The organism is Mesorhizobium sp. M0077 (assembly GCF_040322955.1).
Taxonomy (GTDB): domain Bacteria; phylum Pseudomonadota; class Alphaproteobacteria; order Rhizobiales; family Rhizobiaceae; genus Mesorhizobium.
Genome location: NZ_JAMYUL010000012.1, coordinates 56,785 through 170,051 on the forward strand (window position 1 = coordinate 56,785; position 113,267 = coordinate 170,051).

The 113,267-nt window shown below is 60.7% G+C and carries 109 protein-coding genes and 1 pseudogene (1 of these 110 running past the window's edge); 50 read left to right on the forward strand and 60 right to left on the reverse strand.

Going from position 1 to position 113,267, the window contains the following annotated elements:
- Window positions 1-235: 235 nt before the first annotated feature.
- Complete coding sequence (locus tag NKJ57_RS22050) at window positions 236-1,078, forward strand: AraC family ligand binding domain-containing protein (RefSeq protein WP_081725414.1); 843 nt, start codon at window positions 236-238, stop codon at window positions 1,076-1,078.
- Between the two features lie 2 nt (window positions 1,079-1,080).
- Here NKJ57_RS22050 and NKJ57_RS22055 read toward each other — a convergent pair whose 3' ends face one another.
- The 7 genes from NKJ57_RS22055 to NKJ57_RS22085 all read right to left on the reverse strand — a co-directional run bounded on the left by NKJ57_RS22055 (window position 1,081) and on the right by NKJ57_RS22085 (window position 8,215).
- Complete coding sequence (locus NKJ57_RS22055) at window positions 1,081-2,148, reverse strand: ABC transporter ATP-binding protein (protein ID WP_352512531.1); 1,068 nt, start codon at window positions 2,146-2,148, stop codon at window positions 1,081-1,083.
- Window positions 2,149-2,151: 3 nt separating this feature from the next.
- A complete protein-coding gene (locus NKJ57_RS22060) occupies window positions 2,152-3,000 on the reverse strand; it encodes a carbohydrate ABC transporter permease (protein WP_023691354.1) in 849 nt (282 codons plus the stop codon).
- A complete protein-coding gene (locus NKJ57_RS22065; protein ID WP_352512530.1) occupies window positions 3,000-3,923 on the reverse strand; it encodes a carbohydrate ABC transporter permease in 924 nt (307 codons plus the stop codon). Before NKJ57_RS22065 ends, NKJ57_RS22060 begins: the two co-directional genes overlap by 1 nt.
- A gap of 231 nt (window positions 3,924-4,154) precedes the next feature.
- A complete protein-coding gene (locus NKJ57_RS22070) occupies window positions 4,155-5,432 on the reverse strand; it encodes an ABC transporter substrate-binding protein (RefSeq protein WP_023685297.1) in 1,278 nt (425 codons plus the stop codon).
- Between the two features lie 26 nt (window positions 5,433-5,458).
- Entirely contained in the window at window positions 5,459-6,655 is a 1,197-nt protein-coding gene (locus NKJ57_RS22075; protein WP_023712132.1) for a PLP-dependent transferase, read from the reverse strand.
- Window positions 6,652-7,386: a FadR/GntR family transcriptional regulator gene (locus tag NKJ57_RS22080; RefSeq protein ID WP_352512529.1), complete on the reverse strand. Its 735-nt coding sequence runs from the start codon at window positions 7,384-7,386 to the stop codon at window positions 6,652-6,654. Before NKJ57_RS22080 ends, NKJ57_RS22075 begins: the two co-directional genes overlap by 4 nt.
- Window positions 7,387-7,507: 121 nt before the next feature.
- Window positions 7,508-8,215: a DJ-1/PfpI family protein gene (locus NKJ57_RS22085; RefSeq protein WP_352512528.1), complete on the reverse strand. Its 708-nt coding sequence runs from the start codon at window positions 8,213-8,215 to the stop codon at window positions 7,508-7,510.
- Window positions 8,216-8,301: 86 nt separating this feature from the next.
- On the opposite strand from NKJ57_RS22085, the gene NKJ57_RS22090 reads away from it, so the two are divergent.
- On the forward strand, window positions 8,302-9,249 hold the full coding sequence (locus NKJ57_RS22090) for a GlxA family transcriptional regulator (protein WP_352512527.1): 948 nt from the start codon (window positions 8,302-8,304) through the stop codon (window positions 9,247-9,249).
- Between the two features lie 62 nt (window positions 9,250-9,311).
- Here NKJ57_RS22090 and NKJ57_RS22095 read toward each other — a convergent pair whose 3' ends face one another.
- The 4 genes from NKJ57_RS22095 to NKJ57_RS22110 all read right to left on the reverse strand — a co-directional run bounded on the left by NKJ57_RS22095 (window position 9,312) and on the right by NKJ57_RS22110 (window position 13,650).
- Complete coding sequence (locus NKJ57_RS22095) at window positions 9,312-10,091, reverse strand: SDR family oxidoreductase (protein WP_023739508.1); 780 nt, start codon at window positions 10,089-10,091, stop codon at window positions 9,312-9,314.
- Window positions 10,092-10,116: 25 nt separating this feature from the next.
- Window positions 10,117-11,067, reverse strand: coding sequence for an L-arabinose ABC transporter permease AraH (gene araH / locus NKJ57_RS22100; RefSeq protein ID WP_023815856.1), 951 nt, complete (start codon window positions 11,065-11,067; stop codon window positions 10,117-10,119).
- An 11-nt stretch (window positions 11,068-11,078) separates the two neighbouring features.
- Window positions 11,079-12,590: an L-arabinose ABC transporter ATP-binding protein AraG gene (araG, locus tag NKJ57_RS22105; protein ID WP_352512525.1), complete on the reverse strand. Its 1,512-nt coding sequence runs from the start codon at window positions 12,588-12,590 to the stop codon at window positions 11,079-11,081.
- Between the two features lie 70 nt (window positions 12,591-12,660).
- Complete coding sequence (locus NKJ57_RS22110; protein ID WP_023668118.1) at window positions 12,661-13,650, reverse strand: arabinose ABC transporter substrate-binding protein; 990 nt, start codon at window positions 13,648-13,650, stop codon at window positions 12,661-12,663.
- Window positions 13,651-13,895: 245 nt separating this feature from the next.
- Between NKJ57_RS22110 and NKJ57_RS22115 the strand changes: the two genes are divergently transcribed.
- Together NKJ57_RS22115 and dgoD are read left to right on the forward strand one after the other, a co-directional pair.
- Window positions 13,896-14,585: a FadR/GntR family transcriptional regulator gene (locus NKJ57_RS22115; RefSeq protein WP_245266096.1), complete on the forward strand. Its 690-nt coding sequence runs from the start codon at window positions 13,896-13,898 to the stop codon at window positions 14,583-14,585.
- 7 nt (window positions 14,586-14,592) lie between these two features.
- On the forward strand, window positions 14,593-15,741 hold the full coding sequence (gene dgoD / locus NKJ57_RS22120) for a galactonate dehydratase (RefSeq protein ID WP_023685304.1): 1,149 nt from the start codon (window positions 14,593-14,595) through the stop codon (window positions 15,739-15,741).
- 239 nt (window positions 15,742-15,980) lie between these two features.
- Here dgoD and NKJ57_RS22125 read toward each other — a convergent pair whose 3' ends face one another.
- From NKJ57_RS22125 to uxuA, 5 genes are all read right to left on the reverse strand, one after another.
- Entirely contained in the window at window positions 15,981-17,633 is a 1,653-nt protein-coding gene (locus NKJ57_RS22125) for an FAD-binding dehydrogenase (protein ID WP_023702125.1), read from the reverse strand.
- A 49-nt stretch (window positions 17,634-17,682) separates the two neighbouring features.
- Complete coding sequence (locus NKJ57_RS22130; protein ID WP_352512523.1) at window positions 17,683-19,395, reverse strand: aldehyde dehydrogenase family protein; 1,713 nt, start codon at window positions 19,393-19,395, stop codon at window positions 17,683-17,685.
- 79 nt (window positions 19,396-19,474) lie between these two features.
- Window positions 19,475-20,647 (reverse strand): alanine racemase, encoded by a 1,173-nt coding sequence (locus NKJ57_RS22135; RefSeq protein ID WP_352512521.1) that lies wholly within the window; start codon window positions 20,645-20,647, stop codon window positions 19,475-19,477.
- Window positions 20,644-21,933, reverse strand: coding sequence for a D-arabinono-1,4-lactone oxidase (locus NKJ57_RS22140; protein WP_023725469.1), 1,290 nt, complete (start codon window positions 21,931-21,933; stop codon window positions 20,644-20,646). The genes NKJ57_RS22135 and NKJ57_RS22140 overlap by 4 nt, the downstream gene beginning before the upstream one ends.
- 202 nt (window positions 21,934-22,135) lie before the next feature.
- Window positions 22,136-23,320 (reverse strand): mannonate dehydratase, encoded by a 1,185-nt coding sequence (uxuA, locus tag NKJ57_RS22145; RefSeq protein WP_352512520.1) that lies wholly within the window; start codon window positions 23,318-23,320, stop codon window positions 22,136-22,138.
- Window positions 23,321-23,402: 82 nt separating this feature from the next.
- Between uxuA and NKJ57_RS22150 the strand changes: the two genes are divergently transcribed.
- Window positions 23,403-24,188: an SDR family NAD(P)-dependent oxidoreductase gene (locus NKJ57_RS22150; RefSeq protein WP_352512519.1), complete on the forward strand. Its 786-nt coding sequence runs from the start codon at window positions 23,403-23,405 to the stop codon at window positions 24,186-24,188.
- A 49-nt stretch (window positions 24,189-24,237) separates the two neighbouring features.
- On the opposite strand, the gene NKJ57_RS22155 is transcribed toward NKJ57_RS22150, so the two are convergent.
- Together NKJ57_RS22155 and NKJ57_RS22160 are read right to left on the reverse strand one after the other, a co-directional pair.
- Window positions 24,238-25,074 (reverse strand): amidohydrolase family protein, encoded by an 837-nt coding sequence (locus tag NKJ57_RS22155; protein WP_023817860.1) that lies wholly within the window; start codon window positions 25,072-25,074, stop codon window positions 24,238-24,240.
- Between the two features lie 69 nt (window positions 25,075-25,143).
- A complete protein-coding gene (locus NKJ57_RS22160; RefSeq protein WP_352573762.1) occupies window positions 25,144-26,673 on the reverse strand; it encodes an MDR family MFS transporter in 1,530 nt (509 codons plus the stop codon).
- 116 nt (window positions 26,674-26,789) lie between these two features.
- Here NKJ57_RS22160 and NKJ57_RS22165 point away from each other — a divergent pair, with 116 nt between their 5' ends.
- Window positions 26,790-27,428 (forward strand): MarR family winged helix-turn-helix transcriptional regulator, encoded by a 639-nt coding sequence (locus NKJ57_RS22165; protein WP_352512516.1) that lies wholly within the window; start codon window positions 26,790-26,792, stop codon window positions 27,426-27,428.
- Between the two features lie 74 nt (window positions 27,429-27,502).
- Here the strand turns inward: NKJ57_RS22165 and NKJ57_RS22170 are convergent, their stop codons facing one another.
- Genes NKJ57_RS22170 through NKJ57_RS22190 form a run of 5 tightly spaced genes read right to left on the reverse strand, consistent with a single transcriptional unit; the run spans window position 27,503 to window position 32,433 of the window.
- Complete coding sequence (locus NKJ57_RS22170) at window positions 27,503-28,705, reverse strand: mandelate racemase/muconate lactonizing enzyme family protein (protein WP_023817858.1); 1,203 nt, start codon at window positions 28,703-28,705, stop codon at window positions 27,503-27,505.
- A gap of 8 nt (window positions 28,706-28,713) precedes the next feature.
- On the reverse strand, window positions 28,714-29,040 hold the full coding sequence (locus NKJ57_RS22175) for an NIPSNAP family protein (protein WP_352512515.1): 327 nt from the start codon (window positions 29,038-29,040) through the stop codon (window positions 28,714-28,716).
- A gap of 46 nt (window positions 29,041-29,086) precedes the next feature.
- Window positions 29,087-30,445 carry a mandelate racemase/muconate lactonizing enzyme family protein gene (locus NKJ57_RS22180; RefSeq protein ID WP_352512513.1) on the reverse strand — a complete coding sequence of 453 codons (1,359 nt, stop codon included), beginning with the start codon at window positions 30,443-30,445 and terminating at the stop codon, window positions 29,087-29,089.
- Between the two features lie 56 nt (window positions 30,446-30,501).
- Window positions 30,502-31,668: a mandelate racemase/muconate lactonizing enzyme family protein gene (locus NKJ57_RS22185; RefSeq protein ID WP_023729476.1), complete on the reverse strand. Its 1,167-nt coding sequence runs from the start codon at window positions 31,666-31,668 to the stop codon at window positions 30,502-30,504.
- A 54-nt stretch (window positions 31,669-31,722) separates the two neighbouring features.
- Window positions 31,723-32,433, reverse strand: a complete 711-nt coding sequence (locus NKJ57_RS22190) for a GntR family transcriptional regulator (RefSeq protein WP_023817855.1) — start codon at window positions 32,431-32,433, stop codon at window positions 31,723-31,725.
- Window positions 32,434-32,638: 205 nt separating this feature from the next.
- On the opposite strand from NKJ57_RS22190, the gene NKJ57_RS22195 reads away from it, so the two are divergent.
- From NKJ57_RS22195 to NKJ57_RS22220, 6 genes are all read left to right on the forward strand, one after another.
- Complete coding sequence (locus tag NKJ57_RS22195) at window positions 32,639-34,117, forward strand: ABC transporter substrate-binding protein (protein WP_023712166.1); 1,479 nt, start codon at window positions 32,639-32,641, stop codon at window positions 34,115-34,117.
- A gap of 81 nt (window positions 34,118-34,198) precedes the next feature.
- The gene (locus NKJ57_RS22200; protein ID WP_023681191.1) at window positions 34,199-35,158 is read left to right on the forward strand and encodes a carbohydrate ABC transporter permease; all 960 of its coding nucleotides are present in this window, start codon (window positions 34,199-34,201) and stop codon (window positions 35,156-35,158) included.
- Window positions 35,155-36,045: a carbohydrate ABC transporter permease gene (locus tag NKJ57_RS22205; protein ID WP_023714612.1), complete on the forward strand. Its 891-nt coding sequence runs from the start codon at window positions 35,155-35,157 to the stop codon at window positions 36,043-36,045. The genes NKJ57_RS22200 and NKJ57_RS22205 overlap by 4 nt, the downstream gene beginning before the upstream one ends.
- 124 nt (window positions 36,046-36,169) lie before the next feature.
- Entirely contained in the window at window positions 36,170-37,267 is a 1,098-nt protein-coding gene (locus NKJ57_RS22210) for an ABC transporter ATP-binding protein (RefSeq protein WP_352512510.1), read from the forward strand.
- 31 nt (window positions 37,268-37,298) lie between these two features.
- Window positions 37,299-38,462 carry a mandelate racemase/muconate lactonizing enzyme family protein gene (locus NKJ57_RS22215; RefSeq protein ID WP_352512509.1) on the forward strand — a complete coding sequence of 388 codons (1,164 nt, stop codon included), beginning with the start codon at window positions 37,299-37,301 and terminating at the stop codon, window positions 38,460-38,462.
- A gap of 23 nt (window positions 38,463-38,485) precedes the next feature.
- Window positions 38,486-39,229 (forward strand): ribonuclease activity regulator RraA, encoded by a 744-nt coding sequence (locus tag NKJ57_RS22220; protein ID WP_023752140.1) that lies wholly within the window; start codon window positions 38,486-38,488, stop codon window positions 39,227-39,229.
- A gap of 71 nt (window positions 39,230-39,300) precedes the next feature.
- Here the strand turns inward: NKJ57_RS22220 and NKJ57_RS22225 are convergent, their stop codons facing one another.
- Both NKJ57_RS22225 and NKJ57_RS22230 read right to left on the reverse strand, forming a co-directional pair.
- Window positions 39,301-40,398, reverse strand: coding sequence for a DUF930 domain-containing protein (locus tag NKJ57_RS22225; RefSeq protein ID WP_352512507.1), 1,098 nt, complete (start codon window positions 40,396-40,398; stop codon window positions 39,301-39,303).
- Window positions 40,399-40,539: 141 nt separating this feature from the next.
- Complete coding sequence (locus tag NKJ57_RS22230; RefSeq protein ID WP_352573764.1) at window positions 40,540-40,875, reverse strand: DUF1127 domain-containing protein; 336 nt, start codon at window positions 40,873-40,875, stop codon at window positions 40,540-40,542.
- Between the two features lie 54 nt (window positions 40,876-40,929).
- On the opposite strand from NKJ57_RS22230, the gene NKJ57_RS22235 reads away from it, so the two are divergent.
- The 7 genes from NKJ57_RS22235 to NKJ57_RS22265 all read left to right on the forward strand — a co-directional run bounded on the left by NKJ57_RS22235 (window position 40,930) and on the right by NKJ57_RS22265 (window position 46,554).
- Window positions 40,930-41,799, forward strand: coding sequence for a LysR family transcriptional regulator (locus NKJ57_RS22235; protein ID WP_352512505.1), 870 nt, complete (start codon window positions 40,930-40,932; stop codon window positions 41,797-41,799).
- Between the two features lie 318 nt (window positions 41,800-42,117).
- Complete coding sequence (gene ftsZ / locus NKJ57_RS22240; RefSeq protein WP_023702103.1) at window positions 42,118-43,098, forward strand: cell division protein FtsZ; 981 nt, start codon at window positions 42,118-42,120, stop codon at window positions 43,096-43,098.
- 451 nt (window positions 43,099-43,549) lie between these two features.
- Window positions 43,550-44,191, forward strand: coding sequence for a hypothetical protein (locus tag NKJ57_RS22245; RefSeq protein WP_352512503.1), 642 nt, complete (start codon window positions 43,550-43,552; stop codon window positions 44,189-44,191).
- A 183-nt stretch (window positions 44,192-44,374) separates the two neighbouring features.
- A complete protein-coding gene (locus NKJ57_RS22250; protein ID WP_023687856.1) occupies window positions 44,375-45,346 on the forward strand; it encodes an SDR family oxidoreductase in 972 nt (323 codons plus the stop codon).
- A 266-nt stretch (window positions 45,347-45,612) separates the two neighbouring features.
- Window positions 45,613-45,930 carry a hypothetical protein gene (locus NKJ57_RS22255; RefSeq protein WP_023668087.1) on the forward strand — a complete coding sequence of 106 codons (318 nt, stop codon included), beginning with the start codon at window positions 45,613-45,615 and terminating at the stop codon, window positions 45,928-45,930.
- A gap of 26 nt (window positions 45,931-45,956) precedes the next feature.
- Complete coding sequence (locus NKJ57_RS22260) at window positions 45,957-46,133, forward strand: PCC domain-containing protein (protein WP_352512502.1); 177 nt, start codon at window positions 45,957-45,959, stop codon at window positions 46,131-46,133.
- Window positions 46,126-46,554, forward strand: coding sequence for a GFA family protein (locus tag NKJ57_RS22265; RefSeq protein ID WP_352512501.1), 429 nt, complete (start codon window positions 46,126-46,128; stop codon window positions 46,552-46,554). Before NKJ57_RS22260 ends, NKJ57_RS22265 begins: the two co-directional genes overlap by 8 nt.
- Before the next feature lie 123 nt (window positions 46,555-46,677).
- Here NKJ57_RS22265 and NKJ57_RS22270 read toward each other — a convergent pair whose 3' ends face one another.
- The 8 genes from NKJ57_RS22270 to NKJ57_RS22305 form a co-directional block, all read right to left on the reverse strand.
- Complete coding sequence (locus NKJ57_RS22270; RefSeq protein WP_352512500.1) at window positions 46,678-48,753, reverse strand: PAS domain-containing hybrid sensor histidine kinase/response regulator; 2,076 nt, start codon at window positions 48,751-48,753, stop codon at window positions 46,678-46,680.
- A 10-nt stretch (window positions 48,754-48,763) separates the two neighbouring features.
- The gene (locus tag NKJ57_RS22275) at window positions 48,764-54,475 is read right to left on the reverse strand and encodes a HAMP domain-containing protein (RefSeq protein ID WP_031198412.1); all 5,712 of its coding nucleotides are present in this window, start codon (window positions 54,473-54,475) and stop codon (window positions 48,764-48,766) included.
- 182 nt (window positions 54,476-54,657) lie between these two features.
- Entirely contained in the window at window positions 54,658-55,059 is a 402-nt protein-coding gene (locus NKJ57_RS22280) for a response regulator (RefSeq protein WP_352512499.1), read from the reverse strand.
- Window positions 55,060-55,308 carry a hypothetical protein gene (locus tag NKJ57_RS22285; protein ID WP_352512498.1) on the reverse strand — a complete coding sequence of 83 codons (249 nt, stop codon included), beginning with the start codon at window positions 55,306-55,308 and terminating at the stop codon, window positions 55,060-55,062.
- A 321-nt stretch (window positions 55,309-55,629) separates the two neighbouring features.
- A complete protein-coding gene (locus tag NKJ57_RS22290; RefSeq protein WP_023687850.1) occupies window positions 55,630-56,250 on the reverse strand; it encodes a cysteine hydrolase family protein in 621 nt (206 codons plus the stop codon).
- 23 nt (window positions 56,251-56,273) lie between these two features.
- The gene (locus NKJ57_RS22295; protein ID WP_023714623.1) at window positions 56,274-56,816 is read right to left on the reverse strand and encodes a DUF6894 family protein; all 543 of its coding nucleotides are present in this window, start codon (window positions 56,814-56,816) and stop codon (window positions 56,274-56,276) included.
- A 44-nt stretch (window positions 56,817-56,860) separates the two neighbouring features.
- Window positions 56,861-57,466 (reverse strand): LysE family translocator, encoded by a 606-nt coding sequence (locus NKJ57_RS22300; protein WP_352512497.1) that lies wholly within the window; start codon window positions 57,464-57,466, stop codon window positions 56,861-56,863.
- A gap of 5 nt (window positions 57,467-57,471) precedes the next feature.
- Entirely contained in the window at window positions 57,472-58,191 is a 720-nt protein-coding gene (locus tag NKJ57_RS22305; protein WP_352512573.1) for a hypothetical protein, read from the reverse strand.
- Between NKJ57_RS22305 and ku the strand changes: the two genes are divergently transcribed.
- The gene (gene ku / locus NKJ57_RS22310) at window positions 58,157-58,924 is read left to right on the forward strand and encodes a non-homologous end joining protein Ku (protein WP_502902054.1); all 768 of its coding nucleotides are present in this window, start codon (window positions 58,157-58,159) and stop codon (window positions 58,922-58,924) included. The two genes, NKJ57_RS22305 and ku, sit on opposite strands and share 35 nt — an antisense overlap.
- A 654-nt stretch (window positions 58,925-59,578) precedes the next feature.
- Here ku and NKJ57_RS22315 read toward each other — a convergent pair.
- The 5 genes from NKJ57_RS22315 to NKJ57_RS22335 all read right to left on the reverse strand — a co-directional run bounded on the left by NKJ57_RS22315 (window position 59,579) and on the right by NKJ57_RS22335 (window position 63,417).
- A complete protein-coding gene (locus tag NKJ57_RS22315) occupies window positions 59,579-60,625 on the reverse strand; it encodes an ATP-dependent DNA ligase (protein ID WP_050588795.1) in 1,047 nt (348 codons plus the stop codon).
- A 128-nt stretch (window positions 60,626-60,753) separates the two neighbouring features.
- Window positions 60,754-61,260: a YciE/YciF ferroxidase family protein gene (locus tag NKJ57_RS22320; protein ID WP_023668075.1), complete on the reverse strand. Its 507-nt coding sequence runs from the start codon at window positions 61,258-61,260 to the stop codon at window positions 60,754-60,756.
- Between the two features lie 332 nt (window positions 61,261-61,592).
- Window positions 61,593-62,012 carry an HD domain-containing protein gene (locus NKJ57_RS22325; protein WP_352512495.1) on the reverse strand — a complete coding sequence of 140 codons (420 nt, stop codon included), beginning with the start codon at window positions 62,010-62,012 and terminating at the stop codon, window positions 61,593-61,595.
- Window positions 62,013-62,052: 40 nt separating this feature from the next.
- On the reverse strand, window positions 62,053-62,421 hold the full coding sequence (locus tag NKJ57_RS22330; RefSeq protein ID WP_023712181.1) for a DUF427 domain-containing protein: 369 nt from the start codon (window positions 62,419-62,421) through the stop codon (window positions 62,053-62,055).
- Between the two features lie 675 nt (window positions 62,422-63,096).
- Entirely contained in the window at window positions 63,097-63,417 is a 321-nt protein-coding gene (locus NKJ57_RS22335) for a hypothetical protein (protein ID WP_023807304.1), read from the reverse strand.
- A 202-nt stretch (window positions 63,418-63,619) separates the two neighbouring features.
- Between NKJ57_RS22335 and NKJ57_RS22340 the strand changes: the two genes are divergently transcribed.
- A complete protein-coding gene (locus NKJ57_RS22340) occupies window positions 63,620-64,195 on the forward strand; it encodes a GNAT family N-acetyltransferase (RefSeq protein ID WP_023681170.1) in 576 nt (191 codons plus the stop codon).
- A gap of 79 nt (window positions 64,196-64,274) precedes the next feature.
- On the opposite strand, the gene NKJ57_RS22345 is transcribed toward NKJ57_RS22340, so the two are convergent.
- The 4 genes from NKJ57_RS22345 to NKJ57_RS22360 are packed head-to-tail and all read right to left on the reverse strand — an operon-like array spanning window position 64,275 to window position 66,647.
- A complete protein-coding gene (locus NKJ57_RS22345; protein WP_023681169.1) occupies window positions 64,275-64,607 on the reverse strand; it encodes a hypothetical protein in 333 nt (110 codons plus the stop codon).
- Between the two features lie 2 nt (window positions 64,608-64,609).
- Entirely contained in the window at window positions 64,610-64,972 is a 363-nt protein-coding gene (locus NKJ57_RS22350) for a hypothetical protein (protein ID WP_245265502.1), read from the reverse strand.
- Complete coding sequence (locus tag NKJ57_RS22355; protein WP_023668066.1) at window positions 64,969-66,189, reverse strand: NRAMP family divalent metal transporter; 1,221 nt, start codon at window positions 66,187-66,189, stop codon at window positions 64,969-64,971. Before NKJ57_RS22355 ends, NKJ57_RS22350 begins: the two co-directional genes overlap by 4 nt.
- Window positions 66,186-66,647: a hypothetical protein gene (locus NKJ57_RS22360; protein WP_352512493.1), complete on the reverse strand. Its 462-nt coding sequence runs from the start codon at window positions 66,645-66,647 to the stop codon at window positions 66,186-66,188. The genes NKJ57_RS22355 and NKJ57_RS22360 overlap by 4 nt, the downstream gene beginning before the upstream one ends.
- Before the next feature lie 525 nt (window positions 66,648-67,172).
- On the opposite strand from NKJ57_RS22360, the gene NKJ57_RS22365 reads away from it, so the two are divergent.
- From NKJ57_RS22365 to NKJ57_RS22375, 3 genes and pseudogenes are all read left to right on the forward strand, one after another.
- Entirely contained in the window at window positions 67,173-67,970 is a 798-nt protein-coding gene (locus NKJ57_RS22365; protein ID WP_023696321.1) for an SDR family NAD(P)-dependent oxidoreductase, read from the forward strand.
- A 605-nt stretch (window positions 67,971-68,575) separates the two neighbouring features.
- Window positions 68,576-68,978 (forward strand): annotated as a pseudogene (locus NKJ57_RS22370) (SDR family NAD(P)-dependent oxidoreductase); the annotation flags it as partial.
- A gap of 90 nt (window positions 68,979-69,068) precedes the next feature.
- On the forward strand, window positions 69,069-69,314 hold the full coding sequence (locus NKJ57_RS22375) for a hypothetical protein (protein ID WP_023687844.1): 246 nt from the start codon (window positions 69,069-69,071) through the stop codon (window positions 69,312-69,314).
- A 179-nt stretch (window positions 69,315-69,493) separates the two neighbouring features.
- Here NKJ57_RS22375 and NKJ57_RS22380 read toward each other — a convergent pair whose 3' ends face one another.
- Window positions 69,494-69,910 (reverse strand): response regulator, encoded by a 417-nt coding sequence (locus NKJ57_RS22380; protein WP_352512491.1) that lies wholly within the window; start codon window positions 69,908-69,910, stop codon window positions 69,494-69,496.
- Window positions 69,907-73,020: a CheR family methyltransferase gene (locus tag NKJ57_RS22385; protein WP_023736052.1), complete on the reverse strand. Its 3,114-nt coding sequence runs from the start codon at window positions 73,018-73,020 to the stop codon at window positions 69,907-69,909. Before NKJ57_RS22385 ends, NKJ57_RS22380 begins: the two co-directional genes overlap by 4 nt.
- Window positions 73,021-73,178: 158 nt before the next feature.
- Between NKJ57_RS22385 and NKJ57_RS22390 the strand changes: the two genes are divergently transcribed.
- Complete coding sequence (locus NKJ57_RS22390) at window positions 73,179-73,733, forward strand: response regulator (RefSeq protein WP_050588792.1); 555 nt, start codon at window positions 73,179-73,181, stop codon at window positions 73,731-73,733.
- A gap of 117 nt (window positions 73,734-73,850) precedes the next feature.
- Complete coding sequence (locus NKJ57_RS22395; RefSeq protein ID WP_023741817.1) at window positions 73,851-74,027, forward strand: hypothetical protein; 177 nt, start codon at window positions 73,851-73,853, stop codon at window positions 74,025-74,027.
- Window positions 74,028-74,247: 220 nt separating this feature from the next.
- On the opposite strand, the gene NKJ57_RS22400 is transcribed toward NKJ57_RS22395, so the two are convergent.
- The 3 genes from NKJ57_RS22400 to NKJ57_RS22410 form a co-directional block, all read right to left on the reverse strand.
- The gene (locus NKJ57_RS22400) at window positions 74,248-74,511 is read right to left on the reverse strand and encodes a hypothetical protein (RefSeq protein ID WP_023668057.1); all 264 of its coding nucleotides are present in this window, start codon (window positions 74,509-74,511) and stop codon (window positions 74,248-74,250) included.
- 750 nt (window positions 74,512-75,261) lie between these two features.
- Window positions 75,262-76,755: an alpha,alpha-trehalose-phosphate synthase (UDP-forming) gene (locus tag NKJ57_RS22405; protein WP_352512490.1), complete on the reverse strand. Its 1,494-nt coding sequence runs from the start codon at window positions 76,753-76,755 to the stop codon at window positions 75,262-75,264.
- Between the two features lie 291 nt (window positions 76,756-77,046).
- Window positions 77,047-77,271 carry a hypothetical protein gene (locus NKJ57_RS22410; protein WP_023668054.1) on the reverse strand — a complete coding sequence of 75 codons (225 nt, stop codon included), beginning with the start codon at window positions 77,269-77,271 and terminating at the stop codon, window positions 77,047-77,049.
- A gap of 192 nt (window positions 77,272-77,463) precedes the next feature.
- On the opposite strand from NKJ57_RS22410, the gene NKJ57_RS22415 reads away from it, so the two are divergent.
- Window positions 77,464-77,934: a GFA family protein gene (locus NKJ57_RS22415; protein WP_352512489.1), complete on the forward strand. Its 471-nt coding sequence runs from the start codon at window positions 77,464-77,466 to the stop codon at window positions 77,932-77,934.
- A gap of 55 nt (window positions 77,935-77,989) precedes the next feature.
- On the opposite strand, the gene ligD is transcribed toward NKJ57_RS22415, so the two are convergent.
- The 3 genes from ligD to NKJ57_RS22430 all read right to left on the reverse strand — a co-directional run bounded on the left by ligD (window position 77,990) and on the right by NKJ57_RS22430 (window position 81,309).
- Window positions 77,990-80,632 (reverse strand): DNA ligase D, encoded by a 2,643-nt coding sequence (gene ligD / locus NKJ57_RS22420; RefSeq protein ID WP_352512487.1) that lies wholly within the window; start codon window positions 80,630-80,632, stop codon window positions 77,990-77,992.
- 162 nt (window positions 80,633-80,794) lie between these two features.
- The gene (locus NKJ57_RS22425; RefSeq protein WP_023687836.1) at window positions 80,795-81,088 is read right to left on the reverse strand and encodes a hypothetical protein; all 294 of its coding nucleotides are present in this window, start codon (window positions 81,086-81,088) and stop codon (window positions 80,795-80,797) included.
- On the reverse strand, window positions 81,085-81,309 hold the full coding sequence (locus tag NKJ57_RS22430; protein ID WP_155921617.1) for a hypothetical protein: 225 nt from the start codon (window positions 81,307-81,309) through the stop codon (window positions 81,085-81,087). The genes NKJ57_RS22425 and NKJ57_RS22430 overlap by 4 nt, the downstream gene beginning before the upstream one ends.
- A 192-nt stretch (window positions 81,310-81,501) precedes the next feature.
- Here NKJ57_RS22430 and NKJ57_RS22435 point away from each other — a divergent pair, with 192 nt between their 5' ends.
- Window positions 81,502-82,494, forward strand: a complete 993-nt coding sequence (locus tag NKJ57_RS22435; RefSeq protein ID WP_352512486.1) for a YihY/virulence factor BrkB family protein — start codon at window positions 81,502-81,504, stop codon at window positions 82,492-82,494.
- Between the two features lie 73 nt (window positions 82,495-82,567).
- Entirely contained in the window at window positions 82,568-82,864 is a 297-nt protein-coding gene (locus NKJ57_RS22440) for a hypothetical protein (protein WP_023668045.1), read from the forward strand.
- A 91-nt stretch (window positions 82,865-82,955) separates the two neighbouring features.
- On the opposite strand, the gene NKJ57_RS22445 is transcribed toward NKJ57_RS22440, so the two are convergent.
- The gene (locus NKJ57_RS22445) at window positions 82,956-84,356 is read right to left on the reverse strand and encodes a phospholipase D family protein (RefSeq protein WP_352512484.1); all 1,401 of its coding nucleotides are present in this window, start codon (window positions 84,354-84,356) and stop codon (window positions 82,956-82,958) included.
- Window positions 84,357-84,779: 423 nt separating this feature from the next.
- Between NKJ57_RS22445 and NKJ57_RS22450 the strand changes: the two genes are divergently transcribed.
- From NKJ57_RS22450 to NKJ57_RS22475, 6 genes are all read left to right on the forward strand, one after another.
- On the forward strand, window positions 84,780-85,307 hold the full coding sequence (locus tag NKJ57_RS22450; RefSeq protein ID WP_023704627.1) for a YciE/YciF ferroxidase family protein: 528 nt from the start codon (window positions 84,780-84,782) through the stop codon (window positions 85,305-85,307).
- A gap of 63 nt (window positions 85,308-85,370) precedes the next feature.
- Window positions 85,371-85,526 carry a hypothetical protein gene (locus tag NKJ57_RS22455; protein ID WP_352512483.1) on the forward strand — a complete coding sequence of 52 codons (156 nt, stop codon included), beginning with the start codon at window positions 85,371-85,373 and terminating at the stop codon, window positions 85,524-85,526.
- Complete coding sequence (locus NKJ57_RS22460) at window positions 85,523-85,735, forward strand: hypothetical protein (RefSeq protein ID WP_245259911.1); 213 nt, start codon at window positions 85,523-85,525, stop codon at window positions 85,733-85,735. Before NKJ57_RS22455 ends, NKJ57_RS22460 begins: the two co-directional genes overlap by 4 nt.
- A gap of 68 nt (window positions 85,736-85,803) precedes the next feature.
- Complete coding sequence (xth, locus tag NKJ57_RS22465) at window positions 85,804-86,580, forward strand: exodeoxyribonuclease III (protein ID WP_352512482.1); 777 nt, start codon at window positions 85,804-85,806, stop codon at window positions 86,578-86,580.
- A 116-nt stretch (window positions 86,581-86,696) separates the two neighbouring features.
- Window positions 86,697-87,266 (forward strand): hypothetical protein, encoded by a 570-nt coding sequence (locus NKJ57_RS22470; protein WP_352512481.1) that lies wholly within the window; start codon window positions 86,697-86,699, stop codon window positions 87,264-87,266.
- 14 nt (window positions 87,267-87,280) lie between these two features.
- Complete coding sequence (locus NKJ57_RS22475) at window positions 87,281-87,577, forward strand: SemiSWEET family sugar transporter (RefSeq protein WP_023712197.1); 297 nt, start codon at window positions 87,281-87,283, stop codon at window positions 87,575-87,577.
- 1 nt (window position 87,578) lies between these two features.
- Here the strand turns inward: NKJ57_RS22475 and NKJ57_RS22480 are convergent, their stop codons facing one another.
- Window positions 87,579-88,178 (reverse strand): cupin domain-containing protein, encoded by a 600-nt coding sequence (locus NKJ57_RS22480; protein WP_023733193.1) that lies wholly within the window; start codon window positions 88,176-88,178, stop codon window positions 87,579-87,581.
- Between the two features lie 40 nt (window positions 88,179-88,218).
- Window positions 88,219-88,725: a pyridoxamine 5'-phosphate oxidase family protein gene (locus NKJ57_RS22485; protein WP_352512480.1), complete on the reverse strand. Its 507-nt coding sequence runs from the start codon at window positions 88,723-88,725 to the stop codon at window positions 88,219-88,221.
- Between the two features lie 140 nt (window positions 88,726-88,865).
- Between NKJ57_RS22485 and NKJ57_RS22490 the strand changes: the two genes are divergently transcribed.
- Complete coding sequence (locus tag NKJ57_RS22490) at window positions 88,866-89,042, forward strand: hypothetical protein (RefSeq protein ID WP_155922451.1); 177 nt, start codon at window positions 88,866-88,868, stop codon at window positions 89,040-89,042.
- 183 nt (window positions 89,043-89,225) lie between these two features.
- Here the strand turns inward: NKJ57_RS22490 and NKJ57_RS22495 are convergent, their stop codons facing one another.
- Window positions 89,226-90,143 (reverse strand): glycoside hydrolase family protein, encoded by a 918-nt coding sequence (locus NKJ57_RS22495; RefSeq protein ID WP_023700021.1) that lies wholly within the window; start codon window positions 90,141-90,143, stop codon window positions 89,226-89,228.
- A gap of 353 nt (window positions 90,144-90,496) precedes the next feature.
- Here NKJ57_RS22495 and NKJ57_RS22500 point away from each other — a divergent pair, with 353 nt between their 5' ends.
- From NKJ57_RS22500 to NKJ57_RS22510, 3 genes are read left to right on the forward strand one after another with little or no spacing between them, the layout of a single operon-like run.
- On the forward strand, window positions 90,497-91,669 hold the full coding sequence (locus tag NKJ57_RS22500; RefSeq protein ID WP_023729506.1) for a glycosyltransferase family protein: 1,173 nt from the start codon (window positions 90,497-90,499) through the stop codon (window positions 91,667-91,669).
- Between the two features lie 2 nt (window positions 91,670-91,671).
- A complete protein-coding gene (gene glf / locus NKJ57_RS22505; RefSeq protein WP_352512479.1) occupies window positions 91,672-92,814 on the forward strand; it encodes a UDP-galactopyranose mutase in 1,143 nt (380 codons plus the stop codon).
- Window positions 92,815-92,861: 47 nt separating this feature from the next.
- Window positions 92,862-93,383, forward strand: a complete 522-nt coding sequence (locus tag NKJ57_RS22510; RefSeq protein ID WP_023687824.1) for a ferritin-like domain-containing protein — start codon at window positions 92,862-92,864, stop codon at window positions 93,381-93,383.
- Between the two features lie 69 nt (window positions 93,384-93,452).
- On the opposite strand, the gene NKJ57_RS22515 is transcribed toward NKJ57_RS22510, so the two are convergent.
- Window positions 93,453-94,610, reverse strand: coding sequence for a beta-glucosidase (locus NKJ57_RS22515; RefSeq protein ID WP_352512478.1), 1,158 nt, complete (start codon window positions 94,608-94,610; stop codon window positions 93,453-93,455).
- A 299-nt stretch (window positions 94,611-94,909) separates the two neighbouring features.
- Between NKJ57_RS22515 and NKJ57_RS22520 the strand changes: the two genes are divergently transcribed.
- From NKJ57_RS22520 to cyoD, 5 genes are all read left to right on the forward strand, one after another.
- Window positions 94,910-95,800 carry an MBL fold metallo-hydrolase gene (locus tag NKJ57_RS22520; RefSeq protein WP_023668030.1) on the forward strand — a complete coding sequence of 297 codons (891 nt, stop codon included), beginning with the start codon at window positions 94,910-94,912 and terminating at the stop codon, window positions 95,798-95,800.
- A gap of 195 nt (window positions 95,801-95,995) precedes the next feature.
- Window positions 95,996-96,961: a ubiquinol oxidase subunit II gene (cyoA, locus tag NKJ57_RS22525; protein WP_081732326.1), complete on the forward strand. Its 966-nt coding sequence runs from the start codon at window positions 95,996-95,998 to the stop codon at window positions 96,959-96,961.
- Window positions 96,962-96,963: 2 nt separating this feature from the next.
- Entirely contained in the window at window positions 96,964-98,964 is a 2,001-nt protein-coding gene (gene cyoB / locus NKJ57_RS22530; protein WP_352512571.1) for a cytochrome o ubiquinol oxidase subunit I, read from the forward strand.
- Entirely contained in the window at window positions 98,961-99,647 is a 687-nt protein-coding gene (locus NKJ57_RS22535; protein ID WP_023815896.1) for a cytochrome (ubi)quinol oxidase subunit III, read from the forward strand. Before cyoB ends, NKJ57_RS22535 begins: the two co-directional genes overlap by 4 nt.
- The gene (gene cyoD / locus NKJ57_RS22540) at window positions 99,644-100,054 is read left to right on the forward strand and encodes a cytochrome o ubiquinol oxidase subunit IV (protein WP_023668026.1); all 411 of its coding nucleotides are present in this window, start codon (window positions 99,644-99,646) and stop codon (window positions 100,052-100,054) included. The genes NKJ57_RS22535 and cyoD overlap by 4 nt, the downstream gene beginning before the upstream one ends.
- Window positions 100,055-100,127: 73 nt before the next feature.
- On the opposite strand, the gene NKJ57_RS22545 is transcribed toward cyoD, so the two are convergent.
- Window positions 100,128-103,457: a DEAD/DEAH box helicase gene (locus NKJ57_RS22545; RefSeq protein WP_352512477.1), complete on the reverse strand. Its 3,330-nt coding sequence runs from the start codon at window positions 103,455-103,457 to the stop codon at window positions 100,128-100,130.
- A gap of 310 nt (window positions 103,458-103,767) precedes the next feature.
- Here NKJ57_RS22545 and NKJ57_RS22550 point away from each other — a divergent pair, with 310 nt between their 5' ends.
- From NKJ57_RS22550 to NKJ57_RS22560, 3 genes are all read left to right on the forward strand, one after another.
- Window positions 103,768-104,607, forward strand: a complete 840-nt coding sequence (locus NKJ57_RS22550) for a Crp/Fnr family transcriptional regulator (protein ID WP_245260969.1) — start codon at window positions 103,768-103,770, stop codon at window positions 104,605-104,607.
- A 19-nt stretch (window positions 104,608-104,626) separates the two neighbouring features.
- On the forward strand, window positions 104,627-104,863 hold the full coding sequence (locus NKJ57_RS22555; RefSeq protein WP_023668023.1) for a DUF6894 family protein: 237 nt from the start codon (window positions 104,627-104,629) through the stop codon (window positions 104,861-104,863).
- 202 nt (window positions 104,864-105,065) lie between these two features.
- Window positions 105,066-105,242, forward strand: coding sequence for a hypothetical protein (locus NKJ57_RS22560; RefSeq protein WP_023687819.1), 177 nt, complete (start codon window positions 105,066-105,068; stop codon window positions 105,240-105,242).
- Window positions 105,243-105,427: 185 nt separating this feature from the next.
- On the opposite strand, the gene NKJ57_RS22565 is transcribed toward NKJ57_RS22560, so the two are convergent.
- The 4 genes from NKJ57_RS22565 to NKJ57_RS22580 form a co-directional block, all read right to left on the reverse strand.
- Window positions 105,428-105,820 carry a response regulator gene (locus NKJ57_RS22565; protein ID WP_023687818.1) on the reverse strand — a complete coding sequence of 131 codons (393 nt, stop codon included), beginning with the start codon at window positions 105,818-105,820 and terminating at the stop codon, window positions 105,428-105,430.
- Between the two features lie 241 nt (window positions 105,821-106,061).
- Window positions 106,062-106,592, reverse strand: a complete 531-nt coding sequence (locus NKJ57_RS22570; RefSeq protein WP_023681128.1) for a DUF1003 domain-containing protein — start codon at window positions 106,590-106,592, stop codon at window positions 106,062-106,064.
- 19 nt (window positions 106,593-106,611) lie between these two features.
- Window positions 106,612-107,670, reverse strand: a complete 1,059-nt coding sequence (locus NKJ57_RS22575; protein WP_023804839.1) for an alpha/beta fold hydrolase — start codon at window positions 107,668-107,670, stop codon at window positions 106,612-106,614.
- A 128-nt stretch (window positions 107,671-107,798) separates the two neighbouring features.
- The gene (locus NKJ57_RS22580) at window positions 107,799-108,053 is read right to left on the reverse strand and encodes a hypothetical protein (protein WP_023681126.1); all 255 of its coding nucleotides are present in this window, start codon (window positions 108,051-108,053) and stop codon (window positions 107,799-107,801) included.
- Window positions 108,054-108,258: 205 nt separating this feature from the next.
- Between NKJ57_RS22580 and NKJ57_RS22585 the strand changes: the two genes are divergently transcribed.
- The 3 genes from NKJ57_RS22585 to NKJ57_RS22595 all read left to right on the forward strand — a co-directional run.
- The gene (locus tag NKJ57_RS22585; protein ID WP_352512476.1) at window positions 108,259-111,411 is read left to right on the forward strand and encodes a GAF domain-containing protein; all 3,153 of its coding nucleotides are present in this window, start codon (window positions 108,259-108,261) and stop codon (window positions 111,409-111,411) included.
- Between the two features lie 370 nt (window positions 111,412-111,781).
- Window positions 111,782-112,750 carry a manganese catalase family protein gene (locus tag NKJ57_RS22590; protein ID WP_023691426.1) on the forward strand — a complete coding sequence of 323 codons (969 nt, stop codon included), beginning with the start codon at window positions 111,782-111,784 and terminating at the stop codon, window positions 112,748-112,750.
- A gap of 141 nt (window positions 112,751-112,891) precedes the next feature.
- Window positions 112,892-113,267, forward strand: the beginning of a protein-coding gene (locus NKJ57_RS22595) for a chemotaxis protein CheB (RefSeq protein ID WP_023691427.1). Its footprint extends 674 nt past the window's final position; only the first 376 of its 1,050 coding nucleotides appear in the window; the start codon lies at window positions 112,892-112,894; its stop codon lies off the right edge, out of view.

The following is a 113,267-nucleotide window of genomic DNA, read 5'->3' on the forward strand; positions in this document are numbered from 1 at the left end:
GATCCATTCGAATGCCGGGTAAGGAGCAACAGGAAAGGGAATGGCGGCCCGCCTTGGCGCGCATGCCATTCGAGCCGGAATTCCGGCTCGTTCTCCTCCCCGCCCGCTCCTCGACCGCGGGTCTTTCGCGTTCTCAGGATTTGGATTATGCCGTTATTCCAGGGCGCGGCCAGAGAACGATTATGCTTTCGAGGGTAATTTTGTGCTGCATGATCTGATCGCCAACGGACAGTTGATGCGCACCATTTCGCTGCCGCGCGGCCGCCAGCGCCTGCATGCCATGCCGACCAGCACCGGCTATGAAGTACGCGAGGGCGTGACTTACGACTGGGATGGGCGCAAGCGCGGCCAGACGCCGTTCACCGTGCTGCAGCACACGATCAGCGGCACCGGCCAGCTGCGCTACGAGAACCGCAACTACCGCCTGCAGGCCAACGACACGCTGCTGGTGCTGGTGCCACACAACCATCGCTACTGGCTGGAGAAGGGCGACCGCTGGGAATATTTCTGGATCTCGATGAATGGCGAGGAGGCGCTGCGCGTCCACAAATCCATACTCAGCGTCTCCGGCCCGGTGTTTCGGCTGCAGCCGGAGACGATCGATCATCTCGCCGATTGCAGCCTGCGCCTGATCAAGGGCGGCGCTTCGCCTGGCGCTGCTTCGGCAATCGCCTATGAGGCGGCGATGGCGCTTTACGACGATGTCTTCGGCTCGCACGCCTTCACTGAGAAACAGAGCGTCATGCAGCCGGTCATCGATCATATCAACGCCAATCTCGACAAGCCCTTGCCCGTGGCCGAGCTCGTCCAGATCAGCGGCCTCAGCCGCGCCCATTTCTCGCGCTGCTTCGCCGAGAGCGAAGGCGTTCCGCCGGCCGAGTTCGTGCTGCAGCAGCGGCTGCAGCGGGCGGCGAAGCTGCTAACCAAAGCCGATTTCCTGCCGGTCAAGGAGGTCGCCATCCTGTGCGGCTTCGAGGACGCCAACTATTTCTCGAAAGTCTTCCGCCGGCTCTACGGCATCAACCCGACGCAGTTCCGCACCACCGGCATGTATGCCAGCCTGGGCAGCCTTCGATAGGATTACCCGATGCGGTTGCCGCTTGCGGGATCGAACAGATGCAGCGCCGCCGGATCGGCAGACAGCCGCACCTTATCGCCAGGCCGGATAGTGCTGCGTCCCATGACGAAGACACAAACCAGCTGGTTGGCGAGCCGGACATAGAACTGCGTCGACAGGCCGAGCGGCTCGACCACCTCGACCTCTGCCCTGAGCGGACCATCGTCGGCAAGCTGGATGTGCTCCGGCCGTAGCCCGACGGTGAGCACATCGCCATCCTTCAATGGCAAGCCATCAGGCAATCTCAGCTTCTGGCCGTCGGCCAGCACCGCGTCCACCTTGCCGCCATTGGCCACTGTCGCCGGAAAAAAGTTCATGCCGGGCGAGCCGATGAAGCCGGCGACGAAGGTGTTGATCGGCCGATCGTAGAGTTCGAGCGGATGGCCGACCTGCTGGACGTAACCGTCATGCATGACGACGATGCGGTCGGCCATAGTCATGGCTTCGATCTGGTCGTGGGTGACATAGACTGATGTGGTCTTGAGCTGCTGGTGCAGCGCCTTGATCTCGGCGCGCATATGCACGCGCAATTTGGCGTCGAGATTGCTGAGCGGTTCGTCGAACAGGAACACTTTGGGATCACGCACGATGGCCCGGCCCATGGCCACGCGCTGGCGTTGGCCGCCGGACAGTTGCCTGGGCAGACGTCCGAGGAAACTGTCGAGGCCGAGCCGCTTTGCTGCCGCCCCTACCCTGCCGTCGATCCTCGTCTTCTCCGCCTTCTTCAACAGCAGGCTGAAGCCCATATTCGACGACACGTCCATGTGCGGATAGAGCGCGTAGGACTGGAACACCATGGCAATATCGCGGTCCTTCGGCGCGACATCGTTGACCAGCCGATCGCCGATATGGATCTCGCCGCCCGACACCTCCTCCAGCCCGGCAATCATGCGCAAAAGGGTCGACTTGCCACAGCCGGACGGGCCGACCAGCACGACGAACTCGCCATCGGCGATCTCGAGGTCGACGCCGTGCAGGATGCGCAGCGAACCGTAGTCCTTCTCGACGTTTTGCAGCGTGACGGAAGCCATCGATTATCCTTTGACCGCGCCGGCGGTGAGGCCGGTGACGAGATAGCGTTGCAGGAAGGCGAAGAAGATACAGACCGGGATCAGCGCCAGGATCGACGCCGCCATCATCTGCCCCCAGTCGACGGCGAACTTGCCGATATAGGTGAGCAGGCCGACGGCAAACGTCTTCTGGTCGTCGCTGGAAATGAGCATCAGCGCGAACAGCAATTCGCTCCAGGCGGCGGTGAAGACGAAGCCAAGCGTGGCGCCCATGCCGGGCAAGGTCAGCGGCACGATCACCTTGCGCATCGCCTGCGCCCGCGTGCAGCCGTCGATCATCGCCGCTTCCTCCAGATCCTTCGGAATGCCGTCGAAGAAGGACTGCATCAGGAAGGTGGCGAAGGCGGTGTTGAAGGCCGTGTAGATGATGATCAGACCGACCAGGCTGTTGGTCAGGCCAAGCTCGCCCATGACGCGGTAGATCGGCGGAATGACCATCACCAGCGGAAAGGTTTGCGTGAGCAAAAGCATGATCGCCAGGGTCGCCTTGCCGCGAAAGGTGAAGCGCGACATGGCGTAACCGGCGAGGGTGGCGATGACCGTGACGAGCGCCGCGGTCGACACCGAGACGATGACGCTGTTGAGGAAATAGCGGGGGAAGTCAGAGGCTTCCAGGACAGTGATGAAGTTGCGGAAGGTCGTCTGCGACGGCCACAGCGTGATGCCCTCGGAATAGAGCAGCCGCTCCGGCGTCACCGAAATCTTCAGCGTCCAGAAGATCGGGAACAGGGCGAAGATCATATAGGCGGCAATCGCCGCGTAGAGGCCGACGCCGCTGAAGATGCGCGAGGAGGTAGAGCGTCCGGCAATCATCAGACGTGCCTCACCAGCAACCGGCGGATGGCGATCAGCGCGATCGCATAGGCGATGAGCAGTACCAGTAGCAGCACCGCCACCGCGGAGGCATAGCCCTTGTCCAGCGACTTGAAGGCGCTGACATAGATGTAGACCGGCACCGTGCTGGTCGAGCCGGCCGGCCCGCCCTCGGTCATGACGAAGATCAGATCGGCGAAGGTCGCGATCCAGATCGTACGCAGCATGACGGTGATGACGATGGTCGGCGCTAGGAACGGCAGCGTCACCTTGGTGAAGCGCTGCCAAGGCGAAGCGCCGTCGATTGCGGCCGCCTCATGCAGTTCCGACGGGATCGACTTCAGCGCCGCCAGCAGCGTGATGGCGAAGAACGGAATGCCGAACCAGATGTTGGCGATGATCGGCCCCCACATGGCGGTCGCCGGATCGGACAGCACATTGGTCGGCTCGGCCTTCAGCCCGAGCGTGAAGAGCCAATGCGGCAGTGGTCCGATGATCGGATTGAACAGCCACGCCCAGGTCAGGCCCGACAGGAAAGATGGCACCGCCCAGGGCAGGAACACCACCGCCTGCACGAACTTGCGCCCGACAAACGGTTTGTCGAGCAGCAACGCCAGACCCAGGCCGAGGAAGAACTGGAAGAACAGGCTGGCGACGGTCCACCACAGCGTGTTGACCAGCGCCTGCCCCAGCACCTGGTCGGTCAGCATCACCTGATACTGGCCTAGACCGACATATTCGGATTTGAAGGCGGAGAACTTCCGGAACGAATAGCTGATGCCGATGATCAGCGGCACCAGCAGCACCACGACCAGCAGAACGATCGCCGGGCTGAGATAAAGCCAGGGCTCGATTGCTGCATGCGTCAGCCGCTTCTTTCGCGGCCGGCCGGCGGATCGTATTTCGGACACGGCATAAGTCATTAGCGCTCAACAATCATGGGTGGGTGCCGACAGCGGCAACAGCACCCTTCTCCCCGTTCACGGGGAGAAGATGCCGGCAGGCAGATGAGGGGCGGCGCCAGCCTTGGGGTGCTCGCGCTGCCCCTCATCCGGGCCTGTCTGTGCATGTCGTTGTCCCAAAACCGCTACGCACTTTTGGGCGACATGCATTCGGGCCACCTTCTCACCGTAAACGGGGAGAAGGTGGAAGAACTACTTCTTGTTCTTGGCCAGCCAGTCCTGCTGTTCCTTGGTCAGGAACGCGGCCCATTGATCGGCAACGTCCTTGGCCGACTTCTGGCCGAGCAGCACTTCCTGGAAATTCTTGATCGCCACCTGGTCGACGAAATTGCCGAGGTTCTCCAGATGTGTCGGCGGCGTCACCATTTCATATTTGGAAGTGTCGCTGAGTTCGGTGAACCAGCCTTTGAACTGCTCGGTCTTGAAGTGGGCATCCTGGTCGGCGCCATTGTGGATCGGCACGACGCCGACTTCCTTGGCCCATTCGAGATTGTCCTTGGGCGACAACAGCGTCGCCATCAGCTTCCAGGCATCGTCCTTGTGCTGCGAATTGGCGAACATCGCCCAGCCGGCATAGCCCAGCGTCGGATAGGATTTGCCGCTTGGCCCCACAGGCAGCGGCGCCACGGCAAAATCGTCGGCACTCATCTTGTCGGCAATGCCGATCAGCGCATCCGGATCCTGGTTGAGCATGGCGCAGGTGCCGGAATAGAAGCCGGTGACGGTCTCGTTAAAGCCCCAACTCACCGCATCCTTGGGCGCCAGCCCGTCCTTGTACATGTCGGCCAGCATCTGCAGGCCCTTGACCGAGCCCTCCTCGTTGATGGTCGAGGTGCCGTCCTCGTTGAAGTAGCCGCCCTTGCCAGCGGCGATGTTCATGAACATGTGCATGCCGTTGAAGGCGCCCGGCCCACCGCGCAAGCAATAGCCGTACTTGCCTGGAATGGCGGAGATCTTCTTGGAGTCGGCGATGAAGTCGTCGAGTGTCGCCGGCGGGCCGTCGAGACCGGCCTCCTTGAACAGCTTCTTGTTCCAGAACAGCGCATTCACATAGTAGCCGTACGGGATCATGAACTGGGTGTTGTTGACGGTCGAGCCGAACTGCTTGGCGCGGTCGCCGAGCGTTTTGGCATCATCCCATTTGGCCATGTAGGGACCGAGATCCTCGAGCTGGCCGTTGGTGGCGTAGAGGCCCATCCAGCGCTCCGGCATCTCGACGATGTCGGGCGTATCGCCGGCCTGCACCATGGTGAGGAATTTCTCGAAGGCCTGACCCCAGGGCAGCGAGACCACCTCGACCTTGACGCCGGCATTGGCGGCCTCGAACTCGGCGATCTGCTTCTTCAGGAATTCGGTGCGCTGCGGGCTGGTGATGACCTCGACCAGCTTGAGGGTGGTGTCGGCCAATGCGCCGCTGGCGGACATCGCCAGGCCGGCAGCGGTGGCAAGCATGATGCTCAGTCTTTTCATGTTCAGAACTCCCATTTTGAACCCAGTCATTTTTTTGCTTTGTCGAAGGCCTGGCCGATGTCGGCCCAGAGGTCTTCGACGCTTTCCAATCCGACATTGAAGCGGATGGTTCGGGGGCTGACGCCGAAGCGCGCCATCGAATTGAGACCCGGCGTCTGCTCGAGCGAGGCCTTTGCCGGCACGACCAGGCTTTCATGACCACCCCAGCTGACGCCGATGCGGAAAAATTTCAGCGCATCGACGAAAGCGGGAATGTCGACATCCTCCGTCACCTCGAAGGAGAACAGCCCGGCATAGCCGGCAAGCGTCTTCTTGCCGGGATGGTTGGAATAGGCGGGATGATTGACCCGCTCGACCTTGTCATGCGCCTTCAAGCGCTCGGCGATGATGAGCCCGCTCTTCATGTGATGCGGCAGTCTCAGCGGCAGCGTGCGCAGGCCGCGCAACAGCAGCCAGCCCTCGAAGGGCGACAGCTTTGCGCCAAGCTGCGAGTAGGTCTGGTCGTTGATGTGCTTGATATGGGCGGCCGAGCCCGCCACCACACCGGCGACGGTATCGCTGTGGCCGCCGAGATATTTCGAGGCCGAGTGCAGCACCAGATCGACGCCGTGCAGGATCGGCTTCTGGAACACCGGCGTCGCCCAGGAATTGTCGATTGTGGTGACGATGCCCTGCTCTTTCGCCAGCCGCGTCAGATGTTCGAGATCCTGCAGCTCGAACATCATCGAGGTCGGGCTTTCCAGGTAGAGCAGTTTCGCACCGGGAAGTGCCGCGGCCACCGCATCCGGATCGGAGCCGTCGACATAGTCCACCTTGATATGCAGGCGCGGAAACAGCCGCTCGAACAGTCGGTAGGCGTCGCCATAGCAATTGCGCACCGCAAGGATGCGTTCGCCTGCGCCGACGAAAGCCAGCAACGTCGCGCTGATCGCAGCCATGCCGCTCGAAAAACCACGTGCGGCTTCAGCACCTTCAAGCGCTGCGACGCGCGACTCGAATTCCATCACCGTCGGATTGTCGCCGCGCGAATAGATCGGCTGTTTCCTGCGCCCGGCAAAGGTGTCGGCCATGTCGGCATAGCTGGCGAAGGTGAACAGCGAGGTCTGGTAGATCGGCGGCACCACCGCATTGCCGGGGAACGGGTCGTCATGCGCCAGAAGCGTCGCCGCCTCGGCGAGATAGTCGCTGCCGGAAATGCCTGGGTCGAAGCTGTGCTCGTTCATGTGCGGACCGAAAGTTTGAGGTTGGCGGCGCCGCGCTTCAAATCGTCCTCGACCGTGGCGATCAGCTTCAGCGCTTCGGCCCGGGCGCCTTCCGGATCGTGCGCGGCGATGCAGTCGAACATGGTGCGGTGGTAGGGAAAGCTTGCGTGGCCGAAATCGCGCACGCCGAGCGGATGTTCCCAGAAGCGGTGGAACAGTTCGTGCATGGCGGCGATAATCTGCTCGAACAGCGGATTGCCGCAGGCGCGGTAGATCGCCTGATGGAATTCCCAGTCCTCTTCCGACGACATGCCGGCGCGGCTGAGAAACTCTTCCTCCATGATGTCGAGCTTGCGCTCGATCTCGGCGAGGTCGTCCTTGTCGGCACGAATGGCGCAAAGGGCGGCGGCTTCCGCTTCCAGCGCGCGGCGGATTTCCAGCGTGCGCATCAGACCGGTGAAATCATTGCCGCCGGCAAGCGTCAGCGGCATGTGCAGCATGTCGAGCGAGACGGCGGCCTTGAGATAGGTGCCCGAGCCCTGCCGGCGCTCGACCAGACCAAGCCCTTCCCAGCGCGTCAGCGCCTCGCGCACCGTGTTGCGGCTGACCTTCAGACGCTCAGCGAGGATGCGTTCGGTCGGCAGCCTCTCACCGGGTTCCAGCTTCTCGCGCATGACGAAGCCGGCCAACGCCTTCAGCACCGCGTCGTCGCGGGCCGTCGTCTGGATCGGCGGAAGGGTGAATTCGGTCACCGGGGCTACTACCGAAGTGGCTCAATGGTCCAACCAATTTCTGCACAGACGAAGGGACCTGTCAACAGTGGAAACGCAGCAAGGCCGAAGGGCCAGGGGATGCACCTTCGGCCTTGCTGCTTCAGCCGTGGACGCGCGCCGGCGCAGCGGCGGCGCGAGCCTCGCGCCAGCGAGCGAAGATTGCCTCGCGAACCCGCCTCGAACCAGAGAGGCGCTTTTTTGCCTGCGCCAGCACCGCAGGCGACGCCTCGGCGGGCGTGCCGGACCGAAAGGGAGGAGCCGGGGCGTATTCGAGCGAGAGCTGCACGATCTCGGCCTCCTCCTGTCCAAGCAGCCTCGCAACCAGCGCCAGGCCGAAGTCGATCCCCGAAGTGACGCCGCCGGCGGTGATGAGCTTGCCGTCTTCGACGATACGCTCGTCGACCGGGATCGCTCCGAACTCCTCAAGGAAATCATGCGCATACCAGTGCGTGGTCGCGCGCTTGCCCCTCAGCAGTCCGGCCGCCCCAAGCACCAGGGCACCGCTGCAAACGGAGGTGATGTAGCGCACCTGCCCCGCGCGCTCCCACACGAAATCGAGGACTGTCTGGTCCTCCAGCAGCGCGTTGACCCCGCCCCCGCCAGGAATGCACAGCACGTCGAGGGGCCGGCAATCGTCAAAGGTCGCGGTTGGCGTCAGCGAGAGGCGCGTCGATGACGTCACCGGGTTGCGATCCTTCCAGATCAGTTCCACCTCGGCATCCTTGGCCGACGCCAGGACTTCGTATGGGCCGGTGAGGTCGAGTTGTTGGACGTCGGGGAATACGAGGATGCCGAAACGAAGGGGCATGGAAATCTCCGTGGGTTGACTTCCGGCAATCTACGGCATCATGGTGTGGCACGATTGCCATTCATCCCTCGCTTCGGGCCAAACCAATGCGCCGTATCGAAGTACTTGCCTATCCCGACATCCAGCTCCTCGACGTCAGCGGACCGCTGCAGGTCTTTGCCAGCGCCAATGATTTCAAAAGGCAGGCCGGCGAACCGGCTCCTTACGAGGTCGTGGTCGTCGCCGCCTCACCGCGCATCCGGACATCGGCCGGTCTCGTGCTGGAGGCAGCAGTGCTGCCAACCCACGGAGGTAAGATCGACACGCTGCTTGTCCCCGGAGGATGGGGCGTCAACGCGGCCTGCGACGATCCCGTGCTGGTCCAGTGGATCGCCGGTCGCTCGCGCGATGCCACCCGAACCGCTTCCGTCTGCAGCGGCGCCATGCTGCTGGCGACGGCTGGCCTGCTCGACGGCCGCCGCGCGGTGACCCATTGGGGACGCTGCGCGGAGTTCGCCCGGCGCTTTCCCGCGGTCCGACTCGAACCCGATCCGATCTTCATCCGCGACGGCAATGTCTGGACATCCGCCGGCGTAACGGCGGGGATCGATCTCGCCCTCTCCCTCGTCGAGGCCGACCTTGGCCGGCACACGGCGCTCGGCGTGGCGCGCGAGTTGGTGGTCTTCCTGAAACGTCCCGGTGGCCAGGCGCAATTCAGCCAGACCCTCAAGCTGCAGCAAGGCGACGGGCGCTTCGACCGGCTGCATGGCTGGATCCTCGAAAATCTGTCCGGTGACCTGTCGCTCACGCAGTTGGCCGACCACGCCAATATGAGCCCGCGCAGCTTCTCGCGGCGCTATCGCGAGGCCACCGGCCGGACACCTGCCCGCGCGATCGAGGAGATCCGGATCGAGGCGGCGCGGCGGATGCTGGAGCGGGGCCAGCCCGTCAACCAGACGGCCCGCCGCTGCGGTTTCGGCTCGGAAGAAACCATGCGGCGCGGCTTTCTGCGCGTGCTGGGCACCAATCCGCGCGCCTATCGCGAGCGTTTCTGATCGCGACTGCTTGCTCCATTAGGCCGGCGGTCGATGCGGTAGAAATAGAGCCTCTCCAGCGTTCAGGCGGGATGCTGTAGCTGGCTGAGGCCGCCATCGACGACGAGGGTCGCCGCGTTCATGAACGGGCACTCCTCAGAAATCATGAACACAGCGGCCAGCGCGATCTCGCGCGCCGAGGCGATGCGGCCGCCGGGATGCAGCGCCAGCGTCTTGGCGCGCGCCGCAACCGGATCGGCAAAACTGTTCCAATAGTCGGTCGCCTTCTGCGTCTCGACATAACCGGGCGCCAGCGCGTTCACGCGCACGCCCTGCCCGGCATATTCCAGCGCCAGCGACTTGGTCAGCCCAAGCAGCGCGTGCTTGGCCACGGGATAGGGGAAGGTATGAGGGATGATGGTGAAGCTGTGCGTCGAGGCGATGTTGAGGATCGCGCCACCGCCATTTGCGATCATTGCCGGCAGCACCGCCTTGGCGCAGTTCCAGGCGCCTTTGACGTTGACATCGAAATTGCGATTCCACTCCTCCTCGGTCGCCTCGAGCGGCGTCGAGAACACATTCATCCCGGCATTGTTGATCAGCGCGTTGATCGGCCCGATCGCGTCGGTCGCCCGGCTGACGGCAGCGGCAATCGCGGCCCCGTCGCTGATGTCGGCTGCGGTATGTCCGACATGGCCCTGCGGTGCGGCAAGGCCGGCGACCGTTTTGTCCAGCAGCGCGCCGTCGCGATCGACCAGGAACAGTTTTGCCCCTTCGGCCAGGCAGGCCTCGGCGATGGCAAGCCCGATGCCTTGCGCGGCGCCGGTGAGGAAGATGCGTTTGCCGGACAGGCGCTCAGCCATGGCTGTCACTCCACTGGAAGACGGATCAGCGCCGGCCCAGTGCCGACGAACGCAGATTGTCGAGCAAAACGGCAAGCAGCAGGATCACGCCGCGCACAATGTATTGGTAGAAGGCTGGGATGTTGAGCAGGTTCATGGCGTTTTCGGCGATGCCCATGATCAGCACGCCGACGATGACGCCCGACATGGTGGCGCGGCCGCCGGCAAGCGAGACGCCGCCGAGCACGCAGGCCGAGATGACCGATAGTTCAAGCCCCACCGCCGCATTGGGCTGGCCCGACGTGATGCGCGAGGCCAGAAGGATGCCGGCGATGCCGCAAACCACGCCTTGCAGCGCAAAGATCCAGATGCGCGTCCAGTCGACATTGACGCCGGCCAGGCGCGAAGCCTCCGGGTTACCGCCGATGGCCAGCGTGTTCTTGCCGAACACGGTACGATTGAGGACAAAACCGAAGATGCAGAACAGCACGGCCAGGACCCAGACCGGCGTCGGAATGCCGAACAGCTTCGACAGCGCCAGTTGGTAGAAATCCGGGCTGTTGATGCCGACGGCGCGGCCATCGGATGCGATCAGCGCAAGGCCGCGCACGATCTGCATGGTAGCAAGCGTCGTGATCAGCGCGTTGATGCGGAACTTGGCGATGACGACGCCGTTGATGAAGCCGACGAAGGCGCCGCAGGCGATTGCCGCAAGAAGCCCGAGGATGATCGATCCGGTATAGTTCGACGCCATCACCGCGACCATGCCGGCGAAAGCAACGATCGAACCGACCGAGAGGTCGAAGTCGCGCGCGGCGAGGCAGAACATCATCGTGCAGGCGACGATGCCGACGGTGACCACCGATTGCAGCAGGCCGAGCATGTTGCGGTCGGTCAGAAAATTCGGCACCAGCAGCGACACCAGCGCGAAGGCGACGATGAAGATCACGACGAGGCCCTGTTCGCCGAGCAGGATCTTCTTCAACTGATCGGTCATGGCAAATATCCTCAGGATGCGATCGCGTCGGGGGTTTTCTGATCGGGAAGAGCGGCGGCCAGGATCGCTTTTTCGGCGAACTGGTCGCGCGCGAGTTCGGCGCTGATGCGCCCGCCGCACATCACCAGGATGCGGTCGCAAATGCCCATCACTTCCGGCAGTTCAGACGAGACGACGACGATCGCCATGCCGTCTTCGGCAAGCTGGTAGAGCAGTTCGTAGATTTCCGCTTTGGCGCCGACATCGATACCGCGTGTCGGCTCGTCGACGATAAGCACGCGCACGCCCTGCTCCGACAGCCAGCGGCCGAGAATGACCTTCTGCTGGTTGCCACCGGAGAGGTTGATGATGTCCTGCTTGCGCGACGGCGTGCGCACCTTGAGCTTCTTGATGAAGGTCTCGGCGGTGGCGATCTCGCTAGCGCGGTTCAAGATTCCGAAGCGTGTGTGATGACGCCGCGACGAGATGTTGATGTTCTCCTCGATCGAGCGGCCCTGGATGATGCCGTCATGCTTGCGGTCTTCCGAGCACAAAACGATCCCGGCGCGGATCGCGTCATGCGGATCGGTGGCATGCACGACCTTGCCATCAACGGTAATGGTGCCACCTGAGCGCGGGTCGGCGCCGAACACCAGCCGCATCAGTTCCGAGCGCCCCGCGCCGATCAGGCCGAAGAAGCCGACGATCTCGCCCGCCCTCGCCTCGAAGCTGGCGGGCGTCGTCAGTTTTACTCCGCAAACAGCGTCGACCTTCAGCCGGACATCGCCGGCCGGGCGTGGGCGAAACCCCCAGATATCGGAGATTTCGCGGCCGACCATTTCGGCGACGACCTGGTCGCGTGTGACGTTTTTCAGCGACGCATGGTGCGCCGCGAGCTTGCCGTCGCGCAGCACGGTCAGGCTGTCGCAGAGGCGGAACACTTCGTCCAGCCGGTGCGAGACATAGATGATGACCTTGCCCTCGCCGCGCAGGCGGTCGATCAGGGCAAACAGGATTTCGCTTTCGCGCGACGACAATGACGAGGTCGGCTCGTCCAGAGCGATGACGCGCGCGTCGAGCATGATCGCCTTGGCGATCTCGACCATCTGGCGCTCGCCGATCGACAGCGTCTTGACCTTGCGGCTGATATCGATGTCGATGCCGGCTGATTTCAGCTTGGCGCCAACATCGTCCAGCATCCTGGCACGGGCGATGATGCCGGCGTTGGCGGGGAAGCGGCCGAGGCTGAGGTTTTCGGCAACAGTGAGCTCAGGGACCAGCTGCAGTTCCTGGTGGATGACGATGACGCCATTGTCGAATGCATCCCTCGTCGATGAATAGGCCTGGACCTTGCCGTCGATGCTGATTGCGCCGTCATCGGCATGCTGGTCGCCCGACAGGATCTTGATCAGCGTGGATTTGCCGGCGCCGTTCTCGCCCATCAGGCCGTGCACGACGCCCTTGTCGACGCTGAACGAGACGCCGGACAGCGCCTTGACGCCCGGATAGGTCTTGGTGATTTCCGAGAAGTCGAGAAAGGACATGGGGCGCCTATCCTTTTGCCATGCCAAACAGGCGGCGACTGTGAGCCGCCGCCTGTTTGTACAGGGAGGATTATTCGATGCCGAGACCCTTGCGGACCGTCTGGTAGTCGTCGCGCTTGGCCAGCGCACCGGCGGTCAGGATGAGCTTCTCGGGTTCCTTGTTGTTGGCGACCCAGTCATACATGTTGAGCGCAGTCTCGTAGCCGTGACGCTTCGGCGAGATGATCACCGTGCCGACGAAGCCGGTGGCGGTCGGCTTCTTGAACTCGTTGATCGCCGAATCCGCGCCGCCAATGCCGACGCCGATCACGTTTTCGGCCGGGATGCCGACGCTTTCGGAAGCGCGCACGGCGCCGAGAACGGCTTCGTCGTTGAGGCCGAAGGAGACCCACTTCTTGATGTCGGCATGGGCGTTGAGTACCACCGTCGCCGCATTGAGCGCAGCCTCGGTATCGGTCTTGGCCTGAGGTGCGTCGAAGATGTTCTCGGCCTTGAAGCCGTTGGCCTTGAGCACCGAGATGGCGCCTTCGACCCGGTCGACGGCGGTCGGCAACTGATCATAGGAGACGCGGATGGCGCCAACCTCGTCGGCCTTCCAGCCGCGCGCCTTCATTTCGTCGACGATCGCCTGGCCGACGGCCTCGCCGATCTTGGTCGCCGAAATGCCCATATGCGGCACGTCTTCCAGCGCCTTGCCGTCTGCGCCGACCAGACGGTCGTCAACGGTCATCAGCTTGAGATTGTTGGCGGCGGCCTTGGCGACGATGCCGGGGCCGAGTTTCACATCAGGTGTGCAGACGATGAAGCCTTGCGCGCCCTGCGCGCCGAGATTGTCGATCGCCGACATCAGCTTCTCACCGTCCTCGGCGCCGATCTTGACCAGGGTAAAACCCTTCTCCTTGGCGGCCTGGTCGGCGAACTTCCATTCGTCCTGGAACCACGGCTCCTCGGGCTGTTTGACGATAAAACCTATCTTGGTGTCCTGAGCATATGCAGCGATGGTCGTGACGGACAGCACGGCAAGGGCGCCCGCGACGAGCGCGGTCTTCAGAAGTCGCATGATTACCTCCCAGCGATGGCCGGGCGCTCAGCCCGGATGCAGAGTCTCTAATTCTTTTTATCATACTCGTCAATTGATCTGGTATGATAATTGAGCTACATGCTCCGACCAGGGATCGCTGGCGCAAATCATCCGCATCCGGTAAGGCCGGGGACGCGAGATCAGTGGTTTCGCCGCCTTGGAGGAGGGCTGAGGTGACCGAAACTTCGAAGAAGGCATCAGGCGACACCCGCCGCCCGCGCGTCATGCCCGATGTGACCAAGGCGCTTGCCTCAGACATCTTTTCCGGACGCTATCCCGCCGGCTCGTCTCTGCCGACCGAAAACGAGCTCGGCGTCGAATATGGCGTCAGCCGCACCGTCATCCGCGAGGCGCTGAAGGTGCTGGCCGCCAAGGGGCTGGTGCTGTCGCGGCCGCGCATCGGCACGGTTGTATGTGAACAGGACAACTGGAACATCATCGACCCGCAGGTGCTGGCCTGGCACGCGCCGCATGTGCTGGACGACAAATTGTTCGACGCCATCCTCGAGACGCGCCGCGCCATCGAACCTCTGGTAGCTGAACTGGCGGCGACTCGTGCGACGCTGCAGGAGATCGCCGATCTCGAAGCCGCCTGGCGCGGCATGGCCAATGCCGGCGAGGATCTCGCCGCCTTCTCGCGCTCGGACATCACCTTCCACCAGATCGTCTATGCCGCGAGCCACAACCCGATCTTCCGCCAGATCGGCAATCTGATCGACACCGGGCTGAAATTCTCGCTTGAAGCAACGGCGACCATTTCGCTCGCTCGGCGCATGGAAGCAGTGGCGGCGCACCGCGAGGTGGTGGAGGCACTGCGCATGCGCGATGCCGCGGCGGCGCGTGCGGCGGCAGGCCGGATCCTCGACCTTGCGGCGCGCGACCTGGTCAGCGCCAAGAAACTCAAGAACAACTGAGACCAGCATGAAAATCATCTCGCTCACCACCTACATCGTCCCGCCGCGCTGGCTGTTCCTGAAGATCGAGACTGATGCCGGCGTCACCGGCTGGGGCGAGCCTGTGGTCGAAGGCCGTGCGCTGACGGTCGAGGCAGCGGTCAAGGAACTTGGCGATTATCTGATCGGCAAGGACCCGCGCCTGATCGAGGACCATTGGACGGTGATGCATCGCGGCGGCTTCTACCGCGGCGGGCCGATCCTGATGAGCGCCATTGCCGGCATCGACCAGGCGCTATGGGACATCAAGGGCAAGGCGCTCGGCGTGCCTGTGCACGAACTGCTCGGCGGCAAGCTGCGCGACAGCATCAAGGTCTATTCCTGGATCGGCGGCGACCGGCCGGCGGAAGTGGCTGATGGCGCCAGGGAAGTGGTGGCGCGCGGTTTTCAGGCGCTGAAGATGAATGGCACCGAGGAACTGCAGATCGTCGACAACCATGACAGAATAGATGCGGCTGTCGAACGAGTCGCCATGGTGCGCGAGGCCGTTGGGTCCAACATTGGCATCGCCGTCGATTTCCACGGCCGCGTCCACCGGCCGATGGCGCGCATGCTGGTCAAGGAGTTGGAACCCTACCGGCTGATGTTCATCGAGGAGCCGGTGCTGAGCGAAAATCGCGAGGCGCTGAAGGAGATCGCCGCCCTCGGCTCGACGCCGATCGCACTCGGCGAGAGGCTCTACAGCCGCTGGGATTTCAAATCGGTGTTCGAACAAGGCGCCGTCGACATCATCCAACCCGACCTCTCGCATGCCGGTGGCATCACCGAATGCCGCAAGATCGCGGCGATGGCCGAGGCCTATGATATTGCGGTCGCGCCGCACTGCCCGCTCGGCCCGATCGCGCTCGCCGCCTGCCTGCAGCTCGATGCCGTCAGCTACAACTGCTTCATCCAGGAACAGAGCCTCGGCATCCACTACAACGCCGCAAACGATTTGCTCGATTATGCCGCCAACAAGGACGTCTTTCGCTACGAGGATGGCTATGTCGCAATCCCCGATGGTCCCGGCCTCGGCGTCGAAATCGACGAGGACTACGTCAAGGAAAGGGCCAAGGAAGGCCACCGCTGGCGCAACCCGGTCTGGCGTCACAAGGACGGCTCCTTCGCCGAGTGGTAGCCCGGCCGACCTTGCGGCCAGGCCTTCAGGACCTCAAGCTCAATTTCGCGGTGGCGCCAGCGTAACGCAGGCCTCTGATGGGCCGCAGCGCCGAGCACCAGCGCATGGGAACCGTCGGCGCCGGCAAGCCGCAACTCGCTGACCGCCTGGGTTGCCGCAAGCGATCGAAAGCAGTCGCTATCCATGGAACATGGCGGATGTCCTGTTCTCATCGACCTTTTCTTGGCCCGCCAGCCGCGTCACCTGCCCGCGGCGTGCCGGCCTGCGTTCCTGCCGGAGAAGATGCAGCTGCCGAGAAATGTCCCTTCCAGCGCATTGTAGCCGTGATAGCCGCCGCCACCGCCGCCGGCCACCTCGCCTGCCGCATAGAGCCCGGCAATGGGTTCGCCATTGCCGTCGAGAACCTGCGAATTGAGATTGGTGTGCAGGCCGCCAAGCGTTTTGCGCGTCAGGATGTTGAGGCGCACCGCGATCAGCGGCCCGTGCCTGGGATCGAGTATCTTGTGCGGCTTGGTCACCCGGAAGATCTTGTCGCCAATGTAGTTGCGAGCGCCGCGGATGGCTGTGACCTGCGCATCCTTGGTATAGGCATGGTCGACCTCGCGATCGCGCGCCACGATCTGGGCGTTGAGCCGGTCGTAGTCGAGCAGATTGTCGCCTGACAGCGCGTTCATCCCGGCGACCAGGTCGGCCAGGTTGTCGCGGACGACGAAGTCCTCGCCCTTTTCCAGGAACGCCGCCACCGATGGCGGCGCCTTGCCGCCGCGCCGGTTCTTCAGCACGGCCCGAAAATCCTTGGCCGTAAAGTCGAGGTTTTGCTCCGAACCCGAGAGCACGAACTCCTTCGAAGCGATCGTCTTGGTCAGCACGAACCAGGAATAATCGTGTCCCGTCGAGAGGATACGCTTCAAGGTGCCGAGCGAATCGAAGCTCGGGAAGAACGGCGCCTCCATGCGTTGTCCGAGAGCGTCGAACCATAGCGGCGACGGCGCAGACAGGATGCGGATGCCGTGGTTCGGCCAGATCGGATTCCAGTTCTTGATCCCCTCGACATAGTGCCACATGCGGTCGGCGTTGATGACGGCCCCGCCGGCGTCCTGGGTGATCGCCACCATGCGGCCGTCGACATGGTGCGGCACGCCGGCAACCATACGCTTCGGCGCCGGCCCCAGCCGCCCGACCGGCCAGACCTTGCGAACCAACTCATGATTGCCGCCGATGCCGCCGGAGGTGACGATCACGACACCGGCCGAAAGGTCGAAATCGCCGACGGCCGTGCGGCTCGACTGCTTGCCGCGCTCGACATCGGATGCCTCCAGGATTTCGCCCGCGACGCCGGTGACCGCGCCGTTGGTCTTGATCAGCCGGCTGACCTGATGACGGAATTTCAAAGTGATCAGCCCTTTGGCGACGTGCTCGCGCACGCGCCTTTCGAACGGCGCGACCACGCCCGGCCCAGTGCCCCATGTCAGGTGGAAGCGCGGCACTGAATTGCCGTGGCCATTGGCCAGCGCGCCGCCGCGCTCGGCCCAGCCGACCACCGGCCACCAGCGCATGCCCATGGCGTAGAGCCACGGCCGCATCTCGCCGGCGGCGAAATCGACATAGGCTTCCGCCACTTTCCTTGGCCAATGGTCCTCGGGCCGGTCGAACTGGGCAGAACCCAGCCAATCCTGCCAGGCGAGGTCGCGGCTGTCCTTGATGCGCAGGCGGCGCTGCTCGGGCGTGTTGACCAAAAACAGGCCGCCGAGCGACCAGAATGCCTGGCCGCCCAGAAAACCGCCACCCTCTTGCTCGACGATGATCACGCGCTTGCCGGCATCGCCGAGTTCCGCGGCTGCGGCCAGGCCGGCCAGCCCGCCGCCAACGATGATTGCGTCCGCGTCAGCCATTGTCGTAGCTCCTGTGCCGGCTTTTGTTTTCGAGATCGGATGCTCGTTGCTAGCCGCGCAGCGCGTTCCAGATGATGCGCGGCAGCTTCAGGAGGCTCGGCTGGTAGTTGAACTCGGTGATCAGGCGGCCGACCATGTGTGCCCTTTTGTGGGTCAGGAACCAGGCCGGCTTCGGCATGATGCGGAACGGCGCTTCGAGCACGCTGCGTTCCGGTCTGTCGAACAAATAGGTGTTGTGGACGACGCCGATGCCGCTCTGCACGTCGTCGAGCGTGTGGCCAGGGAAAGCACCCCAGGTCGGGCGCAGCAGCGCGAACAGAACGCCGCTCCAGGAATTGATGCCGATGCCGCCATAGCGCAGTTCGGCAATGATTTCCTCGAAGCGCTGCCGGCCGATCTCGGCGATCGTCCTGGGATGGATGAGGATGTTGGCGGCAAGCGTGCCGTGCAGCTTTTCATTGGCGTAGGCGACAGCGGCGCGCAGATAGGATTCCGCATTGCCCGCCGGCAGCCGCATGACGCTGAGCGCCGGCGCGAACACCTCGGCATTTTCGAGATAGGTATCCGTGCCCGGCCGGAACGGCACCACCACGCAGGCCGGCCCGCCGGGCCGCTCGAATTTCTGTACGCTGTCGGCATGCGCCTCGAAGGCGGCGAGGCGCTCGGTCGCGCCGGGATAATAGGCCGGGCGCGACGGGGCTTTCTGCATCACCTTTTCGAGGGCCGCCAGAAGCGCGTCGGATTTGTCCCAGCGTTCGGGCAACACGAGCATTTGGCAGGCGATACAGTTGAAACCGGAATTGTTGAGCTTCTGTGTGGCGATCAGTTCGGCATGGTAGGCGATGTCGGCATTCGACCATGGGCCGGGCACCACGATGGTCGGCGCCACGCCGCCAAGCTCAGAGGTGATACGCCGGCTGTTGCGCGGCGTGCCCGCCGCCTTGTTCTTGCGGCCCTCCTCGCCGGGACCCCAGACGATCGCGTCATGCGAGGCGGCGGCACCGGTGATGTGGATGTCGTCGACGAGATCGCGGTTGCACAGATACGCACCGACATCGGCGCCGCCGCGCACGATGCGCAGCGCGCCGAATTCGATCAGCGGCCGCAGCGCCGGCCGCAGGAAATCAACGAGGTAATCATTGACCGGGTTCATCTTGAGCAGGACGACCTGATGTTCGACGAGCAGCTTGTGCAGGCAGTCGAGCGGCGCGATCGAGGCGACGTTGCCGGCGCCGAGCACGAGGCCGATCTTGCCCTTGCGGCTGGTGCGCGGCGCGTCATAGGCCGAGGCGGTGTTTGCGGCGAGGTTCGCCTTGGTCACGCCGGGCTGCATCCAGATCTCGGCCTTCAGCCCGGTGAACAGCACCTTGTCCCAGAGCGAATTCGGAACCACCGTCACAGCCACCTGTCCGTTGGGCAAGGTGCGAACCGGCAGACTGTCAAGGAACTTCTTGCCCTCCATCAGGCTCAGCGTGTGGATGAACTGGTTGCAGCCATCCATCAGCGCCGCCGGGCCAGCCAGCCATTCCTCACCTTCCAGCGGCGAGCCGGTCGGGATGCCCTTCTTGCGCGTCGCGGTTTTGACCCACGCCTCGGCGACGTCGCGGATGTGATCCTTGACCTGCCGCAGCAAGGCGATCCGCTCGCCATTCGAGGTCTGCGCCCAGTCGTCCTTCCTGGCGTCGAGATCGGTGAGCGCGAGGTCGAGTTCGGCTGCCCATTCAGGCTGCACTGGCTGGGTTTTGACTGCCTTGGCAACCATCCTATCCTCCTCCACTTCGATCTCTTTGTTTGACGCAATTCCTGTGGGAAAACCGCTTCACACTTTTCCTGGAATTGCTCTACGAAAACGGCAGTGCGGCCCATTGCTCGACGAATTTCCCGCCGGAATAGACCTGGATCGAACCGAATTGCTGTAGCACGAATTCGCTCTGCGTCGGACGCAGGAAGGCGTAGTCGTCAGGCCCGACATTGACGTTGTCGGGCAGCGCCATGAATTGCTGATTGGTCGAAAAGCCGAACGTCTTGTCGGTCTTCATCCCCACGGGATGGACGGGCTTGGCCATCCATTTTCCGCCATAGAGAAAACAGCCGCGCCGCGGCAACAGCCCGAGCTTCTGCAGCAGCCAGGAGCGCTGGTCGAGGCCCGGCGCCTGGACATCGACCACTTTCAGGATCGGCGTCGCGATGAATGCGGCAGGCCGCAATTGGCTGAGGCTCGGCACATCGAAATCGGTCGGCAGCATAAAAGCCGATCCGATGGACAATTCATTGGCGCCGACCCAGCTGTCATAGAGCAATGCGGTGCTGCTGCCGCCAAGATTGAGGATCTTGCGCTGGTCGGCGGCAAGGCAAGCGACATACTGGCGAAACAGGCTGATCGCCTTGACGCGCGCCTTGGCCGGTCCTCCCAGCAGTTTGGGGATATGGCCGATATGCGCCTCGTAGGCCATGACGCCTTCGCATTTCAGCCGCGGGTAATTCGCCACCGCGGAAACTGCCCGGGCCAGTGAGTCGGGATCGCTGATACCGCCGCGATGAAGGCCGACATCGACCTCGAAGCAGACGCGCAGCTCGCGGTCGAGCTCGGCGGCAAGCGAGCCATAGGCGGCCAGCCGCTCCTCGGTATCGATCAGCCAGACGATGCGCGACGTAGCTTCGCCGAGCCCGGCGAGAACGCCCTTCGTCAGCGCGTGCCTGGCGCCGGCAACCGGCATCGGCTTGCCCAACAGGAGATCGACTTGGGGAAACACTTTCAGCATCTCGGCGCTGATCGGCAGATGAAAGGTCATCAGCCTGTCGGTCGCAAACGCCGCGCGGATATAGTCGATCAGCGGCAGGCATGGCAGCGACTTGTCGACGAGGCGCAGATCGAGGCCCGTGGCGAACTTCGCCTTGATCGCAGCGATGTTGTGATCGAGCCGGTCGAGATCGAGCACCAGGCAAGGCTGAAAGATCCCGGCTGCCCTGAGCGCGCCCGACATTTCCGCGAAATAGGTGTCGGTCAGGCTCATGCCGCGACGCCGAGCAGCCTGGCAATATAGGGCGACACGAAGCGGTTGTCCGGGTCCATCTCGCGGCGGACCGCCATCGCATCGTTCCAGCGCGGATAGAGCGCGCTCAATTCCCTTGATGTCAGGCTGTGCATCTTGCCCCAATGCGGGCGGCCGCCGCGCTTCCTGAAGATCGGCTCGGCGGCGTTGAAGAACGCCATCGGATCGCGCTCGACGCCGTGATGGATGGCGATGGAACAGGTTGGGCGCTTGTAGAAGGGGCTGAGCCAGACATTGTCGGGCGCGACGACGCGCACCTCCATCGGAAAATAGACCTCTGGAAACCGCGTCTCGAGCAGCGCAATGATTTCGCTGAGTGCGGCCGCCCCTTCCTCGAACGGCAGGTGGTATTCCATCTCGTTGAACTTGACGTTGCGCTCGGAGGTGAAGACCTTCAGCCACTCCTCGATATAATCCTCGGCCGGCACCTTGGCGAAGGCCGAGCCGATGAGACGGCGGCGCAGCCAAGGGAGCCAGCTGAGATAGTCGCGCAGTTTTCTCAGCGTCGTCACCGCATCGTCGTCTTCCGTCGGCGGACGCACCGTCGCCGGCGCCTCGGTGATGTCGCTGGCAATCAGCAGCGCCTGGCCCGAAAACGGCACGTAGTAGAACTCGGCCGAACGATGCGCCGTCATGGTGCTTTCGAATTGCGCAAGCACATCGGCGATCGGCGCCGTCCAGCGGCGGTGCCGCATCCGGTAGCTCGCCACGTTGCGGATCGTCACTTCGGTGACGGCGCCGAAAGCGCCGAGCGAAGCGCCCATGGCTTCGATCATGTCGGGGCTCTTGGCACGGTCGAACTCTTTCAGCGCGCCACGCCCGTCGACGATCTGCATCGCCTCGAGCTGGGTGTGGTACGCGCCAAGTGTGATGCCCGAGCCGTGCGTGGCGGTGCCGAGGGCCCCGCCGAACGCCTGCTTGTCGATGTCGCCCATGTTCGGCAGCGCCTGGCCGACGCCGTGCAACAGCTTTGCCAGCGCGCCGATCTTGGTGCCGGCGCCGACCCGCGCCGTCAGTTTTTCGGGATCGTGCGACCTCAGGCCCTCGAAGCGGTCGAGCGACAGGATGGTGCCGTCATTCTTGACCAGCGGCGTAAAGGAATGGCCCGTGCCGACAAATCGAACTGGTCCCGGCGAGTTGCGAATGGCACCACTCAGCTCATCGAGACTCTGCGGTTCGGCAAAAGCCTGCGGCGTGGCCGTGACATAGCCCGACCAATTGCTCCACTGGCTGATAGCCTCTCCCACGATCCCTCCCTAGGGCGCCGGCTTTGCCGGTCTTTCCCCTAGCGCTAGATAATATGATACATAGTCAGCTTTTCCGGATATGATACATTGTCAGCTTTCTGTCAACCTGGCAATCGGAGGTGTCTTGCGTCCGCGCCGGCCGCATTATCTACAGCGACGCACGCTGAGCCGGCGTCGGCATTGAACGCAGTTCGTTGCCCCTTCAAGCCAGCCCAAACGTTTCCACGGCCCGCATGATGCCGCGCAATTCGGCCAAGCCCTTCAGGCGGCCGATCAGCGAGTAGCCGGGATTGATCCTTGTCTTGCCGATATCGTCGGCGAGCAGGTGGCCATGGTCCGGCCGCATCGGGATTTGCCAGTCGGCGCGGCCCTCCTTGCGGCGGCGCGCCTCCTCCTGCATCAGCGCCAGGATGACATGCGCCATGTCGGTGCCGCCTTCGAGATGCTCGGCCTCGTAGAACGAGCCGTCATCCTCGATGGTGATATTGCGCAGATGGGCGAAGTGGATGCGGTCGGCGAATTCCTTGACCATGGCGACGATGTCGTTGTCGGCGCGCGTGCCGTAGGACCCGGTGCAGAACGTCAGCCCATTGGCCTGGCTGTCGACGGCATTGAGAATGAAACGCGCATCCTCGGCGGTCGAAACGACGCGCGGCAGGCCGTAGAGCGAAAACGGCGGATCGTCGGGGTGGATACACATGCGCACCCCCTCCTCTTCCGCCACCGGAATGATCTCGCGCAGGAACCACGCGAGGTTGTCGCGCAACTCCTTCGACCCGATCCCGTCATAGTCCGCAAGCGCCTCGCGAAAACTGTCGCGGTCATACTTGCGCTCTGTAGCCGGCAGGCCGGCGATCAGATTGCGCTCGATCTGGTCGATCTTCTCGGGCGGCAATTCCTTCAGCCGCGCTTCCGCCTGCGCAATACGCGCCGGCGTATAGCTTGCCACGCCGTTTCTGCGCTTCAGCACGAACAGATCGTAAGCGGCGAAATCGATCGCATCAAAACGCAGGGCGTAGCCTGTCGTCGGCAGACGGTAGGCTAGATCGGTGCGGGTCCAGTCCACCACCGGCATGAAATTGTAGCAGATCGTGGCGATGCCGGCCTTGGCCAGCGCGCGGATCGAATCGCGGTAATAGCCGGCATAGCGCTCGCGTTCCGGCGCGCCGATCTTGAAGGAATTGTGGACCGGAATGCTCTCTACGACCGACCAGGTCAGTCCTGCTTCCTCGATAATGCGCTTGCGCTCCAGCACTTCGGCCTCAGGCCACGCCCGGCCGTCATAGATATGGTGGAGCGCCGAGACCACGCCGGTGGCGCCCGCCTGCTTGACATGATCGAGCGTCACCGGATCATCGGGCCCATACCAGCGCCAGCATTGTTCCATTTCGGCTTTCCTTCTGCGAGAGGTTGGCAACTTATTGTTGGACCGCGATGGGAGTCGATAGAAAATGGAGGAGTTTTTAGAAATGAAGGATTTCGACGGCAAGGTAGCTCTTGTGACGGGGACGACCGGCATCGGCCTGGCAACCGCCAAGCGCCTTGCGGCCGGGGGTGCTGCAATCATCGCCTGCGGCATCGACCGCGTGGCCAATGCGGCGATGAAGGCGCAGTTGGAAAGCGCTGGAGCCAAGGCGCTGGTCATCGACACCGACGTCTCCGTTTCCGACCAGGTGCGCGACGCGGTGGCGGCTGGCGTCGCAAGGTTCGGCGGCCTAGATGTCATCGTCAACTCAGCCGCCGTCCATCCCTATGGCACCGCGACGACGACCGACTGGGAAACCTGGAACCGAACGATGACGGTCAATGTCGGCTCGATCTACCTGACCGCGCATTTCGGCATCCCCGAAATGATCAAGCGCGGCGGCGGCGCCATCGTCAATGTCGCCTCGGTGCAGGGCTTTGCCTGCCAGCAGAACGTTGCCGCCTATGCCACGACCAAAGGGGCCATCCACACGCTGACGCGCTCGCTGGCGCTCGACTACGCGGCATCAGGCGTTCGGGTGAATTCGGTCAGCCCGGGCTCGATCCGCACGCCAATCCTGGAGAAGGCCGCGCGTGGCGGCAATGGCAGCGATGCCGATGTCGAAGAGGCTTACAAGCGCTTCGGCGCGGCGCATCCGCTCGGCCGTATCGGCGAACCGGAGGAAGTGGCGGAACTCATCGCCTTCCTGTGCTCGTCGAAGGCCGGTTTCTGCACCGGCGCGGACTACAGGATCGATGGCGGCCTGACGGCAGGTATCGGCGTGAAGTAGCGCTATGATGGCGTTCTGCGCGCTTGCAGGCAATCGGTGTCCGACCGCGCTACAGCTTCCACATCCGCTTGGCATTGCCCGACAGCAGTTTCGTCCTCTCCTCAGGACTGGCGCCCGCGATCAGCGCGTGTGTCGCCGCCACCCAAGTGGCAAGGCCACCGCCAAGCGTGCACACCGGCCAGTCGCTGCCCCACACGACGCGGTCCCAGCCGAAAATGCCGATCGTGTGCTCGACATAGGGGCGCAAGGTCTCGACGGTCCATGAGCCGGCATCGGCATAGGCGACGACGCCGGAGATCTTGCCGATGACATTGGGACGCCGCGCGATCTCGGTCATATGCTCGCGCCACGGATGTTCCGCACTGGCCTTGATGTCGGGCACGCCGCAATGGTCGAGCACGAACTGCACATCCGGCGCCAGATCAGCGAGCGCAACCGCCCTTGGAATCTGATGCGGCAGGACGACGAGGTCGAAGGTCAGGCCGGTGCCGGCAAGCCGCTTGATGTTTTCGCGAAACAGCGCGCTGTCCGAAAGCTCGTCCGGCATGACGTGCAGCACGCGACGGAACCCCTTGACGAAGGGATCGGCCTGCTGGCGCTCGAGATAGGCGGCGAAACCGGCCTCCTCCGGGCGGCAGGAGGCGATCGCCCCGCGCAACAGACTGCCCTTCTCCAGCGACTGCGCCTTCACATGGCTGGCCTCGGCCTGGATGTCGGCTTCATCGACGTCGACCTCCATATGCAGCGCGGCCTCGATGCCGGCCCGGCGGGCCTGGATCGCATATTCTGCGTGCGGGAAATCGCGGTTGAGCGCCGGCTCGCGGCTGAGCCAGGGATAGCGCAGCGCCGAAAGGTCGATCAGGTGCAGATGAGTGTCGATGATCATGGCTGTCCTCCTCGGTGATTTCAGATCATCGCCAAATGCCTAAACCCAGCGCATGACACAAGCTTTGGCTCAGGCCCGCTTCGGGATCTCTTTGTCCTCGAGCAGCAGCGTCAGCCCCATGGCGACGAAATAGAGCGCCGCCACCCAGATGAACATCACGTTGAAGCCACTGGAGTAATGGTCGAGCACCACTTCGCGGATCGCGCCCGGCAGGCTCGATGCGAGGTGCGGCGTCAACCCGTTCAGGCCACTGGGCAGCAGGGCGGCGGCGTCTGCAGGAAGCTCGGCTGTCTGCCGGTTCAGCGCCCAGATCATCACCGCGCCGTTCAGCGCCAGTCCGAGCGAAGCTCCGAGCGTCCGCGCCTGGGTGATCAGCGACGTCACCGCGCCGATATCCTGCAGCGGTGCTGCCGCCTGGATCGCCACGATCAGCACCTGGAACTGCAGGCCCATGCTGATGCCGAACACTGCCATCATCGTCGCCAATACCCAGATCGGCGTATGCTGGTTGGTGAGGACGAAGCCCAGCATCAGAAACCCGCCAATACCCATGGCGACCACCGGCATCCATTTGTAGCGTCCGGTTGCGGCGATCACCCGCCCGGCCACGATCGAGATGACCATGGACGTGAGCGACGCCGGCAGGAACAGGAAGCCGACTTCGGCGGGGCTCAGGCCCGTCAGCGTCTGCATGTAGAGGGCGAAATAGAAGAACATGCCCAGCGTCACCGTTCCGGCGACCAGCGACACGCCCGAGACGATGCTGACCGTCGAATTGCCGAACAGCCGCAGAGGTACGATCGGCTCTTCGGCCCGCCGCTCGACCATGACGAACAAGGTGATGGCGACCAGCGCCAGCAGCGGCAGCGCGAAGGTGATGAGGTCCGGTCCGCTGGGGTCGAGCACGTGATAGCCCCAATAGACGATCGCCGTCGTGCCGGTGGCGAGCAGCACGCCGCCGAGATAGTCGATGCGGTGCCGCTTTTCGTTGAACCGGCTGCGCATGGCGAAGGCCAGCACCGCCAGCACGATGATCCCTATCGGCAAATTGACCAGGAACACCCAACGCCAGCCGAACAGGCTGGTGATGTAGCCGCCGGCCAGCGGGCCGAGCACCGACGACAGCGCGAACACCGCCGAACTGTAGCCCTGATATTTGGCGCGGTCGCGCGGCGAAAACAGTTCGCCGATCATCGCGAAGGCCGAAACCATCAACCCACCCCCGCCGATACCCTGCAGCACGCGCGCGGCGATCAAGCTCTCCATCGACCATGCCATGCCGCAGACCAGCGAGCCCAGCAGGAACAGGCCGATCGCCGTCAGCACGACATTCTTGCGGCCATACATGTCGCCAAGCTTGCCGTAGAATGGCGAGACCGCGGCGGTCGAGAGCAGGTAGGCGGCACCGACCCAGCCGAACAAATGCAGATTGCCGAGTTCGCCGGCAATGGTGGGCAAGGCGGTGACGACGATCTGCATGTAGATGGTTGCCATGAACATGGCGATCAGCGCGCCGAAATAGACGATCAAGGTCGTAAGGTCGGGCCTGACTTGGGCCTCCACGGGCGCTGTGTCCGGCAGCGTCTGCTCGACAGTCATCGGTGTCTCCGTAACTTGGGGCGCGATTTATGTGCCCACAGCCGAGAGGTGTCAACCAGATATGTGCGCTCAGCATATAATTGACATCAGCATATATTCTTGCTAACGCGCTATGGATGAGCAGCAACGCATCCAGCAGTCCGGACCGATTTCCATCCCTGTTCCAGACGCGCGGCGATCGGGACCTCGCCGGTCTGGCGCGCGGCAGCGGCCTGTCCGAACCGGCGGCCGAGGCCGTGGCCGCCATCGATGCGGTAATGAGCAAGGTGCGCCGCTCGATCCAGCGCCGCGACTTCGGCCGCATGATCCTGGCGCGCGTAGACCCTTCGCTGGAAGTGAGCCATCTCGATGCGATCAGCGCCATCGCGAACAATCGGGTTTTCAGCGCTACCCAGCAGGATGAGGTGACGGTTGGCGTCATCGCCGAGCGCCTCGAGATCGATCCGTCGCGCGCCAGCCGCATCGCGGCCGACCTCGTCGAACGCGGCTATGCCTGCCGTGTCGCATCGCAACGCGATGCCCGCCGCATCTGCCTCAAACTCACCGCCAAGGGTGAGCGCCTCGTGGCGGCGGTGCGCCAGACCAAATGGCGGATTTTCGCCGGATCGCTGGCACAGTGGGATGAGCAGGACCTAGTAAGGTTCGCCACCTTGCTGGAACGCTTCGCCGGTTGGGCCATGGACGAAGCCGGGATGAAAAGATCCGCCGAGGCCGTCAAGCAGTTGATGGACGAGATGCTGCCCGAAACGAAATAGGCGGCACGGCGTGGACGCTCACCCATGTGTGCGAGCCGTTCGATAGCCCTTGACGCTCAGGTCGCGTCGGATCGTTATCGGTCGAAGAAACCGGCGTCCTCTGCCGCGAGATACTTCTTCGCCGCCTTGGCGTCGATGTCGAGGCCCAGTCCCGGAGCTTCGAGCAGGTCCACCATGCTATCCCTGACGATCTGCCCCTTGGGCAGGCCGACGACGATGTCCTCCCACCAGGGGTCGGAGGCGCTGGGATATTCGAAGGCGATGTAGTTGGCCGGCAGCGTGGCGCAGACATTGATCAGCGCGCCGAGGCCCAGCAGACCGTTCGCCGTGCCGTGCGGCGCCATCATGATCGAGTGCATATAGGCATGCTCGGCCACCCATTTGAGCTCGGCGATACCGCCGATGTCGGCGGGATCCGGGCCGATGACGCGCACCGCCTGTGTTTCGATCAGTTCCTTGAAATTATGGCGCAGATAAATCTGTTCGCCCGTATGGATCGGGGTGGACGTCGATGTCGTGAGTTCACGGTAGGCCTGTGGATTGACCCATGGCACATAGTCTCCGGTCAGCATATCCTCCAGCCACATCAGATTGTACTTTTCCACGGCCCGCGCGAAGCGGATGGCGTCGGGCAGGAACCAGCCGGGGCCGCAATCCAGCGCCAGCGAGACCTTGTCGCCAAGCACCTCCTTCATGGCGATGACGCAGTCGATCATATGCGCCATGCCGCGCTCGCTGATCTGCCCCTGGTCCATCGCGCCGTGATAGGTCGGCGGCTGACGCACGCCGTAGTGGAAGCCGGGGACGCTGGTCTTCATGTTGGAATGAAAGCTGATGCCTTGCTTGACCATGAAGAAAGCTTCCGGCCGCTCCATCATCCATTTGACGTCGGCCGCGTAATCCTCCGGCCTGTCGCCGGTGCGCTTCTTGCGGATGGAGCCGTTGTAGACCCGCACCTTGTCGCGCACCTTGCCGCCGAGCAGCTTGTAGACCGGGACGCCGGCGGCCTTGCCGGCGATGTCCCACAGCGCATGCTCTATGGCGCTGACAGCGGCGCCGTAGGGCTTGAACGAGCCGCGCTGCCGGATCTTCAGCATCACGCGTTCGACATCCGTCGGGTCCTCGCCGATCAGCGCGTCGCGGAAATGCAGCACCCAGGGTTTCAGATAAGGCTTGGTGTACTCGACCTCGCCGAGGCCATGGAGGCCTTCGTCGGTGACGATGCGCACGATGGGGTGCCTGCCGATGACGGCGCACCTGAGATCGGTGATCTTCATGATGTCCTCTATTTCACCGACGAGAAGGCGGTTGGCGCGAGAAACTGGCTGGAAATATTGGCCAGGATCGGGCCATCGCGCTCGGACTCGTCGCGGGCCTCGAGCCATGCCGGATCGGTGGTGAAGGCCTTCCATCTCACTTCGCGCTCGGCAACGGATTCCCAGGCGACGAAATAGGTCAGTCGATTGCTGTTTTCGCCGACCACCGTGGTGAAGAACCCGGCATGGCGGATGCCGTGTCTATCCCACAGCGCCAAGGTATGGTCGTTGAAACGCTTGAGCAGCGTCGGCAGCCGGCCCGGCACGCAGTCGTAAATGCGAAGTTCGTAGATCATGGTCCATCCTTCTGTTCACTCTCCCTCCGAGGAGAGAAGTGTAGAGTCAGCTCCAGGTGCGGTCCCAGGAGTATTCGTCGTCCCAGTGATCGGTCGGTTGCCAGATGCCGGTGACGCCGGGCTGCAGGTGCTGGCTGATCACTTCGTCGACGATGGCGTCGATGCCCAGACCAGGCTTGTCGGGCACGGTGATGAAGCCGTCCTTGACCAGCGGCTTGGGCAGGCCGGTGACGATATCGTCCCACCAGTCGACTTCGACGCTGTGATATTCGAGCGCCATGAAGTTTTCCGTCGCCACCGCGACATGCGCGGCGGCCATTGCCGCGATCGGGCTTTCCGCCATGTGAATGGCCATGGCGACGCCATGCTCCTGCGCCGCGTCGCCGATCTTCTTGGTCTCGAGAATGCCGCCGGTGGTCAGCAGATCCGGATGGATGACCGAGATGCCGGCGTTGAGCAGCGGCTCGAAGCCTTCCTTGAGGTAGATGTCCTCACCCGTGCAGATCGGCACCGAGGTCGCCTGCTGCAACTGCCGATACTGCTCGGTGTACTGCCAGGGGATCACGTCCTCGAGCCAGGCCGGTGCGTATTTCTCGATCCGCCGGGCCAGACGGATGCCGTCCTGCAGCGAGATGTGGCCGACATGGTCGATGGCGAGCGGAACCTCGTAGCCGATCACCTCGCGGACCTCGTGGATATATTGGTCGAGCAGGTCGATGCCCTTTTCGGTGAAGTGGAGGCCGGTGAAGGGATGCGGCACGTTTTGCGCGTCATAGGCGGCATTACGCGCCCGGCGCTCGTCCAGCGTGCGTGCCGGGCCGCGAGCGGGATGGCTGCGGAAACCGTCGAGCACGCCGGCTGGCGCCACCACCGCGCCGGGAATGTGGGAGATCTGCGCCAGCCCGAGATCCATCTTGAGGAAGGTGAAACCGAGATCCATCCGCGCCTTGAGCCGCTTTCCGGTCTCGGTGCCGCTGGGCTTGTCCGCGTCGGTGTCGCAATAGACACGCACCTTGTCGCGAAACCGTCCTCCCAGCATCTGGTAGATCGGCACGCCGTACGCCTTGCCGGCGAGGTCCCAAAGCGCGATCTCGACTGCCGAGACTCCGCCACCTTGCCGTCCATGGCCGCCAAATTGTTTGATGCGGCGGAACAGCCGGTCGACGTCGCAAGGGTTCTCGCCCAGCAACCGGCTCTTCAGCATCAGCGCATAGGTCGCGCTGGCGCCGTCGCGCACTTCGCCCAGGCCGACAATGCCCTGGTTGGTGTAGATCTTGACCAGCGCGGAGGTGAACGGCGCGCCGACGATCTCGGCAACGCGCAGGTCGGTGATGCGCAGGTCGCTCGGCCTGGAGTTCGTATTTACCCGATTGAGCGCCTCGCCGGCGCTACCCGTCTTTGCCATGGCTTATCCTCGTTCTGATTGGTGGCGCCCCGCACCCCCGGCCTGCATAAGCGTTGCTAGCCAAGCTCTATCTCGTGGGCCTGCAGGTAGTCTCGGTTCATCTCGACACCGAGACCCGGCTTCGACGCCAGCTTGAGGCTGCCGTTCGAGACATCGAGTGGCTCGTCGATGAGGTGATTATATTTGTCCAGGTTCCACTCCGACGTTTCGAGCTTGTAGAAGTTGGGAACCGTCATCATCACCTGCGCTCCCGCAACCACATTGATCGGTCCCGCGGCGTCATGGGGCGAGACCGGGATGTAGTAGGCTTCGCACAGGGCGGAAATCTTCTTCAGTTCGGTAATGCCGCCGGTCCAGGTAACGTCCGGCATGATGTAGTCCGCAAGCCTGTTCTCGAGCACCGGCACGAAATCCCATTTGGTGTGGCCGCGCTCGCCCCACGAGATGGCGGCACTGACCTTCTCACGCACTTGCTTGAGGGCATTGAGGCTTTCGGGCGGGCATGGCTCCTCGAACCAGTCGATCTGGCCGGCTTCCTCGAGGCTTCGGCAGAGGCGAATGGCGGTGGGGACGTCGAAGCGGCCATGCGCGTCGATGAGAATGTCGACATCGGGCCCCGCCGTTTCACGGATCAAAGCCGTCAGTTCGGCAGCCTCGCGCTCGTCCTTGCGGGTCATGCTGCCATCGAGGTAGCCGTCCCGCTGTTCGCGCGCCAAGCCATCGGCGGTGCGGCCCTGGTGGGGGAAAGGATCGAACTTCAGCCCGGTGTGTCCGGATTCGACGATGTCTCGAATTTCGCGGACCACAGCCTCCTTGCTGGTAAACTTGGCCTGGTTGGGGTGGGTATAGAGCGCGATTTCATCGCGTACCGGTCCGCCCAGCAGCTCGTAGATCGGCTTGCCGAGAACTTTGCCGCGAATGTCCCAGAGCGCTATGTCGATAGCACTCACGCATTCGACCGCGGCGCCGCGGCTGCCCATATAGGTGAAGCTGCGGAAAATCTTGTGCCAGAGATGCTCGATGCGCGCCGGATCCTCACCTGTGACGGCAACACCGATCTGCCGCAGGATCGTGCACAGCGCGCGGTTGGCGAGCCTTGTGGTGGTGGTGATTTCCCCCCAGCCACTCACCCCTTCGTCGGTCGTCACCTCGACGAACAGGAACTCTCCCCAATAGGAAGCATCGGACTTGATCAGCCACGGCCGAACGCTCGTGATTTTCATCTCTCAACTACCTCTGTCTGATGGCCGGACCAATGATTTTCTGGGCTGGAAGTTCTATCCGGCCCGAGCGGCGTTGCGCGCACGCATCTGTTCGAGAACGTGCCGGCCGGAACCCTCGACATGGCGGGCAATGAGTTCGGCCGCCTCGTCGGCATTTCCGGATTTGATATGCGCGATGAGCTCGCGGTGTTCACGCATGATGGCGGCCCGCCGCGCGAGCGTGAAATTGAAACGGCGGCTCACGGCTCGCAGCACTTCGCGATGCTTCCACCAAAGCTCGGCGGCATGGCGGTTGTAGTGGCGCTGGTACATTACGGTGTGGAAGGCGGTATCCAGTTCACTGTGCCGCAATGTGTCGGTGAAGTTGTTCTCTTCGATCAGAGCCTGGATGCGTTCGAGTTCGGCGATGTCCTCGCCGGTCGCCATGTTCACGAACCATCGCGTCAGGGCCGGCTCGATCAGGACTCCGATCTCGTAGATATCCCGGACAAAATCCTGGTCTATGGGCCGGACGCGCGCGCCACGGTTGGCGACAAAGGTGACGAAGCCCTCCCCTCGCAACAGCTGCAGCGCCTCGCGTACGGGGTTGGTCGAGGTGCCGTGACGCCGGGCGAGATCGGTGACCACAAGCCGTTCGTTGGCGGCGAGCCGTCCCTCGATGATGTCTTCCCGGATCAGCTCATAAAGCGAGGCGCCCTCGCTGGACGCCCCGATGGGATCAATCCCCACGGGTGGCTCTGCTTTGAAATCACTTGTTTCGGCCAAAGCCGGCTCCCCCGATTAGTACATCGCATGCTCGATATCATACACGCGTTTTGCAAACAATGTACGATCGGGTGCGTTGACAGGCAATCCACGATCTGAAAACGTACCAGATGATCGAAGGGATACATTGAGCAGAAGGACGCATCCCGCACGGTCGGACGAGCCCCTTGGCGCACAGCGGCATGGGAGAATCTGGGAGGATACTATGACGAGGATTACACTCGGCGGTGCCGTCCTGCGCGGCACTGTCGCCACTGCTTTGATGGCGTCGCTCATGTCGGGATCGGCGCTGGGTTCGCCGCCGGTCGATTTGAGCAAGTGGTCGCCGGAATATGTGCGCTCCATCGCCGGCACACAGGATTTCGACACGGCCGCCGATTGCGGCAAGGTCACTCCGCTCGACTACAAGGGGCGACTGACGTTCTGGTATCAGGGTGTGTTCGAGGGCGACCCCGATCTCCTGCGCCAGTACTACAAGGATTTCTTCGAAACCTTCCGCAAGACCTATCCGAACATCCAGCTCGAGGATCAGGCCCTCACCTACAACGACCTTCTCGACAAATTCCGCACGGCGCTGCTCGGCAATGCGGCGCCGATGGCGGTCCGCCTGCAAATCCTGGGCGGAACCGAGTTCGCCTCGAAGGGTTATCTGCAGCCGCTCAAGCCGGAAGATGTGGGCTATCCCACGGAGGATTTCTGGCCCGGCGCCATGAAGGCGGTAACCTGGGATGGCGTGACCTACGGCATTCCCACCAACAATGAGACGATGGCGTTCATCTGGAACGCCGACATCTTCAAGCGTGCGGGCCTCGATCCGGACAAGGCTCCGGCGACCTGGGACGACGTCGTCAAATATTCCAAGCAGATCCATGACAAGCTCGGCATTGCCGGCTACGGCCTCGTGGCGCGAAAGAACGCCGGCAACACGCCGTACCGCTTCATGCCGCAACTATGGGCCTATGGCGGCGGTGTCTTCGACGAAGCCTCCGCGAACCCGACCTATAAGGAGGTCGAGCTCAATAGCCCGCAGAGCAAGGCGGCGTTGCAAGCCTCCTACGACATGTATGTTCGCGACAAGTCGGTTCCGGTTTCGGCCCTCACCAACCAGCAGGCCGATAACCAGCCCCTGTTCGTCGCCGGCCAACTCGGCATGATGGTCTCGCACCCGTCCGACTATAACGTCATGCTCGACCTGCAGAAGAAGGCAACGGGCGCCGACAAGGAGAAGGCGCAGACCGTCATCGACAACATGCGCTACGGCCTGATCCCGACCGGCCCCGACGGCAAGCGCGCCGTCGTGTTTGGCGGCTCGAACATTCACATCCTGAAGCCCGAATATGTCGAGGGCGGCAAGGTGGACGAGCCGGCTGCAAAGGCCATCATCTGCATGTGGACGAGCCCTGAATGGTCGCTGAAGATGGCGTATGCCGGCTCGAACCCGGGCAACCTCAACGGCTTCAAGACCAAATGGATGAAGGAACGTCTGGACAACATCAAGTTCCTCGATGTCACCACCTCGATGTTGCCATACGGCATTCCGTTCCCGGCGCTGCCGCAATCCCCCGAGATCATGAATATCATCGTCCCGGACATGCTGCAGAACGCCCTGACCGGAGCGATGACCGTCGACCAGGCAGCGGACGACGCGGCCGAGAAGGTGAAGAACCTGATGGACGGACTCTAGTCCGGGCCTGACCTGCGATCCGACCGGCTGCGCCGATAGTGCGTGCAGCCGGTTTGCTCCGAACAACAAGGGCACGCCATCGTGACGATCGTGACCGGCAAGGCCGAGGCTCGCCGAAGATTGCAACCCGGTAGCTCCGGGGTGCTGCGGAATATCTGGGAGCATCGCGCCGACTACGCTTACGTGCTTCCAGCGATCGCCGTGATGCTCATCGTCATCGCCTATCCGATCTACTACACGGTCGAGCTGTCGTTCTTTAAAACGCCGCCTGGCCTGCAGCTCCGCGACAAGACCTTTATCGGATTGGACAACTACACGGCCATCCTCACCAGTCAGGTGTTCTGGAAAGTCACCTTGAACACCCTGATCTGGACGATTGCATCCACCTTCGTTGCCTTTGCCTTGGGATTTGCCGCTGCGCTGGCCCTCCACCGCGAGTTTATCGGCCGGGGTGTCCTGCGCGCTATCCTGATCATTCCCTGGGTCATCAGCGCGGTTGCCGCCTCCTATATCTGGAAGTGGATTTACCATTCGGACTTCGGCATCATCGGCGCGGTGCTGGTCGGCCTCGGATTGGCTGACCGGCCGCCGAACTTCATCGACAACGTCAGCACGGTGCTGCCCTCCTTGATCGTCGTCAACATCTGGCGCGAGTTTCCGTTTGCCATGATCATGATGATGGCCGGTTTGCAGACGGTCCCCGACCAGTTGCTGCGCGCCGCGGAAGTCGACGGGGCCAATGCATGGCAGCGTTTCTGGCACGTCACCTTCCCGCATCTGCGCAACGTCTCCACGGTGACGATCCTGCTGCTCGCAGTGGCCAATTTCAATTCCTTCATCATCCCGTGGATCATGACCGGTGGCGGGCCGTCGAACGCTTCGCACATCTGGATCACCCACATTTATGAGCTCGCTTTCGGCCGGCAGCGATGGGGCGTCGCATCGGCCTATTCGGTACTCCTGTTCCTCATGCTGATGGTGCTGGGCTACTTCTACGTCCGTGCGCTGGCCGGCAACGAGCGCAAAGAGGGGAGCGCATGAGCACGATCGTCGAGACAGTCCCTCGACGTCCGGCCCGGCGCCGCATGCGCATCGACGGATGGCGTTGGGCCGGGCGCATCTTCCTCGTGTTCATGCTGCTTTACACCGCGTTGCCGATGATCTGGATGCTGATCACCTCGATCAAGTCCGGCTTCGCGGCGATGCAGTTCCCGCCGCAATGGTGGCCGGAAGAGCCTACCCTGGCCAGCTACCAAAAGCTGCTCGATCCGCAAAACAGCGTCGGCCAGGACTTCCTGCGTTTTTTCTGGAACAGCCTCTACGTGTCCACGGTCACCACAATCCTTTCGGTGATCGTGGCCGTTCCTGCGGCCTACGCGTTTTCGCGCTTTCGTTTCCCCGGTCGAAACTTCCTGTTCTTCACCGTGCTTTTGCGCAACATGTTCCCGGCGGTGATCTTTCTCGTGCCGCTCTTCATCCTGATGCGCGCGATCGGGCTGGTGAACACGCATGGCTCGCTCATTCTCACCTATCTCACCTTCGGCCTGCCGCTGGCGATCTGGCTGCTCAAGGGCTTTTACGACAACATTCCGGTGCAGCTCGAGCAGGCGGCGCGGATCGATGGGGCGACCCGGTTCCAGGCCTTCATCCTGATCGTGATGCCTCTCTCGACGCCCGGAATCATCGCCACCGCGATCTATTCCTTCATTGGCGCCTGGAACGAGTACATCTATGCCTACACCTTTCTCTCCAAGAACGAGCAGTTGACCCTGCCGGTCGGCATACAGCGTTTCTTCTCGGAGAATACGACGGACTTTCCGGGCCTGATGGCGGCCAGCTTCATGATGAGCGTGCCCGTCGTGGTGCTGTTCCTCCTCCTGCAACGATACTTCGTACGCGCCCTTACAGAAGGCGCGGTCAAACACTAGAGCCGGATGATTTCAGGTCTGTTCGACCTGAAATCTGAATCCGCCTCTAAATCAAAGAGACAGAGCATGATGTCGTCCGAAAACCGCTTCACACTTTTCGGCATCATGCCGTAGGGAGTTGCCGATGGCCCACGTGGTCCTGAGAGATCTCGTCAAGACCTATGGCGGCTTCAAAGCTGTCAACGACGTTTCGCTGACGGTCAATGACGGCGAGTTCGTTGCGCTCGTCGGCCCTTCGGGCTGCGGCAAGACAACCACGCTCAATCTTGTCGCGGGATTGATCCCGGTCACATCGGGCGACATCGTCATCGGCGACCGCGTGGTCAACGACCTCGACCCCAAGGACCGGGACATCGCGATGGTGTTCCAGAACTACGCGCTCTACCCGCAGAAATCGGTCTACAAGAACCTGGCGTTCCCGCTGCAGATGCGCAAGCTGCCCAGGGACGAGATCGACAGGAAGGTCAAGGAAGCGGCGCGCGTGCTCGACATGACGCACCTTCTCGAGCGCAAGCCGCGCGAACTTTCAGGCGGGCAGCAGCAACGTGTCGCCTTGGGGCGCGCCCTCGTCCGCGACCCTGCCGTTTTCCTCATGGACGAGCCGCTCTCCAACCTCGACGCCAAACTGCGCGTCCAGATGCGCTCGGAGATCAAGCGCTTCCACCAGGACCTCAAGGCGACCATCATCTATGTCACGCACGACCAGCTCGAAGCCGTGACCATGGCCGACAAGATGGCGGTGATGAACGGCGGCTACCTGTTGCAATACGATTCTCCGGCGCAGGTCTTTGCCCATCCGGTGAACATGTTCGTCGCCAGCTTCATCGGCAGCCCGGCGATGAGCCTTGTTCCACTGGAGGCATCGACAGCAAACGGCAACACTGCGTTGACCGGCGCGGAGGGCTGGAGCCTTGAGCTCTCGCCGCTCAACGCCCGGAAGGTTGCGGGGGCAACGTCGAGGAAAGTCGTGCTCGGCGCACGTCACTCGACCATCAGGCTCCACAAGAGCGCGGCGCCAGGCAGCGTCCCGGCCAGGGCCTATACAGTGGAGCCGACCGGAGACGTCACCTTCGTGCAGGCGTTGCTGTCAGGCGCCATCGTCAACATCAGCGTGTCCCCCAACATCGCCGTCGCACCTGACGAGCAGATCTGGCTCGAGTTCGACCAGGAGCGGCTGCATCTGTTCGATGGCGAAACTGAACTGGCCCTCAAGGCCGGCTGAGACAAGACGGGGTTCATTGGGAACGTTGGGGATGACTGAAAAGCTTAAGATCACCGCGATCAAACCCTATCCTGTATGGGTTGGAACGCGTAATCAGATGCTCGTCAAGATCGAGACCGACCAGGGCGTCTTCGGCTGGGGCGAGAGCGGCTTGAGCGGGCGCGAAAAGGCCGTTGCCGGCGCGGTCGAGCATTTTCGCGAGTTTCTCATCGGCCGTGACCCGATGCAGATCGGGCGGATCTGGCAGGAGGCATATCGCAGCCAGTACTTCGAAGGCGGGCGCGTTCTGCAGGCGGCTATCTCCGCCATCGACATCGCCCTTCACGACATCAAGGGCAAGGCGCTGGGGGTGCCGGTCTACGAACTGCTGGGCGGCAAGCAGCGCGACCGCATCCCCACCTTCGCCTCGACCGGAGACGAGGCCGAGGGCGACCTCGCCATCGAACGAGCCCGGGAGCTGCGCGCACGGGGGTGGCAGGCGATCCGCTTCTTCCCCGTAGGGCAAAGCAGCAGGGACATCTTCGAACCCCGCGAGTCGATCGGCGCTACCGCGAGCATGCTGAACAAGGCGCGCGAGGCGCTGGGCGACGACGTCGTCCTCGGCATCGACTATCATCATCGGCTGTCGGTGGCAGAGGCGGCGAGCTTCTGCAACAAGCTCGGCCGCGGCGTGCTTGATTTTCTCGAGGAGCCGATCCGCGACGAGACACCTGAAGCCTACGAATCCCTGCGCAGGATGACCGACATTCCCTTTGCCATCGGCGAGGAATTTGCCAGCAAGTGGCAGTTCCTGCCCTACATCGAGCGCGGCATCCATCAGTTCAACCGTCTCGATGTCTGCAATGTCGGCGGGCTCACCGAGGCGATGAAAGTCGCCGGCTGGAGCGAGGCGCACTATGTCGACCTGATGCCGCACAATCCGCTTGGTCCGGTGTGCACGGCCGCGACCCTGCATCTCGCCGCCGCGGTACCCAACTTCGCGTGGCTCGAGACCAGGGAACCCGAGACGAAGCTGGGCTTCGACAATTCCGACTTCTTCCCCGTGCAGCCACGGCTCGACGGTCCCGACTATCCGGTCAGCGACCTGCCGGGGCTCGGCGTCGAGGTCAACGAAGCGGCGGTCCGGGCGGAGGCTTTTCGTTTCTGGGAAGCGCCTCACCTCAGGCGCCGGGACGGGTCTGTTACGAACTGGTAGTTCCATCTCAACCGGAGTCCACAATGACGCATATCCCTGACATCACGCGACCGTCCAAAGACCTCATTGACGCCCTGAGGGAAATCGGCGCCGCGACGGTTGCCGGCACGCTGGGCCACATGGGTTTCCGCAATCCGCACATGGTCGGTCCGGTGGCGCAGAACCATGGGAAGTCGATCGTCGGGCCGGCGCTGACGCTGCAGTTCCTGCCGCAGCGGCCGGACCTCTTCAGCGAGGGAGAATACGCCGACCCGGAAACGCAACTGCACCGGCACGTGCTCTATCACGCGCAGGAAGGCGATGTGGTCGTCGTCGACGCGCGCGGCGACATGAGCTCGGGCGTCTTCGGCGATATGATGTCGACCTACTTCAAGGGCAGAGGCGGCGCGGGCATCGTCATCGATGGATGCATGCGCGACCGGCCGAATGTCGAAAAGCTCGATCTGCCGCTATGGCTGCGCGGCTGGACGCCCAACTACCATGTGCAAACCAGCATCTATCCGAACGCCGTCAACGTTCCGATAGCCTGTGGTGGTGTCACGGTGATCCCGGGCGACATTATCATCGCAGACGACGACGGGGCGGTTGTGCTTCCCGTCGCAATGGCGGCAAAGGTAATTGAAGAATCGAAAAAACATCACGATTGGGAGGAGTTCTCGCGCGAGAAGCTCATGCAGGGCGCCCCGCTGCAGCGCTATTATCCGCTGCACGACGATGCTCGCGGCGAATATGAGGAGTGGCGCAAAGCCAACCGCCCGGCGGATTGAAGCAGGCATTCAAAACGATCCATATGCGGTGAAATTTGATGTGCGCCCCGACAGACTACTGGGAGGACGTCTCAGCCAGGACCGCGCCGCCGACGAACGTCCCGATCAAGAAAGGCGCTTTCGTCTGGCGAGGCGGCGGCTCCGACACGGAAGGCGAACGACGTGACCCGCGTCGCATTGATGTCGATACCGCACCGGAAGCTCAGATGGTACCATGTCGTTGCCGTGCGGAAAGCGGTGTCTGGGGCGTCAAGAACATTGCCGGCCTTGAGCGGAATGCTTGGGATCAGTTGGGGAGAATAAGAGGCGTCGTTCAACTCTTGCTCAAGAACGCTGGCGCAAAGTCTGGCGGCCCGTTGATCGCGAGGCACGTCGGCCATCGAGTTCGTTGCGAACACATCACCGGTAGCGCCTTGCGAAAAGAGTTTGCGAACGCCCGGAAGGCCCGAATATGGCCGCGGTGTAGCCGAGGCCACGTCGATGGAGTTTGGCTCTTCGGTGATTCCGCGTCCTGACTTCGTAGCCTTTGCCGGGCGGCGTTTCGGCACGTTTTCGGGTCTGGTCCGAGGCGCCTGAGCCGACGCGGGAAGCTCGATCTCACCGTCGTCCCCATGGGCAGCCAAAGGCATTGCGGCCGCGGATGCCTGTTTGTCAGCGGGAGGGGTCGCAGCCTCCTGTTTGTCCGCTTCCGGCTTCTCATTAATCTTGGCTGACTCTGCCGGCCCTCCGGCGTCTGGCGCTGGGGCGGGTTTACTCTCCGCATCCTTTGGCGCGACAGCCGACTGTGGCTCGTTATCCTTGGCCGGCGATGGCGCATTGTCATGAGCGCTGCCTCCATCCAAGGATTTTTTGGGGCCAGTGTCTTTGTCGCCGAACTGAAAAACAGGCTTCAGGACCTCGATTGGCGGCAGCTTTTCCGGTGCCGGCTTTTCAACCTTCTGCTCCGGCGGCTTTCCAGGTTGCGGTGGAGGCGGCGCGGGAGCGGGCTCAGGCTTTGGCGGTTCGGGCGGCGGCACGAGCGCGACGTTCACCGCTTGCTCCTCCTGCGGCTGCTGGGCAGGAACGGGCAGGCCATAGACCAGGAACGCGGTGATGAGCGCATGCAGGACCAGCGATGCGGGCAAGGCCCACAGCAAAGTCCGACGCCGCTCGGATGTCTCGGTCTTCATCCCTCACGATGTGGAGCGAAACTGCGGCGGCATCAAGCGTGGCAACCGTATTGGCGCATTCAGCCGCAGCTCAGCAGTGAGGAGACGACGCATGATTGCTTCTCGCCGCCGGCTCCATTCTCTGCATGCCCGCCTCCAATCTCAGCGACGCAGGCTGGCGTCGCGGGCACGCTCGCGGAGCTCTTCGCGAGAAAGGCCCGCATCCGCCAATATGCTGTCTGGAAGCCGCCTCAAGCTCGCAAGCGTCTGGCGATAGGCAAGCCAGCGGGCGAAACGGTGTCGAAGTTCATGCAACATGATCGTCTCCTTGGGAGCGAAATACCTCACGCTCTTGAGTTGGTCGAAAACGCAAAGCAATCGCGCAAAGCGTATGCACGATCGAAGGATTGGACTGACTTCCTGGCCAACCGAGGTGCCTGTCATTGTCCCACCAGGGCAGGAATTTCCAGCGCCTCTAACGGCTGCATACTTGCGCATGATGTCCGCTTCGCGCTACAGCCACGGTCGCAAGGAGTTTTTCATTTCTGCAATATGGATATTGGCTGGGACGATCTGAGGTTGTTTCTCGACGTTGCGCGGCTGGGTGGTCTGAGCGCGGCTACGGCAACCACGCGCCTCAGCGCAGCCACACTCGGACGACGTGTCACCGCGCTCGAAAAGCAGATCGGCGAAGCGCTGTTCGTACGGCAGCAGACCGGCTACCGGCTAACCCCGGTCGGTGAAGAACTGCTGCGGCGCGCCGAAGACGTCGAAGCAGCAATGCAGTCGCTAACCCGCTGGCGCGAGGGAAACCTGCCCGACCGCATTGTCCGCGTCTCGGCCGGGCCTTGGACCTCGGCCTTCGTTTCGGCCCATATCGGCGAAATCTGGACGGTCGATGACGGCATCAGGGTGGAACTCGTCACCACGACCGATCGGGTCGACATCGGTCGCCGCGCCGCCGATATCGGCATCCGCAGCGAGCGCCCAACCGAACAGTGGCTGGCCGGCCGCCAGAGCGGCAAGGTCGCCTATGCCATCTATTCCGGACGCCACCTGATTAACGGCATCGCTGCCGGCTTGTTCGTCGGCGTCACCGGCGAAGGAGCGAACGTCGCCTCGGCGCGCTGGCTGCAAGCCCATCACGGCGACCGCATCGCCGTGCGCGGGAACAACGCCCATTCGGTGCGAGAACTTGTGGCCGCGGGCGCCGGCCTTTCAGTGTTTCCGTGTTTCGTCGGCGACAGCGACCTGCGGCTGGTTCGCGTCGCTCAGCCTATCCCAGAACTCGAAACCGACCAGTGGATCGTCACCCACCATGAGGAACGCCACTCCCCGCCAGTACGAAAGATTGCCGACCGGATTGCCGCCCTGATGCGGACCCGTCAGCCGTTGTTTAGCGGCAAGATGCCGATCCGGTAAGCCTCAGGGGTCGATCGGCCGCCACATTCTCAGGTTCTGGCGCGTGAGGCGGGCGCGTGAAGCTTGAAGGGGTTGGATCCCGGATGTGGATTTTCGCTGGCCAGAATCCGAGCCGGTTCCGGAAGATTGAACTGGAGACTCGTTCAAAAGGTCGGCTCATTCAGGCGTATATGGTACAAGTCCCACATCTTGTCTTGCCGCAAAGATCACCCTCTGATTCCCTGTGCCAAGGCGATAGAACCTGATTCTTGCACCTGGCGTGTTCAAGCGGCGCGTTCCGGGAACTTTTTTATCGATCAATTCCAAGGAGACAAGACGATGAGCACCGCGGCAAGGCCCGTCATCTCGGAAATGCGGCCGAAGATAACCGTTATCGGTGTCGGCGGTGGCGGCGGCAACGCGGTCAACAACATGATTGCCGAAAATCTGCAGGGTGCGGAGTTCATCGTCGCCAATACCGATGCCCAGGCACTGACCATGTCGAAAGCATCGCGGCTGATCCAGCTGGGCGCCCATGTCACGGAAGGCTTGGGCGCCGGGTCCCTGCCGGCGGTCGGCCGCGCGGCAGCCGAGGAATCGATCGACGAGATCAGGGACCACCTTGCGGGAACCCATATGTGCTTCGTGACCGCCGGCATGGGAGGCGGAACTGGAACCGGTGCCGCGCCCGTCATAGCGAACGCTGCACGGGCAGCCGGCATCCTGACTGTGGCGGTCGTCACCAAGCCGTTCACCTTCGAAGGGAAGCGCCGCATGCAAGCCGCCGAAGAGGGCATCGAGCAGCTTCGCGAATGCGCCGATACCGTGATCGTTATTCCGAACCAGAACCTCTTCAGGATCGCCGACGCAAAGACGACTTTCGCGGACGCCTTCGCCATGGCTGATCGCGTCCTTTATTCCGGCGTCGGCTGCATAACCGATCTCATCGTCAAGGAGGGGCTGATCAATCTCGACTTCGCCGACGTGAAGTCGGTGATGCGCGACATGGGCCGCGCAATGATGGGTACCGGGGAAGCCACGGGCGAGGACCGCGCCAGGAAGGCCGCCGAAGCGGCGATAGCAAACCCGCTTCTCGACGAAGCCTCGATGATCGGCGCCAAGGGCGTCCTGGTCTCGATCTCGGGCGGCATGGACATGACGCTGTTCGAAGTCGATGAGGCCGCCACCCGCATCCGCGAGGAGGTCGACGCCGACGCCGACATCATCGTCGGCGCCATATTCGACCGGGCACTCGCCGGAAAATTCAGGGTCTCAGTCGTCGCGACAGGATTGCGGCAGGGCCTGGAGATACCGCAGTAGGCAGGATCCGGGCTGCTGATTTATGAGTCTGGTGGACCGTGGTCATGGGCTTCGCCACCGAAAAGTCGGCCCGCAAGCCCGCACCATTGAACTTGCCGGTGAAGTTGCCGGCCTAGGGACCGAATTCGTTTCGAGGCCGCTGCCACGAATGCGCGAACTCGCATCAGCGCCGCCGCGGAACCGCTCCCAACTGCAACCGCGCCGCGAATGCGCTTCGACCCGGATCCCCAACAGGAGGCCATACAGATTGACCGCGGCAGACATTTCGCCTGCGATATGGCCACTGTCTGCTGACCACATGATCGGCCCTTTCTGATCGGTGATGCGGGCTCGCTGGATATGGCACAATAAAAACCGGCATGGGTCAGACGTCGGGAGCATCCAGTGGCGGCCAGCCTCGCAAGCGCTATATCGAAGAAAAACTCAGGTCGACCCGACAGGAGCATGCTCCATGGCTGACACGCCGACACCCGATGCTTCGTTTCTCGCGGCCCTGACGACAGAGCATTTCGTGCAGCAGACAGCGATCAGCACGTCCATAAGTGAAATGGCGTCGCGGACGACCATCTACATTATGGCTCTGTCGAGCGCTCTGGTGGCAACGGGCTTTGTTACGCAGTCCTCCGAGTTCTTCCTGCCGTTTGTCGCGGTTGTGCTGCCATCGGTCTTTTTACTGGGTGCCTTTACCGTCTTGAGGTTGGTCGACATCGCCGCTGAGAACATGCAGGCCCATATCGGCATTGCCCGGATCAGAGCCTACTATCGAACTTTGGGCGACGAGGCTGCCTTCCAGTTTTCCAAGGAATTCGGTCGCTGGCCCGAAAATGACGCCGAACCTTCTCTTCGTACTGGGCCTCTCCTGGCGTACCTGACCACTGCAGCGACTATGATCGCATTCATAAATGCCATCGTCGCGGCGGCGGGCGTTACTCTGCTTGCGTTTCGTGTCGGTGCAGACCTATTGCTCGCGCTGTGTCTTGGCGCTGGAACAGCAATCGGCTTGATGACGATTTTCTATTTATACCAGCGCCTCCGGACGAAAGGCATGGTCCGCATTGCCAAACCCTATGGTTCTGAAAAGAGCGTGCTTTGAGCGGGTAATAAATGTGGTGTTTGTCTGAACGCCACCGGCATGGCAATTCCGATCTTATTGACGACCAATGCTCCACGCCCCTCGCAGGCTGTTCGCAATGGCGAGCCCTTTCGGGATCGAGATATTTGCGCAAACTTTTTTGCCCGGCATGCGTTGTTCGTTCTCCGAGCACAGGAGAAAGCCATGCAGACTAAGTCGCAGACTTCAGCCGAAGCCGCCAAGCAACGCCATATCCAGCGTGGTATCGATGCCAAAGACGAGACGAAGAGCAATGGCAAAATGCAACAAGCGATGCAAGCCGGCGCCCGCAAATATCCCGAGCCACCTTTTCCCGAGCAGCATCAACCCAAACCGGGGCATGAATGGGCGATCGAGCCCGCTCCGCTCTACGATGCGCCTTACTACCTCGGATCGAAAAAACTCGACGACAAGGTAGCGCTTATCACGGGTGGTGATTCCGGCATCGGCCGTTCGGTGGCAGTCTTGTTCGCCCGCGAGGGCGCCGACATTGCGATCGTATACTTGAGTGAAGACAGGGACGCCGAAGCGACCAAAAACGCCGTCGAAAAGGAAGGCCGGCGTTGCATACTGATAAAAGCCGATGTCAGTGAACGCGAGCATTGCCGCAACGCCGTGGCGCTGACGGTCGAAAAATTCGGCAGGATCGACGTGCTGGTCAACAACGCCGCTTTCCAAATTCATTCCAGTGACTTCAACGACCTGACCGAGGAACATTTCGACACGACGCTGAAGACCAATCTTTACGGCTATTTTCATATGGCGCAGGAGAGCGTGCCGCACATGGAGCCGGGCTCCGCGATCATCAATACCGGTTCGGTGACCGGCATCGACGGTTCCAAGCAACTGGTTGACTATTCGATGACCAAGGGCGGCATTCATGCCTTCACGCGAGCGCTTTCGGGCAATCTGATCGGCAAGGGCATCCGGGTAAACGCGGTCGCGCCAGGTCCGGTGTGGACGCCGCTCAACCCTTCGGACAAGGAAGCCGACGACGTCTCGAAGTTCGGCGCGGATACGCCGATGAAACGGCCAGCGCAACCGGAAGAACTTGCCCCGGCCTACGTGTTCCTCGCCTCGTCGCATTGCTCAAGTTACATCACGGGAGAGATCCTGCCGGTGGTCGGTGGCTACTGAGGTCGCGGAACGTATTTCATTGCGTTGGCTACCGAGTAGACGGCACGCGACGACGTCGTCTCCAGGGAGACGCTTGCCGCGCTCGATCGCTCAAGAAACGCGTGATCGGTGCCGTGCGCCGCCGCTACACGGCACCCGCCACGGCTCCGGAGCAATAGCGCTCCGTGTTGGTCGAAATCCTCGCTCGCGTTTTCAGTTTCTGAATTTCCGCTTGGAACTCTCCCGCCGGCATACCGTTCAAACATCATTGAGCCAGGAGAACGACCATGCCACGAGGCGACAAATCGAAATACAGCGACAAACAGGAACGCAAAGCCGACCACATTGCCGAAGGCTATGAGAAGCGCGGTGTTTCCGAGAAGGAATCCGAGCGCCGGGCATGGGCGACCGTCAACAAGGACGATGGCGGCGGCAAGAAAGAAGGCGGCTCGGGTCGTGGTAAACACACCGGACACCCCGCGGCCCACAAGGGTGGGAAAAGCGGCGGCAAGGCATCGGCTTCACGGTCAGCCGCAAGCCGATCGGAATCGGCAAAGAAGGCAGCGGCAACCCGCAAGCGGAATGCCGAGCACCATGCCCATTAACTGCCCCGCAACAGGTTCGGAACGCGATGAAACCCAAGCTCGCTAACCAGGTCAGCGGGCAAAGAACTTTCGTCGTGGTGCTCGACCTCGGCGACGAAGGGTTCGGCGCGCTGACAGCCTTCGCAACCGACCAAAACCTCGGCAGTGCCTCTTTGACTGCGATCGGAGCGTTCGGCGCCGCCTTGATCGATCTTAATGCGTGAGGTTGGCAAGCGCCTGCCCGGTTCCTTGGCCATCCATGGCGGATGTCTCTGTGGCAGGATCCGATTCAGCGCCGGGATCGAACCGAGGGTTCACTACTGCCACTGCGATATGTGCAGACGAGCGACCGGCAGCGCGTTTGCAGTTCTTGCCTGGATGCCCTGCCAAAGCCTGACCTGGAATTCCGGAAAGCCAACATATCGAAGGTCTTCGCCGATTGCGCAAAGAGGCTTCTGCCCAGAATGCGGGTCGCCGCTCAGCCTTTGCTACGACGCGTCGCCAACCGAGATCGCGCTGCACGTCGGTACCTTCGATGATCCGGCTCACCTTGTGCCTCGGTACAACTACGGTTCAGCGCGGCGCCTTGGTTGGGTGTGCTGCGGAGTAGACCTACCAGACCGCGACACCGAGGAGCGCTGGTAGCGCCGCCTGTTGCGAATGACCCAGATTGCCGATCAGGAATGCGGCCCTTGTCGCCGTGCCCCGAAGTGCGGTCTCGATCTGCCCGGCCTGCCGACGTGGCCAAACCGCGACAATCCCTAAGCGCTAGCCGGTTTTGATCCTTTGGGGGGCCGCATTCTCTATCGCGAGGAAAATCGCTTCGAACAGATCCTCGTCGCGGAAGGGCTTGCCGAGCAAGGGCACGTCGGCTGGCCGATCGGCAATCTCCCGGGCATCGGCATAGCCCGTGATCATGACCGCTGGCCAGTCCGAGCGCAAATTGCGCGCGAAGCGGATCACGTCGACGCCGGATACGAGCGGCATGGCGAAGTCGGTGATAATGACGTCGAACTCGTCGGGAGTGCGCTCCATCATGGCCAGCGCCTCCGCCCCTCCTCCCGCGCAGGTCACCTCGAAACCACGCTGGCGAAGGGACTCGGCGGTCAATTGCCGCAAAACATGGCTGTCGTCGATCAGGAGGATTGATGGGTGCTCCATCCCGGCATCGGCGAACGCTCGTTCAATGTCGGGTTCCACCACAGGATCGACCGGCTGTTCGGTCGATCGTGGCAGCCAGAGTTGCATGGTAGTTCCGCGATTGACGACGCTTTCTATGCGAAGTGTCCCGCCTGACTGCTTCATGAAGCCGTAAACCGTGCTGAGGCCGAGGCCCGTTCCCTTACCGACCGGCTTGGTGGTGAAGAACGGTTCGACGACCTTGGCGACAAGATCGGGGGGTATGCCGGATCCGGTGTCCTTGACGGCGATCAGCACATAGTCGCCCGGCGGAATATCCTCTGTTGGCGTCCCGATCGATCGATTCTGCGCATGCACGGTTATTGTCCCGCCAGAGGGCATGGCGTCACGCGCGTTGAAAACCAGATTCATCAAGGCCAATTCAAGTTGGCCTGCATCGACATGCACCGGCCAGATCGTGTCATCGATCTGCCAGTCGAAACGGATCAACCCCCCCAGCACAGGCGCCACCAATCCATTCATCGTGTCGCCCAGCGCAGCAAGGCGCACCGCTTCCGGCTTCAGGGTCTGGCGCCGAGAGAATGCCAGCATTCGCGCGACAAGGTCAGCGCCTTGTTTTGCAGAACGCCGCGTCAGGTCGAGTACCTGTTGCGCCTGATCATCCAACGCAGCTCGGCGTTCAAGCAGCCCTAACCCACTGAGAATTGCGGCGAGCAGGTTGTTGAAATCATGCGCCAGGCCGCCGGTTAGCTTGCCGATAGCGTCGATGCGCTGGGATTGAAGCAGCTGGTCCTCAAGACCGCGCCGCTCGGTGATGTCAAGCAATGTGCCGATAATTTCCGGTTCACGGCCATCTGAGCCGTCCGACATCACGCCCTGGTCGAGAAAGATGCGATACTCGCCATTGGCGCATTGCCAGCGGAACTCGCACGTATAGGAGCCGGTGGTTTTTGCCGCCAGCAGCGCTTCCCTCAATCGCGGCAGGTCGTCGGGATGAACGCGGCTGAGACCGAACTCTGGATCCGATGTCAGGTATTCAGGCGCAAAGCCGGTCAAGCGCTCGACGCCCTCGGTAACAAAGCGCGCCGCGAAGGGTGGCTCGGCTGCCCGAGCATGAAAGCAGACCGGCAACGAATTCAGGATGGCGTCCTGCCGTTGCTCGGCGCCGCGCAGCGCGCGTTCGGCCTGAAGCTTGTCCTTGTGCGCCTGCAACGCCTGCGCCAATAGTCCCTGCTCGACCTCCGCCTTGCGCTGGATCTCGAGCGTCTTCTCGTGGAGTTCGACGAAAACCGCGACTTTCGAACGCAGCATGATCGGATCGAATGGCTTGAACACATAGTCGACCGCGCCGGCGTCGTAGCCGCGCAGCATATGCGCATCCTCCTTGTTGATGGCGGTCAAGAAGATGATTGGGGTGCGCTTGGATTGCTCGCGCTGGCGGATAAGTGCGGCCGTTTCATACCCGTCCAACCCTGGCATGAGGACATCCAGGAGAATGACGGCGAACTCCTCTTTCAGCAGAAAGCGCAGAGCCTCTTCGCCCGATTGGGCGCAGATGACCTCTCCGATAGTCGCGAGCACTTCGCTGATCGCCAGCAGATTGCGCTCATCGTCGTCCACCGCCAGGATACGGGCTCTTGCCGGCCCTTCGGCAAGAGCTGCCACCTCAAGTTTCCTTACCCTGTTTCTTGCCAGCTTTTGCATCGAACGGCCGTCAGTTCGCTGCCAGGAGAATTTTTTCCGGGCTCTCGACACGGGATCGGGCACGTCCGATCCAGACACGAAGCAGCGCCAGCAGGAGATCCAGATCGACGGGTTTGGCGATGTAGTCGGAAGCCCCGGCATCCAGACATTTTTGCCGATCCCCCTTCATCGCCTTTGCGGTGACGGAAATCAGCGGGATATGAGCAATCGCCGGTGTGCCGCGAATCCGCCGCATCGTCTCGTAGCCGTCCATCTCCGGCATCATGATATCGATCAATGCCACGTCTACATCGGGCGCCTGTTCAAGAAGCGCGATGCCATCACGGCCCCGCTCGGCATGCAGAACCTGTATGTCATAGGTCTCCAGAACACTGGTGAGCGAATAGATGTTGCGAATGTCGTCGTCGACGATGAGAACTTTCGCCCCAGCGAGATCGGACTTGCCGTTGTGTTCAGTTCCTGCCCAGGCCTCTTGGCGACCTTCTCCCGGCAGCGTTGCCGAAATATGCAGCGCCAATTGAGCGAAGTTCTCCGCCCGCGGTGCTTCCGCCAAGGCCGGGTTCAATGCCAGCACCTGTTCAAGCGCGTCCGGGTGAGGCGTAAAGAACAGCAGCTGCGGCAAGGCTTCGCCGAATTGGCCGGTGATCTCGTCCAGCGCCTTTGCGTTGTCCTTGGCGGAGCGTCCAAAGCCGAGCACGACGGCATCATAGGAGGCGAGGCCAACGTCTTCTGCATTTGCCGCAACACGACCGATCGCGGTGACCGACGTTACGCCGTCGCGGATTGCCTCGACCAGCGCCAGACGCCGCTCCGGGTCAGGGTCCACGACCAGAACGCGGCGCTGAACGCGGAGCTTCTTCGAGTGAATATCCTGAAACACCTTCATCAGCTCGTCCGAGGAAACGGGCTTGGTGGAAATGCTGGACGCCCCCTTGCGTGCGAGACTGTCGATGTCTTCGGCACCCGAGATGACATGGATGGGAATTCCTCTCGTCTTCTGGTCATGCCGCAGCAGATCGAAAAGCACCCAGCCATCGATATCCGAAAGTCCGAGATCAAGTGTGATTGCGTCGGGAACGAGCTTGCGGGCCAATGCCAGCGTGCCGGAACCTGCAGTCGACAGAACGCCTTTCAGCCCGGCCGACCGGGCGAGGCCAAGCAGCAACCCGCCAAAGGTCGGATCGTCTTCGACGATCAACACGATCCGATCGGTGGGTAGGATTGAATCGCGGTCGTCGATCAGCTCTGCCGAGGGCGGACTGCTGAGCAGAGCTGTCGCAGCAACCGCCTCCGCCGCCGGAGCCAAGGTCGACTGTACTGTCGTCACGCGGGGGCCGTCGAACGGGATGATGAGGGTAAATGTCGACCCCTTGCCCGGCGTGCTTTCGACCCGCAATTCGCCGCCAAGCAAGCGAGCGATCTCGCGGCTGATCGAGAGCCCAAGGCCGGTGCCGCCATACTTGCGGCTGGTGGTGCCATCGGCCTGCTGGAAGGCCTCGAAAATCAGCTTCTGTTTGTCTTCTGGAATGCCAATGCCGGTGTCGGTGACGGCGATCGCGAGAGCCTTCACCGGCTGCGTCGCGCCATTGCGGCGGCCGGCCTTCTCAACCCGGAAGTTCAGGCTGACCTCGCCTTCCGAGGTGAATTTGAATGCGTTGGAAAGCAGGTTGAGGACAATCTGCTGCAAGCGTTTCTCATCTGTGCGGACCGTGTCGGGAAGCGCCGGATCGACCTTGATGGTGAAGCCAAGTCCCTTGTCGGCTGCCAGCTGACGAAAAGTTCGTTCCATATGCTGGCGAAGATGCGTCACCGGCATATCGTTGATGTCGATGGAAACAGTGCCCGACTCGATCTTCGACAGATCGAGGATATCGTTGATGAGGCTGAGAAGATCGGTTCCTGCCGAATTGATGGTGCGGGCGAACTCTACCTGTTTTTCGTTGAGGTTGCCGTGCTGGTTGGTCGCCAGCAGGTTTGACAAAATGAGCAGCGAATTGAGCGGCGTGCGCAGTTCGTGGCTCATATTGGCCAGGAATTCGGATTTGTATTTCGACGTGAGCGCCAGTTGCTCGGCTTTTTCCTCCAGCGCGCGTCGCGCCATCTCGATTTCGAGATTCTTGTTTTCGACCTGCTTCTTTTCGTTCTCGAGCAGCTGCGCCTTTTCCTGCAGCTCCTCGTTCGTCGCATGCAGCTCTTCCTGCTTTTTTGTCAGCTCGGTTTGACGCGCTTGCAATTCCGACGTCAGCAGTTGCGACTGCTTGAGCAGGCCCTCCGTGCGCATCGTCGCAGCGATGGTGTTGAGAACGATGCCGACGGATTCCATGAGCTGGTTGAGGAACGACTGGTGTGTGTCACGAAACTCGCCGAACGAGGCGAGCTCGATGACGGCTTTGACTTCATCCTCGAACAGGGCAGGCAGGATGATGACATTGGCTGGCGAGGCGCTGCCAAGACCAGATGTGACCCGAAGGAATTCTGGCGGCACATTGTCCAGCATGATGGCGCGCTTGTCGGCGGCACTTTGCCCAACGAGGCCCTCTCGCAGATCAAGCCGCTGCTTGATGGCAGCTTTGCTCTCGGCGCCATAGGAAGCCGCCAGCTCAAGATAGGATTCCTCCTCGTCGCGATTGGTGACGTAGAACACCCCATACTGGGCGTTCACCAGAGGAGCGAGTTCGGACATGATGAGCCGCGAGACGGTGGCAAGGTCGCGCTCGCCTTGCAGCATGCGCGAAAACCGGGCGAGATTGGTCTTCAACCAGTCCTGCTCGGCATTCTTCAGCGTCTGATCCTTCAGATTGCGGATCATCTCGTTGATGTTGTCTTTTAGCGCGGCGACCTCGCCGGAGGCTTCGACGCTGATCGAACGGGTAAGATCGCCCTTGGTCACCGCCGTCGAAACCTCGGCGATGGCACGCACCTGGGTGGTCAGATTGGCAGCGAGTTGATTGACATTGTCGGTGAGGTCGCGCCAGAGGCCGGCGGCACCTGGCACACGCGCCTGACCGCCGAGCTTGCCCTCGATGCCCACCTCACGGGCGACGTTGGTCACCTGGTCGGCAAAGGTGGCAAGCGTCTCGATCATTCCGTTGATGGTGTCGGCCAGCAGGGCGATCTCTCCCTTCGCGTCGACCGTCAGTTTGCGCCTGAGATTGCCTTGCGCGACAGCCGTCACGACATCGGCGATGCCACGCACCTGATTGGTCAAGTTCGTCGCCATCAGGTTGACGTTGTCGGTCAGGTCCTTCCAGGTACCGGCAACACCTTCGACGCGCGCCTGGCCACCAAGCTTGCCCTCGGTGCCAACCTCACGCGCGACTCGGGTGACCTCGCCGGCGAAGGAGTTCAACTGGTCCACCATGGTGTTGATGGTCGACTTGAGCTCCAGGATTTCGCCCTTCACATCGACGGTGATCTTCTTCGACAGGTCGCCGCGCGCCACGGCGGTCGTGACTTCGGCGATGTTGCGCACTTGGCCGGTCAGATTCTCGGCCATCGAGTTCACATTGTCTGTGAGATCCTTCCACGTGCCGGCAACGCCGCGCACCTGCGCCTGGCCTCCCAACTTGCCTTCCGTGCCGACCTCGCGTGCCACGCGCGTGACTTCCGAAGCGAAGGAATTGAGCTGGTCCACCATTGTGTTGATGGTGTCCTTCAGCTCCAGGATCTCGCCGCGGACATCGACGGTGATCTTCTTCGAAAGGTCCCCGAGCGCCACGGCGGTGGTCACCTCGGCGATGTTGCGCACCTGGCCGGTCAGGTTGGCTGCCATGGCGTTGACGTTTTCTGTCAGATCCTTCCACGTGCCGCCTATGCCCCGCACCTGCGCCTGGCCGCCAAGCTTGCCGTCGGAGCCGACCTCGCGCGCCACACGCGTCACTTCCGAAGCGAAGGAATTGAGCTGGTCGACCATCGTGTTGATGACGTCCTTAATCTGCAAGATCTCGCCCAGCGCGTCGACGGTGATCTTCTGGGTCAAGTCGCCGGTCGCAATGGCCGTTGCCACCTTCGACACGTCGCGCAATTGCACCGTCAAATTGCCGGCCATGGCGTTGACGTTGTCGGTCAGATCCTTCCAGGTGCCACCGACGCCTTCGACATGCGCCTGGCCACCAAGCTTGCCTTCCGATCCCACTTCGCGGGCCACACGCGTGACCTCAGAGGCGAAGGAGTTCAGTTGGTCGACCATCGTGTTGACGGTGTCCTTGAGCTCCAGGATCTCGCCTTTGACGTCGACGGTGATCTTCTTCGACAGGTCGCCGCGCGCCACGGCGGTGGTGACTTCTGCGATGTTTCGAACCTGGCCAGTCAGGTTGGCGGCCATGAGATTGACGTTGTCGGTCAAATCCTTCCATGTGCCGCCGACGCCCCTCACCTCTGCCTGGCCGCCCAGCTTGCCTTCGGTGCCGACCTCGCGTGCCACGCGCGTCACTTCCGAGGCAAAGGAGTTCAGTTGGTCGACCATCGTGTTGATGGTGTCCTTGAGTTCCAGGATTTCGCCTTGCACGGCGACCGTGATCTTCTTGGACAGATCGCCCGACGCGACCGCCGTGGTCACCTCGGCGATATTGCGCACCTGACCGGTCAGGTTCTCGGCCATCGAGTTGACGTTGTCGGTGAGGTCCTTCCAGGTGCCGGCGACGCCGCGCACCTGCGCCTGGCCGCCAAGCTTGCCTTCGGTGCCAACCTCGCGTGCCACGCGCGTGACCTCGCCCGCGAATGAATTCAGCTGGTCCACCATCGTGTTTATCGTGGATTTCAGCTCGAGAATCTCGCCCTTCACGTCGACCGTAATCTTCTTCGACAGGTCGCCCAAAGCCACCGCGGTCGTCACTTCGGCGATGTTGCGCACCTGGCCAGTCAGGTTCTCGGCCATGGAATTCACATTGTCGGTCAGATCCTTCCACGTGCCACCAACACCCTCAACGCGCGCCTGGCCGCCAAGCTTGCCTTCAGTGCCGACCTCGCGCGCCACGCGCGTCACTTCCGAAGCGAAGGAATTAAGCTGGTCCACCATCGTGTTGATGGTGTTCTTCAGTTCGAGGATTTCGCCCTTGACATCGACTGTGATCTTCTTCGACAGGTCGCCCGACGCGACTGCGGTCGTAACCTCCGCGATGTTGCGCACTTGCCCGGTCAGGTTCGTGGCCATCGCGTTGACGTTGTCGGTCAGATCTTTCCACGTGCCGGCGACGCCCTTGACCCGGGCTTGGCCGCCGAGCTTGCCTTCCGTACCGACCTCGCGCGCCACGCGCGTCACCTCGGAGGCGAAGGAGGCCAACTGGCCGACCATGGTGTTGACGATCTTGCCGATGCGCAGGAATTCGCCGCGCAGCGGTCGGCCGTCAATTTCGACCATCATGGTCTGCGACAGGTCACCCTTGGCGACGGCGCCGATAACGCGCGCAACCTCAGCCGTTGGCTGAACCATGTCTTCTATGAGATCATTGACTGAACGGACACTGGATTCCCAACTGCCGGTGGCATTGCGAACCCGGCCGCGCTCGCCTATCCGCCCTTCCTTGCCGACGACCCGGCTCAAGCGCTCGAACTCGCGCGTCACTTGGTCGTTGAGGTCAGCGATCTCATTGAAAGTCTCAGCTATCTCGGAATCGAGGCCTTCATAAACATTGTCGATGCGGACGGAGAAATCGCCGCGCCGGAAGGCTTTCAGAGAATTCAGGATGCTTCGACGGTCCAATTGCTTCTTGGATGCCTGCACGGTCACAGCGCCACTCCCAGCCCTATGGATTTATACGGATAAAGTTGCCCCCGCGGCTAATGGTGGATCGCGCCGCAAGACCCCAAACGCGGCATTTTCAATTTTGTTCCATCGTGCCGTGAATTCCAGGCCGACGATTGCGCCTTGGTTTGAACGCCGGATTTCATGATGCGGTTGTGGATTTATCGGGCTTTAGCCGACCACGACACGCCATCGCCGTTTGCCATTGCCAGAGAGGCATGAATTGCGTTGCGCAACTCGGAAGGCGAGGCAGGCTTTGCGACCCATGTCCCTTGAAGGAAAATCGGATCGTGAAAACCCGAATTGGCGTAGCTTGCCGAATGGACGACAAAGGGGATGTTTCGGGCGTCTAGCAACGTAGCTATTCGTACGCAATCCCCATCCGCCAGGCCGATATCCATGACAACGATGTCGGGAGAACTGCCCCTGAACCATTCCAGCGCGTCGGCGCAGGACGAAAAGACCCCAGCGATGTCGAACCCCGCGTCGCGCAACATGTCTTCAAGTTCGAGCGCGATAAACGCCTCGTCTTCCAAAATCGCAACGGACCTATGGTGGTCCAATTATCGCAGTCCTTTGCTCTCCGAAGCGATCGGCAGCGCAGCACGCCGCCTGACCGGTTCCACCCGGTGGTCGAAGCTCACGGCAATTTTCTTGCCGGACACGGCATGGACCATAAGCCCGACCAATTCCTCGTCGTCGCAGCGACACTCAGGAAACCTTGCGCGGATTTCATCGACCGCAAACGCCGTCGAGATAATGTCGTCAGCGCGATAGCCAGAGATCACCGCGTACTGCGCTATAGGTTTCAAGGTCAATGACTTCGGTTTTCAGCACATCATCCTCCCTGCGGAAGGCCGACGGCAGAGGCGCCGGATGTCTCGCAAAGATTGCTAGATGCCGGCATCGAGTCTTCGGCGCTGTATCCTGTTCATTCTATGACGGTTGGCCGCGCTGTCGATAGCTCTGCAAGGCTTTGTACGCTTCCAGACACTGATTCACGCGAGCGACCAGATCAGGCAATCGTGCCGTTCATATACGTTTTCCGGTTCACTGTAGTGCCGTCCGCCAACTGAAACAGTCCACCCGACCAGAATGACGATTGTCGGCCCTTTCACTTGAAGCCCCCCAGATCAGCGAGTGAGTTGTGGCCAACACTCCAACACCTCCGCCATGCTGGCCGCCTCAATCTGCTCACTGAAGCGGGAATGGTAGACTTCCATCAGTGCGTCATGGGTCTGGTCGGCAGAGCTGCAGATGGCATCGGTGACGAGAATGACGCGGAAGCCACGATCGATGGCGCCAAGCACGGTCGCGAGAACGCAAACGTCGGTTTCGCCACCGGTGATCACGAGCGCACGCACGCCGGAGCCACTCAGCAGCGCGTCGAGCCGCCCCTCGGTCCAGGGCGAATAGACATGTTTGTCGACCACCGTCGCCGGCGGTACAAATCGTGCAAGTTGAGGCATCAGCTCAATCAGGCGCGGATCGATGTTGGAAAGGGTTACCTCCGCCCACCGACGATAGTAGTTTGCCCACATTCCCGGCGCCTCGCCCGGGCGGGCGGCAGGAATGAAGCGCGTGAACAGGGTACGGCTGGCATGTCTGGCGACCAGTTCTTCGATCGCCGGGACCACCTTTTCAGCCCACGGCACGGGCCAAGGTCCACCCGGCGCAAACAGGCGCTGCATGTCGACGCACAGATGCAGGCCATCGTCGCCTATTGGTCCGTGAATCAATCCTTGGGCGGCCACTGGTGGATTCCGTCGGGTTTGGGTTACTGGCCTGCCTGCCGCGCTGCATCGGCCTCAGCCACATCAACAGTGTAAAGCAATTCACCGTTTTCGTTGGATACCCTCACAAGCCAGCCGGACAGAGCGTCCGTGCCAGGCTGCAGGTCGGCAAGAAGATCGATTGCGCAGCGGATAGCTTCGGACCGGGCCGCCTCAAGGCTCGCCATCCTCGACGGCGGTATGCGTCGGCTGGTTTCGCCATCGCGATACTCAAAGACATATACGTCGCCGGCGCCGTCGCTTGCAGAGGTTATCTCGACCTGGTCGAAATTGCCGTTGCTGCTCGCGTCATATCCATTGGCTGCGAGATCAAAGGTCGCTGTCTGGACCAGGATTGCCTTTGCGCGGGCAAGCACGTCATCTTCAGCTTGTATCCCGACGTTTGCCATGTCCACCGTAACGCAGTCGCCGCCCTCGCCGCAAAATATCACCCGGCGAACCGACTGCCCGTCTGGCGCCCTGGCATTCACCACTTCGGTCCGAACGACTTGCATGACACTCTCCTGCCTGTGTCTGACAATGTTCATGGTGCGCTTTCGGTTCCTGCGGATGCAGGCGCTGGCCGGGCAACTTAACGGCTTGCGCCGCCAAAGGCCATTCGGAACCCAAGGCCAACAATGAAGAGGCCGGCGATCCGCTGCTGCCAAAGCCGCACACGAGGGCGCTTCAGGATCCAGGCGCCTATGCTGCCGGAGGCCACGGCATAGGTCCCCAACACCAACACGCCCGTCATTTTCTGAGTTGCTCCCAGCAACAACAGTTGAAGCGTCACGGAACTCCCATGCGGATCAACGAACTGAGGCAGGAACGCTACCATAAACGTGATGGGCCACGGATTGAACAGATTGGCAATCATGCCTTCCCGTGCCGCGGCAACGGCCTTGATCGGCGTCGTATCCGGCCGGGCCTGTGTTTCCGGCTTCGTGAAGACCAGCCCTAGCCCGAGCCATACGAGATACGCCGCCCCAAGCCATTGCAGTGCTCCAAAAGCTAGTGGGGAGGTTCGCACGAGAGACGAAACACCGAACGCTATGAGAGGAAGCTGAACCATGCCGGCGCCGGCCGTCATCCCCAATACCGTGAACAGCGCAACCCTGCGTCCCTGCCCTATGCCGCGCGCCGTTACCAGCATGCTATCCGGCCCGGGCGGCATCTGCAGCAGGACGACCGTTCCCACGAATGCTATCCAGTGGGCGGGATCGATGACTTGTTCCTCTCAACAATGATGCTCTTGTTGGACTTGGAGCGGCGATATAGCCGGTCAACGCGAAGCTGCGGCGCCGAGGCCCTTGCGCAGAAGTAGCTCATGTCTGGTTCAGAATTAACTGCAGAGCCGCGACCGCCTTGCTCCACGATCATCTCGGCAATGTACTCCTTGAGGTCCCCGACTTCGTCCTGAATGTCCTCGGGGGCGATGCCTTCCTCGTCTGCATCCGCGATGCATTGGCTTGCGAGTTCCTCTGCGGCATCGACGCCCTTCCGCATGAGAGCAGGCTTTTCGATCACATGCTCCTCAATCCATACTCCGACGAAATGGACTGTACGATTTACGATGAGGTCAGCGTCTTCCGAGAGCTGCGCCTTGGTTTTCAAATCGTCCCTCGTCGACACTTTCATGGAACTCACCTCGGCAAATGGGCTCACTTCCAACGCCGACGGGTTGCCAAAAGATGCATCGTGCCGATGAAAATCGCTGTCTAGACCGACAGGATTTCCCCGCCGGACATTCACGGTGCACCGAGCCCCCGCCGCAGGAACAATTCGAACGGAAACGCGTTGCCCTAGCTGGAAACGGGATAAGCGCAAAATGGCCGCGCCACGTGCTGCCTGGAAGGGCTTCTTGAAGGTTGGTTCGGTTACTTGCGGCGTGAAGATTGTCGGCGCAACCAGCGAAGCATCCAAGATCCATTTCAAGATTTTGAACCGCAAGGACGGTCTCCCGGTCAGGAGCGTCTACGCCGACGAGGAAACCGGACAGCTGGTGGATGCAGCGGATCAGGTGAAGGGTTTCGAGATCGAAAAGGACGAATTTCTCCAGATCGAACCTGACGACATAAAGGCGTTGAAGCTGACGTCGAAGCACACGCTCGAAGTCGGCGAATTCGTATCGATTGACGATATCGATACGCGCTATCTCGAGAAGCCCTACTATCTGATCCCGGCCGACGGCGCCGCAATCGAAGCATACGGAGTGATCCGCGATGCCATGAAGAACAAGGGCGTGGCCGCTCGATCCTGCGTGGTGCTCTACCAGCGCGGCCGCGAAGTGCTGATTCAGCCCTATGGCAAGGGCATGGTGATGACCGAGCTTCGCAACCACAACGAAATGGTTTCGGAAAGCACTGTGTTCGATGGATTGGCCAAGCAGAAATACGACCCCGATCTGCTCGAAATCGCCGGCATGCTTATTGACAAAAAAGTGACGACCTTCGATCCCTCGAAATTTGAAGACAGCTATGAAGACGCGCTGATCGCCATGATCGATGCAAAGCGCAAAGGCAAGAAGCTGCCGAAGCCCGCACCAAGGCCACAGGAGAATGTCATCAACCTCGCTGAGGTGCTGAAGAAGAGCCTCAAACAGGAAGGGCTGGCGAGATCCACAAAGAGAGCCTCACCGAAACGCAAGACAGCATAGTTGATAACTGCCCAGCCAGAAGGTCCGCACAGCAGCTCCAGCCGCCCTTAATAGCTCGGAACAATTCTCGCGGTTGCCCGTTGGCCACCAAGGACGATGCCTTATGGCCGAGATCAAGAACGTCGACAGGGCAGTCCTCAAAGAGCCAGAGGCAGCGGATGCCAACATTGCGCTCAAAGGAGCCGGAACGCAGGACTCTGATCGGGCGCCGACAAGCCCCAGGACCGCTGGCCATCGGTAAAAATACATGGGGTGTGAAAAGACCCTTTCGCCTCCAGACGCGGCGACGCGCGACCGGTGGCGGGCCGAACCCCACGCCCAAGCGAAACCCGGAGAATAGATGTGCCCCCCAAACCAGAGCCAACCGAAGAGCCGCCAGTGGATGCGCCGACGTGGACGCCGGACATACGCGAGCCTGAGCCGGATCTTCTTCCCGACGAAGTGCCAGTTCCTAATCCGGACGAGAACCGTGATCCGCCAAAGCGAGGCGTGGTGACAGACTGAACAACGAGTTTGGTCCGGCATCCTCCTGCAAAGGCGTTTATCTCGCCGCCGGGTTCAAGATCGCCAGTGAAATGCGACTGGATTTGGCTGCGCCGAATGCTTGACGGATTTGGTCTCGATGGTGTGGACCTATCGACGCCTCGCCAAGCCTCATTTTCCAAGTATCTGTTCGAACGTGCATTGCTTCGGGCTTTTGTCAGGACGCCATCGCAGAAATTTGGTGCCATGACGGAAACGATCGCCGGTGACATGATCGAACCGCACCTCCGCCACCAGTTCGGGCCGCAATGGCTCCCATTGTCCGCTTCTTTCCGTGCTCCACCGACTGGGACCGCCCGGTGCTTTTCCCGTAAAGCCAGGAGCCGATCGCAAAGCTTCAAGTTGTCGCGTAAGCTTGGCCCTGTCCTCCCGGGCGATCGTCGAAGTGAACCCGACGTGGTCGAGTTGCCCCTGGTCATTGTACAGGCCGAGCAACAGGGAGCCGACTTCACGCGAATTCGCCAGGTAGCGGAACCCTCCGACGACACAATCGGCCGTGCGCAGGCGCTTGACTTTGATCATGGCGCGCTCGCCGGGTCGATATTCGTCATCGAGAAGCTTGGCAACGACCCCGTCGGTCGAACCTTGTCCGGATTGGCCTAGCCATCTGCCTGCCGCCGCCAAATCAAGCGTTGCCCGAGACAGTTCGAGATCCTTTCGCCCGGCCGACTTTACGAACAGTTCGAGTGCAGCGCGCCGAACCGAGAGCGGCTGCTGCATCAAGACGCCCTCGGAGGTCGCCAACATGTCAAAGAGGATCAGCTTTGCCGGCGTCGCGACCGACAGTTTCCGGATCCTGCTTTCCGCCGGATGCAGCCGCATCTGCAAGGCGTCGAAAGAAAGAGAGCCTGCAATTTCGATGACGATCTCACCATCGACCACGAACTCTTTTGTTTTCAGTTCATGCAACATCGCGACGACTTCCGGGAAATACCGCCCTAACGGCTTGCCGGATTTTGCACGCAACTCCACGGCCGCGCCGGATTTAAAGGCCAGGCAGCGGAACCCGTCCCATTTGGGTTCGTATTGCCATCGGCCAGCATCGGCCGGCAACGTGTCGGCAGCCTTTGCTTCCATCGGCGCCGTGCTCAACGCCACGCCGAAAGACGATTTTACACTCGTCGGCAGATCGCGAGAGATGGCAGATTCGCCCGTCATGAAAGTTCCGTGGACAACGATGGAGATCGACTCAACGCAGCACTGGTGCCGGTTTTGGAAAAATCATGCTTCAACAGGGTTAGGTCATGATGAGATTTCAACCAAATCTCATCATGACCTAGGACGGTCTACTCGGCAGCCTGCATGTTGATCTTGCTTTCCGCCATTTCGGTGAGCTTGCGATCGGTCGCCTGCTCTTCCTTCAGGTTCTTGGCCAATACGTTGGCGCAGTCACTGCGGCCAAGCTGCTTGGCCCAGGCGATGAGCGTGCCATATCTGGTCATCTCATAATGTTCGACCGCCTGCGCCGAGGCTATCAGTGCCGCGTCTAGGACCTCCTTGTCGTCAACGTCGCCGCTCACATCGTCGGCTTCCTCCAGAATGCCGTCTATCGCCGGGCAGTTGACCTCCTTGGCCTTGACGCCATGCAATTCGAACACCTGTTCGACGCGCTCGATATGGCCTTTGGTCTGCTCGAGGTGTTTTTCGAATCCGGCCTTCAATTGCGGATCGGTTGCCTTGCCGATCATCTTCGGCAGCGCTTTCTCGATCTGCTTTTCGGCGTAATAGATGTCGCGCAGCGTGTGCACGAAGAGATCGTCGAGTGTCTTGATGTCCTTCGAAAAGAAGCCCATGGCCTTACCTTTCATTGTGCAGAAGTTCGGGTTCGGCGGCGGCTTGCCCGCCACCCGCGGAGGCCGGGAACTCGTCCCGGCTTGCTGGTCAACGCACCGGTGCTGGAGGAGTTCCTGATTCCGAGCCGGGCCGTTACTTCTTTTCGAGACGCTGCGATCCATCTCCAAAGGAGCTTTGACCCAATCACACGTTCCATGGTCCAGACGACGACCCCAAGGCGCACGCCGGCGCGGAAAAACTGACGGCCAGGAGAGCGGAAACGTGCTCTGCGCCGCAAGCTCTCGCAGGCGATGGCTGCCTCGACAAATGCAATGCCAGCGTCGGGCGCGCACTATTTTCGGGAGAACTCTTGGTCAAGTATGCGAAGGCCCTCTTCATATTTGGCCGCCGACGCTCGGACCTGCCTCGACTGCCAGATGTTGTCCTCCAGATCGGCGCGTTTTACGGGGAGCGCCACTGGGTTCGACGCAGCCCGCCGGACAAAGGCGAAATACTCCTCATCCGGCCTGCGCGACATGGCATCGACCGCCGCGGCAATTGTCGGTCCGAAGCCTGCTTCTTCGAGCTTGGCGCGGGTCCAGCCTTCGCCTTTCTCCAGAACGTCATGAAGGTAGGCAACAGTCTTCTGATCGATTGTCTCGACGGCGTCGACGACACGGCGGCAATGCTCGATGTAGGGCCGCCCGGTCTTATCGCGCTGCGACTCGTGAACCTCCTCCGCAATCTTTGCCGCCTGGTAGAAAATGCTCATCGCGCCTGTCGTTACCGTGATTGTCTCTGCCTGATGAAACCTATTCGACGATATGTGGCGTGTGTCGCTTGTCCTCGGCAGGGTCGACATCGATACGGGCCTTTTCCGGATCGAAAGCGCCGTGACCTGCAATAGCCAGAGCAGCCGCATCGGGCGTTTCGTAGGCCCACATGAAATCGTCGGAAGAACTGCCGACGGCGTGGACACGCCAGTAGCTTGCGGTGCCTTTAAGCGGGCACCAGGTGGTGGTGTCGGTCTTTTCGAAAAGATCGAAATAGATGTCCTCGAAGGGGATATAGAAAACGGGCTCGTGCCCGTCTTCACGCAGGACCTTCGCCCGCTCCGTAGCTGCGACGATGGCGTCGGAAAACCGCACCGTCACCGTGCCGGAAAACGGTTCTATGGCCAATCGGCCAAGGTTTTGCTGTGAAGTTGCGCCTGAAGTTTGCATCTGAATTTCTCCCTGGCGATTACCGCAAGATCGGTCATGCCTGGAGACGAAATGCGCGGCGGCGCTTCAGGTTCCGGCATGTCCGATGAACCTGAATGGCGGGCCAGACTTAAAGCGCCTCCCGCTTGCCGTATCCAGCAGTTCTCGTTGGTAAGGCGCGGTGAAATGCTCGTCCAACCCATTCGAAGACTTTAGAAGGACGACACGGTCGTCGCTTCCGTGGAGCGTCAGGGCTGGCGCCGAAATGATCTTCGCCGCTACTTGCCGGCGGGCGAGTTCGTGGCTGGAGATGCTCCAGCTGTTTGGCCGTCGTCAGCTGCCGCCTCATGGACGGGCTCCGGGGCGGCCTCAGTTGCTGCCAAGTGGGCCGCAAGGTCCCTATAGACCTTGTCCCTGCCGCCATCGTGTTTAGCGATCAGGCCAAGTAAGTCATGACGGCTTAGCTTTGCAATCTTCATTAGGAATTCGAATTCGTGCTTCGGAATCGAGGCTGCTAAGCGATCGAGTTTGGCCCGCCGGGTCTCTTTGGACACATGTGCTCCTATGTATCCAGCCATGCGAGGCACGTACTCGAAGGCCCGCCATTGTCTTGATGGCGGGCCTTCGGGCGGCCGAAGCCGCTAGGTCCATCGGCTACTTGTTGCAATTTTGCACGGTCGAGGTCGTTGCGCCACTTGCAGTGTTGTTATCGATGTCATTGCCTGCGGCGTCCTTGCAACGGTCGGTCATGCCGTTCGATTTTGTAGTCGAGTTTGTGGAATTCGGATCGGTTGGCACGGCCGCATTCCCGCTGCCAGTGCCATTGCCAGCGGCGCCGCCGCTGCCAACAGTTCCAGTACCAGTTCCATTACCCGTGCCAGCCGTGCCGCCAGCACCCGTTCCATTTGTCTGCGCCAAGGCGGAACCGGCCAAGGCAATAGTTATCACCGACGCGGCTAGAATTTTCTTCAACATTGGAGTCTCCGTGTTTGAATCGCCGAATTGCGATCGCTTTCCCAACGACAGGTTTTTCTCATTGTTCCCGGCGTAATGGATTGTGATCCGCAGCAGCCTTCGTCGAGGTGGACACTCTTGACGGCGCACGAATTGTGATAAGACCTGACAAGGGCAGGATGGGCTTTGTTCAACACCAAAGCGATATGTTGGGCGCGGCTGCATGCATCCGACGCGGATCGCGATGCGGAATGTGGGCAAGACGGGTTACAACAGAAGCGGCGATCAGAGCTGCGAGCGAACCGGCCGCCTTGATGTTAATCTGACGGTTGAATCTCAAGACCATTCCGACGCAGGAGCAGAACGCATGCCGGCTCGATCCGAAGGATTTACAATCGCTCTGGCTCACAACGGGGATGCACGAACGCAGGCGGCCGCTGCGCTCTATCGACACAACATCGAACAAACCGGAATCGATGACCGGGCAGTGATCGGCGCGGAGCTTACCGACCCCTCCGGAAAGATCTGGGGTGGAATTTGGGGCAGAACGGAACTGGGGCTCCTGTTTCTCGACATGTTCTTCTTGCCTGAAAAATTGCGTGGCCGATCCTATGGATCACAGCTTCTTATGGCGATCGAGGAGGAAGCCGTTAGGCGTGGATGCAAGAGAGCCGTCGTCGAGACGAGCAGTTTCCAGGCGCCTCAATTTTACCGGCATCATGGGTTTGAGGAATTCGGCAAGGTCGAATTCGTTATTCCAGGACACGCCCGCATCTTCCTTCGCAAGAACCTGCAGTAATCTTTGCGGAGGCGCCATCTGCACGAACGGCTGTTCGCCGGCAAAACGCCGGCGCCTTAGCCCTCCCAGCCGTAGCCATCTACTCCCGAAGGTCCTTTTGCCCTTTCCATCCAGGAAGCTCGGTCATCGGGCATAGTAGCCGCGGTCGCGCCGGATCGGAGATATCGAGTTTATCCCAGGGAATGCGGTACAGGCCGTCGCGGCGGCGCAGCCGAAACAGGTCGAGCATCGCGATGCCGATGGTCGAGGCCGACAGACGCTCGAACGCGGCGTAGATGCCAACGTGGAATTCAGTAACGACGAGCTCGTCGCCACGCTGTTCGGCGAGAATCTCTTCGATGTGACCGATGCTCTTTCCGCGCTGCGAGAGCACGCGTCGCCCGGCAAGATGTTCGAGGTTGACTGTCCTCATCATCACGCTCCTGGGATGCGCCCGATGACATGATCGCGCAACCAGTCCTGCCAGGCGAAAATCGACGTCTCGCCCACCTCGATGTCACATTCGATGTCGAGCCCGTTGTCCTGCACCTTTTTCCACGCAATCCTGTGTGGCTCGGCGTGGCGTTTGCCACCCACCCTCGTCGCCAGTTGCGCCATCCATTCCCCGGGCCGCGCGCCAAGGCGGCGCGCCAAAGTGATGGAGCCGAGTTCTATCGCGACAATCCCTGGTGGTTTGCCCCGCCGCAACTCGGCCACCACTCCGTCGACCTTGCCGATCTTGACCCGCCGGCGGTCGAACACCTGCTTGTCCAGGAGATCACGCATCAATTCCATCATGTGCCTCCGAATATCTGCAGCGGAATCGTCACCACGGCGAGCACGAAGGCAAGCGCGATAATGAAGACAACGGCGGCATTCGAAATGATGCCGTTGCGATGTTCGCCGACATAGCGTTCGTCATTCAGCAGGAAGAGAAATGGAACTACCGTCAGCGGAAGGCTCGCCGCCGTTACCGCCATGGAAAAGATGGTCAGCCTCAGTGGGTCGAGGCCAAGCATGATCGGAATGGCGGCCAAAAACAATGATGCCGTATAGACGGCACTGAAGCCCGGATCATCGCGCGGCTTGCGATCCTCGCCCCAGGTCCAGCCAAAGCCCTGCGCCACCAGATATGCCTGTTGCAACCCGACTTCGAGTGCGGCGCCGAAACAGGCAATGGCGAGCGAGGCAACGAATAGAACGAACCCCCAGAAGCCGAATATAGGGATCAGCATCAACGGCAGTTGGTGATAGTCGTCCACCTGGTCGATGCCGCGCGTCGCGAGAACGAGAGCAGCGACGATCAACACGCCGATCGAAATGGTCCCACCGAAGGTCATGCCCAGCCCGGCGATGGCACGATTGGCCCCAAGGTGGCTTTCATCCCATTTGTCCTCGATAGCTCCCGAGGAATAGAACATGAAAAGATAAGGCGATATTGACGCGCCGAGAATGCTGGCCGCCATGAACCAGTAATTGATGGCATCGTGAGCCGGCAGCGAAGGCACGGCGCTGCCAGCGACCGCTGTCCAGTCGGGCTTTAACATCACCGCACCAACCACGAAGCACAGCGTCACGAGGCCGAGGACCGAAACGCCTTTCTCGATAAAGCCAAACGTGCCTTTCCACAGCAGCAACCATGCCAGCAACGCCACCGGCAGTGCCCACCACTGGAAGCCTATGCCGGTGGCAAGTTCGAGTGCGATGGCCACACCGCCGATCTCAGCGGACAGCACCATGAAATTGACGAGAAGGACGACGAGCAACGGCCATAGAAAGACGTTGAACCCAAATCTTTCACGAATGCCCTCTGAGATCGTGTGATGGCTCATCGCGGCGAACCGACCGGCCATTTCAACCAAAAAGATGATGCATATGGTGCCGAGAACTATGGCCCAGATTAGCTGGAATCCGAAGGCGGCACCCGCCTGCGCCGCCGTAGCCATCGACCCGACTTCGAGGAAACCTCCGACACTGGTGACGACGCCAAGCGATATTTCCAGAAGTTTCTTCACCGCTTTGGTCCGAAAGCGCTGGTGTAAGCGGCGGCGAGCGAGCGCATGCCCGCCCGAAGATCCTGTTGTGCGCTTTCCACCTCAGTGCGATTGTTCACCCGCAATCCCGCCTCGGCATGCGCCACCGCCACCGACAAACTGTTGACTGCTGCCGTCAGTCCTGCTCGCCCGGCTGGTTCAGCGGTCTCGGCCGATCGAATTTGCGCCTCGACATCGGCCAGCGTTTTTCCGACCGAGTGCAGTGCGGCCGTGGCATAGGCGGACGGTGCCGCTCCCTCCACCCAGGCATCCAGCACCATCGATACGGTCTGTGCCGCGGAGGCCGCTGTTCGTGATTGCTGCGCCACCTGATTGGAAGACGAGCATCCGGCCAACCCGGCTAGAATCAGAAGCAAGCACAGGCAGCCAACCGGAAAATGACGGTCGTTATGGGGTACAGCGCGCGTTGGATGCGCCACGCGGATTTCCTCCCCGGCCCGAACCAACTGCGTCCGGCATCAATGATCTAGAGCGCTCGGAGAGCTCGTCAAACGAAACCGACGACGAGCCTGTGAGGTCGGCTAGTCCCACGTAACAAAACGCTCCATCCCGGACAGCCGTGAAAGAGGGCGGGCCCGCGCTTCTCTTTGGCGCGGAGAAGCGCGGGCAGATCGGGCTGAGGGGATGACCCGATCGCGCAGCATCAACATGGGAGGGCAACAACGCTGCACGGTTCGAACTTCCAGCCGGGCCACTTGTTCCAACTTCAACTGATTAGGCTCATCGCCGTTCTGAGTACTCAATCCAGGCGTTGGTGGGCCTTTTGAAGGTAGGCCATGGCGAGTTCTCATGGCGTAGAACGGTTTTTGTCGCAACGGCCCATCCATGAACGCGCGCAACGACCGCGATGACGACCGTCGCCTGACCGTGATGACAGCGCACGATCAATCCAGCCCAAACGCCGCGGAACAATTGTGCCCGCTCGTGGTTCCGATGGCACGAAGATGGAGGATATGATGACGGACGCCAAACTCGCTGTGGTGACCGGCGCCTCGAGTGGCATCGGAAGGGAACTCGCAAAGCTGTGCGCTAAAGACGGTTACGACCTGATCATCGCCGCCGACGAGCCGGCTATCCGGCAGGCGGCAGAGGCACTTGAGACCCACAATGTAACGGTCGAAGCCATTGAGGCCGATCTGGCGACCGTCGAGGGCGCCGATCGGTTGATCTCCCAGATCGGCGATCGCGATATCGACCTGTTGTTTCTCAATGCGGGACGCGGGCTCGGCAACGGCTTCGTCGACCAGGACTGGCGAAAAGTCCGCCGGATCATCGACACCAATGTCACCGGAACGGTCTATCTGGCGCATGAACTCGGCGCCAAGATGGCCCGGCGAGGCCGCGGGCGCATCCTGTTCACCGGATCGATCGCCGGCTTCATGCCCGGCACATTCCAGGCCGTCTACAACGGCACGAAGGCGTTCATCGATTCCTTCTCGATCGCGCTCCGCCATGAGCTGAAAGATAGCGGCGTGACGGTCACCGTGCTGATGCCTGGCCCCACGCAGACGCGATTCTTCGAGCGCGCTGAAATGATGGATACAAAGGTCGGCTCCGATGAAAAGGACAATCCGGCCGATGTCGCCAAAACGGGTTACGAGGCGATGATGGCCGGTGATGAACAGGTCGTCAGCGGTTGGAAAAACAAGCTGCAGGTTGCCGCCGCGCATGTCACGCCGGCAGGCACCTTGGCCGAACAGCACCGTAGGATGGCCGAGCCGGGGTCGGCGTCCAGCGACTGAGCTGATATTTCGCGTCATCAAACGGGCTGGCATTCGCAGAGACCGCATGTGCTGCGCGAGGCAATCTATCGCTGCCGCAAGGCGGCACCATCTCGGTTCCCGGCGTCTGTGTTGGCCTGGTCGATCACATCCCGTCTGGCGGCGATCAATAAGGGACCGGCTTTCCGGATGGGCCAGACGCATACGCAACGCTACCTGGAACCTTTATTGGCGACGGTCCAGAACGGCGAAATCGATTCCTCCTTTCTGACTACCCACCGGCCGATCTGGAAACAGGGCCGGATCTCTACAAGACGTTCCGCGACAAGCAGGAGGTTGTGTCAAAAGTGGTGATGCGGCCTCACGGCCGAGACGGGCAAGGCGACCGACACTCACTGCAATCACAAGGGAACATTCGCGTCGACGGCCGGTTAGGTGCCACTTCCGTAACGGTCACCTGCCGTCAAAGCGAGCCCATGATGAACCACGACCAGCATGACAATGTACCAGACGCAGCGCGTAGACTTGTCGTCGGAAGCATGGCGGGAGGAATTCTCGTCGCTTATGCTTCCACGGCGTCAGCCGATACGGGAACAGTGCCTGCTAAAGCAGGCCCTGCGAGCCCGATGCTCAAACAGAATCCGGTGACGCAATATCCCCAGCCGCCGTTCAAGCCACAGGAACAGAAGTGGCCGGGTTTGGCCACCAAGATGGTGCCGCGCCCGGATCACGGCGAAACAACCTACAAGGGATCAGGCAAGCTTGCCGGTCGCAAAGCGCTGATAACCGGCGGCGATTCCGGAATTGGTCGTGCGGCGGCGATTGCATTCGCGCGCGAGCGTGCGGACGTCGCTTTCGGCTACCTCCCCGAAGAACAGGAAGACGCCGACGAACTGGTGGACCTAATAAAAGCGGCAGGTCAAAAGGCTTGCCGGCGATATCCGCAATTAGGCCTTTTGCAGAAAGCTGGTCGATGAAGCAGCAACGCCCCTCGGCGGTCTCGACATCCTGGTCAGCAACGCTGCCCGCCTCACTCGAGTCAACGGTCCTCAAAAAGGGCCGCCAGGCCCACCGCTCCTTAGGCGTGGTGGGCTTTCAGACTGTCCACAGGAGGAACCAATGGCTGGCGATGAAATAGAAAGAAGGCGACTGCAGATGTTGATCGAACAATATCTGGAGACCCGTAAGCGACGGCACGATTTCGTGTCGATCGCGAATGCCGAACTCGCGATCAAGGCGGTCATGCCGCATTGCCCGGTGTCAAGCGCAGCGTTGGCAGAGATGATAGCCGCTGGCGCCGTCACTTACGGCCTTGGCGTCCTATTCGACGCGAGGCAAACCGAGGGCGAACTGCCCGTTGTTTGATAGGCTCATCGCCTGACCAATCGTCGCGCCGTGGCGAAGTTTCGCCCAGCGCTGGAGTACGCCAGACCGGGAGCATGCCAATCGTGCCGGCCGGATCGCAGGCACTTGCCGGCGACGCCGTCTCGGGCCTGGACCCGAATGTCGTCGCATATCTGATGAAAACCAGTGTCTTTGTGCAGTTACCGGGCTTCTCGTTGGGTTGGCACCGTTCCGCTGTCCTGGTGTCTTGCCAAAGACGTCGGTTGAACACCGAGCATATTTCGCACGGCCTCGACCAGCGCAGCAGCCCACACGGGTTTTGACAGCATTTTGTGATGACGCAAATCTTGCGGGATGTCGGATGCCGTGTACCCACTGACGAAAACAAACGGAATTCCGCGGTGCGCTAGAAGAGGGACAAGGGCAGCGCTGGTCTCGCCGCCGAGACCAATGTCCAGGACCGCGGCAGATATGACTTCACCCTCGATCAGCTTTTTCGCGCGAGCAACGGACGGCACTGGCCCGGCGATGGCGAAGCCGGCCTCTTCCAGAATTGCGCGGTGCTCCTCCGCGACCAGCCATTCATCTTCGACGATAAGGATACGAGATGCAGTCACGTTTCGCTCTCCCGATGATCAAACGGAAACTCAATCCGCAAGCTCAAACCATCGGAACCGAAAGATGTTTCAAAATTTCCGCCAAGCCGATACTCAATTTCGCCTTTCACCAGCGAAAGACCAAATCCCGTCTTCTCAGGCGGACTGACAGCGGGACCGCCGCTTTCTAACCATTCGAGCTGAAAACCGTGATCCGACGCCGACCAAGTCACGGACACCACGCCGTTTGGCACGGACAAGGCGCCATATTTTCCAGCATTCGTGGCAAGTTCATGGATCACCATGCCAAGCGACAGGCCCTGCTGAGGCTTGAGCCGAATGTCCTCGCCTGTGGTGTTGATGCGTTCCAGCCCGAACGGCTCGACTTCCTGCCGCACGATTTCCTCTACCGAGACCTCTTTCCAGCTTTCGCGCGAGAGCACTCCGTAGGCCCGCGCCATGGCGCGCAGGCGACCGATGAGCGCTTCGGCGAAAGCCTCCGAAGAGGGAGCATTTTTCAGGGTCTGACTGGCAATGCTGACCGTAACGGCCAGCATGTTCTTGACCCGATGATTGAGTTCCGAGATCAATACCCGCTGGTGGGCTTCGGCTTCAGCCATGGTCGTCACATCGACAAAGGTCACCACCACGCCCTGGATTTTCCGCGCGCTGTCGCGGTAGGGGATCAGCCGCACGAGATAGTGGATGCCGTTGCTATCGCGCGGCAGCTGGTGCTCGATCATCTCGCCGGCCCTGAAAACCTGGGCAATATGGTCGCGCAGGTGCGGATAATCGAGCCGGCTGGCAAGATCGGTCAGCGGTCTTCCGATGTCGGTCGGCAGCAAGTTGAAGAACGAAGACGCCGCCGGCGTGAAGCTGCGGATAACCAGCTTGGTATCGAGAAAAACAGTCGCGATCTGTGTGCTCTCGAACAGGTTCTTCAGATCGCTGTTGGCACGATCGAGATCCTCGATCTTGGAAACCAGTTCGGCATTGATGGTGTTCAATTCCTCATTGAGGGACTGCATTTCTTCCTTGGAGGCCTCGAGCTCCTCATTGGAGGACTGGGCCTCTTCGTTGACCGAGACGAGTTCCTCATTGGAAGATTTCAACTCCTCCAACGCGGTCTCATATTCTTCGATCGTCGATTGCAGGCGCTCGCGCGTATCGCGGAGCTCGCGTTCGAAATCAGCAATCCCAGATGCCACCGGCTGTCGAACCTTTAGAGCCTCCAGCCGCGGCTGCGGCTGGCCCACCGGCTCGAACAGGACGAGAAACAGCGGCTCGCCGCTGCCGCGATCAGTCAAGGGCTCGATCGTCAATGTGACGAATTGGACACGATCTTCATCTTCTTCAATGGCTATCGCTTCGCGCACAACCGTGCGCCGGCCCTCGGCGGCTTCCCGCAAAGCGCCGCGCAATTCCAGACGCAGGCCGCTGCGTGCCATTGTGAGCAATTGTCTGCTCGGCACCCCTTGCGGCGGCTCGAGATATTTGCCGGTTCGGACCGAGTAATAGACGACATCGCCATCACCATTGACGACGACGTGAGCCGGAGCGAAGCGTTCGAGAACCTGCGCTTCAACGGTTTGCCTTAGGGAATAAGACAAGCCGCGGCGGGCATGTGTGTCATTGGCGCTGGAAAAGTTGGTTGCAGGCGCAGCATTCAACAAGATCGGCAGCCGCGGCGGCGCCGAATGTTCTCGTGCCTTGAAGATCCGTTGTTTCTTGTCGACCGGTGCGAACAGGTCGGCATGCTGGCTTATGCTTTCGGAGGTGCCAAGGAACAGATAGCCACCGGGCTTCAGCGAATAGTGGAAGGTCGGAATAACCTGCTTTTGCACATCGGGGCCGAAATAGATCAGGAGGTTCCGGCACGACACCATGTCCATGCGCGAGAAGGGTGGATCGCGGATGACGCTGTGCGCCGAGAAGATGCAGAGATCACGTACGCTCTTGCTCAAGATGAAACTTGTGCCGTCATTGCTGAAGAAGCGTTCGCGACGTCCAGGCGAAACGCCCGCAAGCAATGACTCCGGATAGCGCGCCGAACGTGCGATGCCCAGCGCCGCGTCATCGATGTCCGTGGCGAAAATCTGGATGCGCGGCACGGCCGAAAGTGTATCCATATGCTCGCGCATCAGCATTCCGATCGAGAAGACTTCCTCGCCGGTTGCGCAGCCGGGCACCCAGACGCGGATCGTATCGTTGGCGTCCTTGCCTTCGAAAAGTTTGGGGATGACGGTTTCTTCCAGGGTCTTGAAAGCGTCCGTGTCGCGGAAGAAATTTGTCACGTTGATCAGCAGGTCGCGAAACAGCGAGCGCACTTCCTCCGCATTTGAACGAAGCAACTCTATATAGGCATCGATCGCGGTGTTCTGTGTTATTTGCATGCGTCGCCTGACGCGACGCAAGAACGTCTTGGCCTTGTAGCCCGAGAAATCATGTCCCGAATGGCTGCGCAGGATCGCGTAGATTTCCTCCTGGCCCTTGCGGAGTTTCAAAGCACTGGCCTTGCCATCGTCAGCTTCAAGCTCGTCGAGCAGTTCAAAGCTGTGGGCAAATTCCATGAGTTTCGCACCCATCTCATCGGCCGGGATGGCGATATCGATCAGACCGGAACTGATCGCGCTGCGCGGCATGTCGGGATTGCTCGGACCCGACTCGTCGGAGAGTTGCGCCAGCGTCAGGCCGCCATGCTCCTTGATTGCCTTGATGCCCAACGTACCGTCGGAATCGCCGCCCGACAGGACGACGCCGACGGCGTATTCGCCCTGATCCTCGGCCAGCGCGCTAAAAAAGATATCGATGGGCTTGCGCTCCCTGGACACCGAATTCGGTTGGCGCAACTTTAGGCTGGAATTTTCGATGGTGAGGATCGCGTTGTGCGGCATCACGTAGACGGTGTCAGGATGGATATCCATTGCATCTTCAGCGACACGAACCGGAATTCCGGTGTAAAGCGCAATCACTTCGTGCAGCAGACTTTCCCGTTCCGGGCTGAGATGCGTGACGATCACGAACGCCATCCCGCTCGAAGACGGCATCCCGCGAAAAAATCCCTCCATGGCGGCAATGCCGCCCGCAGAGGCGCCAATACCGACTATGGGGAACCTCGGCAGCTTTTGCATCAATTGTCCTGCTTCAGTGAAATGCAACGCGGCAGCGCTGATTTCGATCCAATGTGTAAACCGTTCCTGGTCGAATTCCCATCCCGCACCGCCGATAGCCACGGAACCGATGAACGCGACCGCCGTTTAAAGCCCGGAGGGCTGCTATGTTATTAGGCATGCGAATTCTGCTCGTCGAGGACGAATTCTTGCTGGCAAGCGAACTTGCCTCCTATTTCAGCGATTGTGGAGCGACCGTTTTGGGGCCGGTATCGTCAGTCAGCCGGGCTCGACGATATATCGATTCAGCGGATGGGGCGGTGCTGGACATCGATCTTAACGGTGAGACTGTTTTTCCCCTCGCCGATGAGCTGACGGACAGAGGCATCCCGTTCGTATTCTTCTCCGGAAACGATCAGATCACCCTACCGGAGCGGTTCCGATACACCCAAAACCTCTCCAAGCCGGCCGGGTTCAGGACGGTTGCCGGGATTCTCGCCGCGCAGTCAACAGCGCTTGGTGAAGACAACGTTTTCCGCGCTCTTCCAAAACTGAGGCTGTCCGCCCGGCTGTTGCTGGGCGACCCACAAGCGGCCGATCGCCTCGTCGAACGGACATTGAAGGCGGCGCTGGAGGAGCGGTTGTCGACGCGGCATGACCTTCCCTTGAGCGAATGGCTCAACACACTCATGGAGGAGGTGCTCCGCAACGACAGGTCTGGCATTATGAATTAAGATTGTCCGATAGTTTGCCGCAGACCGCCCCGTCGACCGCCCCCCACCCCGGTACCCTCCGCCAAGAGCGCTTCGCTTCGTCTTGCAAATACGGCCGCATTCCTGCTAGAAATCGTCGTGGCCAAACCTCCGCAAACCAAACCTGACTCATTCCGCGATTCCGTTGAGGGCGACGCACTCGCAGCGCTGCTCGACGAAATCGCAGAAGAGGAAACACCTGAACGGCTGTTGAAACTCGCCCTTGAGCTGCAGCAGCAACTGCTGTTGTCAAAGCAGCTGAAAAATCCCAACTGAACGGCCTGCAGCTAGGCATCTTGATTTGCCTCGAGTTCCACGATGGCGTCATCGCCTCGTTCGCCAGACCCCTGGTGCGGTAATCTTTCAGCGCTCGATGTGGGCGAAAGCCCAGTCTCAATAGCTCAGCCGTTCTGCGCCCAGAAAGCCCTGATCCCATCATGGCGCGATGAGACGACCTGGAAAATCAGGGCCGACTTGGGTCGCAGCCCGAGGTCGATCACTGCTGCCCTGGCATCTCGGTATTTTCTTGCGGGCTCTTTTTGACGCCGGCCGCGGGTGATGTCTCGGCGGGGGCATTGCCGCCTTGGTTCTGTTCCGGGGTGCGCTTTACCGGCGATGTCTGCCACGATCCGCCTGAAAGGGGTGTGAACACAAAGAAGGCTAGCAGGGCGACGAAGATTACAGCCGCAATGACGACGCCCCACCCGAGTACATTTCGGGTGCCACGCTGTTCTTCCTTCCGGGACACATGCTCCGTCATCACTGGACTCCTTTGTGTCGTTCGATGAGGTACAAATTATCGTGCAGGATCGACCGCACGGTCTGCTCTTCCCCGGCGCCGGCCACCGGCACAGCTGAAGAAAGCTGAAGCTAATCTTCTCCAGCTTTTCGGCTGCCTGGTTTGGCGACCCGCTTTGGCGTTTCCGGCACTGCCGGTTTCTGCTCGGGTGCAGGCGAATTGACCGCCTCATGCGCCAAACGGGCTTTGCGCAATCGCGCCGTTTTCTCTTCCCGCGCTTTACGCTCGGCTTCCATTACTCCTTGTGCGTAGAGGGTGGCTCGTGCGTCTCTGTCGTTTGCGGATCCACTGGCCGCCATAGTCAGCCCTCCGCCTTGTAATTTCTTGCTTCCTTCTTGGCGCCGTCTTTGCCGTGCTCGGCTGCAAGCTCTTTGGCCTGCCCGGGTGACACGTCGGTGACTTCGGCCAACTTGATTGCCTCTTTTTCAGAGAGATCACTGTCCTTTCGCGTGGGGTTCCTTGTCATCGCAGATCTCCTATCAGAGCCCAAACGACCGGACCGGCGGTGTGTTCCGTGGAACCTTCGATAGGCCACCGATTGAGGCGGGCTATCGCGCTTCCGGCAACGAGCGAAAAGTTTCTGATGCGGGCTGACAAGGTACATGATCAGCTTCAAGGCCTTTCGAACTGCTAGGCAAGCCGGGTTATGGCCGGGCTATGACCGTGTGGGACGCGTGACACACGGACGGATTCAGGCATCGATGCCAGGCGCTAGTTCTCGCCCGCGAGCGTGGCGAGAAATGACCGCCGCCATTCTGCTGCGTCATTGCGGCTGATGCGCTTGAGCAGTGCACTATGCCTTGCAATTCTTTCCTCAAGCGGCATCGCGAGCGCTTTTGCGATCGCATCGGCAACCTCGTCGACCGCGTACGGGTTCACGATCAAGGATTCGGCAAGTTCTTCGGCCGCACCTGCAAAACGCGACAAAATCAGCACTCCGGGGTCGGCTTCGTCCTGCGCGGCTATGTATTCCTTGGCGACGAGGTTCATTCCGTCACGCAGGGGTGTGACCAATCCGACCTGGCTAGCGCGCAACAGGCCAGCAAGCCGAGAGCGTGATACGGCACGGTGGATGTAGCGGATCGGGGTCCAAGCCAAATCCGCGTATCTTCCGTTGACCGCGCCGGCGGTTGCTTCAAGCTGGGCCCGGATGTCGGCATAGGCGCTGACCTCCTCGCGCGTCGGCGACGCAATCTGCAAATAGGTTGCCGCCCGCTCGTGTTCCGGATGCCTTTCCAAAAGACGCGCGAAAGCCTCCATGCGGCCGGGAAGACCCTTGGAGTAGTCCAGCCGATCGACGCCGATGATTTGCTTGAGACCTAGAATCTGGCGGCGCATGGAATCGATCTGCACATCCTCCGCCGCCTCATTGGCCATGCGTGCGATTGAATCGACGTCGATGCCGATCGGAAAACACCTCGACAACACCGTGCGGCCGTTCATCTCAGCCGAACCATTGATATCAAAAGTAATGGAGTTGGCCGCCTGCACTGAGCGCCGGAAATTCCCCACGTCCGTTTCGGTCTGGAACCCCACGACGTCATATTGAAGCAGGTCATCGATGAGTTCTTCATGGTCGGGCGTGGCTACAAACAGGTCAGGCGGCGGGAACGGTATGTGAAGAAAGAAACCGATCCGATTCCGGACTCCCAGCCGCCGCAACTGGGCGGCCAAGGGGATAAGGTGGTAGTCGTGAACCCACACCAGGTCGTCGTTGCCCGACAGCAGTCCTGCGAGCGCCTTCGCGAACCGCGCATTGATCTGCCGGTAGGCGTGTAGAAACTCTGCCCGGTGGTTCACCAGGTCGAGTCGGTAATGAAAAAGCGGCCACAGCGTGCTGTTGGCATAGCCATTGTAATAGAGCGAATACTCCTCATAGGGCAGGGTAAGCGCAGCCGTCTCGATCTTTCCCACGCGTTCCAAGCGGATCAGCGGTTCGTCGCTCGCGGCGTAGTCCTGATACTCAGCGCTTGCTCCTAGCCACAGGCCTCCACGCTCGGCCAACGCATCCCCGATGCCTACAGCAAGTCCGCCGGCTTGCGACAGATCGCGAATGTTCCCCAGCCTGTTCGAGACGACAACCAGACGACGCGGGATGGCGCGATCGCCAGTTAGCTCAGCCTCCCCACCTAAGGCGTCGCGCTCAAGGGGATCACCAACCGTTTGCGAGGCCTCGTTGAAAATTTCATCCGGTCGCTGCAACAAGAGCAAATCCTGAGCGTGAAGATCGCTTGGGGAACGGTCCGCGCGTGCGATTGTTCCCGACGTAAGTGTCCAGCCGGACTCGCTGGATCACATTCTCGGCCCGCTCGGCGCCTTTTTCAGCGGCTCTCGCAGGATCGTCGTCGGACGCACCGGTGATGAGACCCCGATCCAGCACGCCGAGCAGCCGCTTTGGCGACGGCCGGACTTACCGCTTTGGTATTCATGCTGCCGGATCCCCTGCCCTGTCATATCAACTCCCCATCTTGGCAAAAGCCCCAATTTACCAAACCGTCAGTCCACCTCGATTACCTTGCGCGTCGGCTTTCGTTGGCGGGGCGGCTGCTTTGCGGCTACGGGCGCGGGCGGGGTCTGCGCTATCGATGCCTCCAACAACTGTCGCTGTTCTCTAAGCCGCGCCGTCTTGGCTTCCCTGGCATGCCGCTCCGCTTCCAACAGCAACTTGGCTTCTCGATCCGCCCTCTCGATCTTTTCCCTGTCGATGCGTCGTGTTTTCAAGGTCGCCTCCTTTGGTCAGACGGCGAACAAAGTGCGGACCTGAAAAAATGTTCCCAACAAATTAAGGCCTGATCTGCCTCAAATGATATTGACGAGCAGCCCGCCGGTTGCGCGCATCTGCGGCTCTGTGACGTCCAAAGGAACTGCTTGCCGTCTGCGGCGTTACGCCACCACGCTGGCGGGAAGATTACCATGGACGACAAACCCCGAACGACGATCAGAAAACCGGCCCGGATTGATCGAGGGCATTGCTTTTGCGGAGCCATCACAGCTGAATTCAGTGGCGATCCCTTTTGGATTTGTTTCGACCACGACGATGACTGCCGACGAGCGATCGGCAGCCCACTGACGATCTGGATTGGCTATCGTCCAGATCAGGTCCATTGGCTCGGCCCAAAACCAAGAACATTCTCGAAAACCAGGGGCGTCGTGCGCTCCTTCTGTTCGGAATGTGGCACCTCGATTGGGTACACCGATGAAGGCTTGCCAAACGAGTTCTACATCTCGATCGGATTCATGGACGCGCCCGAGAAGTTCCATCCCCAAGCCCAGGCCTATTGGGAAATGCGACTGCCGTTTATCAGGATGGATGACGGTTTGCCTCGCGTCGAGGGCTACACCCGGGCGCGCGACCTTACCCTGGGCAATCCCAGAGACCGGTGAGGCAGGAGGTTGGACTTTGGGCCGCGTACCTGCAAGCCAGCGCGAACCGACGTCGTCATGCGGCGAGCTTTGCTGAACCGATCCGTTTGATGGCGATGCTGATCGACCGTTCGCCATCGTCGTAGTCGGCCCAGGCGACGGTCTTTTTCAGGTGGCCCGGAACCGTGCGAACGGTGTATTTTTTCGGATCGAGATCCGCCTTCACCTGACTCCAGGTCAGCGGCATGGATACAGTCGCGCCTTCCCTGGCGCGAGGGGAGAGAGGGGCGACGGCTGTCGCCATGCGATCATTCCTGAGATAGTCGAGAAAAATCCGGGATGTCCGCAGCTTCTTGGCCATGTTGACGAGGTAGAGATCCGGGCTGTCTGCCGCCATCTGGATGCAGACGGCCTTTGCGAAGGCCTTGGCCTCGGCCCATGTCGTCTTGCTGCGGCGGGCCGCCAATGGCGTCACGACATGCAAGCCTTTGCCGCCCGTGGTTTTGCAGAAGCTCACCAAGCCCAGATCTTCGAGACGATCGCGCATTTCCTTGGCAGCCGCGACCACCTTCGCAAAAGGGACTTCCGGACCAGGGTCAAGGTCGAAGACAAGTCGGCCAGGTATTTCGGGATGACCCGGCTGGCAATTCCAGGGGTGAAGCTCAAGGCCGCCTATCTGGGCGATCGCGGCCAGACCCTCGACGCGGTCGATTTGCAGATACGGTTTGTGATCGCCGAAGACTTTCACCAGTTCCAGCAGATTGGATGTGCCTGGCATTGCGTGGCGCTGGAAAAACTGCTCGCCAGCGTAGCCATCCGGCGCGCGCACGAGTGAACAGGGACGACCTTTGATATGTCTGATCATCCAGGGGCCAACGGTCTCGAAATATTCTGCAAGATCGAGCTTGTCGACGGGCTGACCGTCGCCGGCATTCGGCCAAAGCGGCTTGTCCGGCTTGGAAATGATGACGCCCATGACAACCGGGCTTTTTCCTGTCTTGCCAGTCACCTTGGCAGGGTCGGCAATCGGCGTCTCTTGAGGATCGGCTGGACGCTCGGCCTCGACGTCTTTTGCGGGCTTGTCTTCACGCAGGCCTTTGAAGGCGGCCTGCCGGATATTGCCACCCCCGGTCCAGCCGGCGAACTCGATTTCCGCGACCAATTCCGGCTTCGTCCAGAAGACGGTTGAATTCCTTTTCGGTGCGCCATCGCCGGTAAACGGCGACGTCGCGGCTTTCATCTCCTGCAGCCTGGGCATCAGCTGCTTGACCTTTGCCTCGCTGAATCCGGTCCCCACACGGCCGATATAGGCGAAATGTTCACCGCGATTGACGCCGACGAGCAATGACCGGAATTTGCCGTTGGTCGTAGACCAGCCGCCGATGACCACCTCATGCCCGGCGCGGCATTTCGATTTTGCCCAGGTGTCGGTCCTCCCCGAAACATAGGTCGCATCGGCCTTTTTGGAGACAATCCCCTCAAGCGACAGGCGACAGGCAGAACGCAGCACCGCGTCGCCGCCATTGCTGAAGTGCTCGACATAGCGGATGAGATTTTGCTCGCCGCGATCGACTTCGCCGAGCATCTCGCTCAGACGTTCCTTCCGTTGTGACAGAGGCATCTTTCGCAGATCGACGCCATTTGCGAAGAGCAGGTCAAAGGCAAAGTAGATCAGGTCCTTCGTCCGGCGCTCCGACAGCGCTGCCTGCAGTGCGGCAAAATCGGGCGCGCCCTTCTCGCCAAGCGCTACGATCTCGCCGTCGATGATGACGTTGGGAAGACTGGCGGCCTCCTTTGCGATGGCGCCAAATTTCTCCGTCCAGTCAAGACCCTTGCGGGTCTTAAGGGCGATGTCCTTGTCTTCCACGCGCAACTGGACGCGATAGCCGTCAAACTTGATTTCGTGAACCCAGTTCGTCCCGGCCGGCGGCCGGGAAAGCGTTGCGCAAAGCTGTGGTGGGATGAAGTCGGGCATCTTCGCCGCTGAGGCACCAGCGGCTCGCTTCGGCCGCGGAGCAGGCTTTGCCGACCTGGCGGCGCGCTTGTCGGCATGGCCGCGCTTGCTGTCCCAAACGGCATCCGCATCGGCCAACGATGAACCTTTCATCATGAACGGCTTCGGACCTGCCCCCTTCCCCGCTGCAATCCTCTCCATGCTCCGACCCGAGGCGACGGATCGATCCTGAGCCAGCACCGCATCGCCATTGCCCTCTGTCGCGTATTTGTCGCGGTGTTTTATCAGCAGCCAGTTGGTCCGCTTCCCGCCATTGCGGTCATGCTTCATGCGCACGAGGACGAAACTTCCATGCAGGCGCTTGCCCTGCAGCGTGAATTTCAGGTCGCCTTTTTCCAACGCCTTTTCGGGAGACATGGCGCCTTCCGGTTCCCAATATCCGCGATCCCACAACTGCACCGTGCCGCCACCATATTGTCCTTTGGGAATCGTGCCTTCGAAGTCGCCGTACTCCAGCGGGTGATCCTCAACCTCCACGGCAAGTCGTTTGTCGTGAGGATCCAGTGATGGACCTTTGGTCACAGCCCATGATTTGAAGACCCCGCCAAGCTCGAGGCGAAGATCATAGTGCAGCCGCGTGGCCGCGTGTTTTTGGATGACAAACCGAAGTCGATTCGAACCCGCAATCGAGCTTTCGCCGCTGGGCTCTTTCGTCTTCGCGAAATCCCTTTTGGCCCGATAGGTGGAAAGCTCGCCCGTTTTCATGGAAGTGCCCCGACTAATGACGCAACGCCGGGACTCAACGCAGTGGGTGAGATTTGGTTCGGTTCATAGCTGAGACGACGCCGATGCTGCTTTTCCGCTTCAGAGCGGCATCGGCGTCAAATGAGGCCTTCAAGGATACTACAGGTGTCGTCACCGCTGACGTTAAGGTTCCTTGGTTTGCCCAACCATTTTTGCAAGCTCTGAAAATGGTGGGATGTCCAGTTCGCCTTGCGCGTTGTTTGCGATCTGCAGAAGCCGGATCGGGAAGCAGATCGCGTCACGGTTGGCCGGTGACATGTCTTCGTAGGTCCGCTCGTCACCTGTCATGGACGCCTCTGCCTTTCGCAGGGCGGTATCGATCTCGTCAATTGACAGCAGGCCTTTGTGAACGAGCAGGTTGTTGATTGACGCGACCGCCATCATCAACCCTTCAAGCTGAAGATTGGCAACGTTCATGGCTTGACCGTGTTTCCGCCGCCCGGCCTCGCCGGGGCGTTCTGGCCATCGGATTGGTGCGTCTTGTCATCCACCTCATTGACTGGCCGCGTCAGACCGACCCCACTTTTGGGTTTCTTGTTGCCGGCCGCATCCTGAGAGAACGCATCCGAAGGATCAGGACCTGTTCTAGCCGGGTACTTCGTTGCGCCGGTCTCGCGACGGTTTTCATTATCAGGCATTTTTGATCACTCCAATCGGATGACCGATAACCATTACGAGCCCGGCGAGTTCCGGCGCCGCATGGAACATTTCTGGGCGTGGTGCAGAGACAAGCGGGCGTGTCTCGGCAGTCACGCCTCGCGCACTGGCGGCAGGTCTCGCTTTCGTTGCCCACAGCACTAGGTTCCTCGTTGAGGCAAAAGGAATTCCCCATGCGGGTGGCACGCGAAGCCTGGGTTCTTGGCAAGGAGAGCATCCTCGGATTCATCAACGACAATGCCCTCAGCCACGGTGCGGCGATGGCATTCTATGCCGTTACGTCCCTGGCCCCGATCTTGTTGATCGTTGTTGCGATTGCTGGACTTGTCTTTGGGCATGAAGCAGCTCAACTCGCTCTGTCGGCCGAAATCGCAGGCGTGATGGGATCGCAAACCGGCGACCTTCTGCGCAGCACCATCGAAAGCGCTTCTCACAGAACCGCCGGCACTGTTGCCACTTTGGTGGGCATTGTCACCCTCTTCGTGACAGCCTCAGGGGTGTTTGGCGAAATGCAGCTTTCGCTCAACACAATCTGGAAGATTGAGCCACCACCCATGTCTGTGTCGCGATTGGTGCGGGCGCGGGCGGCCAGCCTGGGTCTGGTTGCAGCGTTAGGATTTCTACTGCTTGTGTCGTTGGCGGCGAGCGCCGCCATTTCCGCACTTGGCGCTGCCATCAACGCCCATCTGCCGTTCGGCACGATCATTCTCGCGTCGATAAACGGCATTGTATCATTCGTGCTGATTTCCGCTCTGTTTGCCGCGATCTTCAAGATCCTGCCGGACCGGTCGCTCGCTTGGCGCGATGTCGCAATTGGCGCGGCAGTGACCGCTTTGCTCTTCACCATCGGCAAGTCGCTGATTGGCTGGTATATCGGAACCAGCGCGATTGCATCCTCCTATGGCGCGGCGGGTGCACTGCTAGTCGTGCTGCTTTGGGTTTACTATTCGTCTGAGATATTCCTGCTCGGCGCCGAGTTCACGCGGGCCTATTCCGTCCGTCTCGGCAGTCGGTCCGACCTTCAACCGATAGTGGAGGCAGAGAGCCCGTCGCGACAGACATCGAACCTTAGACCAACCATCCAACGCGAGGTGCAGGCCTGGATTGTGATCACGGGTTTGCTGACCTTCGTGGCGACACGGGTCTGGCCATCGCGGCGATCTTAGCTGCTTCCCACCAATTCTGTTTCTTTGGAACGCAACCCGGACACCGGAATTGCATAGGAACAGGAGGTTGCCCATGCCAAAATTCCGCTTTGAGACGACAGTATCCGGCCAGACTACCGCTCTCGAGGAAGAGCTAGCGAGTGCGGAGATGGCCAGTCCGAGAGCAATAGAGATGGCGCGCGTAGCGGTGGCGGCGGATCCTGGGTCAGGAACCAAGCAATCGGGATCGACTATCAAGGTCTACGATGAAGCCGGATACCTGGTCGCCACAGTCAATTTTTCCGACGTGTTGCCGAGTGATCCGGACGCCGGACAGCATGGGATTGGCGATGCGGTTGTCGAAGAACCGGGTGTGATGCGGTCTGGCTGACCCGTGGTAGGTCAGGGTTTCACGTTTCGCTCACGTGATCCCCGGCAGGGCAATTTGCTGAGATCGCGAGGTCCTCGGCCATCATCAGATGCTAGAGCTGAGATTCGATCGGGAGGTGACGGACGAAGACCGCCAGGATACGGCGAAAAAATCCGGCTTCTGGTTCATGCGTATAGTCCTGAATCTTGCCTTCGCCGCATCCATGCCAATGCAGAACATTGTGCTTCAGTTCGAGCCGATAGCTTGTTTCCGGAGATATTTCCGATTGGAATCGATGCCGCAGCTCGGCGACCAATTTCGGATCCTCAAACAGCACGCCCATTTCCGAGTTCAAGGACACTGACCGTGGATCGAAATTGAAGGAACCGACGAAGCCGATATTGTCGTCGACGGTGAAAGCTTTCGTATGCAGACTGGCGCCCTTCGAGCCAAACACCGAGATTGCGGAGCGCCGGTTGAACGGCTGAAGCTCGAAAATATTGACGCCATTCCTCAGCAGCCGCTTGCGATAGTTTGCGTAAGCGCCATGGACTGCGGCGACGTCCGTGGCGGCCAAGGAATTGGTCAGAACCGAAACGTCAACACCGGCGCCGACAAGGTCCAGCAAGATCGCTGTGCCCCTTTTGCCGGGGATGAAATAGGGCGACACAATTTCCAGACACCCGCGCGTGGATTGGATGATCGGACGCAGCTCTTTCATAAGCCAGCTGCGACGTCTCCAACCACGAACCTTCTCCGGCGGATCGGAAATGACCCGCACGCCATCCACCCAATGAACGTCGTTGCTGGCCGCAATAAACTCTGTGATCGAGCCCCGGTTGCCGATGCCGTTCAGGAATTTGGGATCGGGGCCGGTATCGCTTCCTTCAAGCCATTTGGCATGCTCATGCTCAGCCACTGATCCCAGGGTTTTGATTGGCTTGGCTTCATTGCAAGCCCAGAAGGCATCGAATATCGCCGCGGTTTGCCGTACCGCAGGCCCCAGGAGCAGCAGATCGAGGTCCCGGAAATTGGTTTCTGCCGCATCGAAATAGGCATCGCCAACATTCCGACCGCCGACAATGGCGCATTTGTCGTCGACGATCCAAGCCTTGTTGTGCATCCGTCGCGTCAATGCAAAGAGCCGCAACAGCACTTCCACACCACGCATGATCCGGCCGCGCCTGATACCGCTCGGATTGAACAACTTCAATTCGATGTTTGGATGGTTGTTCAGCGCCAGATATGCCGCATCATTTTTACGCGGATTGACGTCGTCAAGGAGCATGCGCACCCGAACACCGCGCTCAGCAGCTCGAAAAACCTCGCGAAGCAGCAAGCGGCCGGTGTGATCATCATGCCAAAGGTAGTACATCAGGTCGAGGCTGCGCTCAGCGCTCCTTGCGGCCAGCACGCGCAGAGCGAAAGCGTCATAATTGTCCGAGACAAGCAGCAAGCCGCTCTTGCCGGTTTTGATGTTGTCGTCTGCGGTTCGCGAAAGCGATACGTCCATAAAAATTGCCACCTTTGGACGGCGCTCGCTGCCATCCCGCTCAAATCATAGCTAGAACCATTCTGAGGTATTCTGGTTGCATACGCAGCGTCCAATCACCCAATTCCTGGATGCAAGCAGGGCCAGCAATCAAGCGGCTGCAGAGCGGTCAGGAGGCTTGAGAGGCGTTGCCCCGACTGCTCTGCTGCCGCCGCGGTACTTGCGTCTCCTGCAGTCCCAGGCCCTCAGACCGCACGACCGTTGGCGGGAGCCCGATGGCGTGCGCCCCGCCGCGGCTCTTCGACGAGAATGACGTGGTCGTTGTTCTCAGTGAAGCGCAGGACCCTTTAAATTTAGATATCTCCATTATCCCGGAACCGGGTTCGGGTTTCCGAGTTAAGAAAATGCTCGCGACGGGCAATTTTCAACAGAGGAGACGGCACAATGCCCACTGCCAAGAAAGCCAATGGCAACAACAAGGACCTGGAGGACCTTTTCCTCGATGGCCTCAAAGACATCTACTATGCCGAGAAGAAAATTCTGAAAGCCTTGCCGAAGATGGCCAAAGGCGCATCCGAACAGCAAGTTGCGGCAGCATTCGAGAAGCACCTCGCTGAAACCGAGGGGCAGGTCGAACGTCTGGAGGAGGTCTTCGAGATTCTCGGCGCGGCCGCGCGCGGCAAAACCTGCCCGGCGATCGACGGCATCCTGGAGGAAGGATCTGAAATCCTTCAGGAGTACAAGGGTTCGACTTCGCTCGATGCAGGGCTCGTCGGTGCCGCGCAAGCCGTGGAGCACTATGAGATTGCCAGGTATGGAACCCTGATTGCCTGGGCTACGACGCTCGGCAAGGATGACGTGGTTGCGCTCCTCAATGCGACACTTGAGGAGGAGAAGGCCACCGACGAGGCGCTGACTGCCCTCGGTGAAGCCGGCGTCAACGAACGAGCGGCAGAACGGAAAGCGGCTTGATTGATCGCCTACCCAACCGCCTCGGCGACCCATGTGCCGAGGCGGTCGCGGGAGATGAAGGACATGGTCACGCATATCTACAAAGGACTGGAATGTTTCCTGCTTGAGTGTTCGGCCGCGCTGGTCAGGCGCCGCGCCCTTGGTGGTTCGCGCAGCGATCCTCGGCAGTTGCGAGAACAGCGCAGAGATAAGTTCAGGGCCCGCAAAGTCGCCGAATGAGCGCCAAGATGGAGAGTCGGATGGGCTTCTTTGGAAAATATTTCTCAGGACTGTTGAGCAAGAAATCGACTGACGGCAAGGGGAGCGGCGATATGCGTAAAGCTACCGGCGCGGGTCCGGCGATTGCCGCGCATTCCAAAGATGCAAAGACATCCGCTGCTTCCGGTCAAAGCACCAATGCTTCGAGCAAAAATGCAGATGGACGATGACAAAAGGCAAGATTTGGCTACCGACTCTATGTCGCATCGAAGCGGCGCAAAGACGTTAAATCGTCGAGATGACCCGCATCGCAACCTTCAACGTCAATGGCGTCAACGGCCGACTGCCAGTGCTTCTCAAGTGGCTTGGCGAAACCGGCTATGACATCGTCTGCCTTCAAGAACTGAAGACCTCTGACGAAAAATTTCCCGTCGATGCGATTAGAAACGCCGGCTATGGCGCAATCTGGCACGGACAGAAGTCCTACAATGGCGTAGCAATCCTCGCTCGCGGGATTGAGCCGCTGGAACGTCGTCGAGGTCTGCCGGGCGATCCCGACGATTCGCACAGCCGCTACATCGAGGCAGATGTGAATGGGCTTGTTGTCGGCTGCCTGTATTTGCCCAATGGCAATCCAGCGCCGGGGCCGAAGTTCGACTACAAACTTCGCTGGTTCCAACGTTTGATCACCTATGGCCAGGTGCTGCTCGGCGATAGCTCACCGACCATCCTGTGCGGCGACTATAACGTCGTTCCAGGCTCGATCGACGCGGCGGTGCCGGGGCGCTGGGTTGGCGATGCCGTTTACTTCCCCGAGAGCCGGAGCGCGTACGCCGAAATGCTTGCTCAGGGCTGGATCGATGCCGTCCGTCGCATTCATCCAGAAAAGGGAATTTACACCTATTGGAACTTCTCCTACCGCGGCGGGTACGATCGGAGTTCCGGGCTCCGGATGGACCATCTCTTGCTGAGTTCATCCCTATTGGATCGCCTGAAGAATGCCGGAGTAGATGCCGAAACGCGTGCATGGGACAAGCCGAGCGATCATGCGCCAGCCTGGATAGAACTTGATTGAGCTTCCTCGGCAAGGAGCCTGAAGACCTGGTGGCGCTCCTTCGTGATTAGATTTGGCCGCATGTCTATCGCCAACAATGAGGACTGCCGGCGCCAAGCGATTCAAAGGACGCAATGATGAAAAACACTCAAAAGGAAGCTGAACTGACTGCGCGCCTTGCACGCCAGCATGGCGTCACTGATGGCGCTGTCATGGCTGTCCTTGAGGCGTTGCGGCGTGGTGGTGGAACCATGGCCCAGTTCAGCCACGTCGACTTCGGAGGAATGTCACAATGGTCCTCCGGCATGACGATGGTCGGCGACATGTTCAACGACAGCCTCAAGGCGACGCTCAACGCTATCGCGGCGGAGCTCTCGGCCTACTTGCGCGAACATCCCGCCAAGCCACAACGCGACGACACGAATGTGAGCTATCGTTCTTCAGCTATGGCCCACGGCGGCTCATGGTGGCCTGAGGAGTTTGGGAGCCCGTCTGCCGCTGGTTCTCAAAACAATATGCGCTACGCAGCGTTTCCTGAGCGAAGCCGCCTGGTCATCGACGATCATGGAAAGATGGAGATTTATGACACAGGCGACCATCGCATATCCGGTGTTTCGCAGAGCCAGAGCACGGACTCCACCCTGACCTTTGTCAGCCAGCACGGCGTGGTCCGCGTATCTGATCTCAAGCGCGTATCTGCGACGTAGGGCAGGCCGCTTCCATGCAGACAGTCACGCTCATCGGCTATCTCGCGACCGTCTGCTCGATGAGCAGTTTCACGCCGCAAGCCTGGAAAATCATCAGGACACGAGAGACAAGCGGCATCTCCGCACCGACGTATGCCATCACTGTGTTGGGGTTCGCCTTGTGGCTGGCCTTCGGCATCATGAAGGCAGAGTGGCCGATCATAATCACGAATGGCGTTTGTCTCCTGCTGTCAGCGTTCATTCTCACAATGACAGTCCTGCCGCAGGCTGAGAAAGAGGCGGTCGCCAAGGCTTTCGACCCCGACGACTAAATTAACGCTTCCAACTTTTCAGAAGCGGACCTTGGCTACCATATGCAGGATCCTTGCGCGGACGCCCCACCTTGGGGATGGTTGCGAGCGCATCGCTATGCTGATCCTTGCTCCTACATTCGTCATAAGTCCCAAATGGAGGATACGCGCCGACAACCAAAAAGTCATCGGATGACGAGAGACATTGGTGCCCGGTGCCTGCCGGGAGGACCGCGACGTCGCCAGCCTTCAGCGACAGCGTTCGTCCTTTCTTGCCCCCAAACCGGACTTCAGCATTTCCGCGGGCAATGCCCAGAACCTCGTGTATTTGCGAATGATAGTGAACGTAATCATAGATGCCGTTTCGCCAGCTATCGCCCCATCCGTTTGCATCGAAAAGCACCTCCATGACGGCTGCTGGATCAAGTCCTTCGGGCAATTCGACGGCGCCTCGATAAACGACGAGCGGCCATGCTGGATGATTGGGTACAAGTCCATCATCCTTGAACCAGAACTCATTCGACTTTCGCTGCCTCACAAATCCGGCGACAGCTTGCTTGCGCGGTCTTGCGAAACCGGTGACGTTCTCGATCACTTTCTTGCTGGTTTCCAAAATGCTCATCGACGCTGCCTCTAAAGCAGAGGTTAGTTTAGCCGCTCGCTCAGAGCTCGACCTTTGCGTTGTCGCCCACATTCGGCTTGGCGCCGGTAACGGCCGCAAACACCATCGTTGCGGTAGCCATCATTAGCCCCGGGCTGTCCCACAATTCGCCTTCGTCGGGTTTGACCGTTATCAGACGAATCTCGGGATCATCGGCATTATCCCACCAGGCTGAGTCAGTTTTCTCCCAGAGCTCGGCGATCTTTTCCCTGTCATTTGTCACTGTGGCCGGGCCTGACATCGTGACGTATTTGTAGTGGCTGTTGTCACTCCAGGCCAATGTGACCTTTGGATAGGTCGACAGTTGCTTGCTCTTGGCGCTGTCGTCATTGACGAGGAAGTATATGGCGTTTTCCTCACGGACCACACGCGCAGATAGCGGACGGGCTCGATTGTACCCGCCGTCCCAGGTCACAAACATGCAGACGTCGATGTCCTCGGCGAGTTCCCAGATGCGGTCTGTTGCCTCGGCGGGCGTGAGGTCCGTCTGCTCTCGGCGGTTAGCCATAAGCGTCCTCCTGCGGGTGAATATCCTCGCTTACAACTCACGTCCCGCCACGACGTTCCAACTCACTGGGTTCTTCGGCTTGCTAAAGCGGTGGAACTTTCGAAATTGCCGGAAGTTTGGATGGCAAACGCGAGGCCATGATGGCGGACAAGACGCTTCGAACATCAAGACGGACACCCGAGCAGGACGCTAAGGGTCAGTCGGAAAAGGACCACAAGGGCGGCGGAAACGATGGCGTCGCCAGCGCCGATCCGCGGGTGATCTCCGGCAAAAAAGACGGCGACGCGACATTCCCTGTCAAGGGACCGAAGAAATAGCTATGAGCCCATTAGTCGGGCATCTGGCGGTGTCATCGATGCGCGGAGACAATTGACGAACGGGCTGAAATCATTTCGCGATGACACTTTGCTACCGTCACCGACGCGGATCACCTTCAACCCTCCGGAGTTCCATGGCCGCATGACGCGCATCCGCCTCAAGGCGCTAATGGCAGCCCGGAATCACGCGACCTTTGAAAAGAGAGCGACGTCGCATCTGGCCAAACCATAGCGCCATCGGTGATCGGTTGTGGCAACCCGGCTCTGGTAGAACAGTGAAAGCTGACTGCCATCGATCATCACTGTCGAGTGGCCGTTCTCGCCCGGTTGACCTGGCTCCAACACCGGGCCGATCGAAACGTAAGGCCCGCTGACCTCGTCGGCGATGGCAAAAAACACCCGTTGCCGGTTTCCCCGAAGGCCATTCGGAAGAAAGCAAGTGGCGTTGAGAAGCACCCGGCCGTCCGGCAGCTCGATCAGTTGCGCGCCCTCAATGCCCCATTCGTAGTCGGGATCATCTCTGGTGTTATGGTGGGGAACATCGTTGTGGTCGAGGATTTTGCCGATCCGCTTCCACGGACCGAACCACGAGTCGGACTGGCTACGTGCCAGATAGATGTCGGGCTGAGGCACCCTGGTGAATTTTGGCATAGCCGAATAAACGAGGTAGCGCCCACCGCCAATGACTGCTGGATGCGGATCGTAAATGCCGTCCTCTTCCGTGTCCGGGATGGCCAGAATGGCCGGACTGAGGACTACCCAATGGAACCCGTCGTTGGAAACCGCATGCTCGCAACGGCCACCCGACTTCATGAATTCTGTCTGGATGAACATGTGGAAGACGCCGCACTCGTGGGTCACACCGGGAGCCGCAACACCAGTACCGTTGATTGGAAGTTCGATCGGCTCATGCTCGGCCCACGGCCCATAAAGATCGGGCGCCGTGGCATGCAAGATTCTCCACGTCTCGGTGGTGACCGTGCCGCTTGACCCGAAGACGTGCCAGACACGGCCATCGAAAACAGGACACGGGTCCTTGAGATCATCCACGCTTTGCGGATGAAACAGTGGAAAAACGTTGGTTTCAAAGTTGATGTTCATGTCAGCCCCGGAATTCGCCTCGGCAGTCGGAGACGCGCAGAGATACAGGCGAATCATTGATGTTAGGCACATTCTATAGCCAACGAGTTCAACGCAAATACGGCAATGCCGCTGTCCACCAGCATTCCTCGTTCAACCACGCTTTCAGTGGCGGCCGGGTTCCGACAGCCGCCCTCGCCTCCGCACCCAGATCCCGCTTCGTGCGTGGACCAAGCGGGCGACCGGGCCTTCTTCATTTCAGTTGGAACAACTCACCTGATCGAAAGTTAGGAGCTGGAACTAAGTAGTTCTCTCCATTCGCGATTAACAAATGTTAATCGTAACATAAATAGTGTCACAGAGGGAGTATGTCAATGGAAGCGGCCTTTGGCGGGGTAACCGGCAGTCAATATGTTCGTCGCGAAAATATACTGGTTTGCTTCTCCCACTTACGATGGAATTTTGTTCACCAGCGTCCGCAGCATCTCCTCACCCTCGCATCCGCTCAGCAGCGAGTGGTCTATTTTGAAGAACCCGTTTTCGAAGAATTGCCGCAGCCGCTGATGCGGACGAGCGTGGCATCGGAAAACATTCTGATTGTCACACCTGTGCTGCCGCTTGGCACGTCGGCCGCGAAAGCAGATGCCGTCCAGCGGAGATTTGTGCAGCAGACCATCGCTTCTATGCCGCATAGCCGGCTGATCGCCTGGTACTACACCCCAATGGCTCTTCGCTTTACGGAATTCCTCGACCCAGACATATGCGTCTATGACTGCATGGACGAACTCTCTGCGTTCAGGAATGCGCCCCCCGAGCTGGGCCAGATGGAAAAGGCGCTTCTTCGCCGCGCGGATCTCGTTTTCACCGGTGGTCTAAGCTTGTTCGAGACCAAGCGTCACCTCCATCCCGCCATCTTCCCATTTCCGAGCAGCATCGATGTGAGGCACTTTCACACCGCAAGACAGCCAGGAAGGGACCCAGCCGACCAGGCGGGCATTCCTTCCCCGAGGGTTGGATATTTCGGCGTCATCGACGAGCGGCTGGACGTCGATCTCGTGGCGCTAGCGGCAAAGACAATGCCGGACGTGCATTTCGTCATGCTCGGTCCGGTTGTCAAGATCGACCCTGCAAGCCTGCCGCAAGCCGAAAACCTTCATTGGCTTGGGCCGAAAGCCTACTGCGATCTGCCCGACTATTTGCGCCATTGGGACGCCGGATGGATGCCGTTTGCCCTCAACGAGGCGACGCGTTTCATCAGCCCGACCAAGACGCCGGAATTTCTCGCGGCGGGTCTGCCGGTGATCTCGACGGCAATCGTCGACGTGGTTCGCAGTTACGGTGCTGCCGGGCTGGTGGAAATCGCCGACTGTGACGATCTGGAAATCAAGCTGCGCTCCGTCCTTTCGCGACCGCGTCAGATGCTCCTGCAGCAAGTCGATGCCTATCTTGCGGACATGTCCTGGGAACGGACATGGAATGCCATGGCAGCTCACATTGAGCGCGCCTATCAACGCAAGAAGGTCGTGCCCCTTCGCAGGAGTGCATAGCCATGTTCGATTGGCTGATCGTCGGCGCGGGTTTCGCCGGCAGCGTGCTTGCCGAAAGGATAGCGTCGCAGCGTCAGGAAAGCGTTTTGCTGATCGATCGCCGCAGCCATGTCGGAGGCAACGCCTATGACTGCTACAATGAAGCCGGCATCCTCATCCATCGCTACGGCCCGCACATCTTCCACACCAACAGCCAAGCCATAGTGGACTACCTTTCGCAGTTCACGCAATGGCGGCCGTACGAGCACAGGGTGTTGGCGGCCGTAGACGGGCAACTGGTTCCCATCCCGATCAATCTCGACACCATCAACCGGCTTTACGGGCTGGACCTGACCTCGGCACAGCTGGAGGATTTCTTCGCGTCGCGACGCGAAACGGTGGAGGACGTCCGAACGGCTGAGGACGTCGTCGTCAGCACCGTGGGGCGCGAGCTCTATGAAAAATTCTTCCGCGGCTACACTAGAAAGCAATGGGGCGTCGATCCCAGTCAGCTGAGCAAATCCGTCACGGCACGAGTGCCGACCAGGACCAACCGTGACGACCGCTATTTCAGCGACAGCTTCCAGAAAATGCCGGCCGGCGGGTACACGCGGATGTTCGAACGCATGCTCGATCATCCGAACATCAAGATCATGCTGCAGACCGACTTCCGTGAAATTCGTGAGAAGATACCGTTCAGGCGCATGGTTTATACCGGCCCGATCGATGAATATTTCGGCTGGCAGCTCGGGCACCTTCCGTACCGTTCGCTTCGTTTCGAGCACGTTACACTGGATTGCGAGCAATTTCAGCCGGTTGCCGTGGTCAATTATCCCCAGACGGAAGATTACACGCGCATTACCGAGTACAAACATCTGACCGGCCAGCAGAGTTCGCGGACCAGCCTGACCTACGAATACCCCACGGACATCGGGGACCCGTACTATCCCGTGCCCCGGCCCGAAAACGAAGTGCTCTACAAGCGCTATGAAGCGCTCGCGGCAAGCTGCCCAGACGTCTGGTTTGTCGGTCGGCTTGCAACTTACCGCTATTACAACATGGACCAGGTAGTCGGACAGGCTCTGGCCACTTTCGCGCGCATCCAAAAAAGCCTCCCGGCCTGGGCGCGCACGGACGAGCCGTTGTTGGCCGAGCCGAGAAGATAGTTTCTTTCAAGACGGAAGATCGGGCGGGTATCAGAAGGAGAAACTCGATGGATACAAACTTCAACTCGGAAAGCCGTGAGATATTTATCGTCGGCTTGCGCAACGCGCACGCCATGGAAAATCAAGCGCTGTCGATCATGAAGCCTCAGGTCGAGCGTATAGAGAACTATCCGGAGGTGGCCGATCGCTTGCGCCGGCACATTCAGGAAACCGAAGGCCAGATCACGAGACTCGAGTCCGTCCTGGAGGGCCTTGGCGAGGAGCACTCCACCCTCAAGGACACCGCCTTGTCGATGGTTGGCAGCGTGGCCGCCATTGGACATTCGATGGCCGGCGACGAGATCATCAAGAACAGCCTGGCGAATTTCGCATTCGAGAACTACGAGATTGCTGCCTACAATTCGCTGCTGGTACTGGCCGACGCCGGGGGCTTCCAGGATGCTGAAAGGGCCCTCAAGCAGAACCTGAACGAAGAGGAAGCCATGGCCAACTGGCTCAAGGAAAATCTGAGCGACGTTACCATGCGGTATGCCAGGTTGCGCGAGGCCGGGGCGACTGCAAAAAGCTGATGCACCGCACCGGCGCGGGCGGCGTTTCGAAACAGACGCTCGCCCGCCCCTCCCTCGTTTGAGGCCTCTTCAAGGCGTCGTGTCCGCCACGAGAAGAGCTTGCTGACGGGCCAGTTCATCTGCTGTGGGTTTGCGCAGGTGTCGCCTGCCATCAGCCTGGATGACGGAAAACAAACCAACCTCGGCATGTCGCGAATTGTCCCAGCCGGGGTAGGCCGTTATCGGGTACAGGCAAATACCCTCGATCGGCGCTCCGAGACTGATTGCGGAACGCACCTCGTCGCAGACATAGTGGAGCCAAGCCGGCCCGCCGGATCCCTCGGAACCGGTCTCCGCAATGAACATCGGCTTACCGTACCGGTGAGCAACTTCTAGCAACATTTCCGACAGGGCGCGGTACTCGTGGTGTCCCATCGGAATCGTCGGCCCGTTTACGTACCATTGATTGTGCGGGTAAAAATTCAAGCCCACGACATCGACAACATCTTCGCTCCCGCCCAACTCAGGTTCGGCGCGGCCCAGCAACATGTCGTAAGCTTCGAACTGCCCCTGTCGGGCGTTTTCGGCCCGGCGCCGTTCGCTGCGGGTCCGGTCACGAGGGGCGATATGGATAAGCGGCTCGGCCCAGACAAATCTGCAGGTGGGATCGATCTCCCGCATTGCACGAACACCCGCGATGGCGGCCTTCACGAGGTGCCGCTTGAACCATCCACGTTTGTTCGGCCCCACACGCGGGAAATAGCCGACCTCAACAGCCCATGCGAAAAAGGAGATTTCGTTGATGGGACACAACAGAGGCGATGTTCCGGTGATCGAACGGTGTACGTTGACGGCTTCTGCCGCGAACGAGGCATAGGCGTCGATGAAATGCAGCGAGCCCTGATCGACATGGTCCGGAGATCCGTAGTGAAAGATGTCCCAGATTACCTGAACACCTGCCGATCGGGCTGCCTCGACCATTGGCGCCCAACTTGACCAGTCATAGGTTCCGGGAGCGGTTTCGATCAAATGCCAACGCAGGCCGTCGCGGATGGTGCGAAGGCCGAGTTCGGCGCAGCCGCGGTAGTCGCCCAGGGCATGCAAATTATGCGAGGTCGCACGAATAAGATCGAGGCGAACGCCGTCCTTGCGCCGGTGCGAGGAGCATTCAAAGCCTGCCATGAAAAAACTGGCGAAGCGCGAAGCTTCCGGAACCGAGGCCTCCGTCTGGCGTCCCACTTCGCTCATTTTTCGAAGTCTCCTTTGGGCAATCGGCTTCGAACTCGGCCGCCTTGTCCGGACCGGGAACCGCGTTGGCGAAATACCGAATTCGGTCGGGCGCGCCCCATGTTCGTTGCTCAGTCCAGCTCGTCCTTGCGTGGCCGGGTAGTGCCGAACCCATTGGTAGAGCCTTTGTTCCGGTGGTGAACTGTCCGGGAGCCGCGTGGCAAATGAGGAACAAGGAGGCCCGTCCCAAGTTCGGGCGATGTACCGCCGCCGTCATCCACTCGAGCGGCTGCTCGGCAACAACAGAGGTATGGGATCACATGACCGTTCAGATTCGACTTTCCGAGATCGACCACGCCAGGCGCGAGGATCGTGGCGACGGCGCTTGGAGCATCGCACCGGACCTGGGTTACTTGCGGCTAGCAATCGTGAATGTCGTGTTCTTCGGCGCACCGGGCAGCGGAGATCGGAACTGGGTGCTGATCGATACCGGGTTGCCGACGTCTCGCAGCAGCATTCTAGCGGTCGCGGAAAAGCGGTTCGGCGTCAACGCACGGCCGGCTGCAATCATCCTGACCCATGGCCATTTCGACCATGTGGGAACGGTTCTAGAACTCGCAAATGGCTGGGACGTGCCTGTCTTCGCCCATCCACTCGAGCACCCCTATTTGGACGGAACCACATCCTATCCGCCACCGGATCCCTGGGTTGGGGGTGGACTGATGGCGCTGCTTTCACCGCTTTTTCCACGCGGGCCAATCGATCTTGGCAGCCGTTTGCAACCCTTGCCCGCCGATGGATCGATCCCCGGAATGCCCGGATGGCAATGGCTGCACACACCCGGACATGCCCCTGGGCATATCTCGCTCTGGCGCGAGCAAGACCGCTCGCTCATCGTAGGAGACGCTTTCATCACCACCGGTCAGGAGTCGGTCTATGAAGTCGCCATTCAGGATCTCGAGATGCACGGTCCGCCGCGCTATTTCACGCCAGACTGGGATGCAGCGGAAAGGTCCGTGAAGCATCTGGCTGCCTTGGGCCCCCAGATGGTCATCAGTGGGCACGGCGCGGCTGCTGCGGGAGTGGGCATGCGTCAGGCTCTCGACAACCTGGCTGAGCGGTTCAGGGTATTCGCCGTCCCGCCGAAATTGAAATTCGTGCGCGAGCCAGCGTCGCCGATAGCTAGGCCAATCGAGCCGCCATCGTTCTGAAATTATGGTCGGATTGGTCCAACGCGGGACATCGGACAGAGTAACTCGTCCAGCGGAACAAACCCAGCCGGCGACAGTTGGGGCACTCGCTTAGGGGCGACACCCTGCGAAGTGCCGCGAGGTTCCGCGCCATGGGGAGGCTCAGATGGAAACCCGATGAACGCATGCCCCTAGCACGCGTTCCCGCAAAGAGAGATTGCAGAACCGGTGTTGTTGCCATCCAGCCCTAAGTTGACACGCCAACTGCTCTGTATCCTCGGAGGCGCATTCTTGCCCGGTTGCGCGGGGGGAGTGCTCGATCCCCAAGGACCAATTGGCGTCGGCAATCGCACGATCCTTTTGAACTCGCTGGCGGTGATGCTGGTGATCGTTGTTCCCACGCTTGTTGCGCTTCTGGCATTCGCCTGGAAGTTCCGCGCCTCGAACAGCAACGCCCGCTATAACCCGGAGTTCACCTATTCGGGACGCGTGGAGTTGATCGTCTGGTCGATCCCGACGCTCACCATCCTGTTCATTGGCGGTCTGATCTACTACGGATCGTATCAGCTCGATCCGCGCAAACCGATCCCTTCTAGCCAGCCGCCGCTCGACATTCAGGTGGTGGCGCTCGACTGGAAATGGCTGTTCCTCTATCCCGAGCAGGGCGTGGGCGCTGTCAATCAACTGGTTATCCCCGCCGGTGTTCCAGTGCGTTTCAAGTTGACCTCGGCCAGCGTGATGAACACGTTCTTCGTGCCCCAGCTTGGCAGCATGGTCTACGTCATGAACGGCATGCAGACCGAATTGCATCTGCAGGCCGACCGCGAGGGCAGCTTTTTCGGCCAGTCGGCGCACTTCAGCGGCGACGGCTTCTCGGATATGAATTTCAGTGTGAGCGCGGTTTCAGCCGATGCCTTCACCCGCTGGGCGTCATCGCTGCGTGGCGGGGGCGGCGTGCTGAATGCCAATGCCTATCGCGAACTCGCCCGGCAAAGCACAAATGTGGCGCCGGCTTCCTTCGGTCATGTCCAGCCTGGGCTGTTCGAAGCGGTCGTTCAGCAGACGCTCCCACCGGGTCCGGGGCCTGCTGAGAGCGCAGCCAGCGGCGAGCCACAGGTGAGCCCAAGGGCATTCCCCCCGGCGGCGGCAACGATGACCCATCATCCACAAGGCGCAGAATGACGATGCTGGGCAAGCTCGACTGGTCGGCCGTTCCTTTCGATCAACCTATCCCCCTCGGCGCAGCCCTTGGCGTCTTTCTGGCAGCAGCCGCCGTGCTTGGCTGGATAACGGTGAAGGGCTACTGGCCATATCTGCGGAGCGAGTGGATAAGCTCGGTCGACCACAAGCGCATCGGCGTGATGTACATTGTGCTGGCGATGCTCATGCTTCTTCGTGGTTTTATCGATGCTATCATGATGCGCACACAACAGGTGCTGGCGATTCACGGGCCGGGTTACCTCCCGCCGGAGCATTACGACCAGATCTTTTCCGCGCACGGCACGATCATGATCTTCTTCGCCGCGATGCCGTTCATGATCGGCCTGATGAATTTCGTCGTGCCGCTGCAGCTTGGCGTACGCGATGTCGCTTTTCCGACGCTCAATTCCGTCAGCTTCTGGCTGACGGCTTCCGGAGCCCTGCTGGTCAACATCTCGCTTGTGATCGGCGAGTTCGCGCGCACCGGCTGGCTGCCCTATGCCCCTTTGTCGGAAACCGCCTACTCGCCGGGCGTCGGTGTCGATTATTATCTGTGGGCGATCCAGATCTCCGGCGTCGGCACGCTGCTCACCGGCGTCAACCTGGTGACGACCATCCTCAAGATGCGGGCGCCGGGAATGGGCTATCTGCGAATGCCGATGTTCTGTTGGACCTCGCTCGCGTCCAACCTGCTCATTGTCGCAGCCTTCCCGATCCTTACCGCCACGCTCGCAATGCTGACGCTGGACCGGTATCTCGGCTTCCACTTCTTCACCAACGAAGCTGGTGGAAATCAGATGATGTTCGTCAACCTGATCTGGGCGTGGGGCCATCCCGAAGTATACATCCTGGTGCTTCCCGCCTTCGGAATCTTTTCCGAGATTTTCTCGACTTTTTCATCGAAGCCGCTGTTCGGATACCGTTCGATGGTCGCGGCCACGATGTTCATCTGCATCGTCTCGTTCATGGTCTGGCTGCATCACTTCTTCACCATGGGTGCCGGAGCGGACGTTAATGCCGCCTTCGGCATCGCCACGTCGGTCATTGCCGTGGGAACCGGTGTGAAAATCTACAACTGGCTCTTCACCATGTATGGCGGGCGCGTTCGTTTCGACACGCCGATGCTTTGGGCACTGGCTTTCGTGACCACCTTCACCGTCGGCGGCATGACTGGCGTCCTGCTTGCCGTCCCGCCGGTCGACTTCGTGCTACACAATTCCCTTTTCCTCGTCGCGCATTTCCATAACGTCATCATCTCGGGCGTGTTGTTTGGAGCATTCGCCGGCTTCACCTACTGGTTCCCCAAGGCGTTCGGCTTCCGTTTGCACGAAGGCTGGGGAAAGGCGGCATTTTGGGTCACCTTGGCCGGCTACATGCTGGTCTTCGTACCGCTCTATATTGTCGGTCTGCTCGGCATGACGCGGCGCCTGCAACATATCGATATGGACCTTTGGGCACCGTGGCTGGTGGTGGCCGCTTTCGGCGTGGTGGTGATGATCGCCGGCGCGGCGCTGCAGATCACACAGCTTTTCGTTTCGATCCGGCATCGCGACAAGTTTCGCGACGAAACCGGCGACCCGTGGGACGGGCGTTCGCTGGAGTGGTCGACATCTTCTCCTCCTCCTGTCTTCAATTATGCACGGCTGCCTCACGTGGAAGACGAAGAGCCCTACTGGAGCATCAAGCAACGAGGGATCGGACAGAGCTCGGACGAGGAAAAGGCATATGAGCCGATCGAGATGCCTCGCAACAGCCCGACTGGCTTCGTCACCGCCTTCTTCAGCACACTGATCGGCTTCGCGCTGATCTGGCATATATGGTGGCTGGCGATCGTCGGCTTCATCGGCGCCTACGCAACCTTCGTCGTATTCGCCTGGCGCGATCATGGAGGCTACGAGATCCCTGTCGACGAGGTCGCCCGCATCGACCATGACCACAAGGCAGCCCAGTTTGCCCGGCTGCGCGGGTGGGAGCGCCCGGCATGAGCGATCACGCATTCTCCGGCGACATCAGCGCCGGCACCCAGGCACAGGACCCGTATCGGCTTAATCACACCGGTCGGCATGCGGTGCGCTCTGCGACGGGCCACGGAGAAGGCGGCCCGGCCTCAAAGTTCGTCACGGTGACCTACGGCTTCTGGATCTTTCTCCTGTCCGACATCATCATGTTCTCGGCATTTTTCGCCGCCTACGCCGTGCTCGCCAAGGCAACCGCCGGCGGACCGACAGGCAAGGATCTGTTCGAACCGACACGGGTTGCGGTCCAGACGGGCCTTCTGCTCACTTCGAGCTTCACCGGCGGCGTGGCAACACTCGCCACCCGTCGCAGATCAATGGCTGCCACGCAGTTCTGGCTTCTCGTCACGGGGTTGCTCGGGGCAGCGTTCCTGTTCCTGGAACTACAGGAGTTCGCGGCAATGATCGGCGAGCAGGCAGGCCCCTCGCGCAGCGCATTTCTTTCTGCCTTCTTTGCGCTCGTTGGCTGCCACGGTGCCCACGTCGGTCTCGGCCTGCTCTGGCTGGGAACGATGATGGCGCAGCTGTGGGTCAAGGGCTTTCGGCCCGACATCTTGCGGCGGCTCCACTGCTTCGGGCTCTTCTGGCACGCCCTCGACATCATCTGGGTTGCCATCTTCACCCTGGTCTATCTGCTGGGAGCATCGTCATGACCGAGTTCGAGAGCAAGACCGGCGAGTTGCAGGACCGCCGCGATTCAGCGCCGGGCGAGGAACACATAAGCGAGCACGAAACGGCTGGGGGCCTCTCGGGCTATGTGCTCGGCTTCGGGCTGGCCATCCTGCTCACGATCGCATCATTCCTGGCGGCGCGAACCGATCTGATTTACCAGCCCGCGGTCATCTCGGCCCTGGTGGTGCTCGCTGTTGCGCAGATGGGCGTGCATCTTGTCTTCTTTCTGCACCTGACCACCGGGCCGGACAACACCAACAACATCCTGGCGCTGGCCTTCGGCGTGCTGATCGTCGCGCTGGTGGTTCTGGGCTCTATCTGGATCATGGCCCACCTGAATGAAAACATGGCTGCCATGACACCCCATCAAGCCGGAACCATGCCTTGAACGCTGCCCTGCGAACGCACGGCCGCCCACAGTGCACCATTCGCACCGATGGCCCCAGGAGACAAAAGGCTCGTCAGATCTCGTGCTTTGGCTGGGCTGCGCGTAGGGCATCAAGCGCTAAGCGAACCGCATCGATGCCTGAGACGCTGGGCTGGATCGGCCTGAAAATCAGGCGGCCGTTCCGGTAGTCCAGGCCCAACGCCTTGCCGTTCCGCCATTGGGACGCCGACGGCTTGTTCCGAGGGGTGATCGCGATGGCCTCGGGACCCACATCGACTTTGCCGACGCCCAATTCCGACGCTGCTATTCGCAACCTGGTAAATTCCAGCAAAAGGGCTACTTCGCCAGGCATGTCTCCAAAGCGGTCCTCGAGCTCTTCGCTGAATGTATCGAGGTCCGGCTCCGAACGGATGCGGGAGAGCCGCGCATAGAGGCCAACGCGCACCGTAGGCTCGTCGACATAGCTCTCGGGAAAAGCCCCCTTTCCCGAGCCATTGATCTCGGCAAGTTGCTTGCTGAAGTTGGCCCCTCCGCCAGCCGCCGAGACCGCCCGCTCCAGCAAGTGCTCGTACAAGCCCACTCCGATCAGCTTCATATGCCCGGCCTGGTCTTCGCCGAAAAGATCTCCGGCCCCACGCAGGTCGAGGTCTCTTTGACTGATTGCCAGGCCGGAGCCGAGCCGATCGAGCGCAAGCATCGTCGAAAGCCGGGCCCTGGTGCCGTCGGCTAGTTCAACGCCAGGCTGGGTCAGAAGAAACGCAACGGCCTGCACCGCCCCCCTTCCGACCCGGCCCCGCAACTGGTGCAACTGCGCCAGACCGAACCTGTCGGGGCGCCAAACGATGATGGTGTTGGCCCGCGGCACATCGAGGCCGCTCTCGATGATGTCGGTGCTCAACAAAATGTCGCCATCACCGCCGGCGAATCCGACCATGACTTCGTCCAGCTGTCTCCCCTTCATTTCACCATGCGCCGTCTTGACCCCGAGTTCCGGCACCAGTCTGTTCAGCTGGTCACAGGCCGGGGCAATATCCTCGATCCGCGGGACCACGAAGAAGCTCTGTCCACCCCGGTGAAATTCACGCAGGAGGGCCGCGCGCACCGATGCTGGATCGAACGCTGCCAAGATCGTGCGAACGGGACGTCGTTTGGCGGGTGGAAAGTTTAGAACGCTGACGTCCTGGATGCCCGACAACGCCGATTGCAGCGTCCGGGGTATCGGTGTGGCGCTCATGCTCAGCGTATGAAGGCGAGGCGTCATGGTCCGCAGGGCCCGCTTCAACTTGACCCCGAACCGGTGCTCCTCGTCGATCACCAGCAGTCCAAGATTGGCGAAGGTGACGCTCCTGGACGCCAGGGCCTGAGTACCCACAACGACCGCAACCTGGCCGCTCCGCAGACCCTCTTTTGCCGCTCTCGCCTCCGCTGCCCCGACCATCCTAGAAAGGTGGGCGACCTGCAGCCCGGTTCCTGCGAAGCGGCGGCTGAACGTCTCATAGTGCTGTCGTGCCAACACCGTTGTCGGTGCTATGATAGCAACCTGTTTCCCGCAGAGAGCGGCGGCGGCGCAAGCACGCAGGGCGACCTCTGTCTTGCCGAAGCCGACATCGCCGCAGACGAGCCGGTTCATTGTTCTTCCCGACGAAAGATCATCGAGCACAGCGCGGATGGCGGCCGCTTGGTCGGGCGTCTCCGTATAGGGAAATCTCGCCGCAAAACGGGCCAAGTCCGTGCGGGAGGGCTTTATGATCTCGGCAGGCTGACTGGACCTGATTTTGGCAAGACTCAAGAGGCGTTTGGCCAGCCTGTCGATCTCGCGCAACGCAGCTTCGCGTCGCTTCGGCCAGCCCTCGCCGTTGAGGCGATCAAGGGACACTGCCTCCGGTTCCGAGCCGTAGCGCCATATTCGTCCAAAGTCGTCGACCGGAACCAGCAAGGAAGCCCCGCCATGATATTCCAGTCTGACGACATCCTGTTGCTGGCCAGCCAACTCGACCTGTTCGACCGCGGCGAGCACGCCCAGGCCATGGTCTTCATGGACGACGACATCGCCAATGCGCAACTCGGGTTCGAGTATGCCCGTGGTCGCGCTCCCGTTCGCCTTCAACGCGGGACCAAACAGGTCGGATGCGGCCACCACGGCGATATTGGATTGCGCGTCGACAAACCCTTCGTCGAGGACGAATTCAGCCTTGAGAAGAGAGCCCCTTGCGGCCGAAAGGATTTGCGGCAAGTCGGCCGCTTCCTCTGCCCGCCGGCCTAGTCTCCTATCGAGCAGGCGATCTGCTCGCTGCAATTCAGAGGCATCGCCGGTGAACACTACTCTGACTCCGGCGCTCGTCTGCCTTGTGACGAATTCCGCGAAATCATGCCCGGGTCGGGCCTGGCGGAAGAATTTGGGAACTCCCACGGCAGAAACGGCAAGTCTCACGCAGCAGCGGTTAAGCAGAGCAGCGTCCCACTCTTCACGGGATAGGTAAAATCGTCCCGGCAAAGGTTTTTTCGTTCCGGCTGCCTCCTGCCTGGCACGACGTGCATCCTCGACCAGATCCAGAATTCTGCCGAGCGGCTGCCCGTCGGTCCCTTCAAGGAAGGAGATCGAAGCGCTGGATGCCGCATCGAAGACGGATGGCATAGCGCCATACGATGCGACCAGGCGCTCCTCCATCGACGTCGCGCGCATCGCTGTCAACTCAGGATGCTCACCAGCTTTAAAGATCAGCTCGGATGCCGGTCCGACCGTAATCGAGTCTCGAACCTGATTGCTGAGCTGACTGAGCGGGTCGTAGGTCTTGAGCTGGCGGATGCAGGCATCGGGACCAACGATGATGCGAACGGGGCCGTCCGCGCCAGCAGGAAAAATATCGATGGGATCGCCCCGAAAGGCTATCTCACCCGGTTCGTCGACCCTCTCGTCGACGACATAGCCAATGGCTTCGGACCTGGTTCTGAAATCGTCACGGTCGAGCTTTTGTCCCACCTCCAGAATTGTGAAACCGCCAGCGATGACCGGAGCAGGCGGCACCCGCTGCAGAATGGCTTCGAGCGACATCACAGCGATGCGCGGGCGATCCGGCTTCGTTGCGATCTCACGCAACGCGCGAAGCCTTCGCCCCATATTGGCGCGTGTGGGCCATACCCTGTCGTAGGGCAGACAATCCCAGGACGGCAGCAAGATGATATCCGCGTCAGGCAGGAACTGACGCAAGGCGCCGGCGATCTCCTCGGCACTGCGTTCCGAGGGAGCTATATGGATGATGTGTTTGTCCCGACTGGTCTCCAGGCCACGGGCCAGCGCTACCGCGATTGCTGAGGATGGCGGTCCGCCGTGCCCTATCGCAAACCCGCTGTCATCCGTGTGATCGATTTGTTCGACATCCGTCCGCGAAATATGCCTGTTCACTGAAATCTCACCTTGCCACTGAGACAACGTCAGCGGAGCCACCCCGTTCCTGGTGGCGCATCAAAGAGTTCCAGGACTGGCTGCGGGTGCAGCCCTTGAAATTGGGGGGAGCGACTGGGTCAAAGCTGCGCCGTGATCGGCGAACTCCTGGGGCTGGCTGCCCAGCGGGACAATTTCTAACCGAGCCTATGTCATAGGTTAATGCATTGCTGCCTGGCTCACCTATGGCTGTCCTAAAAAACTGGTGCTTGGATCATTCCGGGATCTTCAACCACCCTCGACGCTGGCAAAACGCTCCAGGCATGGGACCATGCCGCACGGCGGCGCTTTCTGCCGCCGCGCATATGTCCCCATGCCAGTCGGAACTTTTGGCGCGGATAATAGTTCGATCACCAACATCAGCCAGGTAGTCAATTTGTTCCCCACCTCATCCTCGGATGTACTCATTCGCAAGCTTCAGACCATCTCGGATCTTCGAGAGGCCGACATCGGCGTTCTGAAAGGCATTCCGATCCAGGAGAAGGAATATTCGGCCAACCACGATCTGGTGCGTGAGGGCGACCGTCCTGTTTACTCGTTTGTCGTTCTTGATGGCTTGGTCGGTTCCACCAAACATACGGGCGAAGGAAAGCGACAAATCACATCATTCTTCGTCGCCGGCGACATTCCTGATCTGCATGGGCTGCATCTGTCGGTCATGGATTGTAACTTCTCGACCCTTACGCCGGCGCGAATAGGTTTCATGCGGCATGACACCCTGCGTGCCGTTTGCGACCAGCACCCTCGCATCGCCACCGCTTTTTGGCGGTCGACGTTGATAGATGCCGCGATTTACAGGGAGTGGGTCATCAATGTGGGAAGACGCGAGGCATACACCCGCATGGCTCACATCCTGTGCGAACTGATTTTTCGCTTGCGCTCTATGGGGCGCATTGAGGATCACGTGGCGGATATTCCCATTACACAGGCGGCCCTTGGCGATGCACTGGGTTTGTCCACGGTCCACGTCAACCGGATGCTCCAGGAACTACGACGCAGAGGTCTCATTGCCACCTCGGGATCAAAAGTTCACGCACTGGACTGGGCTGGCCTCACTCACGCAGGAGATTTCGACACGACCTACCTGCACCAAAGGAACCCCGCAGATTAGCAGTGACGGAAGCTCTCCGATGGCACGATTTTTCTTCGACAGCGGCGATGGCGATCTCATCTTCGAGGACGAAATAGGTGTCGAATGCGCTGGCCTCGAGGAGGTCCGCCGCGCGGGATTCGAGGGCCTTGTCGACCTCACGAGAGAGTCACTGAAGAGCGTCGACGGGCAGCAATTGTTTATCGAAGTGCGCGATGAAAATGGCGCCAAGATTTTGCGGCTAAGCCTCTCGCTTCGGGTAAAATCGAACGTATAAATTTGCACTCTACGCGCAGCGTTAGGCGAGCGGACTGGGACTGCAAACATCCACTGGCATGTCGTGTCTCAAAACCAGGGCCACTTTTGAGCGACATGCATTAACCCATAGATTGTGCCTCGATTCGCCTCGATTTGTGTACAGGACGGGGAACCATCAAAGAGCCGCCGAGTTCGTCCAACGGACAAGCTCGGAATCTAACATGGAAGAAATCGGCAAGGCACAACAAAAGGTCATAGCCCGCCTCATACGGGAGTGGATTTCATCGGACGCCAATCGTCGCCAGCTTCGCCAGTTGCTGGATCTGCCGACAGATGCGGACATGCCCAGCGAGCATCGGTCATTGCTTGACGAACTCGACCGAAAGCTCAACCAATGAGCGCCCCTGCTTTCGGGAGGGCTCAAGAGTGGATGCGAGCCGGTGGCGAGGGAAAGGAGCTGAGGTCGACATCTGGTTGAGGCCGCCGACATTTGACCCAGGCAGACGCGAACGCTTTACGCCGGACGGCGCCGATTGGCCGAAGAAAGAATGTTCGGTGGTTTCGTGGAGCCGCGGTCCGATTCCTAGAGGTGAGTTTCTGCACCTTGCTGCGCGTTTAAAAGTTGAGAAACGGCAGTTATGATCTGCGGCAGAAAAAAGGGCTTGGTGATCATTATGCTGTTGGGCACGCCTTCCGCTCCCCAGTGTACCGCGCTGTCGCCACTGATATAGACAACCGGGATGGTCGAGTTGGACCTTCGCAAGTGCCGAGCGACCTCCCACCCCGACTGTCCTGCTCCCAGACGGATGTCCGTGAGCACGGCCTTGAACTTGGTCGGATCGGGGTCGAAAGCCGCCAGCGCCTCGGCGGCACTCCGAGTGCCGACGACCTGGAAGCCGGCCTCCTCCAAAGCTGACTCGAGGTCGAGCAGGATCATTGTCTCATCTTCGACGATCAGAACAGCACCTTCGCTCATCCGGAATCTCCCCAAGCCGCCACCGCTAATACGAGTTCGGCGTCAACTTGGTTCCATCTGACGCGCAGCAGCCGTTGGTATCGAAGCTCTACGCTGCCTCGATTGCGCGGCGGACTTGTGACGTCGGGAAGCCACCCTGGAAAAGGCCGACACCGGCTTAGCTGCTTCGACAGCCTTGGACAATGAGGCTGAATTACATGTTGTAGCCGACGCTTAACCGTTGCCGACGAGGTCGCTTTGATCAAGCGTTCTCCTGATCTCCAGAAGCTTGCTGGATCTGCGTCATCACCTTTTGGGGATCCACATTCTCGGCGAGTTCCGGCAGCTCTTTGTCGGCCGGGGTCGAGATATTCAGACGCGCCGTCAAGGCAGCCACCATCTCGATCAGCCGCGTGGTTTCATGTTCGTTCAGAAGGCTGATCTGCAAATCCAGTTCGGCTCGCCGCTCGCTGTGTGCGGCCATTCTGTTCTGATTGATCAGCACGAAAGTAGACAGGAAGATTGCCTCAACCGAGGCGACCATGGCTAGGATCACGAAAGTCGGGTCCCAAGCTGGGACGGCTGGTATCGCGCCAAGGTTCGCGAGGACCCAGACGACAAGAATTGCAAGGTGCAGATAGACGAAAGTCATGCTTCCCGCGAAGCGCGAAACGGCGCCGGCGACCCACGCTTGAACGCCTTGGTGCTCCTCTTGCTGTCGCCTGTGCTCCACCAGGGCCTGTATGTTCTGGTGGAGCACCGACTGCATGTCGGCTGGACGTTGGTCGCTCATTGAAAGCCCCGTTTGGAGATCATTCCGTGCAAGCGGCGTCGCTTATCGCCGGTGGCTCCCGCGAGGCCGGATCTGCCTTGAACTCGACGGCACGAGACTTGGGTCGCTGCCGACGGCCCCCTTGGGACAAGGCGTGCCCTCCTGCAATAGTGTGCACCATGCCGACCACTGCCTGCGGGGCGCTCTGATGAACCATATGGCCGGCGCCCGGAACCACCTCAAGGAGAGACCCACCGACTTCCGCGTGCAAGCGTCGTGCATCGCGTTGCGCGTCGAACAACCGGTCCCCGGATCCCGCCATGATGCCGGTGGGCACGGCAATGTCCTTATAGTTGGCCTTTCCCAACAAGGACGCGGCCAGCATCGATGCTGTCTCCAGAGAAACCGCCCGCAATTGGGAAGGGCGGCTGGCGACATCTTTGGCGAGTGCGGCGAAGTCGCCGGCGACGACGGCGGGTTTAAAGATCTTCTCCATTGCCCAATGCCAAGCAAGCCTTACAAGCGGCGGCAGCAAGGTGTGACGAAACGCGGTGCCGATCACAGGCAATGCAGGGAGTGCGGCCAGTGCAAGATCCAGCCGCGGTGGCGGATAGTAGTAGCCCGAGACCAGCACGATGCCGGCGACCGACGGAGAATGCCTGCGCGCCAATTCGAGGGCGATCCAAGCTCCCCAGGAATGTCCAAGCACGAGGTATTTCTCTATACCCAGCCCGCAGGCGGCGGCATGTATAAGGTCGGCTTGGTCGCGAGCGGACCAACGCCGGCCGCGCGGCCGTGAGCTTCGCCCAAAACCGGGACGATCAAATGCAAGCACCCGATAGGTCTTTGCCGCCTCATCGAAGATGCCGCTCGACTTGAAATCCTCCGCCATGGATCCATTGCCATGCAGGAGAAGCAGCGGCATGCCGGTTCCGGCTTCGATAAAATGCAGGCGCACACCATCGATCTCCATCACACGTCCGCATGCCCGGCCGGCAATCGCACGTTTGGCGCGGATGGCGTTGTATGCCGCCAGCGCCGCCAACGAGGCCGCGAGCAACCCGGTCGCGAGTTTCGGTCCATCTCTGTCGAACGCCATGCCCGTGCCTGTTGGAAACTATCTGCCGACCCCAACTCTCGGGGCGAAAGCTTGTTCCGCCAGACAAGACAACGCTGTACAACCGGCTCAAGCGGCTAAAGTAGGCCTTCTCCATGGAGTTGGGACCGTTAAGCCTGGGCAGCACTGCTGCCTCCCATTTTCCAATCACCCTGCCAACGTGCGCGCACGGCAATGATCAGCATGGCCGCTTCCGTCATCCCGGTCTGGAAAAGTCTGACCAGCTCTCTCGCGATGGATTCTGCCGCGGTAGTGTCCGACGAAATCTCAAATTCCTCACACAGCGCGTCGAAAACCGACCGAAGCGTTTTCAGGTCGTCTGGATAGAGAGCGTCCGTATTCGTAAGAATGGGTCGGTCAAGCATCAAACGTCTCCAAACGAGTGAAGTGCGGTTCGGGCACCCGTCAAGTGCCCGCTGGTTTCCCCTTTATCCGCCACAGCGCGCCAAGCTGTCATTAACCTATGACCGGTGCGGCGTGTTCGGCTGACCGGCCCGCCAAAGAAACTGCCGTCCTGCGGGGAACTCTTGGCTGCAGACTGCATTTAAGTCCGGGCAAAACGGGGGCGAAATGGGGGCCACTTCAAGCAATCCGCGATCTGAACTGCAGCGCTTCGAGCTTTTGGCAGCGTTGGGCGACCGTATCCGCGAGATTACGGATCCCGCAGAACTGGCCTACGCAGCCGCGGAACTGCTGGGGAACCATTTTGGCATCAGCCGAGCCGGATACGGCACGATCGATCTAGAGAAAGAAACGATCACCATCGACAGGGACTGGAACGCGCCAGGCATCAAAAGCCTGGCTGGGACGCTGAATTTCAGGAACTACGGCTCGTATATCGAGGATTTGAAGCGAGGCGAAACCGTTGTCTTTGAAAACGCCGAGACAGATCCGCGAACCAGCGGCCATGCGGAGGCACTCAAAGCCATCAGCGCCCAATCCGTCATCAACATGCCCGTCACCGAGCATGGCGGGCTGGTGGCGCTGTTATACCTGAACCACTCCGCGCCCAGACGCTGGGCGACGGAGGAAGTAGCCCTCATTTCGGCAGTCGCTGACCGGACGCGTACGGCGATAGAACGCCTTCGCGCCGAACTGGCCCTGCGTGAGAACGCCGAACGCCTTGCTTTTCTCGACCGCCTCGGCAGGGAGATAGCCCTCGCGGCCGACGCCGATGCTGTCATGCAGATCACCACTCGGCTCCTCGGCGAACATCTTGGCGTCTCGATTTGCGCCTATGCCGACATGGAGCAGGACCAAGACCATTTCACCATCCGCGGCGATTGGAGCGCACCTGGCTCGCCCAGCATCAGGGGATATTACAGTCTTGCCGATTTCGGTCGCCTGGCTGTCACCAACCTCAGCGCCAACAAGCCGCTTATCATCAACAACAACCTTGAGGAAATTGCTCCCGAGGAAGCGAAGACCTTTCAGGATATCGGGATAACGGCAACCATCTGTATGCCTTTGGTCAAACAAGGCCGACTGACTGCCCTGATGGCCATCCACGACAAGCAGCGCCGCGTCTGGTCGCAACGCGAACTGTCCTTGCTGACCGAGGTGACGGAGCGGTCCTGGGCTCACATCGAGCGCGTTCGCTCGGAACAGGCGGCACGGGCCAGCGAGGAGAGGCTGAGGCTTGCCACCGACGCGGCCGCTATCGGCACCTGGGATTACGATCCCATCAGCGGAGTGCTGCGTTGGGACGACCGGTGCAAAGCCCTTTTTGGTTTGCCGCCGGACGCGGAGGTGACATATGAAAGCGCCTTCCTGGCGGGCCTCCACCCGGAAGATCGCGCACGGGCCGACGAGGCCGTACGCCAGTCGCTCGCGCCGGGCACCCCCTCCCGCTACGACATCGAATACCGGACGATCGGCCTTCGGGATGGCAAGGAGCGCTGGATTGCCGCAACGGGGGAAGCGCTTTTCCAGTCCGGCCGTGCGATCCGCTTCATCGGCACCGTGGTCGACGTCACCGCGCGAAAGCGGGTGGAGCATCAGCTTCAGTTGATGAACGCCACTGCGGCAGCCGTGGCGGCCGAGCTTGAGGTAGAGCGAATTGTCCAGACGGTAACCGATGCCGGCGTGGTGCTGTCGGGCGCACAATTTGGAGCTTTCTTCTACAATGTGATCGACGACAAGGGCGACAGCTATGTGCTCTACGCCCTGTCGGGGGCACCTCGTTCTGCTTTCGAAAACTTTCCGATGCCGCGCAACACCGCGGTGTTCGAGCCCACTTTCCGCGGAACAAGCGTGGTGCGTTCCGACGATATCCTCACCGATCCGCGCTACGGCAAGAACTGGCCCCGCAAGGGAATGCCGGAGGGCCATCTGCCGGTGCGTTCCTATCTCGCCGTGCCGGTCGTCTCGCGTTCGGGCGAGGTGCTGGGTGGCCTCTTCCTTGGCCATCCAGAAATCGGCGTCTTCGCCGAACAGCAAGAGGCGGCCTTGCTGGGGCTTGCGGGCCATGCCGCGACGGCAATCGACAACTCCCGACTGTTCAAGGCGCTGCAGACACTCAACGGCACGCTCGAACAGCGTGTCAAAGATGAAGTAGCGGAACGCGCCAGAGCAGAAGAGCACCTGCGCCAAGCCCAGAAGATGGAAGCTGTCGGACAGCTCACCGGTGGCATCGCGCACGACTTCAACAATATGCTGGCCGTCATCATCGGCGGCCTGAACCTTGTGCAGCGCAAGCTCAGAAACGGCGATACCAACGTCCACCAATTCGTAACCGGCGCGATCGATGGAGCACAACGTGCCGCAGAACTTACCAGGCGACTGCTCGCCTTTTCCCGCCAGCAACCACTGGCGCCGAAGCGGCTGAATCCAAATCGCCTCGTCTCCGGTATGAGCGAATTGCTGAACCGGACGCTTGGCGAGACCATTCAGATCGAGACCGTGCTCGCTGCGGGCCTATGGCATGTCGAGGCCGACGCAGGGCAATTGGAAAGCGCGCTGCTCAACCTTTGCGTCAACGCAAGGGATGCCATGCCTGCCGGCGGCAAGCTGACGATCGAGACATCAAACGCCCACGTCGACGATCGCTATGCCAGGGAGAACGCGATCCCCTCCGGCCAGTATGTGATGATAGCGGTCACCGATACAGGAACGGGCATGACTGCTGATGTTGTCGCAAGAGCTTTCGATCCGTTCTTCACCACCAAGGGGGTCGGCAAAGGCACCGGGCTGGGACTCAGCCAAGTCTATGGGTTTGTTCGCCAGTCCGGCGGCAGTGTGAAGATCTATTCCGAGCAGGGCATCGGAACCACCTTGAAAATATATTTGCCGCGCTCGCACCATGGCGTGCTCGACAGCCAAATCGACGTCGTGGCAGGCGAGCACCCCGGCTGTGCAGACGAGATCATCATGGTTGTCGAGGATGAAGATCGCGTCCGGCTGATGGCCGCGGAAGCGCTGCGGGAACTGGGCTACTCCGTGCTGGAAATGCAAGGTCCACGCGAAGCGCTGGTGGCCGTCGAAAGGGGGCAAGTGCCGTCGCTTCTGTTCACCGACGTGGTGATGCCGGAGATGTCGGGCCGGGAGCTGGTGGATCAGGTCAAGACAATGCACCCGTCGCTAAAAGTGCTCTACACCACCGGCTACACACGAAATGCGATTGTCCACAACGGCACGCTCGATTTCGGAACCGAACTTTTGACCAAGCCCTACACGATCGACGAATTGGCAGAGAAAGTCCGGAAGGTGCTGGATCGAAAGTGAACGGGCAACAGCCCGCGACGCTCGCCCCGTGACCGAACACGCCGTTTGCCGCGTGGGTGTGCAGCGAAAAGGGCCGGACACCGACATCATATTGACATGGCCCGGCTTCACTTTTCCGAGCCAGTATCCCTCCAGATTTTGTCGACCTCTTGCCCATCCGCCGCCTTGCTCATTGCCGTGATGGCGCAGCACGATCGAAATCTCGTTGCCGCCGGTCGCCAGTCGGAAAATCCCGGCGACAAATAAATGCCGCCTCTGGCTCCCTGCGATGCTCAACACTGAAGCTGCCGTAAAAATGCTCGCTGGCCGATGGCCGGATGGAACAATCAACTTGCCGGGATGTTCGGATGATCTAACCGGAGAGATGTCCATGTTCATGCACAACAAGCGCCTGCAATACACCGTTCGCGTCTCGGAGCCGAATCCTCGCCTGGCCTGCATGATCATGGAACAGTTCGGCGGCGCCGATGGCGAGCTTGCAGCGGCCATGCGCTATTTCACGCAAGGGCTTGGCGAGGACGATCTTGGCCGTCGCGACATGTTGCTCGATATTGCGACCGAAGAACTCAGCCATCTCGAAGTGGTGGGATCAATCGTCACCATGCTCAACAAGGGGCTCAAGGCACAGCTGGCCGAGGGCCAAATGAAGGAAGCGGACCTTTACCTGATGATCGGCGCCAGCGGCACAACAGCCAAGGAATCAATTCTGTTCGGCGGCGCTCCCGCGCTGTGCGACTCAGCCGGCGTTCCCTGGACCGCGGCCTATGTCGACTCGCGCGGTGAACCTACGGTGGATTTGCGGTCGAATATCGCCGCCGAAGCCCGCGCCAAGATCGTTTACGAACGCCTCATCAACATCACCGACGACCCGGGAATCAAGGACGCGCTCGGCTTCCTGATGACCCGCGAGATCGCGCACCAGAAGTCGTTCGAGAAAGCACTCTACGCGATCGAAAACAATTTCCCTTCCGGCAAGCTCCCAGGCGTAGAGAAGTACGCCAGCATGTATGTCAACACCTCTCAAGGCGACGGCGATGTCGCTGGCCCATGGAATTCCGGCGAAGAGTGGGATCGGATCGATGACCTTGAAGAGGTGATGCCCGTCGACGGCGGAGACGGCCTGGCAACTGTCAAGCTGGGGGCCAAAGACCTGAAGGTGGTGGCCAGGATGGCCGACCGTACGCTTTCCGATCCGGCTTCCGATCCGACAACAGGCGCTGATCTAGGAGCGGGCCCGGGAGCTGGCCGTACCAAGAACGCCGATTTCGGCGGCGCGGCAAGCATTCAGGAGGCCCCGGCCGTGGCAGAGGCTGCTGTCAAACGCGCACGTAGGCGTTAGTACAGAGCCGACATCATTGCGGGCATCTATGTTCCGCGATGCGGCCGGAAGCTAACACCGACGAAGGCAGGGCATCCGACCAGCAACGGACTGGCCGGAGCGCTCGCATCGACATCTGTGCTGAATGTGGGTGAAGCAACCATGGCCACCGCCGCACCACGATCAGATTCGGAGCGTGCGGGCCAGCCGGATAAGGTCCGTCCCGACGGTTGCGAGAACCGGTGCATCGTGACAATCGGAGCATCGGCCGGCGGCGTCGACGCGCTGAAGAGACTTGTCCGCGATCTTTCGCCGGACATCCCGGCGGCTCTCCTCGTCGTACAGCACGTTGGTCCCACGAGTTACCTCGGCGACATTCTCGGTCGCGCTGCCAACATGCCCGTTGCAAATGCCTCCAGCGGCATGAAGGTTAAAAACGGGCACATCTTCGTTGCACCGCCCGGAGCTCACCTTCTGTTACATGACGATCATATGCTGCTGCGGCGCGGGCCGCGCGAGAACCTGGCGCGCCCCGCCA

Excerpts from the sequence above, each read along its gene's own strand:
- NKJ57_RS22095 (WP_023739508.1), bottom strand. The coding sequence starts at position 10,091 with ATGGCTGAGCGCCTGTCCGGCAAACGCATCTTCCTCACCGGCGCCGCG.
- NKJ57_RS22575 (WP_023804839.1), bottom strand. The coding sequence starts at position 107,670 with ATGGCGTTCGACAGAGATGGACCGAAACTCGCGACCGGGTTGCTCGCG.
- NKJ57_RS22050 (WP_081725414.1), top strand. The coding sequence starts at position 236 with ATGCGCACCATTTCGCTGCCGCGCGGCCGCCAGCGCCTGCATGCCATG.
- NKJ57_RS22075 (WP_023712132.1), bottom strand. The coding sequence starts at position 6,655 with ATGAACGAGCACAGCTTCGACCCAGGCATTTCCGGCAGCGACTATCTC.
- NKJ57_RS22430 (WP_155921617.1), bottom strand. The coding sequence starts at position 81,309 with ATGCCTGATAATGAAAACCGTCGCGAGACCGGCGCAACGAAGTACCCG.
- NKJ57_RS22185 (WP_023729476.1), bottom strand. The coding sequence starts at position 31,668 with ATGAAAATCACGAGCGTTCGGCCGTGGCTGATCAAGTCCGATGCTTCC.
- NKJ57_RS22520 (WP_023668030.1), top strand. The coding sequence starts at position 94,910 with ATGACCGTTCAGATTCGACTTTCCGAGATCGACCACGCCAGGCGCGAG.
- uxuA (WP_352512520.1), bottom strand. The coding sequence starts at position 23,320 with ATGGAACAATGCTGGCGCTGGTATGGGCCCGATGATCCGGTGACGCTC.
- NKJ57_RS22585 (WP_352512476.1), top strand. The coding sequence starts at position 108,259 with ATGGGGGCCACTTCAAGCAATCCGCGATCTGAACTGCAGCGCTTCGAG.
- NKJ57_RS22225 (WP_352512507.1), bottom strand. The coding sequence starts at position 40,398 with ATGAAGACCGAGACATCCGAGCGGCGTCGGACTTTGCTGTGGGCCTTG.
- NKJ57_RS22485 (WP_352512480.1), bottom strand. The coding sequence starts at position 88,725 with ATGGCTAACCGCCGAGAGCAGACGGACCTCACGCCCGCCGAGGCAACA.
- NKJ57_RS22500 (WP_023729506.1), top strand. The coding sequence starts at position 90,497 with ATGGAAGCGGCCTTTGGCGGGGTAACCGGCAGTCAATATGTTCGTCGC.
- cyoD (WP_023668026.1), top strand. The coding sequence starts at position 99,644 with ATGACCGAGTTCGAGAGCAAGACCGGCGAGTTGCAGGACCGCCGCGAT.
- NKJ57_RS22590 (WP_023691426.1), top strand. The coding sequence starts at position 111,782 with ATGTTCATGCACAACAAGCGCCTGCAATACACCGTTCGCGTCTCGGAG.
- NKJ57_RS22425 (WP_023687836.1), bottom strand. The coding sequence starts at position 81,088 with ATGAACGTTGCCAATCTTCAGCTTGAAGGGTTGATGATGGCGGTCGCG.
- NKJ57_RS22070 (WP_023685297.1), bottom strand. The coding sequence starts at position 5,432 with ATGAAAAGACTGAGCATCATGCTTGCCACCGCTGCCGGCCTGGCGATG.
- NKJ57_RS22235 (WP_352512505.1), top strand. The coding sequence starts at position 40,930 with ATGGATATTGGCTGGGACGATCTGAGGTTGTTTCTCGACGTTGCGCGG.
- NKJ57_RS22115 (WP_245266096.1), top strand. The coding sequence starts at position 13,896 with ATGCCCGATGTGACCAAGGCGCTTGCCTCAGACATCTTTTCCGGACGC.
- NKJ57_RS22480 (WP_023733193.1), bottom strand. The coding sequence starts at position 88,178 with ATGAGCATTTTGGAAACCAGCAAGAAAGTGATCGAGAACGTCACCGGT.
- NKJ57_RS22230 (WP_352573764.1), bottom strand. The coding sequence starts at position 40,875 with ATGCGCAAGTATGCAGCCGTTAGAGGCGCTGGAAATTCCTGCCCTGGT.
- NKJ57_RS22180 (WP_352512513.1), bottom strand. The coding sequence starts at position 30,445 with ATGGCAAAGACGGGTAGCGCCGGCGAGGCGCTCAATCGGGTAAATACG.
- NKJ57_RS22515 (WP_352512478.1), bottom strand. The coding sequence starts at position 94,610 with ATGAGCGAAGTGGGACGCCAGACGGAGGCCTCGGTTCCGGAAGCTTCG.
- ftsZ (WP_023702103.1), top strand. The coding sequence starts at position 42,118 with ATGAGCACCGCGGCAAGGCCCGTCATCTCGGAAATGCGGCCGAAGATA.
- NKJ57_RS22565 (WP_023687818.1), bottom strand. The coding sequence starts at position 105,820 with ATGAGCGAAGGTGCTGTTCTGATCGTCGAAGATGAGACAATGATCCTG.
- NKJ57_RS22215 (WP_352512509.1), top strand. The coding sequence starts at position 37,299 with ATGACTGAAAAGCTTAAGATCACCGCGATCAAACCCTATCCTGTATGG.
- NKJ57_RS22210 (WP_352512510.1), top strand. The coding sequence starts at position 36,170 with ATGGCCCACGTGGTCCTGAGAGATCTCGTCAAGACCTATGGCGGCTTC.
- NKJ57_RS22150 (WP_352512519.1), top strand. The coding sequence starts at position 23,403 with ATGAAGGATTTCGACGGCAAGGTAGCTCTTGTGACGGGGACGACCGGC.
- NKJ57_RS22415 (WP_352512489.1), top strand. The coding sequence starts at position 77,464 with ATGGACGACAAACCCCGAACGACGATCAGAAAACCGGCCCGGATTGAT.
- NKJ57_RS22340 (WP_023681170.1), top strand. The coding sequence starts at position 63,620 with ATGCATCCGACGCGGATCGCGATGCGGAATGTGGGCAAGACGGGTTAC.
- araG (WP_352512525.1), bottom strand. The coding sequence starts at position 12,590 with ATGTCCTTTCTCGACTTCTCGGAAATCACCAAGACCTATCCGGGCGTC.
- NKJ57_RS22055 (WP_352512531.1), bottom strand. The coding sequence starts at position 2,148 with ATGGCTTCCGTCACGCTGCAAAACGTCGAGAAGGACTACGGTTCGCTG.
- NKJ57_RS22320 (WP_023668075.1), bottom strand. The coding sequence starts at position 61,260 with ATGGGCTTCTTTTCGAAGGACATCAAGACACTCGACGATCTCTTCGTG.
- NKJ57_RS22440 (WP_023668045.1), top strand. The coding sequence starts at position 82,568 with ATGCCAAAATTCCGCTTTGAGACGACAGTATCCGGCCAGACTACCGCT.
- NKJ57_RS22315 (WP_050588795.1), bottom strand. The coding sequence starts at position 60,625 with ATGACGGGCGAATCTGCCATCTCTCGCGATCTGCCGACGAGTGTAAAA.
- NKJ57_RS22455 (WP_352512483.1), top strand. The coding sequence starts at position 85,371 with ATGGTCACGCATATCTACAAAGGACTGGAATGTTTCCTGCTTGAGTGT.
- NKJ57_RS22060 (WP_023691354.1), bottom strand. The coding sequence starts at position 3,000 with ATGATTGCCGGACGCTCTACCTCCTCGCGCATCTTCAGCGGCGTCGGC.
- NKJ57_RS22435 (WP_352512486.1), top strand. The coding sequence starts at position 81,502 with ATGCGGGTGGCACGCGAAGCCTGGGTTCTTGGCAAGGAGAGCATCCTC.
- NKJ57_RS22220 (WP_023752140.1), top strand. The coding sequence starts at position 38,486 with ATGACGCATATCCCTGACATCACGCGACCGTCCAAAGACCTCATTGAC.
- NKJ57_RS22450 (WP_023704627.1), top strand. The coding sequence starts at position 84,780 with ATGCCCACTGCCAAGAAAGCCAATGGCAACAACAAGGACCTGGAGGAC.
- NKJ57_RS22270 (WP_352512500.1), bottom strand. The coding sequence starts at position 48,753 with ATGCAAAAGCTGGCAAGAAACAGGGTAAGGAAACTTGAGGTGGCAGCT.
- NKJ57_RS22495 (WP_023700021.1), bottom strand. The coding sequence starts at position 90,143 with ATGAACATCAACTTTGAAACCAACGTTTTTCCACTGTTTCATCCGCAA.
- NKJ57_RS22325 (WP_352512495.1), bottom strand. The coding sequence starts at position 62,012 with ATGAGCATTTTCTACCAGGCGGCAAAGATTGCGGAGGAGGTTCACGAG.
- NKJ57_RS22065 (WP_352512530.1), bottom strand. The coding sequence starts at position 3,923 with ATGACTTATGCCGTGTCCGAAATACGATCCGCCGGCCGGCCGCGAAAG.
- NKJ57_RS22365 (WP_023696321.1), top strand. The coding sequence starts at position 67,173 with ATGGAGGATATGATGACGGACGCCAAACTCGCTGTGGTGACCGGCGCC.
- NKJ57_RS22555 (WP_023668023.1), top strand. The coding sequence starts at position 104,627 with ATGGCACGATTTTTCTTCGACAGCGGCGATGGCGATCTCATCTTCGAG.
- NKJ57_RS22205 (WP_023714612.1), top strand. The coding sequence starts at position 35,155 with ATGAGCACGATCGTCGAGACAGTCCCTCGACGTCCGGCCCGGCGCCGC.
- NKJ57_RS22165 (WP_352512516.1), top strand. The coding sequence starts at position 26,790 with ATGAGCAGCAACGCATCCAGCAGTCCGGACCGATTTCCATCCCTGTTC.
- glf (WP_352512479.1), top strand. The coding sequence starts at position 91,672 with ATGTTCGATTGGCTGATCGTCGGCGCGGGTTTCGCCGGCAGCGTGCTT.
- NKJ57_RS22490 (WP_155922451.1), top strand. The coding sequence starts at position 88,866 with ATGGCGGACAAGACGCTTCGAACATCAAGACGGACACCCGAGCAGGAC.
- NKJ57_RS22125 (WP_023702125.1), bottom strand. The coding sequence starts at position 17,633 with ATGGCTGACGCGGACGCAATCATCGTTGGCGGCGGGCTGGCCGGCCTG.
- NKJ57_RS22250 (WP_023687856.1), top strand. The coding sequence starts at position 44,375 with ATGCAGACTAAGTCGCAGACTTCAGCCGAAGCCGCCAAGCAACGCCAT.
- NKJ57_RS22570 (WP_023681128.1), bottom strand. The coding sequence starts at position 106,592 with ATGAGCGACCAACGTCCAGCCGACATGCAGTCGGTGCTCCACCAGAAC.
- NKJ57_RS22110 (WP_023668118.1), bottom strand. The coding sequence starts at position 13,650 with ATGCGACTTCTGAAGACCGCGCTCGTCGCGGGCGCCCTTGCCGTGCTG.
- NKJ57_RS22350 (WP_245265502.1), bottom strand. The coding sequence starts at position 64,972 with ATGATGGAATTGATGCGTGATCTCCTGGACAAGCAGGTGTTCGACCGC.
- dgoD (WP_023685304.1), top strand. The coding sequence starts at position 14,593 with ATGAAAATCATCTCGCTCACCACCTACATCGTCCCGCCGCGCTGGCTG.
- NKJ57_RS22085 (WP_352512528.1), bottom strand. The coding sequence starts at position 8,215 with ATGCCCCTTCGTTTCGGCATCCTCGTATTCCCCGACGTCCAACAACTC.
- NKJ57_RS22260 (WP_352512502.1), top strand. The coding sequence starts at position 45,957 with ATGAAACCCAAGCTCGCTAACCAGGTCAGCGGGCAAAGAACTTTCGTC.
- NKJ57_RS22135 (WP_352512521.1), bottom strand. The coding sequence starts at position 20,647 with ATGAGCCTGACCGACACCTATTTCGCGGAAATGTCGGGCGCGCTCAGG.
- NKJ57_RS22375 (WP_023687844.1), top strand. The coding sequence starts at position 69,069 with ATGGCTGGCGATGAAATAGAAAGAAGGCGACTGCAGATGTTGATCGAA.
- NKJ57_RS22390 (WP_050588792.1), top strand. The coding sequence starts at position 73,179 with ATGCGAATTCTGCTCGTCGAGGACGAATTCTTGCTGGCAAGCGAACTT.
- NKJ57_RS22560 (WP_023687819.1), top strand. The coding sequence starts at position 105,066 with ATGGAAGAAATCGGCAAGGCACAACAAAAGGTCATAGCCCGCCTCATA.
- ligD (WP_352512487.1), bottom strand. The coding sequence starts at position 80,632 with ATGAAAACGGGCGAGCTTTCCACCTATCGGGCCAAAAGGGATTTCGCG.
- NKJ57_RS22255 (WP_023668087.1), top strand. The coding sequence starts at position 45,613 with ATGCCACGAGGCGACAAATCGAAATACAGCGACAAACAGGAACGCAAA.
- NKJ57_RS22090 (WP_352512527.1), top strand. The coding sequence starts at position 8,302 with ATGCGCCGTATCGAAGTACTTGCCTATCCCGACATCCAGCTCCTCGAC.
- NKJ57_RS22170 (WP_023817858.1), bottom strand. The coding sequence starts at position 28,705 with ATGAAGATCACCGATCTCAGGTGCGCCGTCATCGGCAGGCACCCCATC.
- NKJ57_RS22460 (WP_245259911.1), top strand. The coding sequence starts at position 85,523 with ATGAGCGCCAAGATGGAGAGTCGGATGGGCTTCTTTGGAAAATATTTC.
- xth (WP_352512482.1), top strand. The coding sequence starts at position 85,804 with ATGACCCGCATCGCAACCTTCAACGTCAATGGCGTCAACGGCCGACTG.
- NKJ57_RS22160 (WP_352573762.1), bottom strand. The coding sequence starts at position 26,673 with ATGACTGTCGAGCAGACGCTGCCGGACACAGCGCCCGTGGAGGCCCAA.
- NKJ57_RS22470 (WP_352512481.1), top strand. The coding sequence starts at position 86,697 with ATGAAAAACACTCAAAAGGAAGCTGAACTGACTGCGCGCCTTGCACGC.
- araH (WP_023815856.1), bottom strand. The coding sequence starts at position 11,067 with ATGACCGATCAGTTGAAGAAGATCCTGCTCGGCGAACAGGGCCTCGTC.
- NKJ57_RS22400 (WP_023668057.1), bottom strand. The coding sequence starts at position 74,511 with ATGACGGAGCATGTGTCCCGGAAGGAAGAACAGCGTGGCACCCGAAAT.
- NKJ57_RS22535 (WP_023815896.1), top strand. The coding sequence starts at position 98,961 with ATGAGCGATCACGCATTCTCCGGCGACATCAGCGCCGGCACCCAGGCA.
- NKJ57_RS22445 (WP_352512484.1), bottom strand. The coding sequence starts at position 84,356 with ATGGACGTATCGCTTTCGCGAACCGCAGACGACAACATCAAAACCGGC.
- NKJ57_RS22550 (WP_245260969.1), top strand. The coding sequence starts at position 103,768 with ATGCCGCACGGCGGCGCTTTCTGCCGCCGCGCATATGTCCCCATGCCA.
- NKJ57_RS22335 (WP_023807304.1), bottom strand. The coding sequence starts at position 63,417 with ATGTTGAAGAAAATTCTAGCCGCGTCGGTGATAACTATTGCCTTGGCC.
- NKJ57_RS22130 (WP_352512523.1), bottom strand. The coding sequence starts at position 19,395 with ATGGTTGCCAAGGCAGTCAAAACCCAGCCAGTGCAGCCTGAATGGGCA.
- NKJ57_RS22295 (WP_023714623.1), bottom strand. The coding sequence starts at position 56,816 with ATGAACATTGTCAGACACAGGCAGGAGAGTGTCATGCAAGTCGTTCGG.
- NKJ57_RS22245 (WP_352512503.1), top strand. The coding sequence starts at position 43,550 with ATGGCTGACACGCCGACACCCGATGCTTCGTTTCTCGCGGCCCTGACG.
- NKJ57_RS22510 (WP_023687824.1), top strand. The coding sequence starts at position 92,862 with ATGGATACAAACTTCAACTCGGAAAGCCGTGAGATATTTATCGTCGGC.
- cyoB (WP_352512571.1), top strand. The coding sequence starts at position 96,964 with ATGCTGGGCAAGCTCGACTGGTCGGCCGTTCCTTTCGATCAACCTATC.
- NKJ57_RS22345 (WP_023681169.1), bottom strand. The coding sequence starts at position 64,607 with ATGAGGACAGTCAACCTCGAACATCTTGCCGGGCGACGCGTGCTCTCG.
- NKJ57_RS22195 (WP_023712166.1), top strand. The coding sequence starts at position 32,639 with ATGACGAGGATTACACTCGGCGGTGCCGTCCTGCGCGGCACTGTCGCC.
- NKJ57_RS22385 (WP_023736052.1), bottom strand. The coding sequence starts at position 73,020 with ATGCAAAAGCTGCCGAGGTTCCCCATAGTCGGTATTGGCGCCTCTGCG.
- NKJ57_RS22475 (WP_023712197.1), top strand. The coding sequence starts at position 87,281 with ATGCAGACAGTCACGCTCATCGGCTATCTCGCGACCGTCTGCTCGATG.
- NKJ57_RS22175 (WP_352512515.1), bottom strand. The coding sequence starts at position 29,040 with ATGATCTACGAACTTCGCATTTACGACTGCGTGCCGGGCCGGCTGCCG.
- NKJ57_RS22580 (WP_023681126.1), bottom strand. The coding sequence starts at position 108,053 with ATGCTTGACCGACCCATTCTTACGAATACGGACGCTCTCTATCCAGAC.
- NKJ57_RS22265 (WP_352512501.1), top strand. The coding sequence starts at position 46,126 with ATGCGTGAGGTTGGCAAGCGCCTGCCCGGTTCCTTGGCCATCCATGGC.
- NKJ57_RS22155 (WP_023817860.1), bottom strand. The coding sequence starts at position 25,074 with ATGATCATCGACACTCATCTGCACCTGATCGACCTTTCGGCGCTGCGC.